The sequence below is a fragment of the Exiguobacterium sp. TDN 0502 genome (assembly GCF_050846835.1).
In the GTDB taxonomy this organism is placed as follows: Bacteria; Bacillota; Bacilli; order Exiguobacteriales; family Exiguobacteriaceae; genus Exiguobacterium_A.
Map to the genome: position 1 here is coordinate 573,395 of NZ_JBOZGJ010000001.1, position 95,987 is coordinate 669,381.

The 95,987-nt window shown below is 44.8% G+C and carries 88 protein-coding genes and 1 pseudogene (1 of these 89 cut by a window edge); 18 read left to right on the forward strand and 71 right to left on the reverse strand.

Going from position 1 to position 95,987, the window contains the following annotated elements:
• The 7 genes in view from ACRPK8_RS02740 to ACRPK8_RS02770 are tightly spaced (at most 19 nt apart) and all read right to left on the reverse strand, a layout consistent with a single transcriptional unit that may run on beyond the window.
• Positions 1–660 carry the beginning of a nucleotide sugar dehydrogenase gene (locus tag ACRPK8_RS02740; protein WP_432236804.1) on the reverse strand. The gene continues 684 nt to the left of window position 1, outside the view, so the window shows 660 of its 1,344 coding nt (coding positions 1–660); its start codon is at positions 658–660; its stop codon lies beyond the left edge, outside the window.
• Between the two features lie 12 nt (positions 661–672).
• Entirely contained in the window at positions 673–2,022 is a 1,350-nt protein-coding gene (locus ACRPK8_RS02745; RefSeq protein WP_432236805.1) for a phenylacetate--CoA ligase family protein, read from the reverse strand.
• A complete protein-coding gene (locus ACRPK8_RS02750) occupies positions 2,012–3,046 on the reverse strand; it encodes an NAD-dependent epimerase (RefSeq protein ID WP_432236806.1) in 1,035 nt (344 codons plus the stop codon). Before ACRPK8_RS02750 ends, ACRPK8_RS02745 begins: the two co-directional genes overlap by 11 nt.
• On the reverse strand, positions 3,036–4,322 hold the full coding sequence (locus tag ACRPK8_RS02755; protein ID WP_432236807.1) for a glycosyltransferase family 39 protein: 1,287 nt from the start codon (positions 4,320–4,322) through the stop codon (positions 3,036–3,038). Before ACRPK8_RS02755 ends, ACRPK8_RS02750 begins: the two co-directional genes overlap by 11 nt.
• Before the next feature lie 12 nt (positions 4,323–4,334).
• Positions 4,335–5,594 (reverse strand): oligosaccharide flippase family protein, encoded by a 1,260-nt coding sequence (locus ACRPK8_RS02760; RefSeq protein WP_432236808.1) that lies wholly within the window; start codon positions 5,592–5,594, stop codon positions 4,335–4,337.
• Between the two features lie 14 nt (positions 5,595–5,608).
• A complete protein-coding gene (locus tag ACRPK8_RS02765) occupies positions 5,609–7,477 on the reverse strand; it encodes a polysaccharide biosynthesis protein (RefSeq protein ID WP_432236809.1) in 1,869 nt (622 codons plus the stop codon).
• 19 nt (positions 7,478–7,496) lie between these two features.
• Positions 7,497–8,132, reverse strand: a complete 636-nt coding sequence (locus ACRPK8_RS02770; RefSeq protein ID WP_432236810.1) for a YveK family protein — start codon at positions 8,130–8,132, stop codon at positions 7,497–7,499.
• Between the two features lie 338 nt (positions 8,133–8,470).
• Here ACRPK8_RS02770 and ACRPK8_RS02775 point away from each other — a divergent pair, with 338 nt between their 5' ends.
• Positions 8,471–9,739, forward strand: a complete 1,269-nt coding sequence (locus ACRPK8_RS02775) for an O-antigen ligase family protein (protein WP_432236811.1) — start codon at positions 8,471–8,473, stop codon at positions 9,737–9,739.
• A gap of 29 nt (positions 9,740–9,768) precedes the next feature.
• On the forward strand, positions 9,769–10,527 hold the full coding sequence (locus tag ACRPK8_RS02780; protein ID WP_432236812.1) for a homing endonuclease associated repeat-containing protein: 759 nt from the start codon (positions 9,769–9,771) through the stop codon (positions 10,525–10,527).
• Positions 10,528–10,597: 70 nt separating this feature from the next.
• Here the strand turns inward: ACRPK8_RS02780 and ACRPK8_RS02785 are convergent, their stop codons facing one another.
• Positions 10,598–11,593, reverse strand: coding sequence for an ATP-grasp domain-containing protein (locus ACRPK8_RS02785; protein WP_432236813.1), 996 nt, complete (start codon positions 11,591–11,593; stop codon positions 10,598–10,600).
• 18 nt (positions 11,594–11,611) lie between these two features.
• Positions 11,612–12,136 carry a VanZ family protein gene (locus tag ACRPK8_RS02790; protein ID WP_432236814.1) on the reverse strand — a complete coding sequence of 175 codons (525 nt, stop codon included), beginning with the start codon at positions 12,134–12,136 and terminating at the stop codon, positions 11,612–11,614.
• A 208-nt stretch (positions 12,137–12,344) separates the two neighbouring features.
• Here ACRPK8_RS02790 and ACRPK8_RS02795 point away from each other — a divergent pair, with 208 nt between their 5' ends.
• On the forward strand, positions 12,345–12,764 hold the full coding sequence (locus tag ACRPK8_RS02795) for a helix-turn-helix domain-containing protein (RefSeq protein WP_432236815.1): 420 nt from the start codon (positions 12,345–12,347) through the stop codon (positions 12,762–12,764).
• Between the two features lie 253 nt (positions 12,765–13,017).
• Here ACRPK8_RS02795 and ACRPK8_RS02800 read toward each other — a convergent pair whose 3' ends face one another.
• The 3 genes from ACRPK8_RS02800 to ACRPK8_RS02810 all read right to left on the reverse strand — a co-directional run bounded on the left by ACRPK8_RS02800 (position 13,018) and on the right by ACRPK8_RS02810 (position 15,405).
• On the reverse strand, positions 13,018–13,329 hold the full coding sequence (locus tag ACRPK8_RS02800) for a hypothetical protein (protein ID WP_432236816.1): 312 nt from the start codon (positions 13,327–13,329) through the stop codon (positions 13,018–13,020).
• Positions 13,330–13,472: 143 nt separating this feature from the next.
• Positions 13,473–14,210 carry a hypothetical protein gene (locus ACRPK8_RS02805; protein WP_432236817.1) on the reverse strand — a complete coding sequence of 246 codons (738 nt, stop codon included), beginning with the start codon at positions 14,208–14,210 and terminating at the stop codon, positions 13,473–13,475.
• Positions 14,203–15,405 (reverse strand): hypothetical protein, encoded by a 1,203-nt coding sequence (locus ACRPK8_RS02810; RefSeq protein WP_432236818.1) that lies wholly within the window; start codon positions 15,403–15,405, stop codon positions 14,203–14,205. Before ACRPK8_RS02810 ends, ACRPK8_RS02805 begins: the two co-directional genes overlap by 8 nt.
• Positions 15,406–15,774: 369 nt before the next feature.
• Here ACRPK8_RS02810 and ACRPK8_RS02815 point away from each other — a divergent pair, with 369 nt between their 5' ends.
• Positions 15,775–16,650, forward strand: a complete 876-nt coding sequence (locus tag ACRPK8_RS02815; RefSeq protein ID WP_432236819.1) for a helix-turn-helix domain-containing protein — start codon at positions 15,775–15,777, stop codon at positions 16,648–16,650.
• 17 nt (positions 16,651–16,667) lie between these two features.
• Here the strand turns inward: ACRPK8_RS02815 and ACRPK8_RS02820 are convergent, their stop codons facing one another.
• Positions 16,668–16,937 carry a hypothetical protein gene (locus ACRPK8_RS02820; protein WP_432236820.1) on the reverse strand — a complete coding sequence of 90 codons (270 nt, stop codon included), beginning with the start codon at positions 16,935–16,937 and terminating at the stop codon, positions 16,668–16,670.
• Between the two features lie 544 nt (positions 16,938–17,481).
• Between ACRPK8_RS02820 and ACRPK8_RS02825 the strand changes: the two genes are divergently transcribed.
• Positions 17,482–18,063: a TIGR00730 family Rossman fold protein gene (locus ACRPK8_RS02825; protein ID WP_432236821.1), complete on the forward strand. Its 582-nt coding sequence runs from the start codon at positions 17,482–17,484 to the stop codon at positions 18,061–18,063.
• 146 nt (positions 18,064–18,209) lie between these two features.
• Here ACRPK8_RS02825 and ACRPK8_RS02830 read toward each other — a convergent pair whose 3' ends face one another.
• From ACRPK8_RS02830 to ACRPK8_RS02840, 3 genes are all read right to left on the reverse strand, one after another.
• Entirely contained in the window at positions 18,210–19,166 is a 957-nt protein-coding gene (locus ACRPK8_RS02830; protein ID WP_432236822.1) for an ABC transporter ATP-binding protein, read from the reverse strand.
• A gap of 15 nt (positions 19,167–19,181) precedes the next feature.
• Positions 19,182–19,979: an ABC transporter permease gene (locus ACRPK8_RS02835; RefSeq protein ID WP_432236823.1), complete on the reverse strand. Its 798-nt coding sequence runs from the start codon at positions 19,977–19,979 to the stop codon at positions 19,182–19,184.
• Between the two features lie 335 nt (positions 19,980–20,314).
• On the reverse strand, positions 20,315–20,437 hold the full coding sequence (locus tag ACRPK8_RS02840; protein ID WP_255359374.1) for a hypothetical protein: 123 nt from the start codon (positions 20,435–20,437) through the stop codon (positions 20,315–20,317).
• 371 nt (positions 20,438–20,808) lie between these two features.
• On the opposite strand from ACRPK8_RS02840, the gene ACRPK8_RS02845 reads away from it, so the two are divergent.
• Positions 20,809–22,899, forward strand: a complete 2,091-nt coding sequence (locus ACRPK8_RS02845) for a bifunctional metallophosphatase/5'-nucleotidase (protein WP_432236824.1) — start codon at positions 20,809–20,811, stop codon at positions 22,897–22,899.
• Positions 22,900–22,964: 65 nt separating this feature from the next.
• Here the strand turns inward: ACRPK8_RS02845 and ACRPK8_RS02850 are convergent, their stop codons facing one another.
• Positions 22,965–24,395: an ankyrin repeat domain-containing protein gene (locus ACRPK8_RS02850; RefSeq protein WP_432236825.1), complete on the reverse strand. Its 1,431-nt coding sequence runs from the start codon at positions 24,393–24,395 to the stop codon at positions 22,965–22,967.
• A gap of 384 nt (positions 24,396–24,779) precedes the next feature.
• On the opposite strand from ACRPK8_RS02850, the gene ACRPK8_RS02855 reads away from it, so the two are divergent.
• The gene (locus tag ACRPK8_RS02855) at positions 24,780–24,974 is read left to right on the forward strand and encodes a hypothetical protein (protein ID WP_432236826.1); all 195 of its coding nucleotides are present in this window, start codon (positions 24,780–24,782) and stop codon (positions 24,972–24,974) included.
• Positions 24,975–25,027: 53 nt separating this feature from the next.
• Here ACRPK8_RS02855 and ACRPK8_RS02860 read toward each other — a convergent pair whose 3' ends face one another.
• The 3 genes from ACRPK8_RS02860 to ACRPK8_RS02870 all read right to left on the reverse strand — a co-directional run bounded on the left by ACRPK8_RS02860 (position 25,028) and on the right by ACRPK8_RS02870 (position 28,473).
• Positions 25,028–25,540, reverse strand: coding sequence for a VanZ family protein (locus ACRPK8_RS02860; protein ID WP_432236827.1), 513 nt, complete (start codon positions 25,538–25,540; stop codon positions 25,028–25,030).
• Between the two features lie 150 nt (positions 25,541–25,690).
• Positions 25,691–26,710: a fatty acid desaturase gene (locus ACRPK8_RS02865; protein ID WP_432236828.1), complete on the reverse strand. Its 1,020-nt coding sequence runs from the start codon at positions 26,708–26,710 to the stop codon at positions 25,691–25,693.
• 236 nt (positions 26,711–26,946) lie between these two features.
• Complete coding sequence (locus ACRPK8_RS02870; RefSeq protein ID WP_432236829.1) at positions 26,947–28,473, reverse strand: FAD-dependent oxidoreductase; 1,527 nt, start codon at positions 28,471–28,473, stop codon at positions 26,947–26,949.
• 201 nt (positions 28,474–28,674) lie between these two features.
• Here ACRPK8_RS02870 and ACRPK8_RS02875 point away from each other — a divergent pair, with 201 nt between their 5' ends.
• Positions 28,675–29,121: a hypothetical protein gene (locus ACRPK8_RS02875; protein ID WP_432236830.1), complete on the forward strand. Its 447-nt coding sequence runs from the start codon at positions 28,675–28,677 to the stop codon at positions 29,119–29,121.
• A gap of 42 nt (positions 29,122–29,163) precedes the next feature.
• Here the strand turns inward: ACRPK8_RS02875 and uhpT are convergent, their stop codons facing one another.
• The 7 genes from uhpT to ACRPK8_RS02910 form a co-directional block, all read right to left on the reverse strand.
• Complete coding sequence (gene uhpT / locus ACRPK8_RS02880; protein WP_023469436.1) at positions 29,164–30,573, reverse strand: hexose-6-phosphate:phosphate antiporter; 1,410 nt, start codon at positions 30,571–30,573, stop codon at positions 29,164–29,166.
• A gap of 35 nt (positions 30,574–30,608) precedes the next feature.
• A complete protein-coding gene (locus ACRPK8_RS02885; RefSeq protein WP_432236831.1) occupies positions 30,609–31,598 on the reverse strand; it encodes an ABC transporter substrate-binding protein in 990 nt (329 codons plus the stop codon).
• Positions 31,595–32,371 carry a DUF3919 family protein gene (locus ACRPK8_RS02890; protein ID WP_432236832.1) on the reverse strand — a complete coding sequence of 259 codons (777 nt, stop codon included), beginning with the start codon at positions 32,369–32,371 and terminating at the stop codon, positions 31,595–31,597. Before ACRPK8_RS02890 ends, ACRPK8_RS02885 begins: the two co-directional genes overlap by 4 nt.
• Positions 32,372–32,466: 95 nt before the next feature.
• Positions 32,467–33,852, reverse strand: coding sequence for a sensor histidine kinase (locus tag ACRPK8_RS02895; RefSeq protein ID WP_432236833.1), 1,386 nt, complete (start codon positions 33,850–33,852; stop codon positions 32,467–32,469).
• Positions 33,849–34,520 carry a response regulator transcription factor gene (locus ACRPK8_RS02900; protein ID WP_432236834.1) on the reverse strand — a complete coding sequence of 224 codons (672 nt, stop codon included), beginning with the start codon at positions 34,518–34,520 and terminating at the stop codon, positions 33,849–33,851. Before ACRPK8_RS02900 ends, ACRPK8_RS02895 begins: the two co-directional genes overlap by 4 nt.
• A 122-nt stretch (positions 34,521–34,642) precedes the next feature.
• Entirely contained in the window at positions 34,643–35,548 is a 906-nt protein-coding gene (locus ACRPK8_RS02905; RefSeq protein ID WP_432236835.1) for a hypothetical protein, read from the reverse strand.
• An 18-nt stretch (positions 35,549–35,566) separates the two neighbouring features.
• Entirely contained in the window at positions 35,567–36,790 is a 1,224-nt protein-coding gene (locus tag ACRPK8_RS02910) for a hypothetical protein (protein ID WP_432236836.1), read from the reverse strand.
• 86 nt (positions 36,791–36,876) lie between these two features.
• Between ACRPK8_RS02910 and ACRPK8_RS02915 the strand changes: the two genes are divergently transcribed.
• Together ACRPK8_RS02915 and ACRPK8_RS02920 are read left to right on the forward strand one after the other, a co-directional pair.
• Positions 36,877–37,632 (forward strand): hypothetical protein, encoded by a 756-nt coding sequence (locus tag ACRPK8_RS02915; protein WP_432236837.1) that lies wholly within the window; start codon positions 36,877–36,879, stop codon positions 37,630–37,632.
• A complete protein-coding gene (locus ACRPK8_RS02920) occupies positions 37,629–38,312 on the forward strand; it encodes a hypothetical protein (RefSeq protein WP_432236838.1) in 684 nt (227 codons plus the stop codon). Before ACRPK8_RS02915 ends, ACRPK8_RS02920 begins: the two co-directional genes overlap by 4 nt.
• Before the next feature lie 46 nt (positions 38,313–38,358).
• On the opposite strand, the gene ACRPK8_RS02925 is transcribed toward ACRPK8_RS02920, so the two are convergent.
• From ACRPK8_RS02925 to ACRPK8_RS02935, 3 genes are read right to left on the reverse strand one after another with little or no spacing between them, the layout of a single operon-like run.
• The gene (locus tag ACRPK8_RS02925; protein WP_432236839.1) at positions 38,359–40,089 is read right to left on the reverse strand and encodes a zinc ribbon domain-containing protein; all 1,731 of its coding nucleotides are present in this window, start codon (positions 40,087–40,089) and stop codon (positions 38,359–38,361) included.
• On the reverse strand, positions 40,086–40,508 hold the full coding sequence (locus ACRPK8_RS02930) for a zinc ribbon domain-containing protein (RefSeq protein ID WP_313122259.1): 423 nt from the start codon (positions 40,506–40,508) through the stop codon (positions 40,086–40,088). The genes ACRPK8_RS02925 and ACRPK8_RS02930 overlap by 4 nt, the downstream gene beginning before the upstream one ends.
• Positions 40,509–40,528: 20 nt before the next feature.
• A complete protein-coding gene (locus ACRPK8_RS02935; protein ID WP_432236840.1) occupies positions 40,529–41,773 on the reverse strand; it encodes a TcaA 3rd/4th domain-containing protein in 1,245 nt (414 codons plus the stop codon).
• A gap of 487 nt (positions 41,774–42,260) precedes the next feature.
• Between ACRPK8_RS02935 and ACRPK8_RS02940 the strand changes: the two genes are divergently transcribed.
• The 3 genes from ACRPK8_RS02940 to ACRPK8_RS02950 all read left to right on the forward strand — a co-directional run bounded on the left by ACRPK8_RS02940 (position 42,261) and on the right by ACRPK8_RS02950 (position 44,621).
• Complete coding sequence (locus ACRPK8_RS02940) at positions 42,261–43,016, forward strand: Ltp family lipoprotein (protein WP_432236841.1); 756 nt, start codon at positions 42,261–42,263, stop codon at positions 43,014–43,016.
• Between the two features lie 340 nt (positions 43,017–43,356).
• Complete coding sequence (locus ACRPK8_RS02945) at positions 43,357–43,791, forward strand: sigma factor (protein ID WP_432236842.1); 435 nt, start codon at positions 43,357–43,359, stop codon at positions 43,789–43,791.
• Entirely contained in the window at positions 43,788–44,621 is an 834-nt protein-coding gene (locus ACRPK8_RS02950; RefSeq protein WP_432236843.1) for a tyrosine-type recombinase/integrase, read from the forward strand. The genes ACRPK8_RS02945 and ACRPK8_RS02950 overlap by 4 nt, the downstream gene beginning before the upstream one ends.
• On the opposite strand, the gene ACRPK8_RS02955 is transcribed toward ACRPK8_RS02950, so the two are convergent.
• Positions 44,602–45,420 (reverse strand): tyrosine-type recombinase/integrase, encoded by an 819-nt coding sequence (locus ACRPK8_RS02955; RefSeq protein ID WP_432236844.1) that lies wholly within the window; start codon positions 45,418–45,420, stop codon positions 44,602–44,604. The genes ACRPK8_RS02950 and ACRPK8_RS02955 overlap by 20 nt on opposite strands.
• Positions 45,421–45,661: 241 nt before the next feature.
• Here ACRPK8_RS02955 and ACRPK8_RS02960 point away from each other — a divergent pair, with 241 nt between their 5' ends.
• Positions 45,662–46,105 carry a hypothetical protein gene (locus tag ACRPK8_RS02960; protein ID WP_432236845.1) on the forward strand — a complete coding sequence of 148 codons (444 nt, stop codon included), beginning with the start codon at positions 45,662–45,664 and terminating at the stop codon, positions 46,103–46,105.
• 240 nt (positions 46,106–46,345) lie between these two features.
• Here the strand turns inward: ACRPK8_RS02960 and ACRPK8_RS02965 are convergent, their stop codons facing one another.
• The 22 genes from ACRPK8_RS02965 to ACRPK8_RS03070 form a co-directional block, all read right to left on the reverse strand.
• Positions 46,346–47,317, reverse strand: a complete 972-nt coding sequence (locus ACRPK8_RS02965; RefSeq protein WP_432236846.1) for a hypothetical protein — start codon at positions 47,315–47,317, stop codon at positions 46,346–46,348.
• 14 nt (positions 47,318–47,331) lie between these two features.
• Positions 47,332–47,625 carry a hypothetical protein gene (locus ACRPK8_RS02970; protein ID WP_432236847.1) on the reverse strand — a complete coding sequence of 98 codons (294 nt, stop codon included), beginning with the start codon at positions 47,623–47,625 and terminating at the stop codon, positions 47,332–47,334.
• On the reverse strand, positions 47,606–48,412 hold the full coding sequence (locus ACRPK8_RS02975; RefSeq protein ID WP_432236848.1) for a hypothetical protein: 807 nt from the start codon (positions 48,410–48,412) through the stop codon (positions 47,606–47,608). Before ACRPK8_RS02975 ends, ACRPK8_RS02970 begins: the two co-directional genes overlap by 20 nt.
• Positions 48,387–50,723: a dynamin family protein gene (locus ACRPK8_RS02980; protein ID WP_432236849.1), complete on the reverse strand. Its 2,337-nt coding sequence runs from the start codon at positions 50,721–50,723 to the stop codon at positions 48,387–48,389. The genes ACRPK8_RS02975 and ACRPK8_RS02980 overlap by 26 nt, the downstream gene beginning before the upstream one ends.
• 11 nt (positions 50,724–50,734) lie before the next feature.
• Positions 50,735–52,972: a dynamin family protein gene (locus ACRPK8_RS02985; RefSeq protein ID WP_432236850.1), complete on the reverse strand. Its 2,238-nt coding sequence runs from the start codon at positions 52,970–52,972 to the stop codon at positions 50,735–50,737.
• An 11-nt stretch (positions 52,973–52,983) separates the two neighbouring features.
• Complete coding sequence (locus tag ACRPK8_RS02990) at positions 52,984–55,068, reverse strand: dynamin family protein (protein ID WP_432236851.1); 2,085 nt, start codon at positions 55,066–55,068, stop codon at positions 52,984–52,986.
• Between the two features lie 492 nt (positions 55,069–55,560).
• Positions 55,561–56,727 (reverse strand): nucleotide sugar dehydrogenase, encoded by a 1,167-nt coding sequence (locus ACRPK8_RS02995; RefSeq protein ID WP_432236852.1) that lies wholly within the window; start codon positions 56,725–56,727, stop codon positions 55,561–55,563.
• Positions 56,728–56,741: 14 nt separating this feature from the next.
• The gene (locus ACRPK8_RS03000) at positions 56,742–57,758 is read right to left on the reverse strand and encodes an NAD-dependent epimerase (RefSeq protein WP_432236853.1); all 1,017 of its coding nucleotides are present in this window, start codon (positions 57,756–57,758) and stop codon (positions 56,742–56,744) included.
• Between the two features lies 1 nt (position 57,759).
• A complete protein-coding gene (locus ACRPK8_RS03005) occupies positions 57,760–58,980 on the reverse strand; it encodes a glycosyltransferase family 4 protein (RefSeq protein WP_432236854.1) in 1,221 nt (406 codons plus the stop codon).
• On the reverse strand, positions 58,981–60,012 hold the full coding sequence (locus ACRPK8_RS03010; RefSeq protein WP_432236855.1) for a hypothetical protein: 1,032 nt from the start codon (positions 60,010–60,012) through the stop codon (positions 58,981–58,983).
• A 1-nt stretch (position 60,013) separates the two neighbouring features.
• Positions 60,014–61,441: a flippase gene (locus ACRPK8_RS03015; protein WP_432236856.1), complete on the reverse strand. Its 1,428-nt coding sequence runs from the start codon at positions 61,439–61,441 to the stop codon at positions 60,014–60,016.
• 20 nt (positions 61,442–61,461) lie between these two features.
• The gene (locus ACRPK8_RS03020) at positions 61,462–62,697 is read right to left on the reverse strand and encodes an O-antigen ligase family protein (RefSeq protein ID WP_432236857.1); all 1,236 of its coding nucleotides are present in this window, start codon (positions 62,695–62,697) and stop codon (positions 61,462–61,464) included.
• Between the two features lie 14 nt (positions 62,698–62,711).
• Positions 62,712–63,740: a glycosyltransferase gene (locus tag ACRPK8_RS03025; RefSeq protein ID WP_432236858.1), complete on the reverse strand. Its 1,029-nt coding sequence runs from the start codon at positions 63,738–63,740 to the stop codon at positions 62,712–62,714.
• 21 nt (positions 63,741–63,761) lie between these two features.
• Complete coding sequence (locus ACRPK8_RS03030) at positions 63,762–65,033, reverse strand: phenylacetate--CoA ligase family protein (protein ID WP_432236859.1); 1,272 nt, start codon at positions 65,031–65,033, stop codon at positions 63,762–63,764.
• A complete protein-coding gene (locus tag ACRPK8_RS03035; RefSeq protein WP_432236860.1) occupies positions 65,030–65,794 on the reverse strand; it encodes a glycosyltransferase family 2 protein in 765 nt (254 codons plus the stop codon). The genes ACRPK8_RS03030 and ACRPK8_RS03035 overlap by 4 nt, the downstream gene beginning before the upstream one ends.
• A gap of 4 nt (positions 65,795–65,798) precedes the next feature.
• Positions 65,799–66,632 (reverse strand): NAD-dependent epimerase/dehydratase family protein, encoded by an 834-nt coding sequence (locus ACRPK8_RS03040; RefSeq protein ID WP_432236861.1) that lies wholly within the window; start codon positions 66,630–66,632, stop codon positions 65,799–65,801.
• A gap of 3 nt (positions 66,633–66,635) precedes the next feature.
• On the reverse strand, positions 66,636–67,262 hold the full coding sequence (locus ACRPK8_RS03045) for a sugar transferase (protein ID WP_432236862.1): 627 nt from the start codon (positions 67,260–67,262) through the stop codon (positions 66,636–66,638).
• A 19-nt stretch (positions 67,263–67,281) separates the two neighbouring features.
• A complete protein-coding gene (locus tag ACRPK8_RS03050; protein ID WP_432236863.1) occupies positions 67,282–69,132 on the reverse strand; it encodes a polysaccharide biosynthesis protein in 1,851 nt (616 codons plus the stop codon).
• Between the two features lie 36 nt (positions 69,133–69,168).
• Entirely contained in the window at positions 69,169–70,059 is an 891-nt protein-coding gene (galU, locus tag ACRPK8_RS03055) for a UTP--glucose-1-phosphate uridylyltransferase GalU (RefSeq protein WP_432236900.1), read from the reverse strand.
• A gap of 195 nt (positions 70,060–70,254) precedes the next feature.
• Positions 70,255–71,019 (reverse strand): tyrosine-protein phosphatase, encoded by a 765-nt coding sequence (locus tag ACRPK8_RS03060; protein ID WP_432236864.1) that lies wholly within the window; start codon positions 71,017–71,019, stop codon positions 70,255–70,257.
• An 11-nt stretch (positions 71,020–71,030) separates the two neighbouring features.
• Positions 71,031–71,729, reverse strand: coding sequence for a CpsD/CapB family tyrosine-protein kinase (locus ACRPK8_RS03065; protein ID WP_214852170.1), 699 nt, complete (start codon positions 71,727–71,729; stop codon positions 71,031–71,033).
• Positions 71,722–72,456, reverse strand: coding sequence for a YveK family protein (locus ACRPK8_RS03070; protein WP_432236865.1), 735 nt, complete (start codon positions 72,454–72,456; stop codon positions 71,722–71,724). The genes ACRPK8_RS03065 and ACRPK8_RS03070 overlap by 8 nt, the downstream gene beginning before the upstream one ends.
• Positions 72,457–72,653: 197 nt before the next feature.
• Here ACRPK8_RS03070 and ACRPK8_RS03075 point away from each other — a divergent pair, with 197 nt between their 5' ends.
• Positions 72,654–73,799 (forward strand): hypothetical protein, encoded by a 1,146-nt coding sequence (locus ACRPK8_RS03075; protein WP_432236866.1) that lies wholly within the window; start codon positions 72,654–72,656, stop codon positions 73,797–73,799.
• Between the two features lie 43 nt (positions 73,800–73,842).
• Here the strand turns inward: ACRPK8_RS03075 and ACRPK8_RS03080 are convergent, their stop codons facing one another.
• From ACRPK8_RS03080 to ACRPK8_RS03105, 6 genes are all read right to left on the reverse strand, one after another.
• Positions 73,843–74,742: an LCP family protein gene (locus ACRPK8_RS03080; protein ID WP_432236867.1), complete on the reverse strand. Its 900-nt coding sequence runs from the start codon at positions 74,740–74,742 to the stop codon at positions 73,843–73,845.
• A 181-nt stretch (positions 74,743–74,923) separates the two neighbouring features.
• The gene (locus tag ACRPK8_RS03085; RefSeq protein ID WP_432236868.1) at positions 74,924–75,610 is read right to left on the reverse strand and encodes a hypothetical protein; all 687 of its coding nucleotides are present in this window, start codon (positions 75,608–75,610) and stop codon (positions 74,924–74,926) included.
• 38 nt (positions 75,611–75,648) lie between these two features.
• The gene (locus ACRPK8_RS03090; protein ID WP_432236869.1) at positions 75,649–76,365 is read right to left on the reverse strand and encodes a hypothetical protein; all 717 of its coding nucleotides are present in this window, start codon (positions 76,363–76,365) and stop codon (positions 75,649–75,651) included.
• A gap of 17 nt (positions 76,366–76,382) precedes the next feature.
• Positions 76,383–77,942: a S8 family peptidase gene (locus ACRPK8_RS03095; RefSeq protein WP_432236870.1), complete on the reverse strand. Its 1,560-nt coding sequence runs from the start codon at positions 77,940–77,942 to the stop codon at positions 76,383–76,385.
• A gap of 261 nt (positions 77,943–78,203) precedes the next feature.
• Entirely contained in the window at positions 78,204–81,500 is a 3,297-nt protein-coding gene (locus ACRPK8_RS03100) for a hypothetical protein (RefSeq protein WP_432236871.1), read from the reverse strand.
• A gap of 497 nt (positions 81,501–81,997) precedes the next feature.
• A complete protein-coding gene (locus ACRPK8_RS03105) occupies positions 81,998–82,408 on the reverse strand; it encodes a hypothetical protein (RefSeq protein ID WP_432236872.1) in 411 nt (136 codons plus the stop codon).
• A gap of 169 nt (positions 82,409–82,577) precedes the next feature.
• Here ACRPK8_RS03105 and ACRPK8_RS03110 point away from each other — a divergent pair, with 169 nt between their 5' ends.
• Positions 82,578–82,829: a hypothetical protein gene (locus ACRPK8_RS03110; RefSeq protein WP_432236873.1), complete on the forward strand. Its 252-nt coding sequence runs from the start codon at positions 82,578–82,580 to the stop codon at positions 82,827–82,829.
• Between the two features lie 66 nt (positions 82,830–82,895).
• Here ACRPK8_RS03110 and ACRPK8_RS03115 read toward each other — a convergent pair whose 3' ends face one another.
• The 6 genes from ACRPK8_RS03115 to ACRPK8_RS03140 form a co-directional block, all read right to left on the reverse strand.
• A complete protein-coding gene (locus ACRPK8_RS03115; RefSeq protein ID WP_432236874.1) occupies positions 82,896–83,321 on the reverse strand; it encodes a helix-turn-helix domain-containing protein in 426 nt (141 codons plus the stop codon).
• Between the two features lie 112 nt (positions 83,322–83,433).
• A complete protein-coding gene (locus ACRPK8_RS03120; protein ID WP_432236875.1) occupies positions 83,434–84,966 on the reverse strand; it encodes an SdrD B-like domain-containing protein in 1,533 nt (510 codons plus the stop codon).
• 351 nt (positions 84,967–85,317) lie between these two features.
• Positions 85,318–85,632: a four-helix bundle copper-binding protein gene (locus ACRPK8_RS03125; RefSeq protein ID WP_432236876.1), complete on the reverse strand. Its 315-nt coding sequence runs from the start codon at positions 85,630–85,632 to the stop codon at positions 85,318–85,320.
• 92 nt (positions 85,633–85,724) lie between these two features.
• The gene (locus tag ACRPK8_RS03130) at positions 85,725–86,147 is read right to left on the reverse strand and encodes a hypothetical protein (RefSeq protein WP_432236877.1); all 423 of its coding nucleotides are present in this window, start codon (positions 86,145–86,147) and stop codon (positions 85,725–85,727) included.
• 7 nt (positions 86,148–86,154) lie between these two features.
• The gene (gene fabZ, locus ACRPK8_RS03135) at positions 86,155–86,577 is read right to left on the reverse strand and encodes a 3-hydroxyacyl-ACP dehydratase FabZ (RefSeq protein ID WP_029342716.1); all 423 of its coding nucleotides are present in this window, start codon (positions 86,575–86,577) and stop codon (positions 86,155–86,157) included.
• Between the two features lie 27 nt (positions 86,578–86,604).
• Positions 86,605–86,904, reverse strand: coding sequence for a DNA-directed RNA polymerase subunit beta (locus tag ACRPK8_RS03140; RefSeq protein ID WP_432236878.1), 300 nt, complete (start codon positions 86,902–86,904; stop codon positions 86,605–86,607).
• A gap of 405 nt (positions 86,905–87,309) precedes the next feature.
• Between ACRPK8_RS03140 and ACRPK8_RS03145 the strand changes: the two genes are divergently transcribed.
• Positions 87,310–88,677 carry a copper amine oxidase gene (locus ACRPK8_RS03145; RefSeq protein ID WP_432236879.1) on the forward strand — a complete coding sequence of 456 codons (1,368 nt, stop codon included), beginning with the start codon at positions 87,310–87,312 and terminating at the stop codon, positions 88,675–88,677.
• 93 nt (positions 88,678–88,770) lie between these two features.
• Positions 88,771–89,706, forward strand: a complete 936-nt coding sequence (locus ACRPK8_RS03150) for a sortase domain-containing protein (RefSeq protein WP_432236880.1) — start codon at positions 88,771–88,773, stop codon at positions 89,704–89,706.
• Between the two features lie 43 nt (positions 89,707–89,749).
• On the opposite strand, the gene ACRPK8_RS03155 is transcribed toward ACRPK8_RS03150, so the two are convergent.
• From ACRPK8_RS03155 to ACRPK8_RS03180, 6 genes and pseudogenes are all read right to left on the reverse strand, one after another.
• Positions 89,750–90,877: a Fic family protein gene (locus ACRPK8_RS03155; protein WP_432236881.1), complete on the reverse strand. Its 1,128-nt coding sequence runs from the start codon at positions 90,875–90,877 to the stop codon at positions 89,750–89,752.
• Positions 90,878–91,040: 163 nt separating this feature from the next.
• Positions 91,041–91,631, reverse strand: coding sequence for a hypothetical protein (locus ACRPK8_RS03160; RefSeq protein WP_432236882.1), 591 nt, complete (start codon positions 91,629–91,631; stop codon positions 91,041–91,043).
• 14 nt (positions 91,632–91,645) lie between these two features.
• Positions 91,646–92,707 carry a YheC/YheD family protein gene (locus ACRPK8_RS03165; RefSeq protein ID WP_432236883.1) on the reverse strand — a complete coding sequence of 354 codons (1,062 nt, stop codon included), beginning with the start codon at positions 92,705–92,707 and terminating at the stop codon, positions 91,646–91,648.
• Positions 92,704–93,318, reverse strand: coding sequence for a class D sortase (locus tag ACRPK8_RS03170; RefSeq protein ID WP_432236884.1), 615 nt, complete (start codon positions 93,316–93,318; stop codon positions 92,704–92,706). Before ACRPK8_RS03170 ends, ACRPK8_RS03165 begins: the two co-directional genes overlap by 4 nt.
• Entirely contained in the window at positions 93,315–94,943 is a 1,629-nt protein-coding gene (locus ACRPK8_RS03175) for a poly(glycerol-phosphate) alpha-glucosyltransferase (RefSeq protein ID WP_432236885.1), read from the reverse strand. The genes ACRPK8_RS03170 and ACRPK8_RS03175 overlap by 4 nt, the downstream gene beginning before the upstream one ends.
• Before the next feature lie 75 nt (positions 94,944–95,018).
• Positions 95,019–95,987 (reverse strand): annotated as a pseudogene (locus tag ACRPK8_RS03180) (hypothetical protein); the annotation flags it as partial.

Consider the following 95,987-nt stretch of genomic DNA (forward strand, 5'->3'; position numbering starts at 1 on the left):
CGCGACCTTGATCGACGAAGCGCGGTGGACACCGGCTTCGACGACCGCTTCGTAGACTTCCGCGACGATGTCGAGTGTCTGTTCATCCTGGGCAGAGACGATTTTTTTGATCGTCTTGAACGTGTGCTCGTGGTCGCCCGGGTTGATCCGCTCTGGTGAGTAGCCGACGAAGAAGTCGACGCCAGCGCGTAAGCCCGATGCTTCTTCAAGAACGGGGATACAATCTTCCTCTGTCGCTCCCGGGTAGACCGTCGACTCGTAGACGACGATGTCGCCTTTATTGAGCTGGCGACCAACGAGATGTGAGGCCCGTAAGAGTGGCGTCAAGTCTGGTTGATTCTGCGCATTGATTGGTGTTGGAACAGCGATGATGATGAAGTCGCTTGCTTGCAGTGCCGATGGATCCGAGACGTAGTCGACGGTGGCATTCTTCAGTGTGAACGGACTCAGTTCGAGTGTCGCATCGATGCCCTCTTGCAGTTCTTGGATTCGTTGCTCCTTGATATCGAATCCGATGACGCCCGTTTTTTCACCAAAGGCGACGGCGACGGGAAGACCGACGTATCCGAGTCCGACGACGGCAATCGAACGATTGGCAATGGGAAGTGAACCAGTTTGGGCTGCTGTCGTATCTACGATGTGTTTGACTGCCTTGTTCATGGTGGGTTCCTCCTATTTCATTGACTGTTTGACGATCAACGTTTTTCCGTTCGGTTCCTGCTTGACCTGTTCGACCGGCTCAAGGACGATTTTCATCTCGGAGCCGAGTAACTTACGCATCTCGTTCAAAAGGATTTGTTCGTGTTTCGGATGGAAACGTTTCGCATCCGGAATATAGCGGAGTGTCACGTGATTGAGCGCGTGCTGCTCGACTTGGAGTCGTAAGACCGAATTCGGCAGTTCCCGGGCGATCGTCGTGATGTCTCCTTCAAAGACCTTGCCCCGCTTCTCACTGACGATGTAACTCGTTCCCCGTCCATCGATCGAGGCGATGACCGGGCCGTTTAGTCCACAGCTGCATGTCTCGTCACTAAGTGTCATCCGGTCACCAATCCGGTAACGAACCAGCGGTGTGCCGCGTGTCGTAAAACAGGTGACGACGACTTCTCCGTCCTCTCCATACGGTTCGATGATGCCGGTTTCGTGGTGCAGATGCAGTTTATGATGACGACACTCTGAGATGATCGGTGCGCCTTCCGATGAACCGTATTGATCGAAAACTGGAACACCGAACGCTTCCTCGAGCACCGATCGCATCTCTTCCGTCACCGTTTCCGATGTTGGGAAGATCGCAATCAGCGGACTCTCCAGTCGAATGTGATGTTTCAGCATGTAGCGGGCGATTTCGACCATTGCTGTCGGTGTGCCGTCGAGTGCGCGCGGTTGGAAACGATTCAGCTCTTCGATATAGGCCGGGAAGTTCTCTTCTTTCATATGAAAAATCGAGAGCAGCAATTGATTGAGCGGTCGGTTCATCCGCCAAAAGATCGGTTTCGTTTGATCGACGGCCGTCAGCGTCCGACCGGTGAAGCTTGCCCGGCGCATCCCGGCCTCGAAACCGTGGAGTTCCTTGAAGTAATCAAGATGGGCCATCCGTTCCTGGACATCCTCTCGCATGAAAGCGACTTGGAGTGACTTTCCGCTCGTCCCTCCCGTCCGTCCCCGGACCGGTGCATCGACACGGGACATGAACGCATCATTGTATTGGCGAAGCGTCTCTTTTTCAAGGACCGGAATCGTCTTCAGCTGCTCGAGTGACGTAAATGGTAGCTGGATGTCATGTTCGTAAAAGAGTTGGGTGTAATACGGTGTATGCGTCACGACGAAGGCGAGAAACGCATTCAGCCGTTCGAGTTGTTCCGCTTTGTAATCCTGCGTCCGGTCCTTCGTCCGGAGTTCCCGCATCTTCTGCTCATAAAAGGGACCGTAACGTTCATGCATCAACTTCCGACCGTATAAGGAGGTCAGCCAGTTCTGGACGAAGATCGGCGAACGGTAGTAGAACTCCTCTTTAAGCGCCATCTTGGATTTCCTCCTTCAGCAGATAATGACTCTCGTACCAGTCGATAAAGGCGTTGACGCCGGCTTCGACCGTCGTCTGCGGCCGGTAACCGATCGTCTCGAACAGTGAGGAGACGTCCGCGAAACTTTCAGGAACATCACCCGGCTGTAAGGGCATTCCGTGCTTGATCGCCGTCTTGCCGAGACGCCGTTCGATCAAGGCGACGAACTCGTTTAAGCGAATCGGACTGTGACTGCCGATGTTGTAGACCCGGTACGGAACATTGCTCCGGTCGGGTAACGGGTCCGAGGAATCAAACGCCGCATCGACTTCCGGTTCAGTCTGGAACAGCCGGTAGATGCTCTCGATGATATCGTCGACGTAGGTGAAGTCCCGCCCCATTTCGCCGTAGTTGTAGAGATCAATCGGTTCGCCTTTTGCGATTGCTTCCGTGAACTTGAACAACGCCATATCGGGACGTCCCCATGGACCGTAGACACTGAAGAAACGAAGACCGGTCGTCTTAATCCCGTAAAGACTGCTGTACGTGTGGGCCATCAGCTCGTTTGCTTTTTTGGAAGCGGCGTACAGACTTAACGGATGATCGACGGCGTCCGTCGTCGCGAACGGCATTTTCGTATTTGATCCGTAGACGGAACTGGAGGAAGCGTAAATCAGTTGTTCGACTGGGTAATGCCGACACGCCTCGAGAATCGAGAGAAAGCCGACGATGTTTGACGTCATGTAGACGTCCGGTCGATCAATGCTGTAGCGTACGCCCGCTTGCGCTGCGAGGTGGAGTACGAGATCGATCGATTCCTGTTCGAAGATCCGCGCAACGGCTGTCGTCTCTTCGAGGGAGACCCGGTAAAACGTGTAGTCAGGGCCGAGTTCAGCGAGCCGTGCTTCTTTTAACGTCGGGTCATAATAGTCGTTTACTTCATCGAGTCCGATGACCCGGTATCCCTCCCGGATGAAACGACGTGCGGCGTGAAATCCAATAAAGCCAGCAATACCAGTGATTAAGATCGTTTTATTCGGCACGGTGTTCGACCTCCTCGAAGTAGTGACGCGCTTGCAGGCGCATGTAGTGGACGGATGTGTAGACGATGAGTAACATCGGGAACAACTTATACCGGTGCCGGATGGCGGTTCCGACATTGCCGGTGCCAAGACCGAAGACCAACGCGTTGAGCGTAAAGAGAAGGAAAAAGAAGAAGAGGACGCTGCCGAACGGATGCTGACGGATCAGTGTGAACGACCGAATGATCGCAAAGCAGGCAATGAAGTAGAAGATGGCGTCGAGGAAGAAAATCAGGATGTTCATGACACTCGACCATTGCCACGGGAACGGTGAGAACAGGAAGTAGATCATCCGGATCGGTGAATAGAGGATCATGTCACCTGGACCGGTCACCGTCAAACCGTTCAAGTAAGCAGAACCGCCGCGATCGTAACTCATCCCGCTGAACAATTGACCGTTTTCCGAGACGTGGGTGAACTTCGCGAACAGGACGTCCTGGAAGCTGTAGACGATGAAGCCGACGACAAGAACCTGAATCACCAGCCGCTGTACCTTCGTCGGTTCAAAGTCCATCCGCCGCGTCTCATGGCTGTAAAACGAGAAGTAGACGAGGAGGACGACGATGCCGACGGCAAGACCGGAGTGGAACATCGTACTGACGAAATAGCCGAGATAGGCGAGAATCATGTGCCTGCCCGACTTCTCTTCCGTCCAGCGCACCATGTAGTAGAGCGTGTAGACGATCCCGAGGGCGACAATCTGATCACGCAAGAGGATCGGTGAGAGCAGCAATCCTTGCGGGAAAAACGCGAAGATCAGTGTTGCAAAGAAGACGTATCGCTCCGGTAAGCGTAACCGTCGCAGCGTCTTGGCTAGAATGACGACGGCGACGACGCCGAGGATGACGTTGAAGAATTGGGCAAGGATCCGTTCCGGACCGAACATCAGGTAAAAGATCCCGAGAAACTTCGAGTAGGTACCGCGGACGACATCATTGAAGGTCGACGGATCGGTGAAAATCTGGACACCTTCGAGATGAAAGGCTTCGGTATCATCCCCGCTGTGTGGCGGTAAACGGAACAGTTCGAGATCGACGAACATCAGGACGAGCCGGACGAAGAAGGCGGTGATGAAGACGAGATAGAGCGGCGTCGTCTCTGCCTGGCGGAGTAGATAGTAGAGAAACAAGACCGAGTTGAGGAGCAGCAAGGCGGTGACGTACGTGTCCGGGAAGAGCGACCGGGCGAATTGGCAAACGAGCGCTTCGATGACGATGAGTAGTAGGATTGGCCGCATCTTCTTCCCTCCTTAGCTGCTTTGTTCGACGACGAGGGCGACATCTCGGGGATACAACGAGCGATAGAGCGCCGGTAAGAGTAAGACGATCTGGGTGACGGCGCAGAGCGTGTATGCGATCGTCGCACCGTATAGACCGTATAACGGAATCAAGAGCGAACAGGCGACGAGATTGACGACGACACTGCCGAAGATCGAGAGCGTTTGGATCCGGAACTGTTGGAAGCCAGTCAGCAGTGCCTGGATGACGGTCGAGTTATAGAAGAAAAGCGAAGCGACCATCATCAGAACGAAAATCAGATGGTACTTGACGAACGAGGCGTTGTAGAAAATCGTCAAGCCCCACTTGCCAAAGAAGATCGCTCCGACAATCAACAGGATGCCGACGATGTTCGTCATCAGTAACATCGACCGGGTCAGCTTGCGCAGTTCCGGTAAACTTTGGCGTTCACCCGTTTCTGACGAGAAGTTCGGCAGTAAGACGGCGATCAAGGAGTGGATGAACAGACTGCCGAGTACAAGCAGATAGGCGATACTGGCGTAATAGCCAAGCTCTTCCGTTCCGATGGCGTGCCCGACGAACAATCGCGGGATGTTCGCGTTCAAGGCGATCAGGAGAGCGACGAATCCGAGCGGCATCGCTTTGAGGAATAATTCCTTTCCTGTCCGGTACCGTACATCGAGTGCCTGGTTGTCAAAACCGCGACCGACCCGGCGAATCGTCGGCAGATCATAGACGAGTAACATGATTAGGTTCCCTGTAATCAAGGCAAGGACGAAGCCATGGATCGAGTGGGTCGTAAAGAGGATCAGTGCCGCACCAGAGACGTTCAACAGACTCCGGAAGATTTTCGAGACGGCAACCTCCTTGAAGGCGGTGTGTCCTTGCAAGAAGCCGTATCCGAGGTCGGCGAACGACTCCATGTATTTATTGAGATAGACGAGCAACGTCAAGAGTAAGATGTTGGCTTCACCAAAGAAATAATAGACACCGAGTAACACGAACACCCCTGCCGAGAGGAGGGAAAAGCGGGTCTTGATGAAGAGCCAAAAGTTCTTCAGTCCCGCCCGCTCTGCCGTCAGGATCGTACTGGCGTTCAGCCAACAAAACATGACGATCGGTGCCGTGATGGCGAGGGCGTAGTTGAAGTAGCCGATATTAAGCGGTGTACTCCATTTGATCAGGAGCGTCAAAATCATCCATTGATGCAGCGAATACGCCGTATCGGCAATGAAGATGAGATTAAAGCGTGACAGCCGAGCCGTTTTCATCGTGTTCCCTCCCTTCACTCCCGTGCGATCCGAATCGCCGGCGGAACTGTCGTCCGGACGTCCGGTTCGTTCGTAATCCGTAACAGGTAGCTGCGAAGCGTCTCATCGCGTCCGAGCGCCTGCGCGATTTCTCGTAAATAAGGATCAACGGAACCGAACGGTCGTGTCTTACCGACGAGAATCTTGTCAAAGACCAGTTCGTCATGGACCTCATCCCGGGCGAGCAATTCTTCATATAACTTTTCTCCTTTTCGAATGCCACTGTAGACGATCGGGATCTGCTCTTCCGTAAATCCGCTCAAGTGGATCAAGTTCTTCGCAAGCGTCGTGATGTGGACCGGTTCGCCCATATCAAGGACGAAGACTTCACCGCCTTTCGCGAGGACACTCGCTTGAATGACGAGTCGGCTCGCTTCCGGGATTGTCATGAAGTAACGCGTCATCCGCGGATCGGTGATTGTGATCGGTCCGCCTTTCGCGATCTGTTCCTTAAAGAGCGGAATGACGGAACCACGACTTCCGAGTACATTGCCGAACCGGACGACGGCGAACGTCGTCTCGCTGTTTCGCGCCATCTGCTGGATGACCATCTCGGCGATCCGTTTCGTTGCTCCCATCACACTCGTCGGATTGACGGCCTTATCGGTCGAGATCATGACGAATCGCTTGACACCGGCCGCTTCAGCCGCTAAAGCGACGTTGCGTGTTCCGTAGATGTTATTTTTGACAGCTTCACTCGGATTATCTTCCATCAGCGGCACGTGCTTATGGGCAGCCGCGTGATAGACGAGATCCGGTTCAAAGCGCCGCATGACGTCTAGCATCCGTTCGCTGTCCTGAACATCGGCGATGACGGATTCGAACTGGATATCCCGGCTGAGACATTCGAGTTCCCGGCGAATCAGGTAGATACTGTTTTCCCCGTGTCCGAGGAGGACAAGACGTTCGGGACGGAAGCGGATCAACTGGCGACAGATCTCGGAACCGATCGATCCACCGGCGCCGGTAACGAGGACCGTCGCTCCGTGGACACTCCGTTCGATTTCCGTGATGTCGAGTTCAACAGGTTCCCGACCGAGCAAGTCAGCGATCGAGACTTCACGGATTTGCTGGATCGAGACCTTGCCTGACGCCAGTTCGACGAGCATCGGTAAGGTATGCGCCTCGACCTGCGTCTGCTTGATCCGGTTCAGCAGTTCGATCCGTCGTGGATAAGGTAAGGAGGGAATCGCGAGCACGACCGCTTCGATTTTTTGCTCCTCGATGATGCATTCGAGTTGATCGATCGCTCCGATGACCGGAACGCCGTGAATCCGCATCCCGCGTAATTCAAGCGAGTCATCCAGTAAGCCGACGACGTTTAAGATGTGCGATTTCTTCTGTTTCAGTTCCTTCGTGATCATCTGACCGGAAGCACCGGCACCGATGATCAACGTCCGTTTTCCGAGTGTCTTATGGTCTGGGACGAGTCTTAAACTACGTCCGCGAATCAGTAAACGAACGAACAAAATACCGTTCAGGACGAGACCGGTCTGCAGGAAAATCGCCCGTTCGACCGCAAAGTCGAACAACGCGTATTCGAGTCCGAGTAAGACGAAGCTGCTTGCGAGAACGACGACGAGTAAAACAGCGAGATCCCGTAAGCTGGCATATCGCCAAATGATTTGATAGAAGCGCATCCAGTGAGCGACGAATGTCAGAGCGATCCACTGGATCAAGGCGATCTCGAGAGCATCCCGCAGCTCGAAATCAATCGTGAGATGGAGCGGATTGAAGAAATAGAACGTCACGACGGTCGCAAGGGCGATGATACCGGCGTCGATCAGACGTAGGAGTCCGATCTTCAACTGGCGACGGTATGGGGTAAGCGGGGAATGTTGCATCGGTATCTCCTCTCCTCTCTCATGAGTGCGTGCGGGGAATCGCTTTCGGGTAGCTGTCAGTCGTCTCACGGGTTGCTTCTCTTTTGCTTAATGACCGAGAGTAGACAATCAGGAGACCGAGCATCAGACCAAGGACACCACCGATTCCCGTATTCATGAGAATGTTCGGGGAGACGGGTTTCGTCGGAATCCGAGCACTCGAGAAGACTTCCGTCTTACTCGTGTTGATCAGTTTCGGAAGATAATCCTGAAAGACTTCCGTCATCGTGTTCGCCTGGATTGCCGCCTGCTCGGCTGAGCGGTCGGTGACGGATAAGGCGATGACTTGTGAATCGAGATTGCTCGAGACCGTCAGTCGATCCGTCAAATCGAACAATCGCTTGTCCGTGACATCCATCTTTTGGGCGACCTGATCGACGACCTCTGGGCTTCTTAGGATATCTTGATAGGTACTGACGAGTGTCGGCGTCGATGTCGCCTCTGCGTTCGCCTGGGGAACGACGAGGATGTAGGCCGTCGCTTCGTACGTCTTCGGAATGACATAAGTGCTGAGTGCGTATCCGGCACTCGCGAAAAGGATGACGAAGAGTGCGAGAACCCACCAGCCGCGTCGGAGTGTCGCGAGATGATCCCCGAAGGTTTTTCTTTGATGCACCGAGCTCACTGTTGTTCACCTCTTTCTGGCGTGACCGATTGGATGGACATTGGTTATGTCTACACCTTATTTCCATTCGAATCCCAAAACAATTAGAGCTTGGTGAAAATGATTATATTTTTTTCGGTAGCTATCTCGCTTGCGTGACACTAGTTCACTGCAGGAATTCATGTCACAAAAAAAACGCGATTCATCAAAAAATGATCGCGTCTTTCTTAAAATGCTTTCTGTTATCTGCATGATGTTTTATAAAATGTGGGTAAATACAAATTTGATGATTAAAAAGTGGACAAATCGGTAATAAGTCCTATATGAAGGGTGGATAGGTCCTAGAAATCATGTTAAAATCAGCCAATATACCTGCATCATTTGCCTTATCCATCCTAGTCGTTTGGATCATGCTTGATGCCTGGATTCGTCCTCTTTCCTTCACGGACGAAGTATTGCCGAAACAGTGGTCCCTTTGGTTGCTTCCAATCTATCTGATTCTATTTGGTCTCTGTTGGTTGACGTTACGACCGGTCTACCGAAACAGCCGGACGCCGGGAAACCGTCTTGCACTCATTTTTCTGATTTATCTGACATTTCATATCATCGTGTTTTTCTTTAATTCGGATACGGATCCGGTTTTAGCTTCGCTGCACCTCATCTCGACCTGGCTGTTCATCGGCATCGTTTATTCGCTCTCGCGTCCATCGATCGACCAATGGCATCGTCTTCTCTATCGCTTCCTTTACGGCCAAGCACTCTTTCTTGCCTCCTACGCCCTCATCGTCTCATTTGGTTCTGTGTACGTTCCGGTCGAAAACCTGCAATGGCTTCGGATCGGTCCTTTGTCGTTTCCGCAACTGTATGTCGGTGAACAAGGTTCCTTCCTTCGGATCGCGGGACTGATGAACAATCCGAATACGTTTGCCGCCTGGCTCGTACCGGGAGGATTGTTCGCCTGGTTCTATTTTTTAAAACGATTCCCAAAACGCCGTAGCCTGCTTCATGCCGGTGCTTTGATCATCATCACCATCGCCCTTTTAAAAAGCGGATCGCAGACGGGAATCTATTCCTTCGTCTTCCTTGCCCTGGTGACGAGCATCCGGATGGTCCCCGATACGAAACGCCGGCTGCAGGTCACTGCCTGTTACGTCACTGGAAGTCTGATCTTGTTGACCGTCTTCGCGTTTCAAGGACTGCTCCCCCGCCTGCTGAGCCTGAATGGACGATATACACTATGGCAGGCAGGATGGCGCGCTTCGGCAGACGCCTTCTGGTTCGGGCACGGAATCGGGAGTGCGCCCAATGGTCTGAAAACCGAGTTGAACGAGCAGGTGCTCTATACGTTTCACAGTACACCGGTCACGTATCTCTATGAATTTGGAATCATCGGTTGTCTGCTGTACGGTCTCGTCTTTTTATATCTGTTTTACCGACTCGTCCGCATTCAGACGACGGATGTTGCGTTTCTCACCTTGCTGCTCGCCGGCTGGCTCGGCTTACTTCAATTCACGGAAAGCATTCTCGTCCGGCCGAGTGGATTTTATTTCATTTGGCTCAGTCTTCTCGCTTATACGTCGCTTCGTCGACCTTCACCTCACGACAGTACCCACACCTAGACGCACCTACATGAAAGGGGTATGACATCATGAAGAAATGGACAGAACAACAAGTCATCGATAGCCTGATCGAAGCCAGTATCGAATATCCCGCACTCGACGCAAAGACGTATGCACGCTATTCGATCGGAAAAGATATTCCATCGATCACGACGATCATCAATGTATTCGGCTCTTGGCGCGAAGCCCTTCAAGCAGCCGGTCTCTCCTCGATCCGTCCGTACTTTTCTGACGAGGAGATCCTCGCTTTCATCAAGGAAGCCTCGACCCGTCTTCATCCGTTCCACAGCAACAGCTATCGCGAGTGGGCAAAAGCGAAGCACGGTCCTTCCTTGACACTGATCAATTTACGCTTCGGATCCTGGTCCCGTGCCCTGGAAGAGGCACACATCGAGATGACACGGTCGATTTCGATGACCGAGGAGCGAATCATCACGGCGTTACTGGAAGCTTCTGATGTCCTTCCGCGTCTGACGACACAGACGTATGCGATTTGGGCACAGGAAAACGGTCATCCGACAGTCGCGACGATTGCCCGTAAATATGGTTCGTGGGCGGACGCCCTCGCCTGCCTTGACATCGCACCGCCTCGCCGGAAATGGGTCGAGGAAGATGTGTTAGAAGCTCTGCGGCAGGCGCAAGACGAGTTACCTTCACTCAGTATCATCCATTACCGGAAATGGGCGGAGGGTCGTTCGGTCCCGAGTACATCGACGATCAATGCCTTGTTTGGTAGCTGGACCTCTGCCGTGCAATGTCTCAAACGTGCACGCGTCTCTCTTTCCTGAGCCTGTTGTTGTACCTCCTCTGAAAAGGAGTGACCCGGCATGTCGCCGGATCACTCCTTTTTCGTCGATCTCATCGTTTTTCGATTCGCTCCAGCAAAGACGCCGGTAATAGCATCACCGTATCATGCTTGAGCAGATAGAGGTCTTCCATGTAGTCACCAATCCGCCGGACATTCGCCTGTCCGAGCAGATTATTACGGATCGCTCTCGGAAAATTGACGCCGCATTCGAACGCATGCGGGTACCCGCCACCGAACCGTGGATTGATTTCTGATAAATAAAGCGTTCCGTCGACGTCGAACAGATCAAAGTCAAGCGGACCGGTAAGATCTGTTCCGTCTAAGACCTGCTCGATCAATTCAAAGACGTCATCGCGTTTGACGGAGCGGCTCTTATCCGTCTCCCCTGCACGCATGACGAGTTTTTCCTTAATGAAGATGTCCGTCACTTCCCCTGTCACCCGGTCGACGTAGACATCGACACCGAGCTCCTGTCCTTGCAAGTATTCCTGAATGAGTAGATTCGGATGAACCGCGAATAACCCTTCGACGACTTCAAGAGAAGAAACGGCTTGTACATGAAGGCTCGCACTGCCGTTTCGCGGTTTGACGAAGACCGGGAATGCCACTTCCCCTTCCGCTAAAGCCCGCCGGAACGCCTCAAGCGTCACATACGTCCGCGCATGGGCGATCCCTTCCGAGACACAGTAGGCATACATCGCATATTTATCGAAGCATAACCGACAGGCATCCAGCGGCGAGACGAGGACCGTCACACCAATCTCAGCGAAACGTTCCGTCGCTGCTGCGAGCAGTTCCAGTTCGGGATCAATCAACGATAACAGCGCTGTCACCTGTTCCCGCTGACACAATTCAAGCAAATGATCGATATAGTCAGGGGCATCGATTTTAGGTACGAGGTGGTGGCGTTCTGTCATGTACAGCCCCGGTGCAAGCGGACTGCAATCCGCAGTACTGATTTGACCGGCTCCCATCTCGCGGACGAAATACTCCACCAGTTTCGTGCGGCGTCCCACGCTTGTCATCAACACATGCGGCGTCTTCATAACGGCAGGTCTCCTTCGTTAAAAGTGTTGCCTTCTCTTTTCGTGCCGGAAGGAGAGACTTCCTGCTTGGCGTCGTACTTTTATCCTACGTACGACAAGATACAGACCTATTCCGAGCAATGCGCCCGTTCCGTCGAGTAGGACATCCTGTACGAGACCCGTCCGGTCCCCGGTCAGGATTTGATGGAACTCATCAAAAACGGCAACCGTCAACGCGAGCGAATAGGCGAATAAGACGGCAAGTCCCGGTGTCAGACGGCGACGTGTCAAGTCGATGAGCGCTACACCAAGCACGAGGAAAATCGAGACGTGTGCTGCTTTACGGATGAAAAATTCGACAAAACCGCTTTTCCCGAGCGCTGCAACACTGACTTCGCCGTGGTACGAGAAGGAAATGAACCGGAGATGGTCGACGAAACCGAGCGGAATATATCGGGACAGCCCCGGTTTAAGCGATTGATCCTGGTATGGCATCGAACTCGAGATGAAGAGGACCAGGAGAACGGTCAGAACGATATAACCGGACCACGTCATTTTTTTCATGAAGACACTCCCTTTTTTAAATCTTTCTTTAGAATAGCATGGACGGAAACGCTAGACGACACTTCCTTAAAACCAATTGCTATCTTCATCCAAATCGAAGTTTAAGTTTCCTGAAAAAACGATATTTTACATTTATAAGGTTTCTTTTATAATGAAAGTGGTTAATTAGTACTATACACGATGACCTGAAGAATAGGAGTGGAGTGCCATGAAACGCGCACTAGGTAAAAAAATCATGCAGTTGCGGAAGCAACACAAGTATACGCAACAGTTTTTAGCGGAACGTTGCGGCGAATCCGTGACGAACATCTCCGCTTATGAACGTGGGCAACGGATGCCTCCTCCTCAAGTACTCGAACGGTTGGCACTTGTCTTAGACACGACGGTCATTGATCTTCTTGATCCCAAGTATGTACAGCATCCTTCGTTGAGTGAATTCATGCAACAAGCGCTTGAACCCTCGCAACCGCTTGATCTGAAACTCGTTCTCGAAGATTTACTCGTGCATCTCAGTCTATCGAAGGACATTTACTTTGACGGACGGCTCGTTCCCCCGAATGTACGGGAAGAAATGGCGACATCGATCGATCATGCCTTAAAACAAGGCATCGCCTCGATTGAAGCCTGACGAAAAGAGGCTGACTCAAAAAAGAATGACGCGTCTTTTCACGCCCTTTCCTCAGGCGAGACACAAGCCAGTTTTCCTGCTTTATTCAAGCAGGAAAGCGGGTCTTGTTCGTCTCTGACAGCGCAAAGATGCGCTTTTTCCTGTAGGAGTGGCGTGAAACGCGTCATTCTTTTTGTTAGGAAACCAGGAGGGCAGCACATCATTCTGCCTCCCTGATCTTTGTGGAAACTGACTTTTGAGTCAGCCCCTTTTCTTACTCCGTTTGCACGACATGGTCGATGTACAAATGGCCCTCTTCATATGTCGCCTCTAACAGTCGGCGGAAAAACGTATTGTCACTCGTTTTCTCAGACACGAACACACGCGCATAACGCTGATGTGCCTGCTCGAGTAAACTGAATTTTAAAGTCCGGACAGATGAAGAGAAGAACAATTGTGTACCCGGTTGACCAAATGCATCCGTCGCCTTCGATTCTTCTAGGAAGTGAAAAGATTCGTCTGGAAACAAGGTCTCAATGAACGATAGACAGCTGTGCTGAAAGGTACTTCCGCTCTGATTTTCCATGATGCGTCAGGCTCCTCTTTCTCATGATGTACTACGAATCGTGAAAAGGAAACTACTGTATCTCATTACCCCGCCTTTAGACCTATTCAAACTAGTATATGACATATAATTTTTGATTTAATTCTTCCTTGTTAGTATTCCGATTACTTTTTTTCAAATTCAAGAATCATCATCGTGTTTCCTTCATAGAGAAAGCGCCCGTCATACCGGGAGAGGGAGGCGAACTCAAATAAGGTCTTCGGTTCATAGAGGTATTCGACCGCATAACTGACTTTCTCCTCTGAACCCGACTTCAAGTAAGCATTAAATAATAACCGTTCCCCGTCGAGATGATAGCCATAGAACAGTAACGTCTGTTGAAAGCGGCGTGTCGCGATCGGGTGCGCCATCGATTTCAGGTGATCGATCCGATAGAGCGAGACCAGTAAACAGCCCCCAGATCGCAACAGTTGCCGGATATTTCGGAAGAACAACAGCAGTTCCCCCCGTGTATAGCGCAGGATCGTCGTTCCCGGCAAGATGATCCGGTCGAAATACTCCGGTCCGACGACGTCCGTCACGTCATGGCTCCAACCGTATACTTTATGCTGATAACGTTCGGCGATCTGTTTCGTCCGTGCCGCTTCCGGTTCAATCAGATACAAATCGTATCCCTCATCCGATAAACGGTTGAACAGTGCCGGATCAAAGGTGCCATGGAATAAAATCCGTTCTCCTTTTTGCAGGTAACGACGGTATAGCATCAGTTCGTCGACTTCACTTAGCTGCTGTGCCTCCTGATAGAGTTGACCGAAGCGTTCATCCGCCTGTACATGATCCAGTACCTCAACACGCGAATAACTTCCTTTCCGTAAAAACGGTCCAAAGAGGACGTCACCCATGATACATCAGCTCCTTGTAATGCTGAATCGCAGTCTCATATTCCGCCCCCAGGCGTTCCGGCAAGACATCGAACTGTTCCTTTTGATCGGCTTCTAGAATCCAGAGAAAGGCCTCGTTCGTCTCGAACAGACGCATGTTCGTCCGATCGAACACGAAACACCCTTCCGCGTTTCGGATCCCGATCGATGTCAACGGTCCGATCCGCCCGGATGTCCGAGGTAGTTCAAGGTCCGAGTACGGCGTGATGAAATGACTGTCCCCTTCGAAAGAACCCGCGAGCTGATACAGTAACGGAAACAATGCCAGTTCTGCCTGCGAGGCGAGTGCTTCCGGCTGCGGTGGATGTTCACGTAACATCTCGATGTCTTGCGACAGATCCTTACTCAACTGGACCGTCTTCTGCCGGTCGGCATAAATTCCGTCCTCAAAGAAGAACAGCCGGTGTGAGACCTCTAACCCGCTGAGTGTTGCATAATCAAGCACACCGGACTTCTGTTCGTTTCGAATCCGTCCCGTTTGATGCCAGTCATATAACCGGTCTGTTAGTTCGTCACGCGATAACACAGCTAGATACGTATCAAGCGGCGACAGACTATCTGAAAAGGCAAGCAACATCGGTGTCCGACTCATCAGTTCAATGATCGGTAGGTCGTGGCGCATCGGGTGATCGAAGTAAAGGACACTATTGATCGTCATCGTATTAAAATGAGTCGCCGGAATACGATCGAGCAACGAACTGTCCTCGAGATACACATGGCGCAGCGGTTGCGGATGATGCGGGGGAACGCCCGGATACACCCCTGTCATCAAGGAGAGAATCGCATGTTCGACATCCGGGAATGATGCCGGTACGGTCAGTGCTTCCTGCGGTAAAAAGAGACCGTTCAGGAAATCAGGCTGCCCGAACAAGACCTCCCCGTTCTGACGGATCAAGTGGAACTGGACGTGCAACATCTGATGCTGCAAATACGCAACGAGCCGGAGCGTCCGTTCCCCGTCGCCCTGCAGGACGAATAGATAATGTTCATACTCCTGAAAATCCATGTAATCGAGCAGATCACGGAACGTATGCTGATCGTAATCAAAGGCATCGAGTGCGATCCGGTGCGTCTCACAAAATGCCTGCAGCTCCGCTGAAGGTAAAGACCGCTTCAGCCAGCCATCCTGTTCTGATAGTACGGATAATCCGATCATGTCCTCGCTCCTTTCTCGTTGAATGATTGAAAAAAGGGCTTCATTCTCGATCCGAATGAAGTCCTTTTGTATGTCTTACGCCGATTTGACATTGGCTTTTGGTTTCGTAGCAGTCCGGTCCATTTCCCGATGAGCGAGGGGGGCGACGGAGACGGTTGCAGGATTAAGACACCAAGCGCACGAAGTCATGTTACGTCGCGTTTCTTTTAGGATGAGTGTCATGGGTGTACCCCTTTCTGAATCAAGTGAGATGGTCGTTAAAACATTGATACGAAATCAAGTAAATCAGTAGTATCGAAACCGGTTCGCTTCTATAATAGAAATTGGTACCCTGTACCAGTTCAATCTCCACGAAAGGACGAGGAGCCGATGGATCAATTCATGTCACCGCAAATCGGCTTAGCATTGCGCCGGTTGCGAAAAAAACATAATCTGACGCAAAAGGATTTAGCAAACGGAATCTGTAGTCAAGCCGAGATCAGTAAAATCGAAAGTGGCACCCATTCGCCGACGGTCGAGTTGCTCTATGCGTTATCTAAAAAATTACAAGTTCCATTTTCCTCATTTTTCGATCATGCGAATTATCGTGAAGCGTTTTATCATTTAGACGAAGAACTATTAAATAGATTTCGTAATAAAGAATTTAATGAAATTTACCAAGAAACAAAGCTTAAATTGGAACAATCCAATCTAGATGAAGAAGTAAGTTTACTTTTGCATTATTACAACAATATCTCTGCTCACAAATTAAATAAAATAGATTATAGAACTTGTATTGTGGTATTACGCCAGCTTTCAGAAAAATATTCCTCTACGTTTTATTCTCCAAGTATGATCATACGAATAAAATCTGCAATTGCAAATTTATATTCTGAAAATAAAAATTTCTCACATAGTAGGAAAGTTTACGAAGAAATTATCAATTTAGATTTTGAAAGCGAAGAACTAGTTTTAGATCGTATTCGAATTCTGTACAACTTTTCAAAAACTCTTTTTCAATTAAAAGATTTTCAATATGCCCTTAAAGTCAATGATGAAGCAATTGAACAAAGTTTAAAATATAAGGATATGTCAATGCTGGGTCAACTTTATTATCAAAAGGGATCTTGTTTGGAGCAATTAAATGAAGAGTATAATTTAATTAAAAAATCATACGAACGATCATTTTTGTTTTTTGATTTATTAAATATGAAAGAGTACCAGCAAATTATTTTGACTTACAAATCTGAATATATCTTTTTCTGAATATATCTTTTAAGCGATTATACTTGTGTTTTATTCACTACACTGTATTCATAAGGCAATTCTGTTTTTGCTATTTGTTTGACTGCGTATTCATATGGTAACTCTGTCGCAACTTTCTTTACTGCGTATTCATATGGTAACTCTGTTGCAACTTTCTTTACTGCATATTCGTAAGGTAATTCAGTTTTTGCTATTTGTTCAACTTGACTAGTTTGACTTGAGGCGACAACTCCCATACTAAATAGGAGAGCTCCAAACCCTACAATAACTTTGTTTTTTAAATTCATATAAATTACCTCCTAATTTTTTTCGTATGGCTTTGTAACAACATCATATAACCTTAGACCCCCTCTGAATATTCGAATACGAATAATTATGGGTTTTTACACATTATTAGCACTTTCTATTACTTTTGACACGAGTCATATGTCCTGAATACTGTTGTTTTCTTACAAATCATCCATCGATATGTCGAACTTGTGTATGAAAATAGATTTTTTTGAATATTCCATCGAACTGAAAAATCGTATCGCACATAAAACAGCGCCCATTCCACTCACATGAGTCGAACGGGCGCTGTTCATTTAGAAGACTGGCGCAAGGCAATGAAATAGAATATACCGAGCACTACAATGATTCCTAGTAGGATGGAACTAATCACTGTACGGGTGGACGTATCCGGCATCCACATCCCAAGCCCTAAATTAATGGCTGCAATGATTAGGACAAGCCAAACAATCGTGCGTGGTCGCATGTCGGTCTCCTTTCCGGTCTATCCTCCTCTCCTCGCTTCAGATATGCTATGGTGGAACTAACGAAGGAGGTTCTTACATGAATAGACTTGCTGTATTTTGTGGTTCCAAGGACGGTACTGATCCAGTCTTTCGCGAAGCTGCCGGACGGCTCGGTCAAGCGCTCGCTGCGCAGTCCGTCGCACTCGTTTATGGCGGTTCCCGCGTCGGAACGATGGGGGCCGTCGCCGATGCAACACTTGCGGCAAACGGTCAGGCAATCGGTGTCCTCCCGCACTTTCTTCAAGAAAAGGAACTTGCCCACCCCGGACTGACCGAATTGCATCTCGTTCACTCGATGCATGAGCGAAAAGCGAAGATGTCTGAGCTTGCTGACGGATTCATCATTCTTCCGGGTGGTCCCGGTACGATGGAGGAATTTTTCGAAGTCTTCACTTGGGCACAGCTCGGACTTCACGAAAAACCATGTGGTATTCTCAACATCGACGGTTATTATGATTCACTGATTGATCTATTCGACACGATGGAACGGCAAGGATTCCTGATCCCGGAACACCGGTCGATGCTGCTCGTCGAATCCGATCCTGAACGTCTGCTTGAACGATTTGCGACGTATCAAGCGCCGCGCGTCAAAACCTATATGGATCGCTCACAAACTTGATTGCACGGAGTCTTTGACTCCGTTTTTTAATCCCTTCCAATCCTCTTCCTTTTCTTCTCTCTCGTTCTAGCATTCTCCATGATTTAGACAGATTCCTACCGCCTGTATACAAAAAAGCCAGATGCTTGAAGGCACCTGGCTCTACATCATGAAAAGAAATTCAAGATGGCGTCGCTTAGACTCGTCAATGACGGGGTTTCGTCAATGACCATCAGACTACCTGCTGCAAGAACGAGCAAACCGAGACCGGATAAGATCCAGCCCGGATGTTTCACGCTCTCTTCAGAGTCCGTGTTCTCTTTTCCGGACCGGGCATTGGCCGCCTGTTCCTTTAGACGGTCACGCCGATATTGATGCTGTTCCTCTTTTGACCATTTCTTGTACTCTGCGAGGAACTTCTTATACTCCGGCAGAATCTCTTTCGTCGTTCCGTCCATCCGGACTTGACCGTACTCGAGCCAGACGACCCGTTCACAGAAATTCTTGATCTGTGAGAGGGAGTGACTGACGAAGATGATTGTTTTCCCTTCATCCTTGAACTCGTTCATCTTATCGATACACCGGTTATAGAACGTCTGGTCCCCGACCGATAACGCTTCATCGACGATCAGGATGTCCGCATCGACGTTGACGGCGATCGCAAAACCGAGCCGTGACTTCATCCCGCTCGAGTACTTCTTGATTGGCTGATCGATGAAGTCCCCGATATCGGCGAAGTCGATGATACCGGGCATCCGGCGTTCGATTTCCGCGTCATCCATCCCGAGCATCAGACATTTGAGTCGGATGTTCTCCCGTCCCGTCAGGACGTTCTTCAGCCCTTGCGAGACGGCGATGATCGCGACCTCACCGTTGATTGCGACGTCTCCCTCATTCGCATAGATGATTCCGGAGATCAAGTTCGAGAGCGTCGATTTACCCGATCCGTTGATTCCGACGAGTCCGACGACTTCGCCTGATCCGATTTCGAGTGAGACGTCCCGCAGTGCAGTAAATGTTTTAACGCTCTTGCTTTGATTCTTGAACAAGAGCTTGAATTTTTCTTTCGTAGTCGTGACCATGTCGAAACGCTTCGTGACATGGTCGAGTTTAATCATAGACATGGCGATTTCCTTCCCTTAAACGAGCTCAGTGAATGATTTACGGAACTTGATATGCAAGAACGTTCCGGCTGTGAACAGAAGGAGCGTGACACTCCAGAAGTACAGACCGGTCGGCCATTCCTGCCAGACCCAATGCCCGCCGAGCAGGCTCGCCCGGTATCCCTCGACGAGATAATAGACAGGATTCAAACGGAGGACGCCGTGCAGGAAGTCCGGGAACCGTTCAATGTTCCAAAGGATCGGTGTCATATAGAAGAGCATCCGCATCATCGATTGCAAGAAGAGCTGGATGTCTTTGACGAGTGTGATGAGTGTCGAGAAACAAAGCGAGAATGCGTAGACGAACACATACGTCGCAATCATGTAATACGGCAGTTGCAAGAGTTTCCACGTGATCGGGATCCCGTTCGCGATAATGACGATGAAGACGATCAAAAGCATCGCAAAATGTTGATACATCCGCGACAGGATGACATAAGACGGAATCGCGCTCATCGGGAAACGCATCTTCGTCACCATCGCAAGGCGACTGTTGATCGAGTTCGATCCCCGCAGCAAGGCGTCGTTGATGAAGAACCAGACGACGATGCCGCACAGGAGCCAGACGATGAACGGCGTATCGCCGTCGACGTTCTTATTCCCTTTGAGACCGACACCGAAGACGAACCAGTAGATGAAGATTTGGAGACCCGGATTGAGGAGCTCCCATAAAAGGCCAAGGCGTTGCTCTGCGTGCGCTGACTTGATTTCATATCGCGCCAACCGGCGAATCAGGGGAAAATTCTCGACCTGTTCCCGGATGATACTTCTCATTTCTTTCAGCATAAGTGTAAGTTCCTTCCGATTTCATGATACATGTATTGTATTTTCATATTCGTTGATTCCACTCAAAAAAACGGATGCCGTCCGCGATTCCTCAAACGAACGCTCGCTCCGCGTGAACGGGCCTTGCCCGGTCGCTACTCGTTCGCCTCCTTTGCCTGCTGATTCGTGCAGGAAAGAAGCTTTCTTTCCTATATACACTTAATCAATTCTAGCTATCGGGAAAAAGCGTGTCAATGTATTGAACGAACCGACACCAAACTGTAGTTTTTCAAAAACGAAAAAACCGGAGGCTCAGCCACCGGTCATCGCATTCTTTCGTCTTGTCACGCGTGATTAAAATGTGGAAATTCGATCGTCGTCGGTGGTGATGCAAGCCCCCACACGAGGAGGACCGTGATCACGCAGATAATGCCGACGAGGACGCCACCCCGAATCGTATCATTCATTTATCGTTGCCTCTTTTCTTCCGAACAGTTTCATTACTGACATCATACAATATTTAGCAATTTTAAACCACTAAAAAATCGACATATAATGGTAATGTTTAACGATTGGTCCTATTCTTTCGTTTCATTTTTGATCAAAACAAGATATAATGAAAGCGTTATCATTTATCTGTGAAGGCGAACGTTCGGATTCTCCCTGCGGTCAGCAAACGACTGCCGGGGGTTGTCATGTGGTCGGACCTAAGAATTTACGTTATTTACAAAAGGTTCATCCCACGAAGCATTCCGAACCCTTTATAGTAGAAGAAGAGGTCAACGATCGCATCACGACCTTGCATTCATACCCCACTCTTGAAGGAGGATTTTTACGTATGTACAAATCAAAACCGCTTTACGCGGCAGCCGTGGCTGTCGCCCTGGCGACATCGGCAATCGTGCCAGTTGCTCAAACGACCGTTTCAGCTGCAACGCATGTCAAGGTCAAGACGGTCAAACTCAAGTCACTCGTCTTCACGAAAGGTGCCCCGGTCAAGCTCCCTGCTACATATAAAGGCGAGAAGATCACGTGGAAATCTTACGATCGCCATGCGTTCAACCGTTACCAGACGGTCAAAGGCACATACGGAAAGAAAAAGAATCCGATTGAAATCAAGATCCACATTCAGAACTATGCCGTGAAGTTCGTCGAGAAGGTGCCGGATCAGAAGATCTACGTCGATCAGAAGCCGGAATTGCCGAAGACACTTGCTGTTTTGTATGCAACGGGACGTATCTATGACAAACCGGTCCGCTGGTCAAAAGTCGATACGAGCGAAGCGGGTGTGAAGTATGCGGTCGCAAGCTATACACGTCTCGGTAAGACGATTACACTCAAAGCTAAAATCATTGTCCGTGATATCAATACGGATGACTTCTCGATCGGTTTGATGCATACGAATGATACGCACGCAAACCTCGATAAAGCACCAAAACGGGCGACAGTCATTAAAGAACTGCGTGCAGCCTACCGTGCAGAAGGCAAACCATCGCTTCTCTTAGACGCTGGTGACGTGTTCTCAGGATCACTCTACTTCAACAAATTCCTCGGTCAAGCCGATCTTGAACTGATGAACTACATGAAATACGACATGATGACATTCGGGAACCACGAATTCGATCTCGGAGACAAAGACAACGGACTTGCGTTGAAAAACTTCGTCACAGGTGCGAAATTCCCGTTCATCACGGCGAACGTCGACTTCAGCAAAAACGAACTGTTCAAAGGTCTGCAAAAGAACACGATCACGTCAGGACCGGAGCGCGGCAAGATTTATCAAGGTATCATCAAGGAATACAAAGGACAAAAAATCGGCTTCTTCGGTCTGACGACAGAAGAGACGAAAGATATCGCGAGTCCGGGCACGATTGCGTTCGCGAACTACATCGCGAGCGCCAAAGCAGCCGTCAAGAAACTCGAAGACCGCGGTGTCAACAAAATCGTCGCTCTGACGCACATCGGTTTCGACGATAACGAAGCGATCGACAACGATCAGTTGCTTGCGCGTAACGTTGACGGCATCGACGTCATCGTCGGTGGTCACTCGCATACGAAACTCGAAACACCGGTCGTCGTTGATGATTCGGTCGTACCAGGTAAGACAGAACCGACGATCATCGCCCAAGCGTATCAATACGGTGATTTCCTAGGCAATCTCGATTTGACGTTCGACTACAAAGGAAAATTGACAGAGTATAACGGATCGTTGATTGATGTTTCGAAATCAGCAGAAGACATGCGTGCGGCTGAAATCCTTAAACCGTATGCGGATCAAATCGCTGAGTTGAAAAACGAAGAAGTCGGCGCGAACATCGTCAATGCCCTTCCGAACCCGCGCGGGGAAGTCAGTGTCCGTAACAGTGAAACGGCGCTCGGAAACCTGATCACGGATGGTATGCTCAAGAAAGCCAAAGAATACAATAATGACACAGTCATCGCGATGCAAAACGGTGGTGGTATCCGTGCAGCGATCGATGCCGGTCCACTCACAGTCGGTGAAGTCTTAACGACACTTCCGTTCGGTAACACACTCGCGACGGCGAAGATGACAGGCAAAGAAATCAAGGACCTCCTTGAAATCAGTGTCGGTGTCGCACCTGTTGAGAATGGCGGATTCCTCCACGTTGCTGGAATGAAGTTCGAATACGATAGCACGAAAGCAAAAGGAGAACGCGTCACGAAGATCGAAGTCAAAAACGGTGACACGTATGACCTGATTGACCCGGCGAAGACGTATGTCATCGCAACGAATGCCTTCACGGCTAAAGGTGGCGATGGTCTCACACCATTCGCAACGGCTTATAAAGAAGGACGCGTCACGGATCTCGGTCTCTCGGACTGGGAAAACCTACGTGACTTCACGAAATCACTTGGCGAAGTCAACTACAGCATCGAAGGTCGCATCGTCGACACTTCAAAACTGTAAAACGAATACGATACAACAAACAACCGCAGGTCTTCTCGATTCGTTCGAGAAAGCCTGCGGTTTTGTCATAGCGTCTGCGCTGAATGTTGCTTCAACAGATCGATGATTTCATCGAGTTCATATTCCCGTGCCATCATCAGTGGGGTAAAGCCATCTGCATTTTTGATCGACGGATCGGCTCCGCGTTCGAGCAACAGCTTGACCGTCTGTTTCCCCTCCCCTTCGACGGCATGATGGAGCGGTGTGAACTTGTCGTCATCCTGTTGATTGATGTCCTCACCGCGCTTCAAATACAAGTCGACCAGTTCATCGTTGTTACTGTAGACGGCTGTAATGAACGGACGCTCCCCGAATTCATTGATCGCATCCATGTCACTGCCGGCAGCAAGTAACTCCCGGAAGACCGATTCGAGTCCTTTGCTTGATTTCCGGTACCCGAGATAATGAAGCGCTGTATCACCATCCGCGTCGACCGCCTTCATATCGCTTTCTGGAATCAGGCGATGGATGTCTTCGAGCTTTCCTTTTTGAATCGCTGCCATCAATTCCGTCTCATGCAAATCCTGCCCCTTCGTCGTCGTCGACACCGTCTCGTCCGTTCCATCACTTGCCTGTTCCCTGTCGAGGACGAGTCCTGCTCCGACGCTGACGCAGAAGAACATTGTGAGGACACTAACAGCAACGATTGCGCCATGTCCGACCCGTACGAACCGTTTCGGTGCTTCAAGCTTCTCTCCTGTTAAACGTAGGCGTTCCAGTAGAGGCGGCTCCGTCCGCAACTTCTCATACAGTAGAATGGAAAACGTCCGTTGTTGTCGTTTTTCGTTCATATACGCTTCGATCTGCGTCAATGCCAACAGATCCTGTCCAAGCACATCTTCAAACATCGTTTGACGTGCACTTGTCTCTGAGACGAGCGGCAGGACCATCTGGTCACGTGTCGTTGCGCAAGCACGTAAGTAAGCCGGTCGTAAAAACGGTACCCAACTCCCAAGCCAAAGTAAAACCTGCTTCTCCTGGTGATTGCGTCTAATCCGTGCCAGCTCGAGTAATAGTCGAACACGACGTGTTTCCGTCAGCTCAAGATACGAGGGCGGTAGGACGATCAAGCATTTTTGAAACAGACCAATGACCTGTGGCTGTTTTGCATCTTCCCGGAAGTAGATTTCCGGAAGGCGCCAAAGCTTTAACTGTTCCGCATGTACTGTCACCTGCTCGAGCACCTCCGGGAACTGTTCAGCCGTCAAACGAACGCTTTCGCTCCGAATCCGTGCTACCCGTTGCCACTGACGAAGCCACAGCCCAAGCAAGACGAGCAAGACGAGGAACACCGCGTAGATGCCCATCTCACCCGTTTCAAACACTAGTCCGATGATGCCCCCCACCGTAAGGATCGCCACTGCGAGTAATAAACTGAAATAGACAGTTTCTTTGCGCGTCACCGCCTGCCTGATCCGGTGCGCTGGATCAATCGGTTCCTTTGTTTCCTGCTCCATGAGTCATCTCCCTTATCGATTGCCCGTTCGGTTTTTCTACTTTTTATTCTACCTGTAATTCCATCAAAGTTCCAAGGGAATCCTTTCCTGCCATATCAAAAAGGACAGCGAGAAAATGATATCTTAACTGTTAACTGGATAACGCGATGTTCTCTCTGAATAAGCATTTCACATGGAATAAAAATCAAAAAAACCTATCCAAGCTTATATTTCACTGCTATATTCGCTTTTCTACTCAACTTGAACAGTAGAACACCCCCTTCTTTTGAACCACTAAACATTTATGTAAGGGTAGGACGAAAGTCACTTTCACGCTTGCGGAAGAACTGTACATTCTATAGAATGAATTATAATAGGAAAAAAAATACAGGGGGAGTGGGTTCTTTGGGAATGTTTAATTTGATGAGCAAGGACTACACGGTCCAGTATCAGGTATTACACGGAGATGAGATCGTCGATACGGACCGGCTCAATATCCGGGCAGGCGATCACACGGCAGCACGAAAGAAAGCTGATAACATCCTCAGAAAAGAATTCGGACGGACCCAGTATAAGATTGAATGGGTGCAACGATCGTAATCGCTAAAATAACCCATCGTCTCAGTCGATTTGATTGAGACGATGGGTTATTTTCATGCCCGCTGTTGTTCCTGTTCGCGAACGATCCGGTCCGCTTTCAGGTAAAGACGAAGCATGGTGTAAAGGACGATACCGATCAACGCTCCACCGCCATCAATCAGTACATCACCGACAAATGGTGTTCGTCCTCCAGTCACTAATTGATGGAACTCATCGAGGACGCCGATTGTCATCGTTGTCGTCCAGGCAAAGAAAGCGGCCGGTAAAGCATGATAGCCCCGGTGACGTAAGAGATGCACAAGGCTTACGCCTAATAGGAAGAATAATCCGGCATGCATCCCTTTCCGGATGAAGAATTCAAGAAACGCGGCCGGACCGAGCGACGCGACACTGATTGGCACTTCATAATGGAACGATACGAACGAAAACGCATAGACCCAGTCGAGCGGGAGATGTTGCGTCAAAAATGGAATCAAGGACTGTTGCTGGTACGTCATCGAACTGAAGACGAACAGCGCCAGCACGACAGCTCCTCCTGTATAAGCGGCAAACGGAATACGGCGCATGGGAACGCTCCTTTCTCTTCGTATATCCTAGCATGGATTGATCCGGTGTAGCATACGCCATAAGACGGACAGATAGCTCTGTTTTTGTCCTTTCCCGTTTTTTCTCCTTCTGACGCCAAAAACACCCCATCGAAGGATGAGGTGTAGTCATTATAACGAAGACGTCTTCGGTTCACGTAAGAGATGTTTGATATCCTGGAACGTCACGAACGTCCGGTTCTTCGCGTCATACAGCTTATAACGAAGAGACTTCAGACTCGAGAACAGACCGATTTTTGTCGCCTTTTGAAGCGGTGGTGTCGAGACGTGTGCTTTCTCAAGATGATAGTTCGGGACGCGCGGGCTGAGATGGTGGACATGGTGGAATCCGATATTGCCCGTCACCCATTGCAGGACCTTCGGTAATTCGTAATACGAACTGCCTTCGATTGCCGCCTTGACGTAATCCCACTCGCTCTCGTCTTCGAAATACGAGTCTTCGAACGTATGCTGGACGTAAAACAGCCAAATGCCGAGTACGCCTGCCGTGAACATCGTCGTTCCCTGAATGATCAGGAAAGCCTGCCAGCCGATGAAGTAGATCAGAATACCGTACAGGACGATGAGTGACGCGTTGATGACATGCGTGTTGATCCGTTCCTTTTTACGAGCATCCTTCCGATTGAAGCGGCTCGAGACGAGAATCAACAAGAGCGGTCCAAGACCGAACATGACGAGTGGATTCCGGTACAGACGATACTTGAGGCGTGTGAAGCGTGACGCTTCGATGTATTCTTCGATCGTCATGACCCAGATGTCACCGACACCGCGCTTATCGAGATTTCCGCTTGAAGCGTGATGGATCGAGTGCTCACGTTTCCACTTCTCATACGGGAATAACGTCAAAATCCCCGTGATCGTTCCGACGATCGCATTCGCTTTCTTATTCTTGAAGAATGAACCATGCGTACAATCATGGAAGATGATGAACATCCGGACGACGAATCCAGCGGCGAGGATCGCCAAAGGAATCGCGAGAAACACAGATAGCTTCAGGGCCTGATATGCCAGAAACCATAGGACGAGAAATGGCAGGATCGTGTTGATCATCTGCCGGACGCTGGCTTTGATGTCCGCCTTTTCAAACGGCGACACGTGTTTGCGCAGCTGGGCAATCTTTTCTTTACTCATAGTGGTGCTTCCTCCTCGGGTTGTTTCAGCGTTCACGACGCTAAGTAAAATAGTGAAACTAAAATATGAAACCAATGAACGGTGGTCGTGACGGTGCCTCTACAACACGATTTAAAAGCGGCACACGAATTGTTTAGCGCTAAAATATTTTTAATACCAGGTAATTATATCACATATTATAACTTACCTACGGATTATTTTTCTGAAAGCAAAAAAGCAGAGACTGATGCCTCTGCTTAATCGATGGGTTTAAGCGGTGTGACGGCTGGTCCTTCCAGCACCTCACCTGCCGGACCAAAACGTGACCCATGACATGGACAATCCCATGACCGTTCCGCCTCGTTCCATTTCGTATCGCATCCTAAGTGGGTACAAGTCGTCGAGACGAGGTGAAGATTCCCTTCCGGATCCCGGTACCCTCCGACCGTTTTCCCGTGATGCGTGACGAGTCCTCCTTCATCCAGTTGTAGCGTATCAGCACGACGACGCGCTTTCGTCAGCTTTCCTTTAACGAGTTCGATCGCGACGTCCGCATTGTTTTTGACGAACTGAGCTGCATCCTTCGGTTTTAGCTTCGACCGGTTCGGATCAAACAAGTGGCGAAAACGATTGGGTGTGCCCGTTAATAAATCGCTCAGCAACAATCCGGCTGCGATGCCGTTCGTCATTCCCCACTTCGCAAAGCCGGTCGCGACAAACACGTTCGGATCATCTGCCGTCATCTGCCCGATATAAGGAATCTTATCGAGCGTGATCAAGTCTTGTGCCGACCAGAACGGTCCAAACGTCTCGACCTGGAATTCATGCTTTGCGAAATCCGCAAGATGCTGATAGCGTTGCATCGTCTCCGTCTCGTGACCGGATAAATGATTCTCCCCACCGAACAGACCAAGCAGACGCCCGTCTTCTGCCCGGGCGTGTCGTACGGAGCGACTCGGCTGATCGGCACTCATGAACATCCCGTCCGGAAACGACTCGTTCACATCACCAGAGACGATATATGAACGATGGACTTCGAGTTTTGAGAAATACAACCCTTTGAAGTCATGAAACGGAAAATGCGTCGTGATGATCACTTTCTTCGCCTCGATCCGGTGACCATTTTCAAGGACGACCGTCGGTGTGCGATGCGAATCAAGTGAGACAGCACGGGTATGTTCATACACCTTGCCACCATTACGAACAATCTGTTCTGCGAGTCCTTGGAGATACTTAACCGGATGAAACTGCGCCTGATTCCGTAAGACGATGGCTCGTTTAACCGCGTACGGTAACTTGCCTTGTACTTCTTCCGTCGCCTCTCCTCCGTTCAAGCGTAAACGTTCATAGGCACGGACTTCCCGTTCCATTTCCCGTTCTTTTGATGTCGCCGTGTAGAGATAAGCATCCTGTGTTTCAAGTTCACAGTCAATGGCAAGTCGTTCTACCTGATGACGTAAAAACGCGATCGCTTCTTCATTCGCTTCATAATACAGTCGCGCTGATGCCTCGCCGACGGTTCGAATCAACGTGTCGTAGATCAGCCCGTGCTGGGAAGAGACCTTTGCCGTTGTATAACCGGTCGTTCCGGCAGCAACGTCGCCTGCTTCGATCACGGCGACATCATATCCCCGCTCCTCCAATTGAATTGCTGTGACGAGTCCGGCAATACCAGCTCCAACGACGACGATATCATGTCTGGCATCTTGATTTAGAGCAGGATAAGCAGTAGCGGGAGCGCTTTGTTTCCAATAAGAAGACGGAAAACCGGATAAGTGAGACATGAACAAGACTCCTTTCAAAGGACACGACAGACCGACATGATTAATCGTTCCCTGAACGATACGAAAACATGCACGAATCGTATTGATTTAAGAAGACGCACCGATTAAAAGGAATTAATTTACTTTAATAAAAAATAATATGGGATAATTAGGTTTTTGCCCTTTATACTATACATAAGTCTTTAGGAAAGGGGAGCTTACATGAAACTAGGACGCCATTTAATCGAGACCTTTCGTCGTTTTACGCTTGCAACAAGTATTGATGAATATGATCTGGCACGTGTATTGACAATAGAAATTCCAGAGCTGACAAACATATGCGTTACGATCCGACCGACACACCTTCACCTTCAAGCCGCTGTACCGTTGACCCGTTATGGTCTAGAACGCGACTTACCGGTCGAATTGACGCTCCAATTACGGGCAGTCGATAAACAGACCGTCACGTTCGAAGTCTTTGATGTCCGTCCTCAAGATACCGAGTCTTTTAATGAAACCTACCTGATTCGTCCACCCTATCTGCGTTACACGGACCGCCTCCTGACAGTCGATCTTTCCTTCTATTTTCTTTTCCGGAATGCCCGTTTCCGTTCGCTTCGTCACGTGAAACTCGAAGACGGGTTCTTGCTTGCCTATTTGTCTCATTAAAAGAGCACCCTCTCCTAAATTAGGCGAGGGTGCTCGTGTATGTTACGAACTCAACTTATCCGCTTGACGCTCTAGCAGTCCGAGGCGACGAATCTTTTTCTCCTCGACGACGGCGACGATCGCAAGGGCGATCAACCCGAACAGTAACGCGGCATTGAAGATGACGAACGTGTCACTCCAACCGTGCAACGTGACCGAACCGATTGTCAGACCGTTCGTTTCTGGGTCAGCGATTTTCGCTAGACCGACTTTTGCGATCGAATCACCAAACAAGTAACCGAACGTTCCGACCATCCCGTTCGTGACCGTCGTTGCTTGTTTTGGTGCGAAGCTGATGACCGAGACACCGATCAAGAGCTGTGGTCCGTAGATGAGCGCACCGAGTGCAAATAGTGACGCGTAAATCATAAGTTCACTCGTACCGTAACGATAACCGAGGACCGCGACAGCCGTCAGTAAGAGACAAATCGCTGCGACGAGCGCCCGGCGTCCCTTGAGTAAATCGGACACGTAACCCCAAATCATACTGCCGCATAAGGCGCCGATCTCAAAGAAGAAGATCGTATTGACGGCACTCTCCGTGCTGAAGTGCAAGTGTTCCGTGACATAGAGCGGCGCCCAGTTATCAATCCCAATCCGGACGATGTAGACGAAGACGTTCGCGATACAGAGCGTCCAAATCCAGGGGTTCGAGATGACGTACGTTTTGAAAATTTGCCACTTCGTCATGCTTTCAGCAGCGATGTTTTCCGGTTCGATCGGTTCCTCGAAGATTTCTTCACTCCGATTCCACCCGAGTTCCTCCGGATCATCCTTCCCGATGAACAGCCCGACAATCCCAATGACGAGAGCAATCGCAGCTGGGAAGATGAACATCCCGACGACACTGCCGTTGAAGAAGACGTTCGCTCCCCACAGTGCGAGACCACCGGCAATTGCTCCACCGATGTTGTGCGAAACGTTCCAGAAGCCGAGGTAACGCCCACGTTTTTCAAACGGTGTCCAGCGGGCGATTGTCGAATACGACGACGGTCCCCCGACCGATTGGAAGAACCCACTGAGTCCCCATAAAACCATCAATAAACCGACTGGACTTCCGCCGGCACTCATCAACAGTCCCATCGCAGTGACAATTAGAGAAGATAAGATCAATAAGAACGAGATGACACGTTTCGTATTTTTCCCGTCAACAAAGTAGCCGAGCAATGTTTTCCCGATTCCGTATGTAATCGAGAAGGCGAAACCGATATATCCGAGTTCCGTCGTCGTAAAGCCAAGTTCCTCTTTCAAGAGCGGTTGCGCTGCCTTGAAGTTGTTTCGGATGAGATACATCGCCATATATGAGAAGAAGACGACTAAGAATGCCTTTAAGAATTGTTGTAACCATTGTTTCCGTTGTACTTCGATTGGTATGCCGGCATTCGGCAATTTTTTGATGCTGAAGAAGCCCATCTTCCATTTCCCCTATCTGAATCAGAGTCTTCGCATCATTTGTCCTGGAGCTGATTGAATCGACGAAGATAGTCGCGGTAATCGGCGACGATGTCCTGCCCGACGTTCTGCTGGATCGGTTGTGTCTTCGCGATCGCATAGGTCGGCGTACCGAATGAGACCTTCCTCAGAATCGCCTGACCGTCCGCCGAGAGTACGAAACGCATGAAGGCGTTCGCCTGCTTTTGTTGCGTCCGTCCTTTCAGCTTTGAAATCGCGTTGATCGAGTACGTATCGAGTGGAATGCTTTTGACCGGATAATACTTTTCACGCAGCGATTGTTGATCCCCGATGAAATTGACCCCAAGCATCGCTTCCCCACTGGCGACATACGACGTCGGTGCAAAGCCGTTCGCCGTGAATAGTCGCGTTCGCTCGATTAGCTCGCGTAAGACATCTTCCGCCTTCGTTCCGTATCCGTCAAAGACCGCTTGCAGGATCGTCGCACCGGTACCGGAATGATTCGGATCCGGCAAAATCAACTCGTCCTGATACCGCTTCTCCGTCAAGTCAGCGAGCGTCTTCGGGTACGGCGCCGCCCCGAATCGATCGTTCCAGACGTCCGTATTGATGACGATCGCGAGGCGTTCGACTTCATAGCCAATCCAGTAGCGATCCGGATCCTGTAGCTCCGCTTGATCCATGTCGCTCGGGAACGGTGTCGACAACCCGCGTTGCTTGAGCGTCTGGTGGGCATCCCACGTTCCACCGATGATGACGTCGGCACGCGGATGATCCGCTTCCTTCGTCACACGTCGTACGAGTTCTTCCGTCGACAGGCGGACGAACTCGTACGTACAACCCGCCTGCTCACAATACGATGACAGCAAGGCGCGACCGATGTCCTCTTTCGCAGAGACATACGCCGTCAAATGCGGAACGGTTTCCCGCGCGACTGTCCCCTGCTTCGTCTGTTCATTGTTGCGGACGATCCAAATGCTCATGAGACAAATGATACTCAGCAAGAAGAGCATTCCTTTTCTCATCGATCTGCCTCCTTCCCTGTCGGCAGGAGTTGTCCTTTTAAATAGAAGGTGTTTCCATTGTCATCATCCATGTACTGGACGCTAAACAATGTCTCATACACAGTAATATTCATTAGGTTGGCACGCGTATTCTGCTCATTCTTGAACCGCTGGAGCTTGAGAATGCGCGGCTGTCGCTGACTGGCATCGAGTGCTTGACCGACTTCTTCATAGTCCGTCATCGGCTCCGCTTGCGTCAGGCGACGCTTGACGTCTTCTCGCTCACGCGCAGTCAAAGGACGAGATCGTCCTCCTGCGTACCACGTCACGACTTCCGCCTCAGCGAACTGACGCGCGAGCTGTTCTGGTTCGTGATAGGCGTTCAAGAAGCGTGCTTTTAATGTCGTCGTCTGGGTGCTAGGACGTTGCGCGACACATTTTCCATTCAGCGTCATACTTTCCCCGAGCGAGAACGTCCATGTCGTTCCGTTCAAGAAACGGAGCGATCCGGTAAACGTCGCCGTACCCGCCGGACAAGTCCCATTTGTCACCGTCTTCATTTGCTTCAATAGCGTCGTGATGCGCTGGACTTCCGTTCCGTCTTCTACCGTCTGCTCCCCCCATGCCCGGTGACGTAACGTCAACTCGGTCGGGAGCGAGTCATCGGAAGCATTCAGTCGTTTCGGTCCATCGAGGACGTGTAAGCGTCCGAAGACCGTCTGCTGAAGCAAAAGAAGACCGAGGGCAAATAAGATGCCCATTAGGAAGAGATAAGCGATAGTCGATGCTTTCATGATTCCTCTCCTTGCTTGATTCTTAGATTACGGGGCAATTGTTTCGTAAATCCGGTCGAATTGTTTCGTAAATGTATCATTTGTAAGCGATTACATTAAGTCTGATTCGCTAATCGGAAAGTTAATGTGATACGTGTGCCGCTTACATCACTTTCAAGTGCAAAATCGCCACCTTGTTCCTGCATCAGACGTCGGCATAGCGGTAGACCGAGTCCATTCCCACTCGCCGTCTTCAGACTACGTTGCTCCTTCTTCCATTCGGCAAGCACTGCTGGATCAACACCAATTCCGTCATCTGTCATGAGGAGTTGTAGGGTCGTATCTGTACTGACGGTCGAAAACGTCACCGTCATCGCGTCACTGTATTTGACGGCATTCTCGAGAAGGTTCAACAAGACTTGTTTCGTCTGATCCGGTTGACCGAGCACGTAGATTGACGGAACATCCTGTTCAACTTCAATTCCTTGTCCATCAAGACGCAATTGCATGATGAATAAGGCGTCGGCAAGCAAGGCATCGAGCGCGAACATCGTCGACGTCACGTGACGTTCGTTGCGTTGTTGTTTCGCCTGTTCGAGATTATGCGAGACGAGTCGTAACAAGCGCTGGCTCTCGACTTCGATGTAGTGATAACAGTGCGCCGCTTCATCCGGCGGCAGCTTAGGGATCAATTCGACATAGCCCATGATCGCCGTCATCGGTGTCCGGAGCTCATGAGTGATGTGATCGATGAACGTCTGTTGGTCGCTTCGTTGTTGTTCGAGCTGTCCGATGTTGTGCTGAATTGCGTCAGCAAGCGTCGAGAAGTCCGCTGCCAGTCGGTTCAATTCCTCATATGGATACGCCGGTAGCGCATGCGCATAGTGTCCTTTCGTCAAGGCGTGCGAGACACTCCGTAAATCATCGATCGGTCCGATTAATGTCTTTGCCATCCGACGCGCTGTCCAAACAGCAATTACGATCAAGATCAGAAAGACGCCCGTGAAGACATAGGTGAATTGCCGCAGCAGTTCGGCTTCCGTCCGCAGATCAACAAGAAAACGGACCGAGCCGATGACGTCCGTTTTGCCATACAGCGGACTCGAGAAGAACAGCACCGGAACATCGGTTTCTTTCAGAAAGAGATAACTCGACTTCCCTTTTAACGCTTGATCGATGTCTCCCGCGAGGAGCGGCAATTGATCGCGTTCGGAATCAGCAAGAAGTTCCGCATTTGGTCCGAATAATTGGACGCGCGCGTCGAATCGGTCTGCGAGATAGGAAGCGATCGGAACTGCCGTATCGGCGAGCGAGTCCGTTTCTTCACTTGCGAGGTAGTTCATCGTGTAGAGCTCCGCTTCCCGACTCAGTTTTTGGACGGACTCGACGGCGTTCTCGTATAGGTTCGATTGGATGAAGGCATAAAGAATCAAGAAGAGGACGAGCAATGCCGGAACGAGGAGCAAGACGAAGTTTTCCGTGATGACTTGACGTAGCTTCATGCGTCGACCCACTTGTAGCCGACACCGTAAATCGTCTTGATCCGTTCGCCTTGCGCTCCTAGTTTCTTCCGTAAGCGCTGGATCATGATATCGACGGCGCGGGTCTGACCGGAGAAGTCAAAGCCCCAGACTTGTTCGAGCAGTTCATCTCGCTCGAAGACACGTTTCGGATGCGTTAGGAAAAGTGCGAGTAATGCATACTCCCGGTACGTCAGTGGCAATGGTTGACCGTCGAGCCGAATGACGCGTTCTTCGGGATCAACCGATAAGAATGGATCACTTGCGACAGGTACGGGTGGTGCGACCGTCTTCGTGCGTTTCAACAGGTTTTTGACACGTAAGACGAGCTCCGTTCCATTGAACGGCTTCGTCATATAGTCATCTGCTCCGAGCTGCAGACCGATAATTTTATCGTTCATCTGATCACGCGCCGTCAGCATCAAGATTGGTAAGTCAGGCGTCGTCTGTCGAAGTTTTGGAATCAAATCGAAACCGGTCGTATCCGGTAGCATCAAATCGAGGACGATCAAATCAAAGGTCTGTGTTGCCTGCAAGGCGAGTGCTGCTGCTCCATCAGCTGCCGTCTCGACCGTCTGACCATCAAGCTCGAGTTGCAGTTTGACGAGATACCGGATGCTCGCCTCATCATCGATGACAAGAATATGCATAGGGATTCCTTCTTTCTAGACTAATTTTTCTGTTCCCTAGCGTATCATGAAATCGCTCGCAATCACACTAGCAGGATAAATGAAAAAGCCAGCTCCCGAAGTAATCAGGAACTGACTTTTACTTATTTCACCGTAAATTTCACCGTGACAGAGTTATCATATGCGTCTGGTTCGAACATCCATTTTTCGACACCTGTCTTCACCGCTTTAAATCCGTACCCATCAAGTTGTAACTTCCCTTCTCCTGATGAGAGTGCCCGGTAGACATATGGATTCGTATCCTTCGTCGACTTACGAACGATTCCGAAACGTTGTCCTTTTTTGAGTGTCATCGAATTACTGCTCGTCAGATGTGTACGACCACCGTAATAATCGAGCGTCATGTATTTCGAGACTTTTCCAACAGCATCTCGATCATCCGCCCCCGTACCGACACGATGCTTTAACGTCTTCCCTTTATAGGAGTAGACATCATGAACAATCGTCATCGAACCGAGATAGAGTTTTTTATCTTTAATCAACGCGCGACCGAATGGATACGCTTCTTTTGCTTCGAACATTTTTTTGATCTTTTTACCATCCGTTGATCCGATGAGAATCGGTGTTACATAACCGCCACTCCCACCAGCCGGTCCGATGACAAGTTGTTCTTTTTTCGTATCAAGGAGCTTTCCTTTCGCCCGAACATCATAGTAGTCCGTATCTCGATCCGTATACGTGTAAATCGTCGTCCATTTTTTCTTCTTCGCATCATACTTCTGCGCTTTACCGATAACATCGTTCATGTATGTGTTCGAGTTGAATCGTTCATACAGCGTAAATGTTTCAGGATACTTGCCACCGAGTAGATAGACGGACCGGACATCGATTGGTTTATAACCACCAGATAGTTTGCTTTTCTTTAACGCCGCGATTTGGCGATCAACGATTGATTTCTCTGTCTTACTGAGTGCTGCCGCCGAATCATTCGCTACTGGTAATGTGCTGATGATGAGACCAAGTGCTGTTGCTGCCACTACTTTTTTCATTTGAATTCCTCCTTATGATCAGTACGTCGTCGTATCGTTGTGACTAAATGTTTTTAGTGCTTGTGAGTCAGTGATATACCAGCGTTCGTCATCTAAGTTGTACTTCAAGTAATACTTGAAAGGTACGTCTTTTCCAGGATCGCGTTCATCGAGTGAATCATCATCCTCTTTATAGTAGCTACCTTCGTAATAGCAAATCGCTTCGACGGTCGCGGTCAAATCAGTCGCGACTTCGCTGACAGTGATGGATGCTGGGGAATATTCGACTTCGTCCAAGTACCCATCCCAGTAAACGCCCTTCTTATCCATGCTAGCGTAGTAGCCTTGTTGCTTATTCAAGTATGCAGATGATGTAAACAACGTGAACGCTGATGTATCTTTATCGATATAGGCTTGCTCCCACTCTTTTGCATGTTGATACACGGTATCAACGATATCTTCTTTAACCGATTCTCGGACCTCCATGCCTCTACCTGTCGCTGAATCCGAGAGCGATTTTCGCTGATCGACGAGCCAGTCTTGACCCGATTTCACAAGATTCAGTTCCCAGACAATCGTGCTGCCATCGGGGCGTTCGTGTAGATACGGCTGATAAGACCGTGAGGAATAATCAACCTTCACTTTGACCGTCGCCTTATCTCCTTTAATTGTAATATCGTTTTGAGGAATATCGTTGACCGTCAGTTCACCGTCAAAGATGTACCCCCCTGTGACGAGATCGTTCAAACTACTTTGGAAGTTTTGATTATAAGTGTTCGTACTGACAGACAGCCCTTTGACGTTCCGCTCCGTCAGAGCATCTTCGAGTTCTCGGAAAAAAAGCGTCGAAATATCCTGGATATTCTTATAATCCTGATCGGACACTTCCTTCGAGTCTGACTTTTTCGTCGCTTCCGTTGGTTTCGATTCCGATTTGTCCTGACTCGTCTTCTCTTCTTCACCAATGACGAATGAAGCATCCTGCTTCTTTTGTTCGACCGCTTGAGGCGTCTCTTCCTGATTCAAAAAGAAATACGTCCCACCGCCAGCAGCGAGTAAGAGGACCAATGCGCTAATCCCGACCGTTCGCTTATTCCGTTTGTTCTTTTGTTTCTTTTCGTACTTGATGACGACGTACGCTCGTTCGATTTCTGTCCGTTCCTCGGATTCCTCCGGATGTGCTTCTAGCTTTTCAGCATACGCTCGTTCGAGCTCTTTCATCGATGAGGTACGCGATATCCCTAATCGTTCATATGGATCCATGATTCCCTCTCCTTTTGTTCAAAAAATTGTTATTTTTATATTTATTTTACATTATAATGACGAAGTTAAGAAAGGAGTGCTTTTTAATGTCACAATGTTCGAATTGCCGAACCCCGATGAATGATCAGATGATCTATTGTCCGGTCTGCGGTCAAAAAAATCGTCCATCGCGATCCCGTTCCGCCAAAACATCATGGCTCATCGGATTGGTGATCGTAGTGCTGTGCATCAGTGGAGGTACGTTCGGTTATCTCAAATATCAAGCGGCACAACCGTTATTCAAGACGAGTGAACTGACACATACAGCGGCTGATATCGATCAAGTTTTGCTGGAAGGTGCCTCAGCGATACAACGTAATCAACTGGCTGATGAAGACCTCGAGGATTACCTCATTTTTGATGCTGCCTCACCCAATTCCTTGTACGAGTTCCTGAACAGCTATGCCCAGCGCCTCCCCTTGCTCAACAATGGAGAAGATGGTGGTTGGGATTATTACGATCCTACCATCGAGGACTACAGCTCTTATGCTGATCTATTCTACGGTGAAGACGATTTATCTGAAGATGAGCGAGACCGTTTCGGCGATCGATTGAAGGTGTCTGAAGAAGATCCATATAGTTACCTCACATTAAAGGACATGACCTTCGATCGAATGGAAGCCATCAGCGAAAATGAATTCAGAGTCGAAACGACCGAGACGTATGCTCGTGTTCATTTCAGTAATGATGAAGACGAGCAACGATTCCATCGCGCCATCGTCAAATATGAGGTGACGTTCGATGACGACCGATACAGCATCACCTCTGTGAAACGAACCTTTAAGAAGGAGACGACATCATGATGCCACGCATACTTCCTTTTCTTTTAACAGCTAGCATACTAGGTGGCTGTAGTAACGACTCAGCGGATCTCTACTTGAAGCAAAGTGCTCAAAGCACGCTCGCTGGAGACCTTTTCGAAGAACAACAATGGCGCGAAAAAGCTCGGACGGAAGGTGCGACAGACAAACGCCTGATCGCGCTGGCGCAACAACAAGAGGCATTTCACGATTTGAAAGCCGCCTTGTTCATGAATCAGACGACGGACGCCCTTCGTCACGCGGAACGAGTCATGAATCAGACGTTCGGTGACAAAGCACTCGCGGATGAAGCGGCTAGTTATCACCGCACCCTTGGTAAGGTCGAAAAAGCATTTCGTGACGTGGCAGGTACCTACACGTACTCGACGAGTGATCAGGGCGAAAACGAACAAGATTATAGCGATGCGACGATTGATGTCGTGACGCATCCGAATCGTGAGGCGACACTGACAATCCATGATGCTCGAGATTATGAAGGACAACCACTTGATGACTTTACGTATAGCGGACGTTTTAATTCCGATAATAGCCTGATGCTATATTTCTATGAGTCTTCTTTAGAAATCGAGTTTGATGACGACGGCGGTCTGACCTTCCGCGATTCCGGGATTGAAAAAGACTCGACGATCGATTTTGAACAGACGACCAAACAATCCTTATGATAAAACGCTTGTCTTCGAAAACGGAGACAAGCGTTTTTGTTTGGAATCATCCTTTTGTATCTTTAAAGCGATTCAATCCATATCCCACTAATCCACCGAGGAACGGGAATAGGAACAGCATGAACGCATTCCACCATGTCAAAGTGGAAACGACGACACCGGCTAGGATATCGTTATCCCATTGCAGTTCAAATCGCATTTGTGTGAAGTACGCTAGAATGAGTCCACCAACCATGAAGACTCCAGCATAGATCGCGACATTCGGTAACGTCCGAATCCAGCGGAATCCGATTCCGACATGAATGATGAACATCAAAACAAGAGCAATCAAGCCGTACGGAGCAACACTTGAACTGAGCAATTGTTCTTCTTCAAATGAAGTGGACGCATTCGCGATTTGCGTGAAGCGTGTCAGGAGTCCAACATCCACCGTCTCATCAAAACGCGTTACTTTCGGATCAAGTGTTGGATCTTCTCCGTTTTCAATCTGATTTCCGATGATTCCTTGAATCCTGCTCAGATTCGAAGCTTCTCCCGCTTCTTCCACTGGTCGTTGTAGATCATTCAAACGGTCTTCACCATATAAGGCCGCACCTAAACGGAAGTCTTCCGTCAAAACGGTCATCTTGAAATCGACTTGTCCCGCTTGCGACATCGCGTAAATCGGAGAAGCGCCACTCAAGAGAACAAGACTTGCTGATTCCCCAAATTCGACTTCATCCATTTCATCGAGCTCGTTGAGATAATACACTTGTCCAAATGATGTCAGTAGGACGCCGAACAAATAAACGCTCATCAATGTTGTCGCAGCGACCCGTCCGACTTGCCAAGAACCGCTCAGATTCGTTTGACCGATGAATTGGAATAACAGAACACCAGCAAGCGCTAGAAGGAAAATCCGAAGCATCCCCGTGATCAGATGTAGATCGAAAATGCCGAAATCCGTCGCAAACAATCCGACGACCAATGTAATCACCGATAATGTCAAGGCAAAGACGACAGCACGTTCAATCCGTTCGTTCCACGATGTCGCCTTGATTCCGATGACACCACCTCGTTCCAGTAACCAGGCACTCCCGATCAAGAGGATCAACCCTGGCAAGGATAGCAAGAAATGTCCTGAGAAAATATGAAAATCAAGTTGATTGATCGCTTTTTGAATTTCGGAGAACTGTTCCGCATCGTTGCCTACCACTTCTGTCAGAAAGCGTGATTTCAAGTCTTCACTGGATGTGAGATTTAGACCAGCAAGAGCGACGAAGGCAAGGAAGAAGAACATACCGAATGTACTAAAATCATCCCCCATGTTTTGTTGAACAGTCTTAATTCCTTCTAATGCTGGGTTATCACTGAGGAGACCAAGCATGACGAACAATAAGACGACGATTGCAGCAAAACAGATGACAGCAGCGATACTACCGATCGCAAGACTCGGATTCCCAAGCGAGAAATCGAATCGTGATATAAATGCGCGTCCCCGCTCTTTCAACGGGAGATTCACATTCCAATCCTGCGACTTCCACTTCTTACGAATGTCATCCATACCCGGAAGACGGTCCACAAGTGAGCCTTCTGACGTTGCGGCGACGAGACGCGAATGTCCACAATTCGGACAGTAGGACGCGCGACCATCCATTTGCGTACCGCATCCGACACAAAAATGGGCAGTTTGTTCAAAACGAATCGGACGGGCTTGCTTATCAAGCGATGTTCCGTCTACCTCGCAATACTGGGCGTGCGGAGCATGTGCTTGACCACAGGTCGAACAATACTTCATACGCGTTGCCCCATTTCTGATCCACAGCATGTGCAAAAATGCTGATCATTACGTTGTGGCGTATGGCATGTCGTACATGCGACTTTCGCCTGTTCGTTCTCACGGGGAACGGACGTGCCACATTTCCCACAGAACTTCGCACCTGGCTCAAGAGGTGTCCGGCATGACTTACATTGTTTTTGTGCAGCTTCGACTTCCATCTCGTCAATCCTTGACAAGGCACCGAATACGAGTACTTCCTGCGCGAGAATATCCTCGATTTCTTGACGGCGTCCTTCATTCCGCAGCTTCATATAATGACGCTCTCCGATTTCGTACAATAAGCGTCCTTTTTCCCGTCGCGCTTGCTCCGCCTGATCCTGTAATTCTTTTGCTGTCATCCCTTGAAAACGTGATTTGACTGATTGCCAATCCATCATCCGTGTAGCCTCCCTTATTCTTATTTAATATTCGTCGCCTGTTGAATCCGGAATCCTTCCTCATAGCTATCTTCTGAACTGCCATATGTGAAGAGGTAGCGGAAGAGTGACTTCGATGTTGACTTTCCTGGTGATTCACTCGCATACGTATACAGTTCACCTCGGATATATGTCGTCGCCATGACTTCAATACCGATTGTATCCCCATACTCGACGAATTTTGCTGAAGAACGATCAATCGACGCATTCATGAACTCTCCATCCCACTCCAAGTCCTTTCGGCTCCAATCGTCATAGTTTTTTTGTTGTTTCGCAAGATAGGAAGCATCATCAACGAGTGAGAAATAACTTGTATCTTGGTAAGTTGCCGCATCAACCCAGTCAGAAGCATGCTGTTCAACGACTCCTTGAAGTTGATTCAAAACAGCTTCAGACGGTTCAAACGTGAATGTCGCTTTTTTCGTATCTGGTTTGACGATAATCTCATCCGACGTTTCCTCTCCCCATGGGAATGAATTCTCAATCGACAGTTTGATGCCGTTCTTCGGGATCGGTCCATAGTTCTTTAAATCGGATACTTGTTTCGATGTCGATTTTCCGTCGACGATTAAAAAGGCATCCGGATACGTTTGATCAAGCTCGATCGCATTTCCTTTTAACGTGATTTCGAATTTTCGATCCGCAGCGTCGAGCGTCAACGGATTGATCGTGACGTCGCTCGACTCTTTACCGTATTCGCCATCGTAAGCAATCTTCGCATCCGTTAATCCCGGATAGACACCGTCCATCATGATACCTTCCGCTGACGCTTTACTTCTCTCCGTTCCGACCGGATTCACGAGCGTGACCTTCGTTCCTTTAAAATTACTGATGACTTCCGTTTTGACGCTATCGAGGCGTAAACGATAATCTTTGAAGATTCCGAGTTGACGACCACTTGCTACGATTTGACCAGGAACATCACTTTCGTTTTCTGCTTGAATCGACGCGCCTGCCATCAATAAATAATCCATGAATGATTTCTTTTGCTCCGGCGTCTCTTTCAAGGCATCTAAAAAGCGTTGCGCCATCTTCCGATCAATCGGTTTTCCGTTGAACTCTGTATGCTCAGCGAGTAGTGTAGCGTCACCAGATCGAATCGCATCGCGTACTTCATTCGTCGTCGCTTCGACCGTAAACCATTGTGTCGCGAGTCCATAATAGGCACCACCGGCAACGACCAACAATCCGACCGTCAACAGAATCGCTTTTGCAGATTTACTCATTTTCTTAGGACGAATTGATCTGACGTCGCGTTCTTTCTCTACAGGTTCTGCATGTTCTACATGCTGTTCTAAGGCATCACCGCAACTCGGACAGAATTTCAGTCCACGCTTTGCAGCATCCGAATAATTCACACATGCCATATGTCCTAATCTCCTTCTATTTTTTTGATTTTCAGAGTAAAAATTAGCCATAGAAAATAATAACACGTTTAATTGAAACTTACTATTTTTGTAAAAATATTTTTGTTTTCTGAATGCTTATTGACCAAAATCAATATTCTAAAAGCTTTCTTTTATTTATTCTAAAAACAATTTATTCATGTCTAATCCTTTTTTTCTAACCTTTATAGTCTTGATAGATGAGGTAGATTAGATAGAATTAATATTCTAAAAACATATTTAATTACCATATTTAAAATAATGAAATTCCATTTTATAGTCATATATGATATTTTTTATGTATCTAAAGACGCAAGGAGATAAAATAATGCAATCATCTACTAAACCAAAACGTAAATTCTATAAGAAATGGTGGTTTTGGTTAATCGTACTTCTTATTTTTGTGGCAGCAGGTAGCAATTCTGAAGATCAGGCGAAGCCAGCCCAAAAAGAAACATCAGCAAAATCAACTGAATCATCTACAAAAACGTCTTCTACTTCTAAGACAGACGACACAGATAACGAAACGACTCCACCATCAGATTCAGAAGAAGACGAGTTTGCTGTAGAGGAAGAAGCTACCACAGAAGACACTGAAGCAGAAGCAGAGGACTTGACACCTGATGTCCCGACAGAATATCTGTCAGCACTCGATAAGGCGGAATCATACGCAGAGACGATGAACATGTCGAAAGCAGCTGTTTCAAACCAGTTGACATCTGATTATGGAGAGCAGTTTTCGAAGGAAGCAGCAGCGTATGCGATGGAAAACATGAGTTTTGATGATTGGAAATCAAACGCTCTCAAATCAGCTGAATCGTATTCCGAGACGATGAGCATGTCGAAAAAAGGCATTTATGATCAACTGACATCAGACAGCGGTGAAAAATTCACAAGTGAAGAAGCCCAGTATGCGATCGATACACTTGATGTCGATTACAATCAAAATGCTCTTCAAAAAGCGAAGGAATACCAAGAAACGATGAGTATGTCACCTGAAGCGATTCGAGATCAACTCTCATCCGATTACGGGGAAAAATTCACACCAGAAGAAGCAAATTTCGCAGTCAGTCAACTGAAATAAGATTTATCACCCTATTTAAATTTTGAATAGGGTGTTTTGTATTTTCGAAGTTTAGAATCATAGGTGTCTTCTTTCCTACCAATTCTCTATATCAGAATCTATTCCGAACACCCTAGCGGATAAGTAGAGTTATCCGCTGGATGCAACGCTCTATTTCTTCAATCATGCCAACGGTTTCTTTAACTTTTAAGTAGCGTAAGTGATGCAATTCCTTGTCATTCGATCCGTTCGCTTCAGTTAAACCCGCATTCTAACGCAATCACTCTCAGGATAACTCTACTTATACTAAAACTACCGCGGAATACATACCAGATATGCATATCTGAAGAAACGGATACCCATGAACGACTTACTACGCAACTGGATCCCCCTCGTCAACTCCCTCCTGTCCCGCCTCTCGATCCACCCGAATGAACATGATGAATGCAGGCAAGCTGCCCTGCTCCGGCTTTGGAAATCAATCGAAGAAGGAAAAGTCATGACCGTCACCTTCGCCCGAATCCGGGCAAAAGGCGCGATGCTCGATTACTTAGCAACCCGTAACCGGACGCTTGCGACCGAAGTCGCGGTCGAGACGATGCCGGAACTCCCTCGGACCCCGAACGTCTCCTTTCGGTATCTCCTCAATGAACTACAACGCGAACTCTCGCAGAAAGAGTATACCTTCCTTGAAGCGTTGATTCACGGCACGGAAGAGACGCTCGGTTACTCACCGGCGCGACTCCGCTCATTGAAGTCGGAACTCCGGCAGAAAGTAAAGTTTCTTCTCGGATGATGACCTATTATCTAGAACGACTACTCGCGATCATCGAACAGGCGGACTATCGTCCTTTGACGAAAAAAGCCTATCGCTCAGACGTTCGGCATCTCTGTCGTCATGTCGAACGAATCGATTTCCCGTCGCTGCAACGCTACAGTAAGTTTCTTCGCGACACCTACGCCCCAGCAACTGCCGCCAGGCGACTGCATGCTCTCTCGGTTTTGTTCGATCAACTCGTCGTCGAACGTTCGCTCGAAACGAATCCGTTGGTACGCGTCAAAAAACCGGTTCCCGCACCCTACCGCCGACTTGCCTTCACGTATGACGACGTCCATCGTGTCCTTGAGACGATTCAGGACGAGACCATCTATGCCTTTAGCTTTCTCCTCCTGCACACGGGGCTACGTTTTTCGGAAGCTCGTGACTTACAGCTCGCAGATATTGATTTTGTGCGTGATCAGTTGCTCGTCCGAAGTGGTAAAGGGGATAAAGTACGTCAGGTACCGCTACATCATGCGTTACGCCGTGTCCTGACGCGTTACATCGAGACAATTCGTCCTGATGCTACCCCATTGTTTTGCGAAGACAGCGGTCGCCCCGTCAATCCGGCAAAGTTTCGTCGTGTCTTAAAAGAAGCAAGTGAACGATGTCTCGGACGGTCCCTGCGTCCGCACGACATCCGGGCGACGTTTGCGACGACGCTCTATCACGTGCATCAGACGGATATTCTGACGATCATGCGATTACTCGGTCACAGCGACGTCCGAACGACGCAACATTACGTCCTACCGTCGCATGACATCGCTCATACGTCAGTCAACCGGCTCAAGCGGACAGACGATTGAGGACGTTCCGGACATGACTCGTCTGACTACGGATGTAGCCTTCCGTCGTCGAGATGCTGGCGTGACCCAGTAATCGCTGAATCTCGAGCAGCTTCAGTCCCGCCTGTTGATAGAGATAGGTCGCATAGGCGATCCGCAACATGTGCGGACGGACATGACGCCCTAGATAGGTGAACCCTACTTCACGTAGTGCCCTTCGCGCCGCATGTTCATTGATTTTCCGTCCGGTCACTGATTGAAATACGTAGCCGGTTGTACGACCTACTAAAAACAGACGGATTTTCTCACGAAGGGTTTCACCAATCGGAACAGTCCGTGTCCGCCCGCCTTTTCCGTAACGGACGTACAGTTCTCCTTTCATCAGATCGAGATCCTGCACCGACAACAAACGGGCCTCCATGAAGCGGAGGCCCGTTTGACTGAGCACCTCGAAGAAGAGGCGATAGGTTGGATCTTGAATCTGTCGGATGACCGGAATCAATTCTTCACTATCATGATACGTCTCATCTTGAAGACGTTGATGGACGATCGGACGGATCGCTGCCACCGGATTCGTTTTAAGGCGCCGCCGTTCGACGAGGACGTTACCGAGCCGGTGTAAGACGTGATAGCGTCGTAAGATCGTCGATGGTTTATAGTGCAACTTCATCCAGTCGAAGTAGCGTCGAAGTGACGCGACCGACCAATCGACATGATAACGACGCATCTGCCGGAGATCACTTCGATAGGCTTTAATCGTCTCGAACGAATAGGATGGGTGCATGACCAGATATTGATCGAGATAGTCATAGTGCGTCATGAAAAGTCCTCCTTCAGTTAGATCGTCCACGTGGAATATACGGCACTCGAACTTTCCTTTGAATTATCAAGAATTGATTTCCTTAAACACCGAATTCGAATCGTCTTTAAACAGGAAAATAGTTACAATAGTAGCAGGTCAACGTTCACTGCACAATCTTCCATTCCGAAAACTGACCTCTCTAGTCTTTACCCTTCCCGGTCAACACATGACGCATTCCGAAGAGAAAAGGAGCTGCACGATGAACATCAATAATTGGACTCTTGGAGACTTGTTTCCCGACACATACACAACTTATGTAACCGAAGAGGTATTATGTAATACGATAGCGACCGAATTCACTGATTTTTGGCATCCCCGTATCCGGATTACCCCGAACGATATCGTCATCTCGGGTTCCACGGTCTCGACGGAACACTTCTTTTTACATAAGAAGCCGTTCTCCCTGAAGATTGCCCCGTTTCGGATTGACGACAACATCATCTCGTTTCATATCTATGAAATCACCCCCGCGTCGCAAGAAGAGACCATCCTGAACCTTCTCCGAGCGCACCCGAGTCTTGCTTACGAAGATCAGATCCTCCGTTTACGTTTACTTCCTTGCGATTTCGATAATCCGATCTATCAGACACTTCGCTATACGAAATTACTCGATCACCAAATCCTCGTCCGTCTCTCCTTTTAATCGATTCGTTTTTCTTTTAAATTGAAGCGCAAAATACGATTAAACGGCTTGAGTCATTTGTAGTCCCAGACTCAAGCCGCTTAAAAGATTCTTATTATTTCTTTTCTACTTATTAACGGATTTTAGCTCGAAACCTATTGCTCAATATCTAGATCAGCTAATAAATATTTGTTAGATTAATTACCATGTGCATCCGAAAATTTTATCAATTTAAACAAACATCAGAGCACTACATCATGCTTACGAAGTTAAATCTGCAAATTTAGCAATCATATTTTTTTGGATTTTCAATAGATGCTTACGCTCTGGACTTTTAGAGTCTGTTAATTGAGCGACTCCCTCTACAAGAGCAGGACTGATTTCAGAAAGCTGTTTGAGTTGTTCCTCGACAATCCGGTTTTGTTGCTCGTTTTGCAGTTTAACACTTTGACTTAATTGCTCTACCTCTTTAAAAATCTGTTCGATTTTAAAATATTGTTCTTTTGTGAACTCTTCAAATTGATTTGTTCTCATCATGAACTCATTGGTCTTATCATCAATGACTTGTGTCGAACTTTCTATCCCCGTTGCAATAGTTTGATTGATTTTCTCCGTTGTATCTTCCGCATGCTTTTTCTGATTCTCTAGTTCGTTATTCATTTCTCCAAAACGTTCTTCTATTACATCAGACAGATCATTCTGTTGTTCCATCAATTCTTTTGATAAACTATCTTGCTCCTGTAATACTTTATCAATCTCTTCTGCCAACTCTGATGATGCTGTCTTGATTGCTTCAGTTATTTCCTCAATCATTAGTTTTCCGAGACTGGTCATGACGACGCGACTATCTTCTAATTTTTCTTCGATCTCAAGTAATTGCTTAGAAAGTGTAAGCTGCCCGTTCTTTGTTGTGTCATGCATTTCCTCTAAAATACCTTGGCTTCGCGTTGTTGTTTCTTCTAATGCTATTCTTGATTTTTTTTCTTCTTCTATGATTTGTTGATTAGAGGCTATTAATGTCTCTAATTTCTGATGAAGAATTTCATTTGACTGTTGAAATAGTTGTGTTTGCGTCATATTGGATTGAGCAATGGAACGAAGTCCCACGATACCCAAAACCATGCTCACAACGACTAAACCGTAAGCTATACCAGTTACGTCAGCTATAGGTGAAGCAAGTAATCCTAGTAGACCGATTGCAATCGGCAAAATATAGATATGTATGTTTTTCATGAATGAGTCCCGCCTTATTTAATCCACTGATTGTATTTTTTGAGTACGCCAAACGTATTCTCACTGATATTTTCCTCTTTCAATATCAGTTCTATTTGGTGCATCCGTTTAATGCCATCTTGATTTTCCAGTGCCATCAAAAAGCTACCAATGAACGCTGTCTTTTCAAACACTGAAAGCAATTCGATTTGTTGTAGTACTTGTTTCAGTTCTTCGGCAAGTTCAGGGTGCTCACTTGCCATGTGACGAAGCAGTAAGTGACTCAGCATAAGATAATGATTTTCAACTTCAATCAATTCGTTTGTCACGCAATCCCCACTCTTCCAATTGTTCTAGTATATTCGTTCTACCATGTTGGTTCTGCTTTAGTCGTAAGAACTGTTGAATCTCTCTTAATAAAATTGGCATCCACTCCGGAAAAGGCGGGCGATTTTGAAGCCAATACGTATTTAACATATGAGCTGCCACTTCATCCAGTTCTTGATCCCAGTTCAAATCCTCGTGCAGTTGAGATAATTTAAATGAAAATTGTTTAGGGATTTCTGGGAATAACTGATGGTCCGGTCTCTTACTTCTTTCGTCTAATATAACTCTTGTATCATCCAGTAAATCAGTATAGGAAAATTCGACGATGTTCGTTTGACGAACACCAGAGAAACGGTGTAGTGTCATAATCTCTTCTGCGCTTACGACTTGGCTGATTCGATTCTTAGAGAAATAAGTTCGCGACCATAGCGGAAGTTTCGCTGTCGTAAACAAAGTAACATTTTCTCCGTCTGGTAACTGCTTCAGTTCATGAGGAGGATAATAAGTAATACTCATCCAGTTTAATGCTGGATGAGTATTCTGTTCTTCCGTTACAATATGAACCTGTTTCTCGTCAGGTAATGAATCAAACAAATCAGTCATCGAATAAACAACTTCCGGTTCACCAGTAAGATATACTTGTCGTTTTTCAGCAACACGCGGTACTGACTTCGCTAAGTCTGTCTCTCGTATCGCTTTCCACACGGACGGAATATCAGGAGAATGTTCTTGTTGATCGAGTTGATGTGCGAGCCACACTAATTCAGACCGGTACAACATGAGATCCACCAGAAAGCATTGAATCAATTACATTTAAATGCTGTTTCAACATTGATATTTCTTGATTCAGCTTATCCGTCCCTTCTTGTTTTAGTGCTTCCACTTGCTGAATTTGTTCTTCCCAATGTGCAATTTCTTGGTGTAATTGTTTTGGAAGCATATGATCAAGTACGTGTAAAACGTGTCCAAATTCTGTCTTGAACCATGCTGTCAATTGACGTTCTTCTTCCTGTAGCAGCTGCTTTAACTGTAAATCAATTTCTGATTCGAAATGTTCCTGCGCTGCTTGCTGTTTTTTGTTCTCATAATCTGTTTCAAGTTGTCCTAATTTCTGCTCCGTCATTTTTTCGACTTGCATCCAGCGTTGCTCCAACTCTTGACGAAGACGCATATTGGATTTCGCTTTCTCTTCCATCGACTGCAACTGTCTCATTTTCTCATCACGCTCTGATTCTAAAGCATATTTTTGAGCGTAAAACGCTTGGCGATGATTTAAATCTTCTCGCTTCGGTTGTTGACGGGTACTATCAATATTTTCTCCGATTTTTTTAGCAATCGATTGAACCGGACTTGTAAATTGATCAAGTGCTTTTGCAGCTTTCAATAAGCCGTTCTCATTCTCACCTGGTCCCTTTCGTACGATGTTTTCATTTGACTCGGCAATTGTTTTAAGACCCGTCACGACTGCCTTCTCTGCAGCTTCAAATGCTGCTTTCTTGGCAGCAATTTTCATCGCTTCTTTGGTTGCTTCTTTCGCTGCCGTTTTGGCTGCTGTTTTAGCGGCCGTCTGAGCTGCAACCTTTCCCCCTACTTGAACTGCTGCGGATCCGCCTGCCGTCGCAACCGCAAGACCGACTGTTAAAGCCATATCACCAACGAATCCAATGGCTGAGGCAATTTTGGTCGCTTGATTCGCATCAAATGATTCGTCAAGGATGTATCGTGGTACAAATTGTTCGATAGTACGCTCCGTCAAGGATTCGATTTCTTCCTTCAGGCGTATCCGTTCGAATTCACTCTCTTCATCTTCTGGTAATTCTTCTAGTTTCTTTGCTGCTGTCTCAATTTTAGCAAGTTGTTTTTGCCGTTCTTCATCATATTGAAGTTGTAATTGTGACAAATCCGGTTGTTTAATTTGTAACTGAACACCTGTCTGCTCGATTGGTCGGATGGTAATTTCAATTTCTTGACCCATGACTTCTCTTACTTGTCGTTCGATATGTTCAAAAACTTCATTTCGTGTTGAAATGATTACTGATTCTACCTGTAGTGTCAGTACTTCAAGAGACTGACCAGTTGATGCTAACTTTTTAAGTTGCACTTCCAATGTTCGATACTGCGTTTTTACGTACTCACTTAATACAGCCTCAAGATTATTTACCTGATCGTGTAAACTTTCTAATTTTTGTTCGACCTGGAGTTGAGCTTGTTCGAACTGAAGTTGAATGTCTCGTTTTTGAACATCGACTTCTGTCATGTCATCACTCGTCGCCTGTTCAAACAAACGAATCTGTTGGATAATTCGTTCTTGCTCACGATTTAAAAATTGTTCAAGCGCATGCTGAAAACGAGTGGTCTTCACCTGCTTAATCTTTTGTTTGAGTGATTGTAAAAACTCACTTTTCAGATGCTCAATCTGATATCCCGTAAGTGCACTGACAGCATACACTGGGTACACTTTTCCCAGTTGTTCTTCCAAGTCTTTTTGCACACGCTGTTTCATCTCTTCAATCGTCACACCTTGCGCTTCATCAATATGATCAACCTTATTGACGACGAAGTACAAGTTCGGCTGATAACGTAAAATATGTTTGATATACACGACATCTTCCAACGTCAATCCCTGCCACGACATAACATATAAAACAGCATCTGAAGTAATCAGCGCTTCTTCTGATGCTTCAACGTGAGCTTGAAACTTTGTATTGCGTCCTGGTGTGTCGATGAGCGTGATCTCTTTCAACCAGTCCGGTTGCGACTTTCGAATGACTACACGTTCGATTTCTTGAACGTCTCCGCCCGCCTTTAGGCTTTGCATCTGCGCTGCATCAACGGATTCGTATGTTCCATCGATTTTCAGAACTTCGATACTATCTGCCTCCCCATAAAGAATATGCGTCGGTAGAGCCGTCGTTTCGTTCGTGTGAGTTGGTAGAAAGTCAGGTTGTTCAAACAAAGCATTGATCAATGCTGATTTCCCTACACTAAATGATCCAAAAACACCCAATGTCATTGCTTTTTCTTTCGCCTGTTGTTCAATCAGCTGTAAAAAACGTTGATCTTCCTCGCGTAGCGGGAGTTGTTTGATTTGAGTTAACATGCATTTCCCTCCTAGATTCGTGTCATCATAAGTGACATTTTTTCTTCTTCCACTCTGTCTTTTAATGTACTGATTTCCTGAGCAAGACGCTGGCGCTTTTCCTGCGAGTTTGATAATTGCTCGGACAACTGCGCTTCGCGTTGCGTAGCAGAAGCAAGCAGTTCATCTTGGGAATTGATATACGTTTCGATTTGAGACTCAGCGAGTTTCAAGGCATCGAGTGTACTTAAGAAATCTTTGTATTCACGACGAGTCTGTCTGATCAATGATTCGAAACTCCGGATGACATTTCGTTTTTCTTTTTTTAATTGTCGTTCCGCGTCTTTAAATTGTGATTTCATTTGATCCATAAGCATGAGATTTCTCTGTTCACGCAATTCGCGTTTTTCGTCTCGAATATCCTCCATATTCGTATAAGCCGTTTCTTGCTTAGATAATTCGATTTCGAGTGCATGTTGTTGTTGTTTCTGTTCTTCACTCAAACGATTTTGTTCTTTTAGTAATTCTTTTTTTTGATTGACCAACTGCTCATATTTTGCATTGTCTTTTTCAATAACACCTTTTTTATCAAACCAAAACCGCCGTTCTTTTATCGTTCCATACTTTTCAATGGTTTGAGGTGTTCCTTGAATTAGTTGCTCTTGGAAACGTCGTTCTTCTTGGAACATTCGTTCTTGTTGTTCTTTATCTTCACGTTTTAGACGTAGCTCCGTCTCAATCTGAATTTTTTTGCGCAGTGCTTCGCTCTCCTCCATTAATTCTGTTTCCTTTTCCATGAATTGACGTGATACTTCTTCATATATTTCTTGGTACGTTTTTTGTTTCTGATGCTTCTTTCGTACTTCAAGTTGAATACCTTTTGCTTCAGATGTCGTGTCCATTTTTACTTCGAAATCATTTAATTCTTTACGCATGGCTAGATTAAGATCACTCGCCAATTGTTTAACTTGAGTTTCAAATAATCCCTGGTAGCCTTTATTGAAACGTCCCAGTTCCTCATTTACTTCGTCTGATAACCCCTCTAGTTCTTCAATTTCTTCAATTGCCTCTTTCACTTCGTGAACCAAGTCTTCGAATTCAACGGAAAATTGTTTTTCATTTTCTCGAATCGTAGACGTAAATAAATTCTTTAGACGAATCACTTCTTTTTTCAATTGTAAGTTCCTCAGTTGTGCTTCCTCACGTGCCAGCTGATGCATTTTTTCTAGGCTATCCAAATCTTCCTCACTTTCAAGCGTAGCTTGATACTGTTCAAGTTCCTCAACTAGATAATCATAAAAATGTTCAATCGCCGCGTAAGGAACATCTAAGAAATCTTTTGTTTTTTCACCATTAAACAAGTATGTTTCAAGTCTCTGTTCAAATTCTAAGAATCTTGAGTCGTTTAATAACTGATTAGCTGCCATAGTTTCCCAATGTTTCGTCTTAACAGATGTATCGCGCGATTTTAAAGCTTGCAAAGCACTAACAGGATATATGACTGCTTTGGACGCATCAATTTTTTGATAATCATTTGAACGTAGAGCATTTTCTAACTGATCTTTTACTTCTTGAACTTGATCTACTGGTACACCATCTAATCGATTGGCAACAAAGAAAATCCGATCAATCGAATCTGACAAATCACGCAAAAATTTTATTTCAGTCAATTTTCCGGGTTGTTCCATATTAAACAACAGAATACTGGCATTTGATTTTTTTATTTGTGTTTTCGTAATTTTTTCGTGCTCTGGATTCAAGGCTTGCAGTCCTGGGGTATCGACGAGAACGACACCATTTTCGAGATAAGGAGATTCAACATACAAATCAACATGATGAATTTGCTCACTAACATTGAGCTTTTCACTCATCTCGGTAACATATTCCGTCAGCTCCAAGTAAGGTACATCCATTTCCTTGCCATCCTTAAAAACAACTTTCGCAACTGGTTCTCCTGTGTGATTTGGTAATTCATTTAAGTGACGAATGAAGTTGACCGTCGCTGTCGTCGGTGTAACTTTGGATGGAAGGATTTCTCGTTGTAGCAACGCATTAATAAAAGTAGACTTTCCTGTAGAAAACTCTCCAACTACCACGATTTCAAATCTTTCACCTTCCCAGTTTTTTTGAAGTGTCTGCAGGTTTTCCATCAATCGTCCAACTGGCAAGACATCCTGATAGGTTTTTTCAATTTTTTTCCCGATTTCATAAGCATCCGTAAAACGACCTTGCAGTTCACGCTTTTTTTCCATGAATTGTTGCCGAATCATAAACTCACTCCTCAAAGTACTTTGATTTTTTGAATAGCTGTTTCTTTAGATATCTGTATGAATTTTTTAAACGCATCTTCGATTCGTTGAGTGTGCTCATCGTATCGTTCGTACTGTAGCTCTAAAAGTTCATTCCATTCTTTTTGCATCTCATCAATTTTGGAAGCATGTCCCTGTTTAACAATTTTTGATTTATTTAGTACAGTTGTATACAATGCCATCATTAATTCATGTGCGTGCGCTTGCTTCATGTCTTCTAGCACTTCATATTCTTTTTCAAGCATCTCTTTATCGCGCTCGACTTCAATAAATTTCTCTTTGAATTCCTGTTCGACGAGACGTTTCTTCTTTTGGTAGGTATTATGAATCGCTTGAATTTTTTCGTCCCAGCGTTCTTGGTTTGAATAATCATATCCGATGAATTCTTTTCGTTTCCAAAATAGGATACCTTTTGTTCGATAACGTTCCCTCGGCTCTGGTTTTACCCCTAGATCCCGCTCTTCTTCTTTCTTTTGGCTCTCAACTTCTTGTTTGGCTGCATTTCGTTGAATCTGTAGCTCTTGTTCCATACGGTGAAGATTATTATTTTTTTGCTGTATTTTTTCTTCAAATGAAACATAGTCAGCATTTTCACTGTTATACTCTTCAAAAACTTCGAATGTATCATCTACTCGGTAAGGTGTCAGTTTTATTTCTTTTATGATGCTCTCAAAATCATCCCAGCGGATATCAATATTTGTTCCCAATTGTTGAAGCGCTTCAAAGAAGGATTGGTCATCCTGCTGAATACTTTTTTCAAAAGATATAACAAACCGATCAGCGAACCTTTCCATTTCTTGATGCCAAAGATAATAAGATTGTTCAATATCGTTTAGATGTTGAATATATCTTTCTTTTAAGCCGTCCATTTGTATGTAACTAGTAGTTGCAATGTTATCTTTTAGCGTTTTTGCATACATTGCATACTTTTTCTTTACAATGTCTAAAACATCTTTACCTTCTTGTTTCCACTCTTTTTCATACATCAGATTGAGCGATTTTAAATGACTCTTACGTTCTTTAATTAGTGACAGTCCTTCTTCTTTCACTTTGTCATAATCAAGTTCAGTCAGAAGGATTAAACGTTCTAATCGTCTCTTTCGTTCTTGCAGATTTGCTGATTCATCCGCTTCCTCTTCTTTTTTTTGTGCTTTGATTTCTTCTACGATCTGTTCATAGTCATATGCTACTGAGCGAAGTTCCGCTTGTTCGTACTCCTTATTTTTCATGTAATCCTGTAATGTCGTTTCAAGACTTAAAATATTCGAAGCTGTAATAAGATCTATATCATTCGTCTGTTTTCCGTATAAAGCCTCTTTAGAAGACACACCTACGATATTAATTTTTTCTCCTAAAAGAAGGGGATTTAATTTTTCATGCACGTCTCTGATAACTTCTTGCCACTGTTCCGACGTCACTTGATCGATATGTGTTCCGACCAAAAATACCTTTTTCTTCTGATTGATAAATTCTTCAATGAGTGGATAATCAGCAGCGTCTAGACCCTTTGTCCCTAAAAATAGATACATGATGGCAGAAGAGGTTTTTAATTGCTTCCGCGTCGTCTGAAACGCACTTGCCGTTAACGAGTTCGCACCCGGAGTATCAATCAATACAAGATCTTGATTAAGAAATTGTACCGGCCAATAGAGATCAACATATTGGAGTTCGTTTGTGATATCTTCTCCTTGGAATGTCGTATACTTTTGTAAATCATCGATATGGGACATTTTTACGACTTCTTGTGATCCATCGCGCTTAGTTAAAATAACTTTTGCTTCTGCCTGAGTTGCACAATGACGAATCCGGGTCAGAACTTTAGTCGATTCGACGACACGATTCGATAAAATTTCTTCTCCGAGTAAAGCATTCAACAACGCTGACTTTCCGACGGAGAATTGACCAACAACGGCGATGCTGCTCTCAATTTCCAGTAGGCGTTTTTGAATCAATACTAACTCGTCACCCAAAAAAGGATCTTCACCATAATGAGAAAGAGATTGATTCACTTCAAGAAGTAACTGATTTTTTTCAAGAACAGATTGTTTCTGTTTCATATCATCGCATCCTTTTTATTTCTTGCAATTTCTACTCTTTTACAATTCATATCGTATTTGAAATTGATTTAAAAATAGTAATTCAATTTATCAGAATATACATATCCTTATATAAAAAGATTGGAAATTATTAAATCCATTTTTTTCATTATAATCTACAAAAAAAAATTTTTTTCTATGTTCATATACAAAAGGGTTATAGAATTTACAGAAATAAATAGTTATTTTATATTTTTAGAAGATTTTTAGGTTTTTTACGTCACCCCTTCACTTTTTTGTATAGGTTATTTTATTCTCAGCAGATTTTTTGTTTATTTGTCACTTCAAAAAATTAGTTTTGAGCAACTTCGCATTGCATTTGTACTCTTACAATCATTAGGTGATTCGCTTTGTTGAGCTGCATCATAAAAAACAGGAGTGCAGAATCATACGTTTAAAACGTACGTTATTCTGTACTCCTGTTTTTTTGAATTCTATACATTTTAAAGCTAGTTAATCTCTACTATATAAATCTCGCGTATAAACTTTCTCTTCCACATCACTCAACTCTGGATGCATGCGGTTCGAAAGGATGATATCTGATTCTTGTTTGAACGCTTCAATGTCACGAATGACACGTGAGTTGTAGAACGTATCTTCCGTTAAGACTGGTTCGAAGACCGTCACTTCGATTCCTTTTGCCTTGATCCGTTTCATGATACCTTGGATCGATGACGCACGGAAGTTGTCCGAATCTGTTTTCATCGTCAAACGATAAACACCGACGACTTTCGGATTTTGTTTAATGATTGTATCCGCAATGTAGTCTTTCCGTGTCCGGTTCGCTTCGACGATTGCACCAATGATGTTATTTGGCACATCCTCATAGTTTGCAAGCAACTGCTTCGTATCTTTCGGTAAGCAGTACCCACCATACCCGAATGATGGATTATTATAATGGCTGCCGATGCGGCTATCAAGACCAACACCTTCAATAATCTGTTTAGAATCCAGGCTTCTGACTTCTGCATATGTATCGAGTTCATTGAAGAAAGCGACACGCATCGCAAGGTATGTGTTCGAGAAGAGCTTGATCGCTTCTGCTTCTGTAGAGTCAGTCAATAAAACAGGAACGTCTTTCTTCACTGCCCCTTGCAGTAATAAATCAGCGAACTGTTGCGCACGCTCTGACCGTTCACCAACGACGATTCGTGATGGGTAGAGGTTGTCGTGCAACGCTTGACCCTCACGCAAGAACTCTGGTGAGAAGACGATGTTCGGCGTATCGAACTTTTCTTTTAATTCTTGTGTATAACCGACTGGTACCGTTGATTTAATGATCATCGTCGCATCTGGATTAATTGCAAGCACTGTTGCGACGACGCTCTCAACCGTACGCGTATTGAAATAGTTACGTGTTGGATCGTAATCCGTCGGCGTTGCGATGACGACGAACTCTGCTTCTTTATAAGCTTCAAAGTTGTCTGTTGTCGCGTGTAAGTTTAATTCCTTATGTTGAAGGAAGTTTTCGATTTCTGCGTCAACGATTGGTGATTTACGGTTGTTGACCATTTCGACTCGTTCTTTAATGATATCAATCGATGTGACTTCATTATGCTGTGCGAGTAATACGGCCATTGATAGACCAACGTATCCTGTTCCTGCTACTGTAATTTTCAAGTGTCTCATCCTTTTCAGTCTGTAATATTATAGTATTCTTTATACCAATCGACGAACTTCCCAAGCCCTTCTTCAATACTCGTGCTCGGTTTAAAGTCGATGTCTCGCTCTAGTTCTGAGACATCGGCATACGTACGCAAAACATCACCTGGTTGCATCTCCATGTATTGCTTATTCGCCTCCTTACCGATCTTCTCTTCTAAGACATTGATGAATTTCATTAGCTGGACCGGTTGGTTATTTCCGATATTATAGACACGATATGGAGCAAAGCTTGCACCTAATTCATCCGTGCTTTCATCCCACTGTGGGTTCGGCTCAGGAGCTCTCGGAATCAGTTTCACGATTCCCTCGACGATATCATCAATGTAAGTAAAATCGCGCTCCATCTTCCCGTGATTAAAGACTTTGATTGGATTGCCTTCGATGATGTCTTTCGTAAAGGAGAAGTATGCCATGTCCGGTCTTCCCCATGGACCATAGACGGTAAAGAAGCGTAGACCCGTCGTTGGAATACCGTATAAATGACTATACGTATGCGCCATTAATTCGTTCGATTTCTTTGTTGCTGCGTAAAGACTGACTGGGTGGTCAACATTATGATTCGTTGAGAAAGGTGCTACCTTGTTTCCTCCATACACTGAGCTAGAAGAAGCATATAGAAGATGTTTTACCGGATAGTTACGACATGCTTCTAAAATGTTTAAAAATCCTGTTAGATTTGAATCTAAGTAAGCATAAGGATTTTCAATTGAATATCGAACTCCAGCTTGTGCAGCAAGATTTATGACAATATCAGGATTGAAATTAATGAAAACATTTTCCAAATCTCTTTTGGAACAAATATCAATATTTTCAAATATAAAATTCGGATGTTCGATTAATTGATTGATTCTATCTATTTTTAACGTTTTATCATAATAATCGTTAGTAATATCTACACCTAGTACACTCACATTATCAATTTGAAGTAATTTCGAACATAGATGATGCCCTATAAATCCAGCAACTCCCGTAATTAAAATTCTCATTTTATATTTCCTCCTCCAAGATATCTATGATATCTTCATAATATTTTTGAGGAGTGAAATAACTAGAAAATTTTCTAGCTTCATCACTTAAAAATACTCTTCTCTCATCATCAAGAGATAGCTTTTCTATTTCTTTAGATAAATTTACTACAAAGTCTGTACCTCTTTTTACCACAATTGCATTATTAGAATCGATATAGTCTGAAATACCGCCTGCATCAGAAACAATTACGGGTACACCTGCAGCTTGAGCCTCTAAAACAACTCTACCGGCAGGCTCTTCCCATATCGATGGAACAACTGCGATATCAGAAATTGAATATATTTTAGGAAGTTCATTATAAGGAATGTATCCAGCAAAAACTATATCTGTAGAAATTTCTTCAGCTATCTTTTTTAGCTTATTAGAGAAGTTATCCTCACTTGTATTACCAAACCACTTGCTTCCGACGATGATCAATTTAAATTTTACGAGATTTTTTCGTTTCATTATAATTAAAGCTTCAATTAACTCTTTAATTCCTTTTTCCGGTATAATTCTACCGCTGAAAACTATGACAATTTCATTTTTAATTTCATATTTTCTTTTTAATTCCAGACTAACTTCTTTTGCGATTGATTTGCTAAATAAATCATAGTCTGTACAATTTTTATTTACATAAATATTTTTTTTAAATTTACTATCTACTTTATTTGAAATTGTATCAATTCTATTTTTTATATAAAAACTATTAGCAACTAATTTATCTGATAGTTTATATATAGTTTTGTTTTTGTAAGTTGAATCATTTAAAAAGTCATTATGAAGCTGTAATGCTACTTTTACTTTTGTCTTGTCTTTAATTGGTTTAACGAGCTCAATAGAGTTTTTAACAACGATATAGTCAAAATTTTCAGTAACAACTTTTTTAGTTAATTCACCAATAAATTCTTTGTTTACAATTAACTGTTTATTAATTTTACATAATCGAAATAGTTTGTTAAGTGCACGTCTAATTTTTATAGTATTTTTATTGATTTTAATAAATTCGAATTTCGTATATTTATATTTTTTAGATTCAAGTTCAGCTTTTTCGTCATATATACTATAGACAGTAATATTAACTTTGTTTCGCACTTCATTCTCATCTATTATTTGTTGAATACCAGTTTGAATAGCGCCTCCTTTTACAGATGGAACTGGTAGACCAGTAATAGGAAATGCAATATTTAACTTTTTCATTTAATTACCCTCTTTTTTATAGTAATTAATTATACTATTGACATATTCAATTGAGGCATCACTCGTTGAGTTTATTTTTGTCCAAATATTATTTTCCAAAGTAAAATAACTAGAAGATTTCATAATTGTATATAAACCAAAATGAGTAGCTTGAAATTCAATTAGTTCGAATCCTTCATTAGTAACTACTATATCCATAGAAATAAAAGGAACATCGAGTTTATCGAAAATATATTTTGCGTAAGATAATAATTCTTCAGAAGGATCATTAAAATTTCTTATTCCACTTCCACTTGCCTTAAAATCTCCTTTCTTAGCCTTTCTATTAAGTACAAAATACTTAGAATCAAAGATTAGAACTTTCCAATCTTCGTTGTTGCCTTCTGCAAATTCTTGAAGTACAAAACGTTTAATATTTTTACTTTCTTTAAAGTAGTCATCATTATACTTAGCAGTAATTTTAGAAATAAAATTCTTTTTTAAATAGAACAATGCTTTACTCTTTATAGTTTCTTGGCTATTTTTTTTCACAGTATTTATTAATTCCATTTTATTTTGTACTTTATAAACTCCTCTACTACTAGATCCATTGACTGTTTTTAATATAGCTGGATATTCTATATTAAGGTTATCTGATAGTACATCTTCCAATACAGAAAAATATTTGAAATCTAAGGATTTTATATTTTTTTGCTTTTTTAATAATTCTTGAAATCCTTTGTTTTCATGAGCTTTAAACATTTCATATGATGGAATCAATGTATTCTTTCTAGATAAAATGTATAATATATCATCGATGTAGGCCTTATATTCTGAATTTTCACTACTAGAATATAAGACTATTTTTTCTTTTATGTTTTCAATATCATTAATAATTTCATCGAAGTATAGAAGTTGAACTTTAAATCCTTTTGACTCCAAAACCAGTTTAATTTTTTCAATATTTAATGAACTTACATAAAATTCACCTTGTCTTACAAAACCTCTATAGTCTCTCAAAATAATTACATCTTTACTCAATTTAATATCCACCTTATGCTATTTTTTTTAATTCTAAAAATCTCTTTTTTTGTAAAATACGTGTTAAAAAATAACTTAATGATACATAAATTATAGAACCAATCGTTACACTTAATAAAACAATGATTAAATGATTGTCAATATAAATTGATTTTATTATAAAAATTCCGATGAACATGACTATTCCTGATACTATCGAAGGTACCATATCTTTTAAATATAAATTTATATTTAAATCATTCTTTGCTTTATATGTCTGATAAAGCATTATTGTTGTTTCTGCCATCAAGGTAGCTACTACAGCACCTAATGCACCGTAGATTGGTATAAGAAATATATTTAATGTTACATTTATTAGCGCTCCTGCAATAATTGATATAACGTAATTTTTATCATGATGATTTGGTAGTAAGTACTGAGTTCTAATAACATTTGCCCACGATACAATAATACCCGTTGGAGCTAGAATCATTAATAATAGACTTGTTTTTTGAAAATCATCGCCTAAAAACAAAGGTACGAAATTATTTGCAATACCAATTAATCCAAAGCACATCCCAATAGATAAAAACATAACAAAGTGCATTGAATTTCGAATGATTTCCTGAATTTTATTAATCTTTTTATTAGAAACTAAATTTGACATTCTTGGTAACATAACTGTTCCTAGAGCAGCAGATAAGCTTATCTGTATAAAATTTATTTTATCTGCATAATCAAAATATCCTAATTCTATTGTACTACTCATAGAAGAAATCATTATGCGATCTAATATTTTATACAAACTAATTGATATCACAGGAATAAACAAGATAATATTACCTTTAAAGTGAGATAATATATTTTTAAATTTAGGTTTAATCCATACAATCTCTTTTTTTAAAAATGGTATTGTAACCAGGTTACTGATTAAATAACTTGCTGACATTATATACACATACAAATCCAGATCAGCTTTTTCTTTTACAAATGCAAAAATAGCTATTGCAGAAAAAATTTTTACAAATGCGTTTCTCAATATAGTTATTTTAAATTTTTCTATACCAAAGAAAAACCAGTTAATATCAAAAAAAATTGATAACACATAAATTAATTGGATGATTAATATATTTTTATGACTTATTTCGCTTACAAAGAGATAAATTAAAAATATTGTTAACATAAGCATTGAATTGATTAATTGAAAAAAATATATTTCCCAAAAACTCTTACTAAGCTTATATTTATCATCTCTTAATTCAGCAATCATTCTATTTCCATATTTATTTATTCCTAACATCGAAAAAAGACCTACATAACTAACAATAGCAAATGTGAATGCGTAAACGCCTACCCCTGCAGCTCCGATCGTTCTAGCAATATACGGCATCGTTATTAATGGTAGCGCTAAAATAAGTATGCGGTAAAAAAAATTATATAAAAAGTTCTTTTTAATAGACATAGTATTTTACACCCTATTCTTTAATTTACCTGCAAATCTATAGTTTTTTCTCTCAATAACAATGACTGCTTAGTTCTTTTCCTTACTACTAGTGAATAACAAACTCCCATATAAAAGAAAAACTGAGGACTCAATAAATAACTTGATGAGAGCATTAATTCTATAAATGTAATACTAAATAAAATTATTAAAAGATTTTTTTCATTTTTATTACTTGAATTAAACGATTTAACTATAATAAAGAGTATAAATAAAATTATTAATAAACCACCTATTAAACCAAACTGTGCAAGTAACTCAATAAAAATATTATGTGGATAAGAAGTAGACAATTTATCAGTTACACCTCTAGTTAGATATATACCTTCAAAAATGTGTATTCTTTCTACCCCGATTCCTACCCCCGTAAATGGATGCTCCTTAAATAAATTTAAAGCAATTTCTTGTATTGAGTCTCTACCAGTACCAGACGTAACACTTCCATCGATAATTTTATATAACGTTCTACTCGAATAATTAAATTTATTAAGTACACTAATTAGCCATGATACAATTGTTAAAAAATTAAAGTATATATATAAACTAGATAAACTTAAAAATGTGATTATAATTTTATTTTTATCAGCATTAATTAAAAAATATAAAATTATATAAACTAAAATCGCTAAAAGAGGACCTCTTGAACCATGAGTTATGATCATGAACAATCCTACAAGAATATATACAATATTCACCATCTTTTTTTTATATAGAAGTAAATAGGTCGAAATAATTACTGAAGGTAAAATTGCATATGAGATGAACATATCATCTAATCTTAGTATGTTCAGATTTTTTTTATAAAAAAATATCACTAACATTATTACAGTTAAAGGAAATGGTACTTTTTCAATAAGCCTAAAAAAATGATCTGTATCGGTAATTTTTCTTCCAATATAATACCCAGGGAGTGTAGTGAGAGTAAAAATTACAATCAATCCTACCCAATTTACTAAATAGCTTGAATAAAAAATACCACTAAAAAACAAGGTGATTAAGAAAAAGAATAATATTACTAAAAAATCTTTTTCAATCTTTCTATCGATATTTATTATATATAAAAAGATTAAACCGCATAAAAAAATTGAATTAATAAAAACATCTAAATATAGAATGTTTGTTTGTTTTATAAAAAAATTCATCGGTCCTAAAAAAAACATACTAAGAATCAAAAGATTTAGTGTTTTTGTTTTTTGGTTATAGTCATTTATTTTCACTTTTTATTATCCTTTCACAAAAATGAATCAATTTTCTTTAATACATTTCTGCTATGATATTTATCAGAAGATTTATATGCACCTTTTTTTAATTCTTGTAAGAAATCTATATTATTTCTTAGAAGATCTAATTTCTCTTTAAATTCTAAGTCGTTTTTAGTTTCAAATATCAGCCCATTTTCCCCTGAATTTATTACTTCACGGTTATGATTCCAATCAGAGGCAAGTACTGGCACTCCTGAAATAAATGAATCTATTATTACACCAGGAAACCCTTCTCCCCCCCAAAAAGTAGGGAATAAAAATATATCGTACTGAGATAATTTTTCGTATGACTCCAAACTTTTTTTACTAAAATCTAATATTCCACTATATTCAGAAAATGAGTGTATGTTAATATTATTTATAAACTCATCTTTATATTCACTCTCAATTGGTCCGAAAAATTCTATAGAATATTTCAATTCGGATTTATTCAAACTTGATAAATTATCAAAAATAAAATTGATTCCTTTATCAGGGTGTATTCTTCCTAAATATACACATTTTAAAACTCCATTATTTGATGTTTTACTGTTGAAAACAGGTTTTTCAAAGAACTTAGAATTCGGTAAATGACTTACATTATTTAATCCCATATTTTTTAAATCTAATTCCATTTTATTAGTTTGTACAAATACTTGTTTTAAATTTTTGAAGTATTTGATCTCAAATTCGTTATCTTTAATTTTATCTGAAAAGCTTCCTCCAACAACTAAATAGACAATTTTTCCCTCTAATTTTAACTTTAAACTTGTTAATACTTTAATTATTTGATAGGCACTTATGCTATTAATTGAAATAATAATTTTTTTAGAAATTATACTGAAAAATATTATTTGCATTAATAATTTTACTTTCTTTTTTTTCCAATCGTTAGTATCAATAAGAATTATCTCTTCTTTTTCTGTAAAATATTTTTTAAAATGCCTATTTTTTATATTAACGCCATTTGGCTCGTCGCTATCTTTTCCCATGTTTGCTATAAATAAATTTTTTCTCATATTTATTCTCCAATACTTTTTTTATAAATAAGAGATAAAATCTTTCACTTTTGATTTATAATCTCTTATAAGTTTATTTTCGTTAAAAACTATTTTTATATCATTGTTAAAATACTCTTTAAATTCTTTGAGAATTAAATTTTTTTCTTCGACGTTTACCTCTTCTTCTAAGGATAGCATTAGTTGCCCTTTTATTCTTTGAACTACTTGATAGTTAAATTTCAAATTATGTTTTACTGCTAAATTTTTAAATATATAGTAAAATGTTAAACTCGGATACTGTTCACTATATCCATAAACAGGATTACCTATTCTTCCTGTTATTTCTTCAATAATATAATGCTTCAAACCACATTTACATTCGGTCGATTTATTGAGTACAATATTGTCTCCAAGTTTATATCTTATAATAGGAAAAGAACTAGAAAGTAAATTTGTAACTAAAATTTCCCCGTTAACTTCTTCCACAATTACATTTTCTTCTGTTATATGCATATTATTATATTTGCATTCAAATGCAATAATTCCAGCTTCAGCAGCTCCGTACTCACTTATCATTTTCTTTCCAAATGCTTTTTTTACTTCATCTTGATAATGATCATAAATTTTTTCTGAAGTTCCTTTTATCATTTTTAAATTTAAGATTTTTTGTTCTTTTTTATTCATAGATTTTGCTACTTCATAAATCATGGAAGAGTACCCTTCAACATATTGAGAAGACTTTAATTTTTTTGTGAATTTCTTAATATCTTTTTCTTTATATGAAAAAATTCTATGCCTATTCAATAAAAAGTCTAGAAACTTTATTTTAATAATTGATTTATTTGAAAAATCATAACCCCAAAAGTATCCATTTTTATTCCAAGGCTTGATATCATGCCAAGAATAACCTCTTAGTTGTGCAGCACGATGTCCTCCATCCCATTCCTTATTTCGATAAAAAATCAGTGGTTCACCCGTACTGCCTGATGTTTCAGAAAATATTAACTTATCATTAGTTTTAGTATGAATATCGGTATTGAATTTTAATAATTCAAACTTACTTAAAGTAGGTAGTTTTTTTAAATCGTCTAAACTATCTATTCTGAAATCTATATTTTTATACTTTTCTTTATAATACTCAGAATTGGAAACTGCATTATTCAAAAGCTTGTTTATTTGAGATAATTGATAAGCCTCGATTTGAGCTCTATTCCATTTCTCTGTTTTTTTTAAAAATCTATACTTTTTAATGACTTCTACATTTTTTAAACATACGCCTGTAATATAAAATATTTTATGAAAAATACTCAATTCATTTTCACCCTTATAACTTTCGTTGATTTTAAAATCCAATAGATCATGAGTAACAATGATTTAAAAAAAGATAACTTTTCGATATTTAAATATATGTACCAATGGTACTTTAGTAAAGAGAATTTATTACTTGAAATTGAATTATCTCTTATTCTATGACTAGCTAACACTTCATCTAAACCATAAAGATTTTTTACTTTTTTAATTACTTTTAACCATAAAACATAATCATTTCTTTTCTTCAAATCATATCCATATACTTTTTCTACTTTGTTTAAATCAATCATAACTGTAGAATTTCCCGGACAGTTTTTTAACAAATCTTTGTAGTCTTTTTGAAATTTTACTTTTATTACTTTATTTAAATCAGTTCCATTTTCATCTATTTTTTTATAACTAGTGCTAGAAAAGCTATACTCATTATCTAACATAAACTTAATTTGCGATTCTAATTTTTTTACTTCCCAAGTATCGTCACTGTCTAGAAATGCTAAGAATCTACCAGTACTTAATTTAATTCCAGCGTTTCTAGCTTTTGCAGCACCTTGATTAGTAACTAAATCAATTACTTTAAATCTATGATCTTTATTGATATATTCGTTTATAATTTTCAAAGTGTTATCTGTTGAAGAATCATTAATTATGATAGCTTCCCAATCTGTGTAGGTTTGTTGTAAGATTGAATCTAGTGTTTCCTCAATATAACTTTCGCAATTATAAGCAGGTATAATAATTGAAACTAGTGTGCTATTTTTCATTTATTCAACATCCATTCTTTTTATCATATGGATTAGTATAATTCCATTCATGGTCACTTAATGATTTATCATATACCAATGTTCCAAAAAGCTTTTTAAAATATATATTTTTTTTAAATACTTTAATCAAAAAATTTGATATAAATTTTATTTGAATACTGTTGGGATTCATCCTTTTAATCAATTCGTTAGTTGATACATATTCTTTATCTTGGGGAAAATAATACACTCTATCTGTTTTTTCTTTCTTTGACAATATACGTAAAAATTCACAAAGATTATTTATATGAATCATGCTTCTTTTATTTTTAATGTATGGGAATATAAAAATAAATTTGGAGTACTTTTCTAAAATATAATAGTTTCCTTTTACTTCTCCACCATAAACTAACGGAGATCTCACAATATTTATTTCAAAAGATCCGTCTCTTAAGTTTTCTAACTTCTTTTCTGCCTGAAGTTTACTATCCCCATAAAAATCGCTAGGATTAGGTAATGTATCCTTCTTTATAATCTTTTTGAATTCTTTATTACCATAAATAATGATACTACTCATAAAAATAAATTTTTTAACACCTTCATTTTTAGATTTTAATGCTACTTTTTCTGTTAAGTCTCGATTAATTGCATAGTAATTTTCTTTTTGAGATTCATTCGTTGAAAAATGTGCAATTCCTGCCAAATGAATTACGACATCATATTTTTTAAAATCAGTGTTCTGCCATTCATTTGTTTTTAAAGAAATTGTATCTACTTCAATATCAACTTCTTTACTTAATTTCTTCACCAACTCTTTACTTATATATCCATTTTTCCCTGTGATTAATATACTTTTCATTACTTACTCCTTCGTACTTGCAGCTTCTTTTGATGAAATTGTTCCAGTACCACCTTCAACTACACCATCACTTTTCAAGACACTGAAAATCGTTGCAATGAAACAACGTGTATCCATGATGATTCCCATACGCTTCACATAATCGCCATCTAACTTCGCTTTGATTTCGATTGGCAGTTCATCTCGCCCATTAATCTGTGCCCAACCTGTTAATCCTGGTAACGTATCGTTCGCACCATACTTATCCCGTTCATCAATCAAATCATATTGATTCCAAAGTGCAGGACGTGGTCCAACAAAGCTCATTTCACCTTTTAGAATATTGAATAGTTGTGGTAATTCATCGAGACTCGTCTTACGTAAGAACTTTCCGACACGCGTAATATAGACATCCGGATCAGCAAGCAAATGAGTCGGCGTATCCTGAGGTGTCTCGATATACATTGTCCGGAATTTCAAAATATTGAAATGACTCTTTTTCAGACCTACCCGTTTTTGTTTGAAAAAGACGGGTCCACGAGATTCAAATTTGATTGCCCCCATGATGAAGAGGAAGACCGGGATCAACACGACACACGCTACCAGCGCCAAGAAAAATCCTAGCGAACGTTTAAACGCCATATAACTCATTTGCTTTAGCTCCTTATGTTTATACTAATTTTTGTTCTTTCATTGCGACATCGTTGGCGATATCAAGTAACACGTTTCGTAATTGAATCGGATTCAAGTGATGATTTTCAACCATTCGCAGAATCGCTTCTACTGGTTCGACCTGCTTCGTTCGTCCTACGAAAATCTTCGGATAGATTGCTTCCGGATCGACTTCTCCATCTTTCAGCAACTCTTCATACATTTTCTCCCCTGGACGAGTACCCGAAAAGACGATTGGCATCTCATCTTCCGTAAACCCACTCAATTCAATCATATTCTTCGCAAGATCGACGATTTTTACCGGTTCTCCCATATCAAGTACAAAGACTTCTCCCCCATCCGCTAAGATACCCGCTTGGATGACAAGACGACTTGCTTCAGGAATCGTCATGAAGAAACGCGTCATTTCTGGATGCGTCACGGTGACTGGTCCACCTGCTGCGATTTGTGACTTAAAGAGTGGGATGACCGAGCCTCGGCTTCCTAAGACATTTCCGAATCGGACGACAGCAAATTTCGTTTCGCTTCGTTTTCCTAAATCCTGAACGATCATCTCGGCAATTCGCTTCGTCGAACCCATGACGTTCGTCGGGTTGACTGCCTTATCCGTCGAAATCATGACAAACCGCTCGACCTGATGTAAATGAGCAACTTCCGCAACGTTTTTGGTTCCATACACGTTGTTCTTGACTGACTCATACGGATTTGCTTCCATTAATGGTACATGTTTATGTGCCGCTGCATGGAAGACGACATCTGGTCGATGCTGCGTGAAGATATCTTCTAATCGCATCCGATCTTGTACATCTGCGATAACCGGTACTAGATTGATGGATGTCTGCAGGGCACGTAGTTCTCGTTCGATCAAATAAATGCTATTTTCTCCATGACCAAGCAAGAGAAGCGTCGTTGGATTGAACTGAATGATTTGACGACAGATTTCTGATCCAATCGATCCACCTGCTCCCGTGACAAGAACCGTTCGGCCTTCGATTTCTCCTTTTATCCCGGAGATATCCAGTTCGACAGGTTCACGTCCGAGTAAATCGGCAATCGAAACGTCCCGAATCGCGTTGACCGAGATTTTACCGGTGACGAGTTCTTCAATCATCGGCAACGTTTGAACATCCTCACAAAGAGTTTTTGCTTCCGTAATTAATTCAATCCGCCGCTGTTGCGACAACGAAGGAATTGCTAAGACGATTGCTTCAATTTTGTGCCGCTCAATGACTGCCTTTAGATCGTTCGTCGTACCCGCGACTTCGAGTCCTTGAATCATGAAATGCAGATTTTTCGGATCATCGTCTACGAATGCAACTGGCTTCAGTTCATGAAATGGTGATGCATACAGCTGTCTCACCAATGCTCGCCCTGCGCGTCCAGCACCGATGACGAGCGTCCGTTTCCGAGACTTCACCATCCTTCTTGGCAGTGCGTATTTGCGCCAGTGCTGACCGACACCGAGTAGCCTTAACGTGACACGAATTGCTCCTAGTAACAAAAGACTGATTATAAAACTCAGAATCGTGATTCGTTCCAATACTTGACCGAACATCGTCAATTGAACTATCACGAGTCCGATTGAACTAAGAGCTAGTGATAACGATAACGTCATCGCTTCCTGTATACTTGCATACTTCCAGTTGACGCGATACAACTTCATCGCAAAAGCAATGATCACGAACAGCACCGCAAAGATAGCCGCAGATTGTAACAAGGAACGGCTATCGATGGTTTGAAATAATTCCTTCGGATATAAGAAAAAATAAGTAAATCCCATTGCGATGACGAGTGCGATTGCGTCTAAACAGGCCAGTGTGATCGTTCGGATGTAATAATAGATCTTCACTACCTTTGGTCTCCTCTCTCCTGTATCAAAGTATCTTTATACGAGTGAAGATTTCGCTTCATGTATAGCTAATAATTCCTTCATCATGCTCGCGACCTCTTCGCTCAAATCCTCACGGTTCAACGCAAATTCAAGTGTCGTTTGGATGAAGCCTAATTTTTCGCCGACATCATAGCGCTTTCCATCAAATTCGTACGCAAAGACACGTTGCATCTCATTCAATCGTGTGATTGCATCCGTCAATTGGATTTCTCCACCTGAACCTTCTTCCTGTGTTTCTAAGTACTTAAAGATTTCAGGCGTCAACAGGTAACGACCAAGAATCGCTAGATTAGAAGGTGCTGTTCCTGGTGCCGGTTTTTCGACGAATGATTTCACTTTATGTAACTGGTTCGAGATACTCGTTCCTGGATCGACGATCCCGTAGCGATGCGTGTCTTTATCTGCTACTGGTTGAACACCAATGATTGAACTATTCGTAATCTCGTATTGCTCAATCAATTGACGCGTACATGGTGTCTTTGCTTGAACGATGTCATCGCCGAGCATGACGACAAATGGTTCGTCTCCGACAAACGCTTTGGCCTGCAGAATGGCATCTCCTAAACCCTTTGGTTTTGATTGACGGATGAAATGAATATTGATGTTCGTCGTCGCCTCAACCAGATATAGTAATTCTGATTTATTCTTGGAAATCAGATTCGCCTCAAGCTCAGGAACAGAATCAAAATGATCTTCAATTGCTCGTTTTCCTTTTCCAGTGATGATTAATATATCTTCAATCCCTGATTCTACGGCTTCTTCAATGATGTATTGAATCGTTGGTTTATCAACAATTGGTAACATTTCTTTCGGCATCGCTTTTGTTGCTGGCAAAAAACGTGTCCCTAATCCAGCTGCTGGAATGACTGCCTTTTTTACTTTAATCATGAAAAACACTCCTATCCGTCGTATAAATGGCTACCAATATATTATTAGTATTCCAATCTTTATGTAAAATACAATACCATATACCTATTACAGAATTCCATAAACTTTTCCATTTATTCATAATGTAAGCGTTAACATAGAAAAAAGAGAGTGTTATTTCACTCTCTTCTTTATTCATTACATACCTAAATGTTATTTCCATTGTCCTTTCCAATTTTTTTCGATTGGACTTGGTGGGTTGATTGTAACCATCTGATTCAAAAATACCGCTTCATTGTTTTCATAGATTTCTTCAAATAGCCACTCATCCAGTACCTTTTCGAGATACGCTTCACATTGTTTCCAGTAAAACGGACGTTTCTCGATGTGATGGGCATCTGAAGCAACAAGATGAGCGAGTCCGTTCTCGAGTAAAGCGACAGCAAAACGTTGGACGTCTTTTCCGTATTTGCCGACCAAGCTTGCACATGTCACTTGGCTGATTGCGCCATTAGAGACAAGTTCAAACAACAAAGACGGATTTTGGATGATTGCTTTGTTTTTCTCTGGGTGCGCAACGATCGGAACGAAACCATCTGAAATCAATTCTGCAAATACTTGCCGGGCATACGACGGAATCCCGGTCGACGGAAATTCAATTAGCAGATAACGCGACTCTGAAAGTGAAAGCGCTTTTCCCGCTTCGAGTTCTTCCATCAACTCACCAATCAAACGTATCTCGTGTCCCGGATAAACGGACAACGGGATATTCCGCTGATTCAACAACACATTGAACTCGTTGACAGTCAACTTGACATCGACCTCTTCTGTCTCGAATTGAGGATGATAGAGATGCGGTGTTGCGATGATTCGCGTAATACCCTCTTCGACTGCTTGCTCTGCGAGTTGAAGTGCGTGTTCGATGCTTGCAGGACCATCGTCGACAAGAGGTAGTATATGACAATGTAGGTCAATCATGATCAGTTCCCTCACTCATAGGAATAATAATATTGGTATGCCGAATCATCCGTTAGTTCGCGACGGTTTAACACGACGCCGAGAATTTTCGCTTCCGCCAGTTCTAGTTGTTCTTTCGCTTTCAAGACGCGTTGACGATCCGACGTCGTACAACCGACGACTAGGACGACGCCATCCGTCAGCTTCGATGTGATTCGGCTATCAGCAACCTGTAATAACGGTGGTGCGTCGAAGATAATGACTTCGAACTCTTCCCGTAGCTGTGAAACGAGATGTTCCATCGCTCGTGAAGATAATAATTCAGCCGGGTTCGGTGGAATCGGTCCCGCCGTTAGGATAGACAGATTCTCAATTTTTGTCGGTAGAATTGCCTTGTCTTTTTCTGCTTGGCGCGTCAACAAACTGGAAAGTCCTAATCCATTCGCCACCTTAAACGTGTAATGAACTGTCGGACGTCGCATATCGGTATCGATGATCAGAACTTTTTTGCCTTGCTGGGCATAAGCAACTGCTAAGTTCGAAGCAGTCGTTGACTTCCCTTCACTTTGCGTCGCAGACGTGACGAGAATTGCTTGAATTTCCTGATCGACTGCCATGAACTCAATGTTTGTGCGAATCGTCCGGTACTGTTCGGCGACAGGAGACTTTGGCTGTGTAACAGTAATCAGCTTTCGAGCGTCTTTATTCATCTTGTTGTTTTTCTTAGCCATACTGTTTGACCACCTCTCGCTTACTTGCCTTTTTTGCTGAAGTCTTGAAAATCTTACTATCGATATCCGGGATACTTCCAAGGACCGGGAGATCGAGGATTTGTTGAACTTGCTCTTCTGTCCGAATACGACGATCGAGTACTTCACGTAGGAACGCAAGACCTACTCCAAGTAAAAATCCGACGACCGCAGCAATTGCTGTATTCAAAAGAATATTCGGGCTGACTGGTGTCGTTGGAATACCGGAAACTGATAGGACTTTAACGTTGTCGACGTTCATCAACTCCGGAATGTCCTCACTGAAGACGTTCGCAATCGAATTCGCGATATTTGATGCCAATGCTGCATCCGTACTTTGAACGGAGACATTGATGACTTGAGAGTTTTGTTCACTTTCGACCGTAATCATATTATTTAATGTCGTTAAATTGATTGGAGCATTCGGAACTTCTTTTTGAACCTTCTCTAGAATAGCGGGACTCTTAATAATGACCCGGTATGTATTGACTAATGTGACGGACGACTGGACTTGTGAAGCATCGATGACTTCATTTTCCTGTTTTTTCGGTGTGACGAGGATTTGAGTTCCTGCTTGATACGTCGGATCGACCAAAAAACTACTGACTGCAAACGAGATGAGTGCAGCAACGATCGTTAGCGCAAGAATGCGCCAAAACGATTTGCGTAAAATCGAAAACAACTCTTGTAAACTAATCGTTTCATTCATGGCTTGATAATTCTCCTTTATTCTTCTAATTCACTGGCGATTTTCATCAACTAGAAAATAGTATAACAAATAAATGGGAATTGGTTGATTTTTTTTTAAGAAATTCCATATGTTTTTTTATAAGTTTGCGTATAATGAAAAGTGGATTGTTATTATTTTCATTCATTTCCGTATCCATACACAGGAGGAATCGCTTTATGCATCGTTCACTACAAGTACTCCAGTACTATACATCTCATTCACAAGAAGATATCTCCCGCTTGCATCAGCGGATTCAATCCAGTCTTTCTTCAACTGAATCGTTGACAGATACGATGATCCGGTTGACCGGTAATCCACCTTTGGTTCCATTCAAGGAAGACACCGTCACAGTAGCGGAATGGAATGCTTTTTTACAAGGAAAGCACCATGATGAACTAGCTGACTTCTTAGCTTTACTCGTTTCAAGACCACTCCTTGAAGAAGATGGTCCGTTGCCGGTCGAAGAGGAGGATACACTACCTACACTATCAAGAAGTTACCGTGAAACGTCCTCTCGACGAAAGCGTGATGAATCAAGTACGACTCATTCAAAAAAGAAACTTCCTTGGGGATGGCTCGCTTTACTATTTCTTTGTTTCCTACTAGGCGCAGCCGGTACGTATGTGTATTCGAACTATTTCGTCGCATCGAAATCCGATCCTGAATCAACTGTCGAAAAACCTGTTACTGTCAATAAATCCGAGACAACACAGAAGAAAAAAGAAAAAGTAACTCCAAATGAAGCAGCGACAACGCTCTATATCAACCAACGAAACAGTAATATTTATACAGATGAGAGCATGACAACAGTCTTGTATGAAGCGGATTTTGGAGATCAATATCCGATCGTGAAAAAATTAGATGGTAAAACGCAAGTCAACGTCACCGATCAACTGTCCGGTTATGTCAAAACAGCAGAAACGACAACGAAGTTAACAGATGATCCGATTACGGATGAAGCTTTGCTCTCATGGGTAACAGATAACTTAAATACTCAATTCGTTGATGGAGAGGTCACAGACTTGATGGGAAAATCGAGTGAAGATCTCACGAGCTTATTCGGTCCACCGAACCGTACATATCGGGATGATGTACATTCATACCTTTTCTATGACACACATTTTTTCATTCTCGAACAAAATCAGGTTGTTGCAATCGATTGGACAGATACATCAATCACGAATGATCAGCTGGCCACTCTCGCACCCTTGCAACTTGAGACAGAGACGACAGGTCTTATCACGAGTAATTCCTATCTTCTACAGCGATTCGAAAAAGATGGTACAATCAGCCGTGTCCGTCTTACAGAACAATCATTCTAATCAAAAATGCACCGCATCCTGACGGATTCGGTGCATTTTCGTTTCATTCCATATCGAGTGAATAGCGTAATGCTGTTTGTGTTTCTTTCAGTGAATCGTCTGTCGGGTGCCAGTAGTAGATCCCGTCACCTTCTTTTCCACCCGTTCCTTCAAGTTTTAAGTTCTTTTGGTTTCGGAACGCATCCATGTAATCAAAGGCAAGCGTCCGCATCGGTTTGAACGAGACATTCGTCTGGGCATTTTTGCCAACAACGTCCATGATCGCGTTGAAGTTACTGACCGATACATCAGACGATAATTTGTTCGCGACCTGAGCGATGACTTCCCGCTGACGCATCTGACGACCGAAGTCACCCCGTGGATCTTCATAGCGCATCCGAGTGAACTTCAGCGCCGATTTCCCGTCCAAATTGACTTTACCGACCGGGAAATGTGTCCCACTGACCGTAAAGTCAAGGTCGTTATTGACCGTCACACCACCGACTGCATCAACTAAAGATGTGAATCCTTCCATATTGATTTCCGCGTAGTAATTGATCGGGATATCGAGAAACTTTTCGACCGTTTTGATTGCCATTTCCGGTCCACCGAATGAATAGGCGTGGTTGATCTTATCATTCGTACCATGACCGACGATATCAACCTTCGTGTCCCGGGGAATACTGATCAAACGGCTTTCGTTACGTGTCGGATTCAGTGTCATGACCATGATTGAGTCACTGCGTCCCCGCTCGCCTGGTCGTTGGTCGACACCGAGCAACAGAACCGAGACCGGCTTTTGCTCCTCGACGACTTTATCTCCCGTATTCTTGACAGGTGCCTGAATTTTTTTGACCGTTTGGTCGACTTGATAATATGTATAGCCGATGAATCCGCCGATACCGACGATAAGGACAAGTGCAATCAATAGCATGACTTTCAGTGGTGTCCAGCGTTTTTTCACCTTACGTTTTTTCTTTACTCGTTCCAACTGTGTCCATTCCCTTCTGTGTTTTGCTTCTCGTTAATATCGGTTGTGTCTGACAAGACTTATAGTCCGAGTATAACGAAATTTGAAAGTGATTTGTAAAAAACGGGAAAAGATGAAAAAAAGAGCCTACCAAAATGATAAGCTCTTGCATTGATTAAAGAGAGGTTTGGCTCGAAACTTTGTACGTTTTCTTTTCATAATCATAGTTCAAGATGACGAGTTTCCGTTGTTTAGTCGAAGTTGGGAAGACATATGTTTTAGACAGTGACTTGATTCCAAGTCCATAGTCCAGTTCCTGTTTCGATTGGATTGATGTCCAGTCGATTGCATCGACTCCCGTCCATTCGCCAAGACCCGAACCTGATAATACAGCATCCAATTGTTTTTCGGTCATTCCAGTTTTGATTTTCTTTCCTTTCATCAGTTTCATCTTACTTTCACGCGCACCAGTATAACTATCTGCACGGTACAAATCCAACGATTTACCTGTCAGACGATAGACCGAACTGTTCTTTTTCGTCATGAACTGAAACACAGACATGTTCGTAAAATTCTTTTCATCGGAGAACGCATAGACCGTTGTCTTTTGACCTTGCGAAGAAGTCGTCAATTCTGCTTTTTTCTTCAATACCGTCGAACTGCCTTTTTTCGTCAATTGTTTCTTATATTCTTTCCCGTAGATGACTTTTGCTGCCTGTTCGATCGTCATTCCCACTTTGAGTGCCGTGTAGCGATCGGTTATTTTTGTCTCGTCCTTCGTCGCAGCAGAGGCTGCTCCTCCGAATAAAGTCGTTCCTGCAAGTACTGTTGCTACGGCAACTTTCGTAAATGTCGTTTTCATGTTTTTTATCCCCTTTTTTAGAGTGTCTCATTTTTATATTAAAACTCAGGTGCCGTATCGTTCGGTCCAACCGTCCGAATATTGTCTACGACAAACTTTTTCCGCTCTTGACTGTAAGCAAATTGGACTTCTTTCCACTTATTTTTTTGTGTGGTCGGAAATACATAGACCTTCATCCGGTATAAATCCTGAAAGTCTCGCCGGATTTCTTCTTTCGAATAGCCGGATGTCGTATCCATATTGGCAACAGCTGTCCAGTGCCCCAGTCCTTTTCCCGCAAGCATCGCGTCGACCTGTTTTTCCGTCATCCCGTTTTCCAGGTTCATACCTTTTTTGAGCTGACGTGTACTTTCACGGTAACCCGTCGTTGACTTCCGTTCGACAAAAACGGCTTTGATGACAAGTAGATAGATGTTACTTTTTTTCTTTGTCATGAAGTGGAGGACAAGTTGCGGCCCTTGCTTGTCGGAGCGGTCTTCTATCGCCTGAATCAATTGCTTATGTCCGTCTTCGACTGTTTCGTCATTGATCGGTACCCGCAAAATCTTCGGCTGCCATCTACGATATCGGATATGTTCTTTCGCTTCTTTCCCATATAGTATTGTGGCAACCTGCTCGATCGTCATCCCATGCTTTAAGTCCTTATACAACTCTGTTAGGCGGACTTCTTCTTTTGTTGCTGCGGATATTGTGTTCGGAACGAAACATGCGACTACAATGAATACAATCATCGTTACTTTTCCGAGTAATTTCATCATTCACCTCCCGCTCCTTATTTCACGAGCTGAACGGCACGATCGGCATTCAAGCGACCATAGCCGTATGTCGTGTCGCGACCTTTTTTGCCGAGATCCTTCGCTGACTTACGGAGAATCGATTCGACGTCGGTCACTTTGATACTTGGCTTTAAGCTATAGAGGACACTCGCGACCCCGGCGACATGCGGTGCTGCCATCGATGTGCCGCTCCAGAAGATCGATTCGCCGTCTTGCAGGTAACTCGCGATGTCTTGCCCTGGTGCAACGAGATCGAGTCCTTCGCCATAGTTCGAGAACGACGCTCGTTTATCGAATCGGTTCGTCGCCCCGACCGAGAACGCATATTTCGAGCGTGCCGGATAGGACAGTTTCGCTGCGCCTTCGTTCCCGGTTGCTGCAGCGACGAAGATTCCTTTCTTGCGTGCTTCTGCTAATGCGTCCTCGATTGCGAGCGAGACACCGCCACCGCCAAGACTCAAGTTGATGACTTTTGCCTTTTGTTTGACGGCAAACAGGATGCCTTTCGCGATATTCGAGTTCGACGCGTAGTTATTGCGCGAGATGACTTTGATCGGAATGATGCTCGCCCGGTCATTGATGCCGGTCATCCCGTAGCCGTTGTTCGATGTCGCAGCGATGATACCGGCGACATGTGTTCCGTGTCCGTGATCGTCGTAGGCGAGCTGACGTTTATGGACGAAATCGTAGCCGAGGTCCATCCGGACACGTCCCGCGAAATCGGCATACGTCGGATTGATGCCGGTATCGATGACCGCTACGCGAACGGTCGAACGCGATTTCTTAGCGATCCGTTGCGTCATCGCCTTATAGCCGATGTCCGCTCCCTTCGTTCCCCCGCGTTGCCCGGTATTGCGGAGCGCCCACTGGACGGACTGGAAAGGGTCGGTACTGAGTAAGTGCATCGGCTGGTCGAGTTCGACGTAACGAACGCCCTTCGTTTGCTCGAGCTGCCGTTTCGCAGCCAGGGCTTGGATGAAGCTGCTGTATGAGAACTTCTCGAGCCGAAGGTCGCTATCGATTGTTTCGTGTTTACTTGCCCGGGACGCTTTTGATAGCGCACTTGCTTTCGTCATCCCATTCAGTCGGACGACGAGACTCGTCGCCCGCCCTGTCGTAGTCGTCTTCGCTGCGTATTCGCGGATCGGTTCCAACCGTTCGAGCTTATAGGGAATCGTAAACGACTTATTCTTTGTTCCCGTCACTTCGATGTATTGCCGCCCACTCCACGACAGCGGAAAATAAAGCGTCTTTTTACTGTTCGCATACCGCGCATACGGATCCCTTTGTTTGTATTCTGTCTGTGAGGTATAGACGGTGACTTTCTTCGAGGCATCCGGCGCAAACTTCAGATGGGTTCCGCCAGCGAGATAGGTCTTCGTATCAAAATAGAACAACGCCTTTCCCTTAGCGTCGAATGTGCCTTTGATATAGCCTTTTTTCATTTTCGCTTCGATTACCGGTAGCTTTTTAGCGCCTGTTGATGCTGTAGCCGAATCGAATGTATATGTACTGCACGCGCTGACGATAAGGGCGCTGATGATGAGTTTTTTCATACGGATCTACTCCTTTCCTGATATGTATCCTTTTTCATTATAATGGAAAAAATTGATTTTCCTAGTTCTTTTTACCTCTATTCAACAACCGATGTGCTAAAAGAACGCCGTCTTTCTAAAACAGGATTTCTCCTCACGTCTTTCTGTATCTTTAACTAGCGTCGTAGTGTTTCTGTCTATCGTTTTGTATTGTTTGGACTACACGTTCTCATCACGTCAAAACCTCTCCACCCGTAATGGATGGAGAGGTTTTCGTCATGCTTATAGTCCGAGGAGGACTGCTTTTTCGTAACCGCCAGTCAAGACAGAGTTGTCATAAGACTGAAGATCTTTATTGACGACGATGACGTTCGACAACGTTTTAAGCGTACCAGCTGGGACTTTAATCTTCACGATGTCAAGTCCGTTCGATACGATATCATCCGAATCAGCAAGTGAAATCGTTGTTCCGACCGGGAGTGCTTTTCCGTTAAGAACATAATTCGCTGTACTTGTCGCATCGTACATACCAGAGTACTGAACGCCCTCTGTGAATTTGATGCGAATGACATCTTTCTCATTTTTCTCATTAGCCGTGACCTTAAGGATTTCAAATGGTGATAATACTGGAGTTGGTGGTGTTTTCATGAGTTTGAAATCATGTGTCGCTGTCGCAACTGTGTTACCGACATCATCAGAAAGTGATTTGACGACGACTTTCCACTCTTCACCATAACCTTCCATGTCGACGAGTTTTTGTAGATTTTCATTTGCTGCCACACGGAAATTTTTGTCTGTCGTATCCGTGTAATTAAGGACAGAACCATCGATTGTGACGATTTTTCCGTCTTTATTCTTACCAATGAATTCAACCGTTGTTTTCGGTGGATAAACAACACCATCCGCATTGATGAGTGGTGTATCGTATTGATCAAGTCCGCGAACTTTCACCGGTTCGCTCATCATGACGACGAAATCATTACTTGGAGCTAGACGATCAATCGTGTTGATCTCAGCACTCTTCAGATCCGGTGAATTAAGCGGAGAACCGTCGTAATTCAGATCAAGCACTAGCGCGTCATTCTTCTCACCGTTCGCTTCAGCTTGGATTGAACCTTTAGCAAGTGTGATACGGAATTTATCGTTGTAATAGTTTTCTTTCGTATTGACTGTATCGTAGATTTCCGTCCAGTCTTTCTTCAACTCAATGACAGCTTCGCCAGTCTCTTTATTGTAAGACGTGACATCTACATATCCACTGAAATCTTCATATTTCTTCGTGTTCGAGTTGTAACGCTCAAACTTCATTTCATCACCGAGTAACTCACTGATATTTGCTTTTTTGAGACCTTTACTGAACATTACTCGGAATTGTTCAGGTGATTCAACGACGACGCCAGCTGTCGGTTTGACTGTATCTGCCGCAACAGTAAAGTCGAGGTTTTGTGTTGTTCCGATATTCGTCTCATCAGAAAGTGCTGCATAGTCATAGATACTCGACACTTGGAGTGAGTGTTTACCAGCAGTAAAGTACCCTGCTTTTAGACCTGGGTAGTCATCATTCAATACGATTTTGACTGTATCGCGACGATCGACTCCCATTTTGTTATCAAATCCGTAATGAATAACTTCGAAGTACTTACCGCCATATTGTCCGTCAATTTTGAAATCCGCCTTAGAAACAGCTTCAGAGAATTTGACTTCGAGTTGATTCAACCCTATAGCTTTAACAGAAGTAACTTCTGGCTGACGAGCATCTGTCAACTTGAAGCTTGCTTTTGACTTCACTTCTGTATCCGTGTTGCTCGTGATTTTTGCTGTCAATTTAACAACCGCATTATCTTGGAGGTACGTGTCTTTGTCCAAGATCAACTCGAATGCTTTTGGATTAGAAGGAACCGCTTTTACGCCAATGACACGTTTTGTTCCATCAAATTGCTCGATTTGAATGTTCTCGTTCGCGAGATAATTTTCTTCATGGAGACCCTGCATGACTTTGTCGAGTCCAAATGATTTGAGTAAAAGTTCGCGTGAGACTGCTTTATCAAGGAAGATTGTCACACGGTCGGCTTGATTCGACTCAGCCGCAAGGACATTGATCATTTCAATTGGAGCAGGTGTAACAGCAATCGTGCTGAATTTGACTTTCGTTTCTCCCGCAATCTTGCCGATCAGATTTTTGTAATCACCAGCTGCCGTTTCAATGATTTCTGCTTTGATGATTGCGTCGATATCTGTGTTACTGAATTCAGATGTTAGAAGTACCGTCGCTTTACCGTCCTGGATTGTGACACGATCTTTCGCAAGAGCACCGAATGATGTTGACAATTTCAAGACGATATTATCTGCATTTTTATCCACTTCACCAGTCGCTTTGTTTTTGAGAGCGAACGTCACTTCCGTGTTATCTGCTCCATTCGCGACGATAGTAGAAGCTTTCGGCGAAACTTCAAGCATCCAGATGTTTTCGACGCTTTGCGTCATGAAGCTGAGTGAGCCGAGGTCTTTCGCAACGCCACCGATCATGATGCCTTTCGCGTCAACCGTGTAGTCCATACCGTATTCGAGACCGTCGACTTCGAGGATCGCTGATTTCTTGTCGGCGCTGAGCGTCGCTGACTTGACTGTTGCACCGGCGATTTTGAAGTTGTCCGCCATGACCGAGTCAACGGCACGTGAGAACGAGACTTCGACTTTCTCTTTACCGATTGCTTTTGCTGAAGCGAGGACCGTGTTTGCAATCGTGAAGTCCATCGGAGCGGATTTGACATCGCCGACTTTGACGACGTAGCTATGCGTGCCTTCCGGAATGCCGCCCTTCTCTGCCATGAATTTCCCTTTTGAGATCATGCCCTTCGCAACGATCGGTGTTGCTGACATGTCCTTGCCTGGGTAGATCAAGAGTTCTGCCATTGCGCCCACTGCTGGGTACATGACGTCCGCTTTGACTGAAAGCATCTGATCATCGACGCTTCCCATGACGTTCGAGATGTCCGCTGCTTTGACTTCGTAGTTGATGTACCCTTTAACGACAGAGTTCGCACCCTTATACGAATACGCCAGTTTATATTTGCCTGCTTTTGATGTTGATGGTGTTTTGAGGTTGAACTTGCTGATTGGACGTTTGACGATGATGCCTGATTTGTAACGGATGCTGATCGTGCTCGGCAATTGAACTTTCTCGCCTACAGCGACCGGCTCGAGGACAGGTTCGAGGACATCAACCGGATAGTTTTGAAGTTCGACTTTGAGGATCGCCTTCTTCGAAGTTCCGGCTACCTTACCGTAGAGGACCTGGTATTTGTTGATGTATTTCTTTTCGAATTTGATCGAACCGCTCCATTTGACTGAGCGCATTTCGTACTTGCCATTTGACAATTTGACTTTGACTTTCGTCGGAAGCGTCAATTTTTTCGTCGCGTACTTCGAACCGCCCGCATGCTTCATCAAGATGGGAGAGATGTATTTAACCGAGACCTTCGATGCTGCATCAGCAGCAACCGGTGCTACGACAGACGCTGTGACTGCGAGTGCAGCGGCAGCAGCGTACAATTTGTTCGTTTTCTTCGAATAACCCATGTTTACTATTCCTCCTTTTTTCTAACAAATCCAAACCGAAAATCCCAATTTAAAATCTACAATATAAGTAAAATATAGAAATATTTAACTTATGACAGTCAAAAAAACTCTTTAGTCGTCTTAGGAGGAATACGTTCTGTTTCACTTGTGACTTTTCGTCTATCATCAAGACGATCAGTGGTGAGCCATATGTATCCGATTGGGATGAACTAAAGAAGACTGTTGAAATCGCTTGAAAAAGCCATTTCCATCGTAGATTCGTGCGCCCCACCATTTCGTTTTTAAGAATCAGTAGAAACGCTACAGGTCAAATATACAAAACTAGGAAAGACGTCACAATAGATTTTTTGTAAAAAATAGGGGAATAGTAGTAAGTTAAAATATAATTATATAGGCTGTACATGGAAATTTATTTTTGGATACACCTCATTAAAGAAAACGCTTACATTTTATTAAATTTTGTTCTCTTTTCGTTTTATTAAAATAAAATTTTGGTTTCACGATACAAAATGATCTGCTTTTTCAATTGCTCGAAGAAACGATTCTCGGTGCAAACGATGCACATCATCTGCCCACATCTCGATCTTCGCTCCGCGTCGCTTCAATTCGATCGGCAGTCCGCGTCCGATCCAGTCGAGCTGACGTTGCAGGACGTGACGTTTTCGTTCGTCCTGTCGCTCCGCCTCCGTGAACTGGCGGAGATATTGGAGGACATAGCCGAAACCGAACTCGATCGGAATCCGGAGCTCTGCCCCTTTATCCCGGATGCGGATGATGCCTGCCCCGTAATGGATTGCCCGGAACAATTCCTCATTGATCCGGCGATACCAAGTTCCTTTCGTCAAACAATGCGGTTCGAGCTCGCCCTTCGCGCCACTCGGTAAGACGGCAAAATAATCAATGATCATCTCAGTGTGCTCCTTTATCAAAAAAATAGGTGAGTCCGCGAGGGGCTCACCTATCATGACAGGTCAAACGGTTCGATTGTTCGGAACGGATTGCATCTTTTCATTTCACATCATTCAACATCGAAAAAGCTTTCCGAATACGCTATACTAAATAACGGGAATGGGAGGAATGCTCGTGGCTATTATCATCTTTTGCCTCGTCTGTCTCATTGCGTATCGGATCCGCAAGCTTCCCGAAGCCCTACGGACGATTTTACTCATCCTCGGTCTACTCAGTGGATGGTTCGCGCTCTTTGAGATGATCGGCTTCATCGAAGCCAACCCGTACCTGGCTGCAATCCCGATTGGTCTCGGACTTGCTTACTGGTACTGGCACCGTAAAAAGAAACAAGCCAAAGACAAAACCCCTTCCGCCTCGTGAAGTGGGTTTTTCCTATAGCGCAACAAAAGCGATGCCTCCTGTACTTGGAGACATCGCTTTTTTGGATTACGACTGAACTTTTCGTTCGATGACCGCAATCTTTTCTTCAATTTCAAGCAGCTTCAATTCATGTTCGAGCTCCAGACGACGTTTTTTCCGTTTCAGCCGATCGAGTTCTTCGACGAGCGATTCGTTCGACGCTTCCGGTTTCGGTGGCGCCTGCTCCATCGACTGGCGGAGCGGATCAAACAGGTTCGACTTCGCGAACTGTGCCGCTTCCGGTCCGAACATGTCCTGGATGAGTGGGAGAATCTTGTTCATCGCCGTTCCCGGGATCTGTGACTTCTCATCAACGAGGCGTTTGAGCGCCAACTCATCGACGAGATACCCTTTCCCGTCCTGCTCGGCGTGCAGCTCGCCCGTCCGAATCCAGCGCCGGACCGTTTCTTCTGAGACTCGTAACAATTCACTAATCTGTTTCGTTGTTAACATCGTCATCCCTCTTTCCATTTGTTGTTATCTTCACTATACACATATGTGTGCGTGTGTGTCAAAAGATACACACATAAAAAAGAGACCTCCGGATAGAAGGTCTCTCCTTTTCTTAAGCTCCCCGGCGGACGAGTAACCAAAGACCGACGACAGCAAATCCTGCTCCTGTTGCTGCGTACGGAAACGGTTTGTCTTCGCCTGCCTGTGGTAAGGTTTCGGATGTCGTCGACTGCTTCGCTGTCGCATCGACTCCCGTCACAGGTGTTTTCGTTGACGTAGGTGTCGGTTTGACGACTGGCGCCTCTGCCTTCGCCACTTCTGCGATCAATACGTGACCGAAGCTACCTTCTTCGATCGTCACACTCGCATCCGGTGATTTCCGGTCGAAGTACTGTAACAGCTCATCGATCATCGCTTGTTCTTCTGGCGTCAATTGTTCTTCATTGCTCGCCATCCGTTTCATCGCTTGTGCTTGTTGGGCGAACGATTCATACTCTTCGAATGTTTCCTCGTCCATATCCATGATCAGGTCATCGAAATTGAGATGATGCATCGCCTTGACCGTATAGCCTGTAGCGACTTCCGTCTTGATCGTATACGTCCCCGGGTCAAGTTGGATTGCCATCGCATCGTCTTTCGCGACTTTTTCTTGATAGACCTCTTTGCCCGTGATCGCATCCGTCACCGTATACGTCGCGGCAACCGTTTCTTCGTCATAATCCGGCTTCTGGTTATCGTTTGCATCAAAGAAGTTGCCGACTGCTAACCAGTTCTCAAGCATGCCGTCAAGCTCTTCATCACCGTAAAGACCAGCATCGATGACTTCCGTCTGACCGGCAGCGAGGCGGACACGCTTCGTTCCTTCGTCTTCGTCGACGTCCGAATCGATCGTCCGGTCGTCTCCTACATTTTGTTCCGAGTAGAAGTAATACCCCATGTCATAGCCGTCTACTTCGACTTCGTATGTACCCGGCTTTACATCCTTGAAGCGATACGTACCATTCTTCGTATAGACTTCGTCGAGGACATCCTCATTCCGATCCATCAAATAGACCGCGATGTCATCAAGACGCATTTCCTTGTCCTGACGGATCCCGTCTTCATTCTCATCGAACCAGATCGTTCCTTCGATCGTTCCCGTCGTCGGTGTCTCGACTGGTGTCGGTGTCGGCTCCTCATCACTCTGAGGATCCTCTGTCGTTGGTTCTTCCTCTGGCTCTTCTGCTGTCGGTTCATCCGTCACAGGGTCTTCTTTGACCGGCTCGTCTGTTTCCGGTGTATCCGGCGTTGGTTCTTCTGTTGTTGGCTCTTCTGACGTCGGCTCTTCCGGTGCGACGACTTTTCCGAACGTGACGAGAACCGTCCGTTGTCCGTCTGCTGAGACGACTTGAACGGTTGGTGCCGTCTCTGCCGTAAATGTCACGACCGGCGTCTCTTCGATATTGACATTCTCTCCCGTTACGCCGTCCTCAAAGACAAGATCCGTCTCAGACGTGATGTTGACGATTCCTGTTCCTTCAAACGTCAACGTGTACGGACCTGTGCCCGTTCCCGTGACGTCCCACGCAGCCGTCTCCGCATAAACCGGAAGCTTCAGACCAAATGCGATGACGAATGCCATCAAAAGTAAGCTGATTTTTTTCATGAGTGTATGTATGCTCCTATCGTGATTTAGTATTACCTCCCTAAATAGTAAACAAATCCGCCAAAAATAACCAGAAGAAATCTTGAATTCCTGCTATATTTTTATAATAAAAAAAGGCTGACTTCCAAAAGAAGGACACGTCCCTTCACGCCCTTTCCTCAGGCGAGACACAAGCCAGTTTTCCTGCTTCATTCAAGCAGGAAAGCGGGTCTTGTTTGTCTCTGACAGCGCAATGCGCTTTTTCCTGTAGGAGTTGCGCGAAACGAGTCCTTCATTATGTACGAGAAAAGAGTGGCAGAATGATGATCTGCCACTCTTTTCTCGTAGAAACCGACTTTTGAGTCAGCCCTTTCAGACCAGCTGACTGCACGCTTCGGCACATACCGTACACGCCTTCGCGCAATCCTGGCAGTGATCGTGTTCATGTTTACTACACTCTGCGGCACACGCTTCACAGATTTCCTGACACGCCTTCGCAAGAACCGATACGTTCGGACTATTTCTTGCGATTGCTTGGAGTAACAGACTACAGATATCGGCACAATCCCGATCGAGTCGAATACAGTCCGCCATGTGTCCGACCTGTTCCTCGTTCAGACAGGCATCAAAACAATGATTACACGCCAGAATACACTCCGTCAGTCGTTGATGTACAGTATGATCCATATTGATTCCTCCTTTAGGTATGTTTCTATGTACCCTGCTCTGCTTAAACAAAACAAAAAAAGACAGCAGATGGAATGATCCATCCTACTGTCTTATTTGACGATTTCAAGCGGAATCTCGATTCCTCGCCCTGCTCCTGCATCAATGATGAGGACCGGGAGACGCTGGTCATCGAAGACATCCTTTTCGATCGTCGTATCGGACGTATAGGTCCGGATTTCCCCCATCTTCTTCGCTTCGAAGGAGACGAACGGGAACGGGATCGATTGATTGGCGACATCGAGCCGAATATCGACCTGTTGGTCATCGAGTCGAACGTCATTCGCTGTCCGGATGACGAGACGCATCCGGTCATTTTCCGTCAGTGTAATCTGAGCAGAAATGTTCTCGGTCTGTCCGGCACGCTTGACCGGGTCAACGATGACTGTCGGGGAAGCAGTCTTCGCCTGTTCAGCGCGCTGGCAACCAGGAATGATGAGTAAGGAAATCGCGAGGGGGAGAAGCCAGCGTTTCATGATGACTTCACTTCATAGCAAACGTCAGTTCAGCGACACAGGCGACTTCCCCATCGACTGTGGCTGTGGCACGACCTTTACCGATTGGTCCGCGGACCTTCGTCAATTCGACTTCGAGGCGGAGCTGATCCCCGGGAACGACTTGACGTTTGAAGCGACAGCCTTCGATTCCTGCGAAGAAGGCAAGCTTTCCTTGGTTTTCTTCCATCTTCAGTACAGCGAAGGCGCCGACTTGTGCAAGTGCCTCGACGATCAAGACGCCCGGCATGACATTGTATTCTGGGAAATGGCCATTGAAGAATTCTTCATTCGCCGTGACGTTCTTAATGCCGACCGCCCGTTTGCCTTCTTCGACCTCCAAAATGCGGTCGACGAGTAAAAACGGATACCGGTGCGGAATGACTTCCTTGATTTGTTCGATCGTATACATATTTGACAGCTCCCATCACTGATTAAATTAAGATTTCATCCAAAAATCGGTGATGCGGGTCCATGTGTCGAGCTTTAACACATCCATTGCCTCGCCACCACCAAACGTTGCATAACCCACCATTGCGCCGACGATCAGTGCTACGACGATGAGGACGAGAACGATCAGTACACGTACGATGATCGGAACCCGGCGTGTCGAGTATGCACGAAGACGTTGCTCTGATTTATGATTCGGATTTCCCGGCGTTCCCTGTTTCGAAGCGTGTTGCTTTTTCTTCAGGCGTTCGCGTGTCGGTTGATCCGTGCCTGCTTGGTTTTGTACCATCTTGATCACCTTTCATTGATTCAGTCTGAGAACAGTATAGCATATTAGTACCTGGTATTAAATAGTTGCGATTTAGCTACAAAACGTGTTCCGCAACTAGTGTAACACGACCGGACAGGCAATTCCTCTAAAAAATTTTAGTTTGTGTATATAAGGAAGTGGAAAAACAGTTTCCCATGATTTGCGGGTTTTTGCGATTTTTTTAAATCCAAATGCACTTCCTAGGCGTAAGCTCTCCAGAACGATGCAACAACGGTTCTTTGGATGGCACGAAACATCACTTCAACTATTCTTAAAAAAAATTAAAACTTTATGCAATCCAAAACAACCGGCGATGCGTAAGCTATTCAGAACGGGCAAGAAACACCTACCAAATAAACCAAAAACTGAGAGGAATGATTTAAGATGAAACACACGAAAAAATTCGCAGCATCCGCAATGGCAGCAGCACTCGTACTACCAGGAACAGCAGCATTCGCATCCGGTGGCGGAGAAGACATGAAACAAGATGCACCGAAAAACGTCACGGTCAAAACGAAAGCCGCTGACCTTCGTGCCACACTCGATCAGTTACTCTCTGAACACTTCGTCCTTGCTGTCATGGACATGAAAAAACGCTACGACGGTTCAAAAGATACCGAGTATTATGAAGCAGCACTTAAACAAAACGCACTCGACATGACACCAGCAATCGCTTCTGTCTACGGTGACGAAGGCGCAAAACAATTCGAGAAAATCTTCGTCGCACACAACAAATATACGACGGACCTCGTCAAAGCTGTTAAAGCAGACGACCAAGACGGCATCAATGCTTCGAAGAAAGAAACAGAAGAGTTCGTTCAAGATCTCTCAAGCTTCCTCGATACAGCAACGGAAGGTAAACTCCCGAAAGCAACAGCTGAAGAAGTCCTCCGTGCACACGAAGCAGACGTTTACAAAACGTTCCAACAATATGCAGCTGGTGACTACGAAGGATCGTACAACACGTTCCGCGAAGGTTACAGCCGTATGTATGACATCTCAAAAGCACTCTCTGTTGCAATCACGACACAGATGCCTGAGAAATTCGACAACACGAAAGCTGACACAAAAGCAGCAGATCTTCGTTCAACACTCAACAGCCTTGCAGCTGAACACGTTGCGCTTGCCAACCTCAGCATGACATCAGGTGTGGACCAAGCGAAAGACTACGATGCAGCAAACTGGGCTGAAGATATGCACACAGCTGACTTCAAAGCAGCCATCAAATCGATCTACGGTCAAGCTGGTGCAGATCAATTCGAACAAGTTTGGACGAAAAACCACATTGAAGCACAAGCAAACCTCGTCACTGCAGCCGTCAACGACGACAAGAAATTAATGGGTGACGCACAAGATATGCTCAAAATGTTCTCGAACGACTTCGGTGCATTCCTTGGTGCCGCTACAGAAGAAAACCTTCCAACAAAAGCAGCACAAGAAGCCGTATCCGGTCACGAGACTTACGTCCAAGATACGTTCATGCAATATGTGGAAGGCGACTACAAAGGTTCGGTCGACACATTCCGTGAGTCTTATGCTTACATGTACGGTGTAGGTGAAAACCTCGGTGAAGCAATCGTCAAACAATCACCAGAGAAGTTCATGGATGGTACGCCAGGATCAATGCCGAACACTGGTAACGGTGGTATGAGCGACAACAACACAGCTGCAACAACTGGTGCGATCGCCGTATTCGGTCTTGCACTCGGCGCAGCCGGTCTTGTCCTTGCACGCAAACGTCAAAACGCCTAAGAAATTGGGTATAATCAATAACAGGATAGCGACATGCTATCCTGTTTTTTTACATAGAGGGAATCCCTTCTCTCGGAAAGGAGCTACGCGTTTATGAAACGTTGGTTATTACCGGCGAGCATCCTGTTGATGGTTGCATCGGTCGGGACATTGCTGTTTTTGTTGTTTGGTCAACAGAAACCGGATATGTCGAACATTACGCAAGGTGATCCGAAAACAGAATCCGCGGCCTCTTCCGAGACGAAGGAAGAAGATCCGCTCAAGCCGTCCGAAATCTTCAAGAAGGAGTTCAAGGACTTATCGACGACGGAGGTCGAGCTCCCGAAACGCCTCGTCATCCCGAAGCACGACATCAAGACGAAGGTCGAACAGGTCGGACTCGATAAGGACGGCGCCATGGCCACACCTAAAAACGAACAGCAGGCCGGCTGGTATAAGTTCGGTCCCCGCCCCGGTGATATCGGCAATGCCGTCATCGACGGGCATACCGATACGAAGACAGGTCCTGCGATCTTCTATAAGCTGCATGAACTGAAAAAAGGGGATCCAGTCGAAATCACGGATGCTTCCGGACGTAAGCTCGTCTTCCGTGTCAAACAGCTTGTCCAGTACGATCACTTGGAAGCACCACTGAAGAAAATCTTCGGTCCGGCAGACACACGGAACTTGAACCTGATTACGTGTATCGGAACGTACGACCAGAACCAAGGAACGTACGATAACCGGCTCGTCGTCTTTACGGAACTTGACGAGAAAGCATCGGATCCGGTCAAGACGCCGCCGAAACCAGCGACGAACATCCGTGTCAGCGGCGGGTTCATCAACTGGTACGCCTCAACGGATGAAGATGTCGTCAAATACAACATCTATCAAGAAAAAGACGGCAAGCGTAAAAAACTCGGAACGACGGAATCGATCGAACGGAAAGCCTTCCCGTTGCCGGAAGATGCGACAGGTCGTTTCGTCATCACGGCGGTCAGCAAAGCCGGGATCGAATCAGCAGACGCGTTCAGCGCCGTTCAGAAATAACACAAACGGGATGCCTCCAGGCGGAGACATCCCGTTGTTCATATCAATTCACTAGTTCGAGTAATCCATAATTCCAATATTCAACGTTTCTTTTTTTAGCAGTATCTTTAAACAGCAATCCTTGACCTGAGAGATAATTTAGAGCATTTCTAGCTGTTACTGGTGAGATTGATAATATTTTTGCCATTTGACTAGCTGTCGAATTCGGTTGGCTAAAGGTAACTAAGTACACATTTTTTTGTGTAGCTGTCTCACATTGCGCTATACCTTTCTTCGCCATACTTTCCGCTTCATCAAGTAGTTGATTTAATTTTTGGGTCATACGTTCAGAAGCATCGAGGAAGAAGTTAATCCAACCACTCCAATCCGGTTCTTGTCCACGTGTTCCGTTTAGTAAATGATAATATTTAGCACGTTGCTTCTCTAACTCTTCACTGACTAAGAAAATCGGGCTTGAAATTTGCTTTGTTTGCATCATATAGAGCGCAATTATGATTCGACCTAATCGACCATTACCATCTAAAAATGGATGAATCGATTCGAACTGCGCATGAAGTACGGCAACTTTTAACAAAGGATGCGATTCTTCGTCTATGACAAATTGATTTTTCGGAAGATGAGATAAGTCCATTGCTTTTCCATAAGCGTGACGATTCGCATAATTCTCCCAGTTCTCAAGATATGTTTCGATGTCTTGAGCGTCTACTGGGATGTATACCGCATCTTCACGCCGATTCGTCGGTCCGATCCAGTTCGGAACTTTCCTGAATTCTCCCGCAGATACATTTGTTCCTCTAGCACCTTGCATCAATATTTGATGTAACTCTAATATGAGTCGTGTTGAAAGAGGATAGCCATTTCGAATACGCTCTTGTCCTATAAACAAAGCCTTTTGATAATTCATGACTTCGATATATTCCCATTTCTGACTCGATGAATGACTGTTCTCAACCATATCTGTGAAAGTGACATGTGTTCCTTCGATTCGTGTCGATTGAACAGATTCTTTAAGTGCCAATGTATTAATTAAGTTTGAAGTAACCAGGGATGTTTTGAATTTTTCATCCAACCGTCCTATATCTGATGAAATTCTTGCTAACTTCATTCCTAAATTTGCTGCTTGCTCTGTCGTAATCGATATAGGCAACTTACCGACCCCTTGAATCGTCATAAACACACATCCTTTCGTTAATTTTTTTATATTTTTAATCTTATTGTACGCTAATCAATCAAATAAAGATATTTTTTTGTTTTTTCTAATTTAAAAATCACTCAAAAAAAGACAACCGATTCTTATCGGTCGTCTTCCATATATTATACAAATATTGAACTAATCAATTCGCTGCTGGTAGTGCAATTCGGAGCTGTTTTTTCCCGGACATCGTCTTATAGAACAGGCTGAATCGTCCCTCCGTCACGCGGAGCTGTTCCGACGGGACGAAGACGATGCCGATCCGGCTCTCGCCCGGTTTATATGTTCCGTTCAAGGCGTTGAACTGATCCGCAATCGTCACGATTTCGTCTCCCGTCTCATACTCCCCGATCTTCGGTAAGATCTCGATTTCATCCGCCGACTGATTCGTTACCTTGACTGTGATTGCAAGCAGGCGCCCGGTCTCTCCCATCACTTGGAGGAGCTTTTGTTTTTCTACCTGCAGTTGAACGAGTGGCGTCTGGCGTGTTTTTTCCGTCGTCTCGACGTCGAGCGTCTTCAATTTCAAGCCTGCCATCTCGTAAACGACGCCGAGGCGGTCTTCCCGGTCGAACTGTTTCAGTTGCGCTTCATCAAGCCGAAGCGACGTCCGCGGCTTCGTCTCTTTTGTTGGCTCTTCTGCCTGAAACCAACCGAAAATCGGGACCATGAACTTCGTGACGATGATGAGAATGAGTATCCCTGACATGACGTAAAATAAGACTGTCTTCACACGTCGCCTCTTTTCTAAGCCTCGATCCGTTCCTTCATCCATCCCCGATCAAGTCCATGTACACCGGGGCGCCCATGTGTCGCAAGGTACTGGCAATACTGGACCGCGAGATACTCTGCCTGAAACTCGACATACCGCGTTCCGGGCAGACTGTTGACCTCATAAAGATAGATGCGTCCATCCGCACCAATTCCGACATCGATCCCGAGCGCATCGAGCGGGTATGCATAAAACGATTCGAAATAGGCGGGGAATCGTCGCGCGAAGTCAACGATCCGTCGCGAAATCACTTCATGTTGATCCGGATAGTTCTGCTTCATGAAGATGTCCATCCGCGTCGTCGAGAATGCCCCGTGACTGAGATGGCTGACCGATTCTTGGTGATTGTTGCTGACGAACGGAAAATATTTGACGAGCTTCCACTGCCCGTTCGCCCCCTTCGCGACATGGATCCGCATACAATACGAATGCCCGTGAATCGTCTGTGAGGCGATGAACGGCTGGACGATCATCGGATTCCGTGTTGTCTCTTCTTCGATGCGGGTGATCAATTCCCCTGTCGAACAGACAGTCGACTCCAGCAGATGGCTGAATCGATACGCGTCCCCTTCCGCCTCGATCGTATAAATCCGTTGTCCCTGTTTCCCGTTCGCCGGCTTCAAGACAACCTTCCCGTACTTTTCAATCAGCGGAAAAATCGTCTTTCCTTTCTTTACCCGGTGCATCGGAATCAAGACATCCTGAAATGAACCTTCCTGCGCCAGTTGCCGTAAGACGACATTTTTATTCCCGATCCGGTGGGTCGTAAATGGAATCTCCGTAGCAAGACGATTAAATAATTCCTTATCCGCATCACTGAGCGGCAAATGATTATAGATGACGTCCGGAAACTCATACAGACTCGGATGCCAGGCATCTTCCTCAAAAAACAGCCCCCGGATCGTCCGCTTTTCGAAGTCGACATCACGCGGACGGAAAAAGAAGAGATCGACCCCCATCGAGGCACCGATGACGCAGGCAATCTTATCGCGAAACTGGGGATTCTCGTTCAGCCGTAATATTCCGATTCGTGTCATGATGCATCCTCCTCGACGGGTTCAAAATAAATTAAATACCGTTCCGTACTATTTGTGACGTTATAAAACGGATAACAGGTCGAGATGACCAGTGACTCTTGCTTCGTTGACTCGAGAACTCGTGTGTCTTTATAATCGACGATTTCACTCGACTGCATGACGTAACGATAGGAGCCGTTCGCGAGATAGAGAATGACTTCGTCCCCTTCCTGCAGCTTGCTGATGTGTGAGAACGTCGTATCGTTATGACCGGCGAGGAAAATCCGGTCCCCCTGCCCCGGAAACGCCGTCTTCGGATGATGACCGACCCCTTTCGCAAGCGTCGCCTCATCGACGCCTTCTAAAACCGGTAGCTCCATCTGAAGGGACGGCACGTCTAAATAGCCGACGGTCTCACCGGTCTGAAACAGCACCTCTTCCGCCTTCTGCTTCGTCTGTTTCTTTTTCTCCGTCGTGATCGAGGTCGATGACGTTCCCTCCGCTTGCACGACATCTTTTGCTTTCGCCAGTTCCGTCGTCAAGGTCTGATTGATCGTCAGCTTCTGGTACCCGACGTACCCGAGCATTGCTAGACCGATGACGAGTAACCACGTCGACAGTCGGCGCATCATGACGGCACCTCCTTCAGCATTCGTGCCCAGGCGCGGCAATAGCCGGATAGATTATGTTCGACGTCATCGATCCGGACGCGCATCGAATGATGGCGGATATAAAAACTGCCGAGAATCCGGTCCGGTTTCTTCATATACATCGCGACTTCCGGATAAAAGAAGCCGTTCCGTTGATAGACCATCCGCCGCTCGATCGTCTGATCAAGCCATTCGAGAGGAAAATCGGCAAGTAACGCTTTCTGCCCGAGCGCTTCCATCCGATCAATCATCTCGCGTGCTGCAAGCATCAATTCAAGAAATGTCGGGTAGGTCGTTTCCCGGTGATGAATGAAGTCGAGTTTCGGGGCGACGTTTTGCAGACCGAACTGGAAATAACGGGCCTCTGGCAACTGTTTCGTCAACTCGTTCGCACTGTAGCTCAACCAGTGGTCATGGTACTTCCAATAAGCGTGCGCCAGGAAATGATCAAATGACCGGACGACACTGTCGAGCCAGCGGCTGTCCGGATCGAGGGCATACAACCGCATCAACGCATAAGTTGCTTCGCCTTCATAATAGATGATCCGGAACGCATCCTTCAGCTGAAACGACGGATATTCGAGCACGTGCAGGTATTGTCCGGAAGTCTGCTGCAGCGAGAGAATCCCTTCCGCCAGTTGGCGGCTCACGTGCAGGTCTTGCGTCGTCCCAAACGTCTGCATGTATTCCGTTAGGGCTAAGATGGCAGCAGCATTCGCACCGAGTTTGATCTCATTTGATTCCCGGTCAAGAACGAAGGCAAGTTCCCCGTTCAGGACAATCAGCTCATCGATTAAATAACGCTTCGCCCGGTCAATCGCATCCCGGAGTATCTCGTCCGGTGCAAGACGATACGCCTCGATCATCGAATAGAGCGTACTCGCATGCCGCAGGCTATTGTAGAACCGAATCGGTTTATCAAAACACGGAAAGTATCCATATTGGAAACGACCGTTCGTCTGGACCTGTCGCGCCAGATAACGGCTCGACGCAGCAACGATCGTCTTGATTTCGGAAGGAAGGTGACTCGTCGTGTCACGGATTTTTTCAACATCCCGTGTCACTTCAAGTACATGTGGTGTTTCACCCGCAAAGACACCGAGTGTCTCAAAGAGGAGGCATGGACTCGTCGGATGAAATGCAATACGTGCGGTCCGTCCTTGGTGTTGTGTGTAGTTCGTTAAGTTCGTTAAATTGACGTGCAGTTCATCATGCGTCGGATCCTTGGTTAAAACGGCATTACCATTCAACTCTTCTTCTAGATAAGCACACTGCATCTTCCGGTCAAAGGAAATGCCGCGCCGAAAATAATTCTTACGTGTCATGCGTAGTTGTACTTGTAACGCCTCAAAGGTCGTCGCTTCGAAATTTCGGGCGATATCAAGCTTCAGCCAATCCGTCTCCGGTTGTTTACGGAGCCAATGGCGTGCCTGGTCTGCTACGGACTGCAGGTTTTTTCCTTGAAAGCGAACGACACACGCCCGTTCTGTTGCTTGGCCAAGCGAGACGAATAACGTCATCTGCCGATTCCAGTAATAGATATCTTCTGTATTCATGCGTCGTTCTAATACATCGATTGCCGTGTTGAAACGGGTAAGCAGATCCATGTTCAGTTTCACTCCTATTCAAAAAGGATGAATCGCAGAGGGTACTAGCCCCTCCACGATCGACTACAGCATGATTTATTCCTGTGGACGACGACGGAACAGTTTCGTGAACACTCCGGCAACTGTCGCAAGCATCCCCATAAGGGTGATCATGAACAGATTTTCTGAAGTATTCGGTAAGGTTCCACCGACAACCCGTTTCACCGGTTGCGTGATTGGTTTTGAAACGAGCGGCGAACGGCTCACTGAAGAACCGACCACTTTCGGGGGAAGGCTCTGCTTCGTACTTGTCCCACCTACTGTCTGAACAGGAACAGTCGGCTTGAGGGTGGACCCGTTCACTAGCGGATTCGGCTTGATGCCAGGTCCGTTCATTGGTGGCGTCGGGGAGACAGGAACTGGAATGAACACATTATTCGTATTGTTGTTTTCGTTCGAAACATGATTTGTATTATTCTCGTTCGACTGGTTGTTCGAATTGTCAGTTCCGCCATTGCTGTTTCCTGTATCGGTACCAGCATTGTCGCCATCATTATCATTATCCGCATCGGCGTCAGCATCCGCATCGGCGTCAGCATCCGCGTCGGCATCCGCATCCGCATCGGCGTCAGCATCGGCGTCCGCATCCGCATCAGCGTCGGCATCCGCATCCGCATCGGCATCCGCATCCGCATCAGCGTCCGCGTCGGCATCAGCATCCGCATCGGCATCGGCGTCAGCGTCAGCATCGGCATCGGCGTCCGCATCGGCATCCGCATCCGCGTCAGCATCGGCATCAGCATCCGCATCGGCGTCGGCGTCCGCATCCGCGTCGGCATCAGCGTCGGCATCGGCATCAGCGTCAGCATCCGCATCGGCATCGGCATCGGCATCCGCATCAGCATCCGCGTCGGCATCCGCATCGGCATCCGCGTCAGCGTCAGCGTCCGCGTCAGCGTCAGCGTCAGCGTCAGCATCGGCGTCGGCATCAGCGTCAGCGTCAGCGTCAGCGTCAGCGTCAGCGTCAGCGTCAGCGTCAGCGTCAGCGTCAGCGTCAGCGTCAGC

Bases quoted from the DNA above. Each gene is read 5' to 3' on its own strand.
- ACRPK8_RS02745 (WP_432236805.1), bottom strand. From the start codon at position 2,022: ATGGCGCTTAAAGAGGAGTTCTACTACCGTTCGCCGATCTTCGTCCAG.
- ACRPK8_RS02755 (WP_432236807.1), bottom strand. From the start codon at position 4,322: ATGCGGCCAATCCTACTACTCATCGTCATCGAAGCGCTCGTTTGCCAA.
- ACRPK8_RS02760 (WP_432236808.1), bottom strand. From the start codon at position 5,594: ATGAAAACGGCTCGGCTGTCACGCTTTAATCTCATCTTCATTGCCGAT.
- ACRPK8_RS02765 (WP_432236809.1), bottom strand. From the start codon at position 7,477: ATGCAACATTCCCCGCTTACCCCATACCGTCGCCAGTTGAAGATCGGA.
- ACRPK8_RS02775 (WP_432236811.1), top strand. From the start codon at position 8,471: ATGTTAAAATCAGCCAATATACCTGCATCATTTGCCTTATCCATCCTA.
- ACRPK8_RS02780 (WP_432236812.1), top strand. From the start codon at position 9,769: ATGAAGAAATGGACAGAACAACAAGTCATCGATAGCCTGATCGAAGCC.
- ACRPK8_RS02785 (WP_432236813.1), bottom strand. From the start codon at position 11,593: ATGAAGACGCCGCATGTGTTGATGACAAGCGTGGGACGCCGCACGAAA.
- ACRPK8_RS02790 (WP_432236814.1), bottom strand. From the start codon at position 12,136: ATGAAAAAAATGACGTGGTCCGGTTATATCGTTCTGACCGTTCTCCTG.
- ACRPK8_RS02795 (WP_432236815.1), top strand. From the start codon at position 12,345: ATGAAACGCGCACTAGGTAAAAAAATCATGCAGTTGCGGAAGCAACAC.
- ACRPK8_RS02800 (WP_432236816.1), bottom strand. From the start codon at position 13,329: ATGGAAAATCAGAGCGGAAGTACCTTTCAGCACAGCTGTCTATCGTTC.
- ACRPK8_RS02805 (WP_432236817.1), bottom strand. From the start codon at position 14,210: ATGGGTGACGTCCTCTTTGGACCGTTTTTACGGAAAGGAAGTTATTCG.
- ACRPK8_RS02810 (WP_432236818.1), bottom strand. From the start codon at position 15,405: ATGATCGGATTATCCGTACTATCAGAACAGGATGGCTGGCTGAAGCGG.
- ACRPK8_RS02815 (WP_432236819.1), top strand. From the start codon at position 15,775: ATGGATCAATTCATGTCACCGCAAATCGGCTTAGCATTGCGCCGGTTG.
- ACRPK8_RS02820 (WP_432236820.1), bottom strand. From the start codon at position 16,937: ATGAATTTAAAAAACAAAGTTATTGTAGGGTTTGGAGCTCTCCTATTT.
- ACRPK8_RS02825 (WP_432236821.1), top strand. From the start codon at position 17,482: ATGAATAGACTTGCTGTATTTTGTGGTTCCAAGGACGGTACTGATCCA.
- ACRPK8_RS02830 (WP_432236822.1), bottom strand. From the start codon at position 19,166: ATGTCTATGATTAAACTCGACCATGTCACGAAGCGTTTCGACATGGTC.
- ACRPK8_RS02835 (WP_432236823.1), bottom strand. From the start codon at position 19,979: ATGAGAAGTATCATCCGGGAACAGGTCGAGAATTTTCCCCTGATTCGC.
- ACRPK8_RS02840 (WP_255359374.1), bottom strand. From the start codon at position 20,437: ATGAATGATACGATTCGGGGTGGCGTCCTCGTCGGCATTATCTGCGTG.
- ACRPK8_RS02845 (WP_432236824.1), top strand. From the start codon at position 20,809: ATGTACAAATCAAAACCGCTTTACGCGGCAGCCGTGGCTGTCGCCCTG.
- ACRPK8_RS02850 (WP_432236825.1), bottom strand. From the start codon at position 24,395: ATGGAGCAGGAAACAAAGGAACCGATTGATCCAGCGCACCGGATCAGG.
- ACRPK8_RS02860 (WP_432236827.1), bottom strand. From the start codon at position 25,540: ATGCGCCGTATTCCGTTTGCCGCTTATACAGGAGGAGCTGTCGTGCTG.
- ACRPK8_RS02865 (WP_432236828.1), bottom strand. From the start codon at position 26,710: ATGAGTAAAGAAAAGATTGCCCAGCTGCGCAAACACGTGTCGCCGTTT.
- ACRPK8_RS02870 (WP_432236829.1), bottom strand. From the start codon at position 28,473: ATGTCTCACTTATCCGGTTTTCCGTCTTCTTATTGGAAACAAAGCGCT.
- ACRPK8_RS02875 (WP_432236830.1), top strand. From the start codon at position 28,675: ATGAAACTAGGACGCCATTTAATCGAGACCTTTCGTCGTTTTACGCTT.
- uhpT (WP_023469436.1), bottom strand. From the start codon at position 30,573: ATGGGCTTCTTCAGCATCAAAAAATTGCCGAATGCCGGCATACCAATC.
- ACRPK8_RS02885 (WP_432236831.1), bottom strand. From the start codon at position 31,598: ATGAGAAAAGGAATGCTCTTCTTGCTGAGTATCATTTGTCTCATGAGC.
- ACRPK8_RS02890 (WP_432236832.1), bottom strand. From the start codon at position 32,371: ATGAAAGCATCGACTATCGCTTATCTCTTCCTAATGGGCATCTTATTT.
- ACRPK8_RS02895 (WP_432236833.1), bottom strand. From the start codon at position 33,852: ATGAAGCTACGTCAAGTCATCACGGAAAACTTCGTCTTGCTCCTCGTT.
- ACRPK8_RS02900 (WP_432236834.1), bottom strand. From the start codon at position 34,520: ATGCATATTCTTGTCATCGATGATGAGGCGAGCATCCGGTATCTCGTC.
- ACRPK8_RS02905 (WP_432236835.1), bottom strand. From the start codon at position 35,548: ATGAAAAAAGTAGTGGCAGCAACAGCACTTGGTCTCATCATCAGCACA.
- ACRPK8_RS02910 (WP_432236836.1), bottom strand. From the start codon at position 36,790: ATGGATCCATATGAACGATTAGGGATATCGCGTACCTCATCGATGAAA.
- ACRPK8_RS02915 (WP_432236837.1), top strand. From the start codon at position 36,877: ATGTCACAATGTTCGAATTGCCGAACCCCGATGAATGATCAGATGATC.
- ACRPK8_RS02920 (WP_432236838.1), top strand. From the start codon at position 37,629: ATGATGCCACGCATACTTCCTTTTCTTTTAACAGCTAGCATACTAGGT.
- ACRPK8_RS02925 (WP_432236839.1), bottom strand. From the start codon at position 40,089: ATGAAGTATTGTTCGACCTGTGGTCAAGCACATGCTCCGCACGCCCAG.
- ACRPK8_RS02930 (WP_313122259.1), bottom strand. From the start codon at position 40,508: ATGATGGATTGGCAATCAGTCAAATCACGTTTTCAAGGGATGACAGCA.
- ACRPK8_RS02935 (WP_432236840.1), bottom strand. From the start codon at position 41,773: ATGAGTAAATCTGCAAAAGCGATTCTGTTGACGGTCGGATTGTTGGTC.
- ACRPK8_RS02940 (WP_432236841.1), top strand. From the start codon at position 42,261: ATGCAATCATCTACTAAACCAAAACGTAAATTCTATAAGAAATGGTGG.
- ACRPK8_RS02945 (WP_432236842.1), top strand. From the start codon at position 43,357: ATGAACGACTTACTACGCAACTGGATCCCCCTCGTCAACTCCCTCCTG.
- ACRPK8_RS02950 (WP_432236843.1), top strand. From the start codon at position 43,788: ATGATGACCTATTATCTAGAACGACTACTCGCGATCATCGAACAGGCG.
- ACRPK8_RS02955 (WP_432236844.1), bottom strand. From the start codon at position 45,420: ATGACGCACTATGACTATCTCGATCAATATCTGGTCATGCACCCATCC.
- ACRPK8_RS02960 (WP_432236845.1), top strand. From the start codon at position 45,662: ATGAACATCAATAATTGGACTCTTGGAGACTTGTTTCCCGACACATAC.
- ACRPK8_RS02965 (WP_432236846.1), bottom strand. From the start codon at position 47,317: ATGAAAAACATACATATCTATATTTTGCCGATTGCAATCGGTCTACTA.
- ACRPK8_RS02980 (WP_432236849.1), bottom strand. From the start codon at position 50,723: ATGTTAACTCAAATCAAACAACTCCCGCTACGCGAGGAAGATCAACGT.
- ACRPK8_RS02985 (WP_432236850.1), bottom strand. From the start codon at position 52,972: ATGATTCGGCAACAATTCATGGAAAAAAAGCGTGAACTGCAAGGTCGT.
- ACRPK8_RS02990 (WP_432236851.1), bottom strand. From the start codon at position 55,068: ATGAAACAGAAACAATCTGTTCTTGAAAAAAATCAGTTACTTCTTGAA.
- ACRPK8_RS03000 (WP_432236853.1), bottom strand. From the start codon at position 57,758: ATGAGAATTTTAATTACGGGAGTTGCTGGATTTATAGGGCATCATCTA.
- ACRPK8_RS03005 (WP_432236854.1), bottom strand. From the start codon at position 58,980: ATGAAAAAGTTAAATATTGCATTTCCTATTACTGGTCTACCAGTTCCA.
- ACRPK8_RS03015 (WP_432236856.1), bottom strand. From the start codon at position 61,441: ATGTCTATTAAAAAGAACTTTTTATATAATTTTTTTTACCGCATACTT.
- ACRPK8_RS03025 (WP_432236858.1), bottom strand. From the start codon at position 63,740: ATGAGAAAAAATTTATTTATAGCAAACATGGGAAAAGATAGCGACGAG.
- ACRPK8_RS03035 (WP_432236860.1), bottom strand. From the start codon at position 65,794: ATGAAAAATAGCACACTAGTTTCAATTATTATACCTGCTTATAATTGC.
- ACRPK8_RS03040 (WP_432236861.1), bottom strand. From the start codon at position 66,632: ATGAAAAGTATATTAATCACAGGGAAAAATGGATATATAAGTAAAGAG.
- ACRPK8_RS03045 (WP_432236862.1), bottom strand. From the start codon at position 67,262: ATGAGTTATATGGCGTTTAAACGTTCGCTAGGATTTTTCTTGGCGCTG.
- ACRPK8_RS03060 (WP_432236864.1), bottom strand. From the start codon at position 71,019: ATGATTGACCTACATTGTCATATACTACCTCTTGTCGACGATGGTCCT.
- ACRPK8_RS03065 (WP_214852170.1), bottom strand. From the start codon at position 71,729: ATGGCTAAGAAAAACAACAAGATGAATAAAGACGCTCGAAAGCTGATT.
- ACRPK8_RS03070 (WP_432236865.1), bottom strand. From the start codon at position 72,456: ATGAATGAAACGATTAGTTTACAAGAGTTGTTTTCGATTTTACGCAAA.
- ACRPK8_RS03075 (WP_432236866.1), top strand. From the start codon at position 72,654: ATGCATCGTTCACTACAAGTACTCCAGTACTATACATCTCATTCACAA.
- ACRPK8_RS03085 (WP_432236868.1), bottom strand. From the start codon at position 75,610: ATGAAAACGACATTTACGAAAGTTGCCGTAGCAACAGTACTTGCAGGA.
- ACRPK8_RS03090 (WP_432236869.1), bottom strand. From the start codon at position 76,365: ATGAAATTACTCGGAAAAGTAACGATGATTGTATTCATTGTAGTCGCA.
- ACRPK8_RS03095 (WP_432236870.1), bottom strand. From the start codon at position 77,942: ATGAAAAAACTCATCATCAGCGCCCTTATCGTCAGCGCGTGCAGTACA.
- ACRPK8_RS03100 (WP_432236871.1), bottom strand. From the start codon at position 81,500: ATGGGTTATTCGAAGAAAACGAACAAATTGTACGCTGCTGCCGCTGCA.
- ACRPK8_RS03105 (WP_432236872.1), bottom strand. From the start codon at position 82,408: ATGATCATTGATTATTTTGCCGTCTTACCGAGTGGCGCGAAGGGCGAG.
- ACRPK8_RS03110 (WP_432236873.1), top strand. From the start codon at position 82,578: ATGCTCGTGGCTATTATCATCTTTTGCCTCGTCTGTCTCATTGCGTAT.
- ACRPK8_RS03115 (WP_432236874.1), bottom strand. From the start codon at position 83,321: ATGTTAACAACGAAACAGATTAGTGAATTGTTACGAGTCTCAGAAGAA.
- ACRPK8_RS03120 (WP_432236875.1), bottom strand. From the start codon at position 84,966: ATGAAAAAAATCAGCTTACTTTTGATGGCATTCGTCATCGCATTTGGT.
- ACRPK8_RS03125 (WP_432236876.1), bottom strand. From the start codon at position 85,632: ATGGATCATACTGTACATCAACGACTGACGGAGTGTATTCTGGCGTGT.
- ACRPK8_RS03130 (WP_432236877.1), bottom strand. From the start codon at position 86,147: ATGAAACGCTGGCTTCTCCCCCTCGCGATTTCCTTACTCATCATTCCT.
- fabZ (WP_029342716.1), bottom strand. From the start codon at position 86,577: ATGTATACGATCGAACAAATCAAGGAAGTCATTCCGCACCGGTATCCG.
- ACRPK8_RS03140 (WP_432236878.1), bottom strand. From the start codon at position 86,904: ATGGTACAAAACCAAGCAGGCACGGATCAACCGACACGCGAACGCCTG.
- ACRPK8_RS03145 (WP_432236879.1), top strand. From the start codon at position 87,310: ATGAAACACACGAAAAAATTCGCAGCATCCGCAATGGCAGCAGCACTC.
- ACRPK8_RS03150 (WP_432236880.1), top strand. From the start codon at position 88,771: ATGAAACGTTGGTTATTACCGGCGAGCATCCTGTTGATGGTTGCATCG.
- ACRPK8_RS03155 (WP_432236881.1), bottom strand. From the start codon at position 90,877: ATGACGATTCAAGGGGTCGGTAAGTTGCCTATATCGATTACGACAGAG.
- ACRPK8_RS03165 (WP_432236883.1), bottom strand. From the start codon at position 92,707: ATGACACGAATCGGAATATTACGGCTGAACGAGAATCCCCAGTTTCGC.
- ACRPK8_RS03170 (WP_432236884.1), bottom strand. From the start codon at position 93,318: ATGATGCGCCGACTGTCGACGTGGTTACTCGTCATCGGTCTAGCAATG.
- ACRPK8_RS03175 (WP_432236885.1), bottom strand. From the start codon at position 94,943: ATGGATCTGCTTACCCGTTTCAACACGGCAATCGATGTATTAGAACGA.